Genomic DNA, 114,106 nt, shown 5'->3' with positions numbered 1-114,106 from the left:
CTTCTGGTCTGCGCCCTTATCGACCATGCGCTGCCTCGTATCTCCCATCGGTGAAAGGTCAGCCGACTGGACCTGCGCATGACCCCAAAAATCGGAATCGATTTTCTGGAGTGTTCATGCGCAAAATCAAAGTGCTACCGCGCGTCCAGACGGACGCAACGCCTCAGAGGCTCCCATAGCACGAGTCCGCAAGCTGGAAAGGTTCGTCCCGATGAAAAAAGCCGAGGGAAATGCCGACGCGGCGCCTGCCGCAGGACCGATCAAGATGAGGATAGGCGGTAAGGAACGCGAGTTCGACATCGACAACCCGGTGCTGCCGGACTGGATCGAGGACAACAAGCTGACCGCCGGCGGCTATCCCTACGACAAGAAGATGAAGGGTGAAGAGTACGACGAGGAACTCGAGCGGCTGCAGATCGAATTGGTCAAGGCGCAGGCCTGGCTGCAGGCGACCGGCAAACGGGTGTTGGCGCTGTTCGAGGGGCGCGACGCGGCCGGCAAGGGCGGCACGATCTTCGTCCTGCGGCAGTACATGAACCCGCGCACGGCGCGCAACGTGGCGCTGACCAAGCCGACGCCGACGGAGCATGGCCAATGGTACTATCAGCGCTATGTCGACCATTTCCCGACCTCCGGCGAGTTCGTCACCTTCGACCGCTCCTGGTATAACCGCGCCGGCGTCGAGCCGGTCATGGGATTCTGCACCCCGGAGCAGCACGAGACATTCCTCGACGAGACGCCGCATTTCGAGCGGATGATCTGCAACGAGGGTATCCACTTCTTCAAATTCTGGCTGAACATCGGTCGCGAGACGCAGCTTGAACGGTTCCATGATCGCCGCTGGTCGCCATTGAAGAACTGGAAATTCTCGCCGATCGACGTCGCCGGCATCAGCAAATGGGACGATTACACCAAGGCGCGCGACCTGATGTTCGAGCGCACTCACAAGGAGTTCGCGCCCTGGATCATCGTGCGCGCCAACGACAAGCGCCGTGCGCGGCTTGCGGTGATCCAGCGTATCCTTCTGTCCTTGCCTTATGACGGCCGCGACCTCGACGCCGTCGGCAAGCCCGACAAGAAGATCATCGGGGAAGGCCCGTCGTTCCTGGAGAAATAGCTTGCACCATGCCCGCGGCCGGCGGCCAACATTACAGCGCCGCGCACCTTCGCGGGTACGCGGCGCTGAGACTTTCCACCAAGGTGTCACGCCGCGAGGCGGGCGATCCGCTGCAAACGCTTCAGCGTGGCGTCGTCCTGCAGCGCTTGCTGGAACAGCGATATCTCATGGTCGATGCGGTCGCACAGAACGTCCGTATCCCCCTTGAGCAGGCCGCGGGTCTGCAACAGCGCGGCAACCGGCTTCTTGGCGAGCTGCCTTGCCCGCGCCAAGGCTATTTCCTCGGCGCTGCCTTCCACGATCTCACCGACAAGGCCAAGCGCCTTGGCGTCGTCGACGCCCAGTGTGTCGCCCAGGCAAAAGAAGCGGAAGGCGCCGGCATAGCCGAGCTTCTGGGGTGCCAGGATGCTGGTCGCCGCGTCCGGTACCAGGCCGAAATCGACGAACGGCACCCTGAACGTGCTGCCCCTGGAGGCGATCACCATGTCGCAGTGGAACAAGATGGTGCAGCCGACGCCGACGGCGTCCCCGTCCACGCAGGCAAGGACCGGCTTGGGAAAGGTCGCAAGCCTGCGAAACATATCGGTGACGGCGGCAATCAGCTGCTGGTGCTTGGCGGCGTCGAGGAACTCCGAGAAATCGCCGCCGAGGCAAAAGCAGCCGGCGAGGCCGCGCAGCACGACCACGCGAATCTCGTCGTTGACGGCGGCCTCGTGGAAGGTCCTGGCGAGGCTCGCATAGGCGTGCCTGTCCAGCACCGGCCGGCCGTCATGCGAAGACACGGTGACGACCAGCGTGTGGCCGCGCAGCTCAGGTTCGGGGTGGAAGCTCATGACAACCTCCTCACGAAGCCTGTCTGAGGCCGAGCTGGCCGGGATAGCCTCTCATCAGCACCGGCGGGAAGTGGTTGCGGCGCTGGCGCACCACCTCCAGCGTATGCTCGGAAAAGGTGAGCAGCGTCGCCACCACCTGCTGGTTGCCATAGGTGCGCTGGTAACCGAGCGGCGTCGCCAGGAAGTGCAGCTGCAGCGCGCGCAGCACCCACATCGGTTCGAACTCGATGATGACCTGGTTGACGTTGCGCTTGAGGCCCCATTCGACGAAACCTGCGATCAGCTCGGTGCCGACCGTCGAGACGCCGCGCTTGCCATCACGGAAGCCCGGCGCCACCGCATAGCGGGTCAGCTCCCAGACTCGCGGCCCCGAGGGCGGCGTCCCCTCATAGAGGTCCGTCAGCACATCGGTCAGTAGATGCGGCCGCGTCGTCGGCAGCATGCGCTGATAGCCGGCTAGCTCGCCGTTGCGGATGACGAGGTGATGCTCGGCCTCGTCATGATCGAATTGGTCGATCTCGAGGCCGTCCGGGCGGTCGAGATCGGTCCAGCCCATCTCCTCGACGAAGATCTTGTAGCGCAGGCGGTGAACCGCTTCCCACAGATCGGGGCGCTCCATCAATTCCTGAGTTGTGAGGGAAAAAAGCATTAGCCGTCTCCTGGGCTTGAGAGGAAGATACGGCCGGGCTCTCCGGAAAATATTACGCGATCGCGTAGGCAAGAATTTTTAGGTCGGCACCGACCGACCCCGCCAATATAGCCGCGCCTAACTGCCTCCGCGACCGCCTGCACGCGGTTGGCGACGCCCAGTTTGCTTTGGCGTTAAGAAAGTATTAGCCCTCTCTTAAGACAAGGACACCGCTCGCCCTTGCTTAAAATATTACGCGAATGCGCATGGGACCGTTTCTGGGCCAGCACGGCCGATTTAGCTAATATAGCCACGCCTGATCGCCTCGGCGACTGCCTGCACACGGTTAGCGGCGCCCAGTTTGCTCTTCGCGTTGAGAAGGTGTTTCTCGGAGGTATGCTCCGAAATGCCGAGAATCTGCGAAATTTCCCACTCGGACTTTCCGACAGCTGCCCATTGCAGGCATTCGCGCTCACGCGGTGTGAGTTCGATGTGGTCGACGACCTTGCCGGCCATCGTGTGAAACTGCATGGCGCGGCCGATGGCGTAGGTGGACACCAGCGAGACCATTCCGAATTCGACGTCCGACAGTTCAACGGACTCGCCACCCAGCGAGACCATGACGATCTGGCCGTCGAGCGTGACCAGCGGGAAGGCGAGGCCGTCGCGCAGCTTGAACTCGCGGGCGTCGCCCATGACCTCGTCGCTGCTCTTGTCGATGACGATGGCCTGGGAAGCCTCCCGCCACTGGAACGGGGCCTGCAATTGCTTCATGTGGCTGACGACCGGATCATGGTCGACATAGTTGCGCGCCACATAGCGCTCCAGCCACTCGCCCGGCCAGTCGCAGAGCAGCACATGGTCCTTCTGCTGGCCGCGCGGCGTGCCGGGTTGCGGGACCGTTCCGGCCATCAGCGCCGTCAGCCCGAAACTCGAGGTGACGCCGAGCAGCCGCTCGCACACTGCCGCAGCAGTGTTGGCGTGCTGTAATTGGTCGATGTATTCCAGAGTTCTATCGAACATGCTCATCGCAACATCTACCCCATGTTGCTTCTGCTTTTCGTACCGATAGTAGATGCCCGAACCACCCTTCGCCATCAACCCCGGACCACAAGTTTCTTCGCGACACCTGCCCCTGTTGCGGGCGCGCGCTGAAACTTGCAAACGCACTGAACCATACGCCGAATTCGCCCGTTTGAAATCAAAAACATTGTGCCTGCACTGTTTTCGTACGAAAAGCCAAGGACATGATTGGGCGGAGCGTTATCGTGCCATTCCGATGGATATTTCTGGCCCTCCTGTCGGCGCTGATCGGAGCGTTGCCATTTGCCGACGCGACTCGCGCGGCGGAGCCGCAGGTTCCGGTGCTGTGGGATGCCAAGGAGCGGCTGCCGAAGCCCGATCTTTCGGCGTTGCCGAGGCTGAGATTCCTCACCACCACCGATTTTCCGCCTTTCAACTTCCTCGACGGCTCCGGCCGGCTGTCGGGTTTCCACATCGACCTGGCGCGGGCGATCTGCGCCGAACTCGGCATCGTCGAGAAATGCCAGATCCAGGCGCTGCCCTGGAACGATCTCGACGACGCGCTGCGGAAAGGCGAAGGCGAGGCGATCATCGCCGGCATCGCGGCGACGCCGGAAAGCCGCGAGAAATACGCCTTCTCGCGTTCCTATCTGCAGTTCCCGGCGCGCTTCATCATGCCGAAGGCCAAGGCGTTTACCGAGCCGATCCTCGACAAGCTGCGCAGCAAGCGGGTGGGCGTCATCGCCGGCTCGGCGCATGAGAAGATGCTGCGCGACTATTTCAGCACGGTGCAGGTCGTGCCCTTCGACAAGCCCGAGGACCTCTACGCGGACCTCAAGGCCGGCAGGATCGACGCCGCCTTCGGCGACGGCATGCGCTTCGCCTTCTGGCTCGGCGGCTCGGAAGCCGCCGGGTGCTGCCGCTTCGCCGGCGGCCCTTATCTGGCGCCCGAATATCTGGGCTCGGGCATGGCGATCGCCACCAGGGCGGGCGACCCGGCGCTGGCCGCCGCCTTCGACTACGCGCTGCAGGAAATCTCGATCAAGGGAACCTTCGCCGAGTTCTATCTGCGCTATTTTCCGGTGAGCTTTTTCTAAGTCAGTGTGCGCAGGCGGGCCTTCGCCGCACGGGCGATCGCCGCCACGGTGAGCGTGTCGAGATCGAGTTCCCGTCGGATGAGCTGCAGCACCCTCAACTCCTCCATGCGCATTTCGAGATCGACTGCCGCGACCTCGAAAGCGGCGGCATAGGCGGTGTCACGCAACCGCTCCGGCAGCGCATCGGCGACGCGCGCAAGGACGCCTTCCAGCCCGTCCTTATCGTGCAGAGCCTGCTGGCACGCTTGAGCCACGCCGACCAGGCTGTCGCTGTTGAAATCGACAAACACGGGCCAAGAACGGACGACGTCCCCGATCCGCGCCAGTTCGACATCGGTCATGTCGCGGTCGGATGCCGAAGTGATCACCATGAGATAGATCAGGGCTTCGTGCGGCGTCAAAGGCATTCAAAACTCCTTGATGGTGAGGCTTCAACGTAGGATTGCCATTGAGGCGCCGCAAGGAAAAGCGCCGCAAATCGTTGACGCTCCGGCCCGTCGCGCCTAGAGACCGGGTGAAAATCTTTGCGCGCCCAAGCCGACACATCTGGCCGGCAGATTACCTGGAAAGTGACATGACGGGATCAAACATCATCGATCTCAATGCCGAGATGCTTGCGGCCGCCGGCGAAAGCAAGGCATGGCCGTTCGAAGAAGCCAAGAAGATCATTGCCCGCTACAAGAACAAGGACTTTCCCGATACCGTCCTGTTCGAGACCGGCTACGGCCCGTCCGGCCTGCCGCATATCGGCACCTTCGGCGAGGTGGCGCGCACCACGATGGTAAGGCACGCCTTCCGCGTGCTGACGCAGGACAAGGTCAAGACCAAGCTGTTGTGCTTCTCCGACGATATGGACGGCATGCGCAAGATTCCCGACAACGTGCCCGATCGCGCGGCGCTCGAGCCCTACCTGCACAAGCCGCTCACATCGGTGCCCAATCCGTTCGGCGGCGATTATGCGAGCTTCGCCGACCACAACAACGCGATGCTCTGCCGCTTCCTCGACACGTTCGGCTTCGACTATGAGTTCGCCAGCGCGACCCAATACTACAAGTCCGGGCGCTTCGACGAAGTGCTGCTGCGCGCCGCCGAGCGCTATGACGAGATCATGGCGGTGATGCTGCCGACGCTCGGCGAAGAGCGCCAGGCGACCTACAGCCCATTCCTGCCGATCTCGCCGAAAAGCGGCCGCGTGCTCTACGTGCCGATGAAGCATGTCGACGCCAAGGCCGGCACCATCACCTTCGACGACGAAGGCAGCGAGACCACGCTGCCGGTCACCGGCGGCCATGTGAAGCTGCAGTGGAAGCCGGATTTCGGCATGCGCTGGGCAGCGCTCGGCGTCGATTTCGAAATGTTCGGCAAGGACCACCAGACCAACGCGGCAATCTACGACCGCATCTGCAACATCCTCGGCGGCCGCGCGCCGGAGCATTTCGTCTACGAGCTGTTCCTCGACGAGAACGGCCAGAAGATCTCGAAGTCGAAGGGCAATGGGCTCACCATCGACGAATGGCTGACCTATGCGCCCACCGAGAGCCTCGGCCTCTACATGTACCAGCGGCCGCGGCAGGCCAAGAAGCTTTATTTCGACGTTATCCCGAAGGCGGTCGACGAATATTACGCCTTCCTGTCCGCCTATCCGCGCCAGGAATGGAAGGAGCGGCTCGGCAACCCGGTCTGGCACATGCATGATGGCAATCCGCCGGCCATCGACCTGCCGGTCCCGTTCGCGCTGCTGCTCAATCTGGTCAGCGCCTCCAACGCGCATGACAAGGCGGTGCTGTGGGGTTTCATCTCGCGCCATGCGTCCGGGGTGACGCCGCAGACGCACCCCGAGCTCGACCGGCTGACAGGGTATGCCATCCGCTATTTCGACGACTTCGTGAAGCCGACCAAGGTCTATCGCGCCGCCGACGAGGTGGAGCGCGAGGCGCTGGCGAAGCTTTCGGAAGCGCTCGGCGAGCTGCCGCAGGGCGCGGACGGCGAGGCGATCCAGAACGCGGCGCTCAACGTCGCGCGGCGGATCGAGCGCTATCAGGACCATTCCAAGCAGAGCCCGGAAGGCGGACCCGGCGTGTCGGTCGCCTTCTTCCAGATGATCTATCAGGTGCTGATCGGGCAGGAACGGGGGCCGCGTTTCGGCTCTTTCGCGGCGCTCTACGGCATTACGGAGACGCGCGCGCTCATTGAGCGGGCCCTGGCTGGTCAGCTGGCTGCGTAACGTCGCCATCTTCCGCCGGCAGGATGGAACTCGGCGCGGCGGGCGCCGGGCCGGTGGCGGCCGGCAATGCCGGCAGGCCGCCGAGATTCGGAGCGGCGCCGAAAATGCCTTTCCTCGCCGCGCGCGCCTTGTCGCCCGCCTCGACATAGGGGCCGCCTGGCGCCGCGCGGGCCCAGCCGTTTTCCACCAGCCACAGACCGACATCCTTGTTGCCGACCCAGCACTTGACCGCGATGGCCTTCTGCCCGTCTTGCGGCGGCACTGAGCAGACCAGGGTCCGGCCACGCAGGAAAGCGCGGAATGCCGTCCTGGCGCGAACCCCGCAGTCCCATGACTTGCCTTCGTCGCTGCAGGTCTCGTCCTCTTTGACGATGTCGATGCCCGACACGGCGATGGAGTAATCCTTGGCCTTGATCAGGCCGGCGGCGGTCGCGACGGGCTGGAGCAACTTGGTGCCCTCCTCGCCATCCGGCATTTTCGTTTTCCGCGGCTTGGGCGGACCGGCCAGCGCCAGATCGCTGAGCGGCGCGCGCGGCTCGACCCGTTCCAGTTCCTCGGCAGGCACTTCGGGTGGCGCCACCACGTCGGGATCGATTGCCCGCGAATGCGCCACCGGCTTCGGCGGCTGCGGCGCGGCAGGCGCCAGAATGGCGGACGTCGCCGGTTCCGCAGTTATCGGTTCCCGAGGCGCCACATCGGCGTCTTGCCCCGGAAGTGCACTGGCCGGATCGATCTGATCGACCGCGACGACGCTTTCGCTGCCCTTCAGCGAGTGGCCTCCGGCGACGACCAGCGCCGCCATTGCCGGAACCGCCGCAAGCGCCAGGGCAAGATGGAGGACCCGCACCAGCCCGGACCTACTGGCTTGCCCAGACGATCCGCGCCACCCACTCGACCTCGCTCATCGAGATGTCGCGGTCCGGGTGAGCGGGGTTAAGCGAGACCAGCACGACCGACTTCGCGGTCTGCCGGTCGAGCACCTTGGCCATCACCTCGCCGGCGGTGGTCTTGACGACGACGCGGTCGCCCTTGCGCGTCGGCGCGCCCGGCTCGACGATCAGCACGTCGCCATTGCGGTAGAGCGGCAGCATGGAATCGCCCTGGACCTTCAGCGCATAGGAGGTTTCCGCCGCCCGCGCCGGAAGCTCGACCAGATCCCAGCCCTGCCCCGAGGGATAGCCGGCATCGTCGAAGAAACCGCCGGCACCGGCCTGGGCGAAGCCAAGCAGCGGCACGGCCATACGCGGCGGCGGCGCGGCGGAGGCACCGTGACCCTCAACCAGCACGGTGAATTCTTCCAGCGAGGCGCCGGTGGCCTCGATGATCTTGGCCAGCGATTCAGTCGAAGGCCAGCGCGGCCGGCCGTCGGAGGACAGGCGCTTGGATTTGTTGAAGGCGGTCGAATCGAGGCCCGCGCGGCGGGCGAGACCGGAAGCCGAGAGCGAATAGCGCTCGGCAAGAGCATCGATTGCGGCCCAGACGCGATCGTGTGAGAGCAAGTCCGCTCTCCTTCGAAAAACAGGAAAAAATGCCTCACTGCTGTCTAACGCGCGACCATTCAATTGTCCACCGGCGCGAACAGCGGATTGCAGAGAAAGTCGCCGCTTCCGCAAGATTGACGGGCCCGATCCTGAGCCGGGCGCCGGCACCGACATGTCGCCGCGTGCGCGATGCATCGTTCGACCCCGGCCGAAACGTCTCGGTGCGCAAGCTTGGTAGGGTACGGTTCTCGAATTGCGAAGGACTGCTCATGTTGCCGAACCACCAATGCATCGCCCCATCCGTTCTGTATTTTGGGACGCCTGTCGTCCTGATGGTTACCCGAAACCATGACGGCACCGCCAGCATTACACCCATGTCGTCCGCGTGGGCCTTGGGTTCATGCGTGGTCCTCGGCTTGAGTTCGGCTACCCAGGGCGCCATCAATCTTCTGCAGGATGGCGAATGCACCCTCAATTTTCCCGCGGCCAGCCTCTGGGCGAATGTCGAACGGATCGCGCGCACCACGGGTGCGAATCCAGTTCCATCCCATAAGGCCGAATTGGGGTTCGTTCATGAGGCCGACAAGTTCGCTTTAGGCGGCTTTGCGATCCAGCCCAGCGAATTGATCCGGACGCCGCGCATCGCAGAATGTCCCCTGCAGTTCGAAACACGCCTGCTGACCTGCCATCGTAGCGCGAAGCAGCAAGGCGCATCCTCGACCCACCTCATCATGGACGTAGACGTGCAGCGGGTTCATGCGCACCGCAGCATCGTCTTGCCGGGAACGAACCACATCGACACTGCGCGATGGAATCCGCTGTTCTATGTGTTCCGGCACTATTTTGGCGACGCGGTCGATCTGGGCAAAACCTTGCGGGCTGAACATTGAACGCTTGCTCGATCAGGCCCGCTTGGCCTGCTCGCGGAGGTTCCGGTGCGAGATCATGAATGCCCGCTCGGGCTCGGTCGGCGGGCGCGGTTGGGCCGAATGGCCGAGCGCCGCGACGACTGCCTCAACCTCGAGAAAGCGGCGGCCGCGCCGGTCATAGACGCCGCCGGTGGTCAGGATCAGCGCCGCCGTCTCCCCATTGTCGAGGACGAAGCGGTGCTTGCCGATCACCGAAGTGCCTTCCCAGGTCTCGATCGACGACACCACCTCGAAGCGGCTCCACAGCCTGATCTCGCGCACATAGGCCGATTGCAGCCCGCCGATCATCGGCGCCCAGCCGTTCCGCCGCGCGAGCGCGACAAGACCGACGCGAAGAAAAACATCGATACGGCCAAGATCGGCCAGCATCATGTAACGGGCATTGTTGAGATGGCTGTTGAAATCGATGTCGGTCGGCAGGCAGCGAAAGACCAGCCGGCTCTGATCGCCGATTTGATAAGGGCCACGGCTACGCGCCGTGGCCATCATGCGCGCGAGGCGCCCCCAAACATACATCGGAGTTCGTCAGGCGGCCTTCTTGACCTCGCCCTTCTGGTAAGGGTCGAAGCGCTGGTAGAAAGTCTCGCCCTTCTCGGCCATGTCGAGCAAAAGCTTGGGCGCCTTGAACTCGGCCCCGTATTTCTTCTGCAGGCCCTTGGCGATCTTGACGAAACGCTTGGCGCCGATGCCGTCGATGTAGGAGAGCGCGCCGCCGGTGAACGGCGCGAAGCCGAAGGCGAGGATCGAGCCGACGTCCGCCTCGCGCGGATCGGTGACGATGCCCTCCTCCATGACGCGCACCGCCTCCAGGGCGATGGTGACCAGCAGGCGCTCTTTGAGCTCCTCGTAGTCGACCTTCTCGGGCTTCAGCTGCGGATAGAGATCCTTGAGACCCGGCCACAGCTTCTTCTTCGCCGGCTTGGCAGGATAGTCGTAGAAGCCCTTGCCGTTCTTGCGGCCGAAGCGGCCATGCGTGTCGACCATGGTGTTGATCAGCGCCATCTGCTTCGGGTCGACGGCTTTCTCGCCTAGATCCTTGATGGTCTGCTTCATGATCTTCTGGGCAAGGTCGATCGCCGTCTCGTCGGTCAGCGCCAGCGGGCCGACCGGCATGCCGGCGGCCTTGGCGGCGTTCTCGATCATCGCCGCAGGGACGCCTTCGATAAGCATCTTGTAGGCTTCCGACATATAGCGCAGCACGCAGCGATTGACGTAGAAGCCGCGCGTGTCGTTAACGACGATCGGCGTCTTCTTGATGGCGCGTACGAAGTCGATCGCGACCGCGAGCGCCTTGTCGCCGGTCTTCTTGCCGAGGATGATCTCGACCAGCATCATCTTGTCGACGGGCGAGAAGAAGTGGATGCCGATGAAGTTTTTCGGCCGCGCCGAGTTCTTCGCCAGCGAGGTGATCGGAATGGTGGAAGTGTTCGAGGCAAAGATCGCCGAGGACTTCAGCGCCGCTTCCGCTTTCTCGGTGGCGAGCTTCTTCACGCCTGAATCCTCAAACACCGCCTCGACGACAAGGTCGCAGCCGGCAAGATCGGCATAGTCGGCCGTCGGCGTGATCAGCGACAGCAACCTGTCTTTCTCTTCGGGCTTGGCGCGGCCCTTCTTCACCTGGTTCGAAATCAGGCTGTCGGAATGCGCCTTGCCCTTCTCGGCCGACTCCATGTCGCGGTCGAGCAGCACGACCGGAATGCCCGCCCTGGCCGTGACATAGGCAATGCCGGCGCCCATGAAGCCGGCGCCGAGTATGCCGATCTTCTTGAACTTGCTGTCCGGCACGCCGGTCGGGCGGCGCGCGCCCTTGTTCAGTTCCTGCAGCGACACGAAAAGCGAGCGGATCATCGCCGCCGCTTCTTTGGTCTGCATGATCTCGGTGAAGTAGCGCTGCTCGATCCGGAGCCCGGTGTCGAAGGGCACCAGCAGGCCCTCATAGACGCATTTCAGGATCGCGGCGGCCGCCGGATAGTTGCCAAAGGTCTCGCGGCGCAGGATGGCGATGGCCGGCGGCCAGAGATTGGCGCCGGCCGCCGAATAGATCGGACCGCCGGGCAGCTTGAAACCCTTTTCGTCCCATGGCGCCACCGGCTTCAGGCCGTTTTTGATCATCGCCTTGGCGGTCTCGACAAGCTTCTTCGGCTCGGCGATCTCGTGGATCAGGCCCATCGACTTCGCCTTTTGCGGCGTCAGATTCTGGCCGCTGGTCAGCATCTGCAGCGCCTGCTGCTGATCGGTCAGCCGCGGCACGCGCTGGGTGCCGCCGGCGCCCGGGAAGATGCCGATCTTCACCTCGGGAAGCGCCATCTTCACCTTGTCGGAATCGGCCGCGACGCGGCCGTGGCAGGCGAGCGACATCTCGAAGGCGCCGCCCATGCAGGTGCCGTTGATCGCCGACACCCACGGCTTGCCGCAGGTCTCGATCTTGCGGAACAGACCGGTCATGTAACCGGCATTGTCGAACAGCGCCTTGGTCGCCTTTTCGAGGTCCTTTTCCTTTTCGACGGCGAAGGTGGCGAGCATCTTCTGCAGCATGGTGATGTCGGCACCGCCGGAGAAGCTGTCCTTGCCGGAGGTGATGACCGCGCCTTTGATGGCGGCGTCGCCCGCCACACGATCGACGATGGCGTTGAGCTCGCGCATCGCCTCTTCGGTGAAGACGTTCATCGAGCGGCCCGGCATGTCCCAGGTGACCAGCGCGATCCCATCGGCGTCCATGTCGAGGGTGAAATTGGTGTAGCTCATCTTTTCTCTCCCCGTCAGACGCGTTCGATGATGGTGGCAGTGCCCATGCCGGCGCCGATGCAGAGCGTGACCAGCGCGGTGTTCAGGTCCCGGCGCTCCAGCTCGTCCAGCACCGTGCCGAAGATCATCGCGCCGGTGGCGCCGAGCGGATGGCCCATGGCGATCGCGCCGCCATTGACGTTGATCTGGTCATGCGGGATGTCGAAGGCCTGCATATAGCGCAGCACAACGGAAGCGAAGGCCTCGTTGAGCTCGAAGAGGTCGATGTCCGACAGCTTCATTTTGGCACGCTTCAAGAGCTTTTCGGTGACGTCGACCGGGCCGGTCAGCATCAGCACCGGCTCGGAACCGATATTGGCGAACGAGCGGATGCGCGCGCGGGGCTTCAAGCCCATGGCCTTGCCGGCCTTCTTGGAGCCGAGCAGTACAGCAGCGGCGCCGTCCACGATGCCGGACGAGTTGCCGGCATGGTGGACGTGGTTCACTTCCTCGACTTCCGGATGCTTCTGCACGGCCACCGCACCGAAGCCGCCCATCTCGCCCGGCATGACGAAGGACGGATTGAGCGAGGCGAGCGACTGCATGTCGGTCGAAGGCCGCATGTGCTCGTCACGGTCGAGGATGGTGAGGCCGTTCTGGTCCTTGATCGGGACCACCGAATTCTTGAAGCGGCCGTCCTCCCACGCCTTGGCGGCGCGCTTCTGGCTCTCGACGGCGTAAGCGTCGACGTCGTCGCGGCTGAACCCGTATTTCGTCGCGATCAGGTCGGCCGAGATGCCCTGCGGCACGAACCAGCCGGGAAGCCCGACGGAGGGGTCCATGAACCAGGCGCCGCCGGACATGCCCATGCCGACACGCGACATGGATTCTACGCCCCCGGCAATGACGATCTCGTCCGCGCCTTGCGCGATCTTGGCGGCGCCGAAATTGATGGCATCGAGTCCGGAAGCGCAGAAGCGCGATATCTGCATGCCGGGCGCCTTGGTGTCGTAGCCGGCCTCGAAGGCGGCGGCGCGCGGAATGACCGAGCCCGCTTCGCCGACCGGATCGACGCAGCCGAAGATGATGTCGTCGACCGTGCCGGTGTCGAGCGCGTTGCGGTCACGCAGCGCCTCAAGCGTCTTTGCCGCGAGCCGCACCGCCGGCACCTCGTGCAGCGAGCCATCCTTCTTGCCTCTGCCGCGCGGCGTGCGCACGGCGTCATAGACGTAAGCTTCGGCCATTTTCGTGCTCCTTGGATTTGCCGGTCGCTGCGCTCAGAGAGAGCGCCCGATCAGCAATTTCATGATCTCGTTGGTGCCGCCGTAGATGCGCTGGACGCGGGCGTCGCGGAACATGCGGGCGATCGGATATTCGTTCATGTAGCCATAGCCGCCATGCAGTTGAAGGCATTCGTCGACGACTTTGCCCTGCAGGTCGGACAGCCAGTATTTGGCCATAGAGGCGGTGACCGGGTCGAGGCCGCCGTCGATGTGGCGGGCGACGCAGTCGTTGTAGAAGACGCGGCCGATCGTGGCCTCGGTCTTCAGCTCGGCCAGCTTGAACTGGGTGTTCTGGAAATCGATGATCGCCTTGCCGAAGGCCTTGCGCTCCTTGACGTAGTCGATGGTCAGCGCCAGCGCCCGCTCGATCATGGCGATCGCGCCGGTGCCGATCTGCAGCCGCTCCTGCGGCAATTGCTGCATCAGCTGGACGAAGCCCTTGCCTTCCTCATGGCCGAGCAGGTTGGAGGTCGGCACGCGCACGTCGTTGAAGAACAGCTCGGAGGTGTCGTTGGCCTTGAGCCCTATTTTGTCGAGGTTGCGACCGCGTTCGAAGCCCTCGACCTCGTCGGTCTCGACGACGATCAGCGAGGTGCCCTTGGCGCCCTTGTCCGGATCGGTCTTGGTGACGACGATGATCAGGTTGGCAAGCTGGCCGTTGGTGATGAAGGTCTTGGAGCCGTTGAGCTTGTAGTGATTGCCGTCCTTCTCGGCACGGGTCTTGACGCCCTGAAGGTCGGAGCCGGCGCCGGGCTCGGTCATAGCGATGGCGCCGATCAGCTCCCCGGTCGCCAGTTTCGGCAGCCATTTTTCTTTCTGCTCCTCGGAGCCGTAATGCAGGATGTATGGCGCGACGATCGAGTTGTGCAGGCCGATGCCGAAGCCGTCGACCCCGACGTGGCCGATAGCCTCGATGATGGCGCTCTCATGCGCGAAGGTGCCGCCGGAGCCGCCATATTTCTCCGGCATAGAGGCGCAGAGCAGGCCGGCGGCGCCCGCCTTCAGCCAGCTCTCGCGGTCGAAAATCTCGTTCTTCTCGAACTCTTCGTAGCGCGGCGCGATCTCCTCCGACATGAAGCGGCTCGCCATCTCGTAGAGCATGCCGACTTCGTCCGCCGCCCAGGCGGGCTTCGGCAGGCCAAGAACTTCGGCTGGATTTGTCATGCTGTTTCCTCCACTGCGCCGGCGTCCCCCTCCCCCTTGAGGGGAGGGTGGCCGCGAAGCGGCCGGGAGGGGTCGCCGATGAGGTGCTCGGCCTTGTCCTTAACAAACTGCGCCACATGCCATGCACTGTTAATGACATCAGGCTCATCAATCCTGACAACGACATACCCGAGTGACGGCAAACAGGCGTCGCGGTTCACATCATGACGTCTGCCAGCTTCGGTTTCGTGCAGGTCGCCGTCGACCTCGACGATCAGTTTGACCTTCGGGCAGACGAAATCGACAATGTACGGGCCGATCGGCGATTGCCGCCTGAACTTCAGGCCATCAGCCGTCAGCTCGCGCAATTCGTACCACAGCAGGGACTCGGCCTTCGCCGTGTGCAGACGAAGCGAGCACGCTTTCTGTCGCATCTCGAAACTGACCCGCGTGCGGGGCATTGTGTTAGTCCTTCTCCCAGGGTGCGTCGCCAGAATTGGCGTCGAGTTCGTCGCGGGCGACCCCTCCCGGCCCTTCGGGCCACCCTCCCCTCAAGGGGAGGGGGACGCCGAGCATTTCTAGAACGCTTCCGCCGGCAGCGCCATTAGCGTATCCGCGCCACTGGAAATGCGGGCGAGGCGCGTCGCGCTCTCCGGCATGATCCGCTCCATGAAGAAGCGCGCCGTCACCAGCTTGTTGTCGTAGAACGACGCGGCCCCATTGGCACCTTCGGCGAGCTTCGTTTGGGCGGCCTTGGCCATCTGGCCCCACATGTAGCCCAATGCCACCAGGCCGAAGAGATGCATGTAGTCGGTCGAGGCGGCGCCCGCATTGTCGGGCTTGGCCATGGCATTCTGCACCAGCCACATGGTCGCCGCCTGCAGGTCGTTGAGGCCCTTCTTCAGCGCCTTGGTGAAGGGCGCCATCTTGTCGTCAGCGCGGTTTTCCTCGCAGAATTCGCCGACCTCCTTGAAGAAGGCCTGCACGGCGCGGCCGCCATTCTGCGCCAGCTTGCGGCCGACCAGATCAAGCGCCTGAATGCCATTGGCGCCTTCATAGATCATGGCGATGCGGGCATCGCGGACGAACTGGCTCATGCCGTGTTCTTCGATGTAGCCGTGGCCGCCGAACACCTGCTGCGCCATCACGGCGTGATCGAAGCCCTTGTCAGTCAGCACGCCCTTGACCACCGGCGTCAGCAGACCGGTGTAGTCGTCGGCCGACTGGCGGTCCCTGTCGTCACCGGAGCGGTGCGCGACGTCCGACTTGATCGCCGTCCACAGGGCCAGCGCGCGGCCGCCCTCGTTGAACGCCTTCATGGTCATCAGCGAGCGGCGGATATCGGGATGGACGATGATCGGGTCGGCCTTCTTGTCCGCCGCCTTGATGCCCGACAGCGACCGCCCCTGGAGGCGGTCCTTGGCGTAAGCCACCGCGTTCTGATAGGCGATCTCCGAGACCGAGAGCCCTTGCAGGCCAACGCCCAGGCGGGCCTCGTTCATCATCGTGAACATGGCTTTCAGGCCGCCGTTCAACTCGCCGAGCAAAGTGCCTTCGGCCTCGTCATAGTTCATGACGCAGGTCGAGTTGCCGTGGATGCCCATCTTCTCCTCGATCGAGCCGCAGGAGAGCGCGTTGCGCGCGCTGACATTGCCCGAGTCGTCGAGCTTGAACTTCGGCACGATGAACAGCGAGATGCCTTTGACGCCTTCCGGCGCCCCTTCGACGCGGGCCAGCACCAGATGGACGATGTTGTCGGCCATGTCGTGCTCGCCGGCGGAGATGAATATCTTCTGGCCGGAAATCCTGTAGGTGCCGTCGCCATTGGGCACCGCCTTGGTGCGCAGCAGGCCGAGATCGGTGCCGCAATGCGGCTCGGTGAGATTCATGGTGCCGGTCCAGGCGCCCTCGATCAGCCTGGGCAACCAGGTGGCCTTCTGCTCGTCCGTGCCATGGGTGACAATGGCCGCGATCGCGCCCTGCGTGAGGCCGGGATACATCATCAGCGCCATATTGGCGGACACCATGTATTCGGAGACCGCGGTGTGGACTGTATAGGGCAGACCCTGGCCACCGAACTCGGCCGGTGCCGCTAGGCCCATCCAGCCGCCCTCGCGATACTGGCTGAAAGCGTCCTTGAATCCCTTGGGCGTGGTCACGCTACCGTCTTCATGGCGCACGCAGCCTTCCATATCGCCGACCCGGTTCAGCGGATGCATGACGTTTTCGGCTAGCTTGGCGCCTTCGGCAAGGATCGCCTCGACGACGTCCGGCGTAGCGTCCGAGAAGCCCGGAAGATTAGAATAGCGCTGGTAGCCGAGCACGTCGTTGAGCACGAACAGCGTGTCCTGGACGGGCGCCCTGTAGATCGTCATGCCTTCCTCCACCCTTGCGGTCCCGGCCGGCCAGCAAGTTTCCGATCCGGATGTGGATGGGAGGCCGAGCCAATGTCGATGCCCCCGATAGCAAATATTGACGTTTGCGTAAACGTCAACTTCGTCGCAGCCCGAAATTTTTGATTAGCGCTCGCTCCAAGGCAACAAAAAAGCCGCGCGGCTGCAGCCACGCGGCTTTCTCTATCCTAGGCTATGCCGTTAGCGTGAGATCAGCCGGCGGCGCTTGCCTGCGGCGCGGCCCGCTCGGCCAGCATCTGGCGAACGATCGCCATCGAATTGCTCAGGTCGCTGATAGCCTCATCGATCAGCGCGCGCTGCTTCTGCAAGCGGGCAAGCTGCTTCTCGGACTTGTCGAGCGCCAGCCGCAACTGCTTGGTGTTGGATCCGGTCGGATCGTAAAGATCCATCATCTGCTTGACGTCCCGCAGCGAGAAACCGACCTTGCGGCCGAGCAGGATCAGCTTCAGCCGGGCCTTGTCGCGGCGCGTGTAGAGACGGGTCGAGCCGTCGCGCTTCGGATTGAGCAGGCCCTTGTCCTCGTAAAATCGCAGCGTGCGCAAGGTCACGCCGTACTTCTTGGCCATCTCGCCGATGCGGACGAATTCTTCGTCGGTCTCGACCGATATGTGATTGCTATTGGCCGCGGCTTCGCCGGGCGAAACAAGTTTCATGGTCACTGGCTTTCCCCTGATGGCGTCGCGGTCACGGACCAAAACGTCGCCTGAGTGGAAGCGGGGGCGTGCTTCCAATCGTGGTTTCGACAATTCAATCGCAAGAGGCACGGCTTCGCACCTTTTACGTTTACGTCAATTCTATACCGACAGCCGGCACCTGACGCAAGGGCGTTGTCGGAAACACTCCTTTATGCCGCACTCGGATGCCATTGGGGCGGGCGGGTCAGGATTATGTCGCCACTTCTTAAGCTTGGTTAACGCCTTGTTTACCACGTTGGGCGAAATGTGCGCATGTCGGTCACCCGTGTTTATCCTGTAGCGAATTTTTCACGGTTTTCGAAGCGTGGGTGAGAAACCCGGGAAGCCCGTCTTCCTCCGCAGCAAAACCGCGCGGACGCCTTCGTTCCCGGCAGACTCTGGGAAACCGGTCTCAGCCGGTCATTCTGAACACGGGCGCATCGATGAACAGCAAGCGGTCCTATCTCGATACACTCAACGCCGGTAGGCAGCGCCGGTCGCAGACCTCGCTGGAGGATCTGAGCCGCTCGCTCGAAACGCTGGAGCAGCGGCTGGAGCGGACGCGCAGCGACACGCCCGAGCGCCCCGATCCGCGGCGGCCGGCCCCCGAGCCGCGCTATGCGGCCGCGCAACCTTATGGTTCGCCCCGCTGGTACGAGGAACCCTACACCACGCAGAGGGACCAAAATCGCGGACCGCAAAACCGCGGGTCGCAGAACCCGGCGGCCGCAGCTTCCGACTTCGGCCCCAATTATCAGGCCATTGCCCGCGACATCGACCGGGTGCGCGGACAGGAAGATGGCGTCGCGATGGTTGGCAAGATCGCGGTCGAATTGCGCGGACTGCGCGAGGAGTTGCGCCATCAGATGACCGCCGGCCTGCAGCGCGAATTCGACGCGCTGCGTCAGGATATCGATCGCGCCATGCAGGCGGCGAGCCAGCATGGTGCCCCCGCCGACAAGAACAGCGCCGAGCTCGGCCTCGAGTTCGAACGGCTTTCCGGCGCCATCCACACGCTTGCCGAAAAAAGCGACGATCGCAGCGTCAACCTGCTGCGGCTGGAGTTGGAGCAGGTCAAGGCGGCGCTCGACACGCTGGCGCGCGAGGAAAGCGTGCGGGCCGTCGACCAAAGCGTGCAGGCCGTCGACCGCCGCTGGGACGATTTCGATCGCCGCTGGAGCGCCTTCGAGGATCGCGTCGACGCCGACCAGCGCCAGCGCGCCGAGGGTCCCAACCTTTCGGCGCTGACCGACCGCCTCGAACAGATCAGCAGCGCGGTCAACAACCTGCCGCAATCGCTGTCGCTCGCCTCGCTGGAGGAAAAGGTGCGCACCCTCGCCGGAGCGGTCGACCGTTTCGCCAGCCAGCAAACGATGCGCGGCGGCGAGACGCTTGCCATGATCGACGAGCGGCTGGACGAGATCTCGCGCGCCATCGTCGCCTCGACGGTGGCCACGCAGGCCAATGCCTTCGATCCGGAAACCTTCGGGCGAATCGAGAAACGGATCGCCTCGCTGGCGGAGCAGATCGAGGAGGTCGCGCAGTCGCGTCCCGGCGCCGAGGTCATCGACCGCCTCAACCTTCTGTCCAGCCGTGTGGACGAGCTCGCTGGGCGCGCCCATCTGCCGGAGCAGGCGATGGAGCGACTCGGCAAGCAAATTGCTTTGATCACCGACAAGATAGACCGCGCGCCGGCGATGCCCGACGCCGACCACATCTTCCAGGGCCTGGAGCAGCGTTTCGACGCGCTGTCCACGCTGCTCGAGCGCCGCCAGGGTGATGCCATCGAGCAGAGCAACCTGCTGTTCCGCGAACTCGACCGGCGGCTGGACGAAGTCGCCGACAGGCTCGACCAGCGCATGCGGCAGGACGACGGCGCTGGCATCATGGAGGCGATCGACGCCCGCTTCACCGCGCTTGCCAAGCGCATCGAGACGCGCGCGCCCGATCCCGCCAACGAGATGGCGATCCGTGGCCTGGAAAGCCGGCTCGAGGACATCTCCAGCCGGCTGGAATCCTCCGCCGCGCAGGTCGCCGGCATTGATCCGGCACTGATCCGCAGCCTTGAGTCGCAGGTGACCGCCCTTTCGGCGCATCTTTCGAAGCCGAGCGCACCGCTTCCCGATTTCGAGGACATCAGCCCTCGCCTCGACGAGATCGAGAAGTCGCTGGCCGGCACGCGCGATTCCATCCTCACCGTCGCGCGCGAGGCTGCGGAGAACGCCGTGCGGTCGCTGGGCGAATCGAGTTCCGGCACGGCTGCTTCCAACGCAGCCGCCGTGAGCGGGCTCGCGCAGGACCTGAAGACGCTCGAAGCGCTCACCCGCCGTTCCGACGAGCGCAATTCGCGCACGTTCGAGGCGATCCACGACACGCTGCTCAAGATCGTCGACCGGCTCGGCTCGCTGGAGGCCGAAGGTCCCAGTGAAGCGGTCAGCGAACTGATCGACCCGCAGCCGGGCGGCAAGCGGGTCGCCCGCACCGGCAAGATCGCCGTCCAGGACGCGCCGTCGATGGATATCGACCAGCCGCTGCCGCTGACCGGAGACATCGCCGATCTCGATACGCGCGCCGCCTCCATCCTGCGCCACGATCCGGTTTCGCGAAACGAGCCGGCTGCACCGGGCGAACCTGTTACGCGTAGCGAACCTGTTACGCGTGGCGAATCTGTTACGCGTGGCGAACCTGTAATGCGCGGCGAAGCTGCCGCTCGCACGCCCGCCGAGGCCGCGGCCGCCGCCGCAATGGCTGCGCTCGGATCGGACGAAATTGGCGAGAAGGCTGAGACCACCGGCCGCAAGAAGTCGATGTTCAGCGGACTGGCGCGCGCCTTCAAGGGCAAGAAGAACGAGGACACGCCGCCGCTTGCCGGCTCGGCACCGGCCGGCGACGTTCCGACCGTCGACATCGACGAACCGCTCGATCCCAGAGCCGCCAACCGGCCGCTCGAACCTGGTTCCGGCGCGCCGGACCTCAACGCCATCATGAAGCGCGTGCGCGACGAGCGCGGCGGTCAGCCGGCCAAGCGCAGCGAGACAGATGCCGCCAAATCCGATTTCATCGCGGCCGCCCGCCGCGCGGCGCAGGCCGCCGCCGCGGAAGCCGACGCGCTGAAGCGGCAGTCGACGATGACCGGCCCGGTGAAGGCGCTCAGAATCGGCGATCTGCTCAAGGCGCGGCGCAAGCCGATCCTGATGGCGGCGGCCGCGATCATGATGGCACTGGCCGGCCTGCAGCTCGGCAAGGCGTTCTTCTCCGACCCCGCACCGGTCGCCAGCAACGACGTCGCGCCGATCGTCTCCACCCAATCGGTCGAAACCGCCTCGCTCGATGTCAGCACGCCCAAGCCCGACACGGGCACTGCGAAGCCCGAGAGCGCGCCGGCGCGTGCCGTCAGGCAGGCCGAGCCGTCGAAGGACGATCCAACGCCACAGGCCGCCTTTCAACCATCCGCACCCGAAATGCCCGCGGCCGCGGCGCCAGCCGAACCGGCGCCTACTCCGGCGACTCCGTCCGCGCCTGCCCGGCCCGCGCCGATGGCTTCGGCGACACCCTCGGAGCCAGTCTCTCCGGCTGCGAACGGGCCTGCCATGGACACGGACGGCGACGCGCAGCCCACCATCGGCGCGCCGGCGAGCACACCAATGCCCGGTGCCTCCGCAGCCGGTGCTTCCTCGGCCGGCACGCCGGCAACCACGTCCGCCGATACCACGGGCACCGTCCCGCCGGGCGGCGGCCAGACGGCAAGTTCGGCCGCCAAGATCGATGTCCCGGCCGATATCGGTCCGGTGGCGCTGCACGACGCGGCCGCAGGCGGTGACGCCAAGGCGCTGTTCGAGATCGGCTCGCGCTACGCGGAATCGCGCGGCGTCAAGGAAGACATGGCGGCGGCCGCCAAATGGTATGCGAAATCCGCCGAACTGGGCTTCGCACCGGCCGAATACCGCATCGGCAATTTTTACGAGAAGGGCATCGGCGTCGCGCGCGACATCAAGAAAGCCAAGACCTATTACCAACTCGCGGCGGAACAGGGCAACGCCAGCGCCATGCACAATCTGGCGGTTCTGTTCGCCATGGCGGCGGACGGCGTGACCGACAATGAGTCGGCGGCGCACTGGTTCCAGGAGGCGGCCGACCTCGGCGTCAAGGACAGCCAGTTCAATCTCGGCATCCTTTCGGCCAAGGGCGTCGGCATGAAGCAGAACCTGGAGGAATCCTACAAATGGTTCGCTCTCGTCGCCAAGACCGGCGACAAGGACGCTGCGGCCAAACGCGACGAGATCGCCAATGCGCTCAGGCCCGAGCAGCTCGAGCGGGCGCGCGCCGCCACGGACCTGTGGAAGGCCAAGCCGCTCAACGCGGCCAGCAACTCGGCCGACATTCCGGAATCCTGGCAGGACAGCACGCCGCAGACCACCGCCGGCATCGACATGAAGAAGGCGGTGAAGAACATCCAGCTGATCCTCAATAAGAACGGCTATGATGCCGGCGGCGCCGACGGCGTGATGGGCGACAAGACCAAGAACGCGATCATGGCCTTTCAGACCGACAACAAGATGAAGCCGACCGGCGAGATCGACGCGCCACTCGTCAAGGCGCTGCTTGCGCACAAATAACGGCAGGCGCGTCGCTTCCGCGACGGCTTGCCACAGATTTGCCTGTTAACTGATTGAGACGGTTTTCGTTTCGGCGCGGCGGTGGGCTTCCTGTCGGGCATGTTCGGGGTCGGCGGCGGCTTCCTGATCACGCCGCTCCTGATCTTCTACAACATCCCGCCGGCGATCGCGGTGGCCACGGGGGCCAACCAGGTCATAGCCTCCTCCTTCTCCGGCGCGCTGTCGCACTTCAAGCGCGGCACGCTCGACTTCAAGCTCGGCGGAGTGCTTTTGGCCGGCGGCATTGTCGGCTCGACCGCCGGCATCTATGTCTTTGCGCTGCTGCGCCGGCTCGGCCAATTGGACCTCTTCATTTCGCTGCTCTACGTCGCGCTGCTCGGCACCGTTGGCGGGCTGATGCTGGTCGAGAGCGTCAACGCGCTGCGCGCCTCGCGCAGCGGCGCGGCGCCGGTGCTGAAGAAATCCGGCCAGCACAACTGGATCCACCGGCTGCCGTTCAAGATGCGCTTCCGCGCCTCGAAGCTGTTCGTCAGCATCATCCCGGTGCTCGGCCTCGGCGCGGCAATCGGCTTCCTGTCGTCGATCATGGGCGTCGGCGGCGGCTTCATCATGGTGCCGGCGCTGATCTACCTGCTCAAGGTGCCGACCAACGTCGTTATCGGCACCTCGCTGTTCCAGATCATCTTCACCTCGGCCTACACCACGCTGGTGCATGCCACGACGAACCAGACGGTCGACGTGATCCTGGCCTTCCTGCTGATGGCGGGCGGCGTTGCCGGCGCGCAATATGGCGCCAAAGCGGGCCAGCGGCTGCGGGGCGAGCAGTTGCGGGCGCTTCTGGCGCTGTTGGTTCTGGCCGTCGCCATCCGCCTGGCCATCGACCTCTTCGTGACGCCTCCCAATCGCTATTCGCTCGCGGGCCTGACCTGATGGGGCCGTTGAGAGCGTTCGCAGCCGCCATCCTGTCGCTCGCTGCCGCAGCACTGCCGGCGGCGGCACAGACGCCGGCGACGGAAAGCATCCAGATCGGCCTGTCGACCGACGCCATTTCGATTACCGCCGGGTTTTCCGGCGCTGACCTCACCATTTTCGGCTCGCTAGAAAATCCCGATCCGCTGATCGCGCGCCAGGGACGCTACGATGTCATCGTCGTGCTGGAGGGTCCCGCCCGCCCCGTCGTCGTGCGCCGCAAGGACAGGGTGCTCGGCGTCTGGATCAATCTGGAATCGGAGACTTTCGAGAACGTGCCGGTATCCTACTCGGTGGCGACGACCCGCCCGCTGCAGGACATCACCGAGCCGAACAGCTACAAGCAGCTGTCGCTCGGCGCTTCGAACCTCTACATGCAACCGGCCGAGCCCAGCGACAGCCCGATCACGATCGAGGAATTCACCTCGGCACTTCGCGAGCGCAAGACGGCGACCGGCCTTTACAGCGAGAATGTCGGGGGCGTCCAGTTCCTGTCGCAGAACCTGTTCCGCGCCACCGTCCGGCTCGCGCCCAACATCCCGGTCGGCACCCATAAGGCACGCGCCTTCCTGTTCAAGAGCGGCATGTTCGTGAAGGAGAGCTCGGCCCAGCTCGAAATCCGCAAGTCCGGTTTCGAACAGTCGATCTTCCGCGTCGCGCACGACTATTCCTTCCTCTACGGCGTGTTCGCCGTGTCCCTTGCCATGCTCACCGGCTGGCTCGGACGCATCGTTTTCCGCAAGGATTGACGTTTTTCGCGCGAATGAGGGTTCCCCTGTTCCCGGATTTGGGATAAGTCGCCGCCTCCCAACTCGGGGACAAGCACACATTCAATTCGGCAGAGCGGTCCGGCGACCGGGTGACGGCGCGTTTTTCGACGCCGGCGATGCGCTGCGACGAAACCAATGACAGGAGGCTGCTATGCATCCAGCATTCGGCGGCATCGATTTCGGCACGTCCAATTCCACAGTGGGCGTGATCCGCAACGGCCGGGCGCAACTGGTGGCGCTGGAGGGCGAACAGCCCACTTTGCCGAGCGCCGTCTTCTTCAACTTCGAGGACGGCCACACCTGTTTCGGCCGCCGCGCAATCGCCGACTACACCGACAGCGTGGAGGGCCGGCTGATGCGCTCGCTGAAAAGCGTTCTCGGCAGCTCGCTCGCCAACGAGAAGACGCGCATCAAGGCGCGCCTGATCGGCTTCACCGACATCATCGGTTTATTCATCAGCCATTTGAAGAAGCGGCTGGAAGAGGATGCCGGCGGCCCGGTCGAACGCGTCGTGCTCGGCCGCCCCGTGCAGTTCGTCGATGACGATGCCTACGCCGACGCTAAAGCGCAAAGCGAGCTTGAAAAGGCAGCGCGCGCGCAGGGCTTCAAGCACATCGCCTTCCAGTTCGAGCCGATCGCGGCCGCACTCGACTACGAACAGAATGTCGCCCGCGAAGAGCTGGCGCTGATCGTCGACATGGGCGGCGGCACCTCCGACTTCTCGATCGTGCGCGTCTCGCCGGAGCGCGCCCGCTCGGACGACCGCAAGGGCGACATATTGGCCAATCGCGGCATCCATATCGGCGGCACGGATTTCGACCGGCTGCTTAGCATCGCCCATATCATGCCCGAGCTCGGCTATCTGACCCCGACCAAGGACGGCAAGCGCAATCTGCCGGCAAGTTATTTCATCGACCTCGCCACCTGGCAGCGCATCAATCTCATTTACACCGCGAAGGCGATGTCGGATTTGAAGCAGATCCGCTTCGAAGCCGAGCGCGCCGATCTCGTCGACCGCTTCATCCACATTGTCGAGCATCGTTACGGCCATGCGATGGCCGGCCTGGTCGAACGGGCCAAGATCGCGCTGACAGAACATTCCTGGGCCGAGGTGAAGGTGTCGCTGCCCGGCGTACGCTTCGCGGCCGGGATCACGCGCGCCGGCCTGGAAGAGACGATCGGCGGCGATATCGAACGGGTGGCCGCGACGGTCAGGCAAACGATTGCCGACGCAGGCGTTCCCGCTTCGGCCATCACCGCTGTGTTCCTCACCGGCGGTTCGACGGCGATCCCGCTGGCAAAGCGGCGGATCCTTTCGCTGGTGCCGCAGGCCTCGGTTATCGAAGGCGATATGTTCGGCTCGGTCGGGCTTGGGCTCGCGCTTGATGCGCGGCGCAAATTCGCCTGACGCTTCCTTGCTCTAGCCCCTGCCCGTTGACGGCGCGTCCTGCTTGCCGGTGAGATGCGCCTTGAGCGCCATTTGCGCGAGGCTCGCCTGCCGGTCGCGATGGGTAATCATGGCGAAATCGCGTTTCGGCAGAACGACCGGCACGGATCGCAAGCTGCCTTCCGCCAGCGAGCGCGCAATGACGAGCTCGGAAATGATGGTCGCGCCGGCACCAGCCTCCACCGCCTGACGCACAGCCTCGTTGCTGGGCAGAACAAGAAAGATCTGCAACTCGGCCGGCGGAACCCCTTCACTGCGCGCGAAATCCTCCAGCGCCTCGCGCGTGCCCGACCCGCCCTCCCTGATGATCCAGCGCAACGACCTGATGTCGAGGTTTCCCGCCGGCGTCATCGGAAGCTCGGGATGTGAGCCCGCCACGACCAGCATGGGGCGATCCTCATCGACCGTGGCGCGCCGCAATATGTCGGACTCGGTTCGGCCTTCGACCAGCCCGAAATCGGCCCGGCCGTCCAGCACATTGGTTTCCACTTGCCGCGTGTTGCCGATGGTGACGCTCAGGCGCACCGCCGGATAGGCCTCGTGGAAGGACGCCAGGCGCCTCGGCAGCCAGTAGCTGGCGATGGTCTGACTGGCCGATATCGACAGGCTGCCGGTGATGGTCTGGGAAACATGCTCCAGCACGTTGTGGGCAGCCGCTGCCCGTTCCAGAACAGCCTTGGCTTCGGGCAGGAAGCGGTGGCCGGTCTGCGCGAGCTCGATGTTGCGGCCGACCCGGTTGAACAGCCGCACGCCATGATGGCTTTCAAGCGCGCGGATGGCGGCAGAGGCGGCCGATTGCGAGATGCCGAGCAGGTCGGCCGCCTTGGTCATGTGGCCATGCTCGGCGACGGCGACGAAGATGCGAAGCTGATCGAGGGTCATGGCCAACTAAGAAGCAAAATCGATCGGAATTACAAGAGCGGCTTGTTAGACAGATCAATCGCTTTGTTCTAACTTTTTACCCGAGCTTGGAAAAAATTGGCCGTTCTGCCGCCAAGGTTGGAAATGATCGGGCGCTTCAAATCCCTTTTCGCGCATTGGAGCCGCCAGCTGAAGCGGCAGCTCGCCGGCGACCGCTACCATCCTGAGCTGCACTATATGCGCGGGCCCGGCCCGAAGACCAAGGCCAAGATGGCAAGCGACAAGAGCGTTCGCGGATCATGAGCCTAGCTGAACCACGCGGCGCAAACTCCGCGCCCTCGCAGCGGCCGCTGGCCGACAGCCAGGCGCCTGACGAAGGCGACGGCGTCGAGACCTCGCCGAGCGTGTCCGACCGCATCGCCAAAACCACCTGCTACATGTGCGCCTGCCGCTGCGGCATCGACGTCCACATCAAGGACGGCAAGGTGCGCTACATCAACGGCAACAAAGACCACCCGGTGAACCGGGGCGTGATCTGCGGCAAGGGCAGCGCCGGCATCATGCAGCATTACAGCCCGGCGCGGCTGAGGAAGCCGCTGCTGCGCACAGGGCCTCGTGGCTCCGGCGAGTTTCGCGAGATCGAATGGGACGAAGCGCTCACCATCGCCACCGAGCGGCTGTCGGCGGTCCGCCGCACCGATCCGAGAAAGCTTGCCTTTTTCACCGGGCGCGACCAGTCGCAGTCGCTGACCGGCTGGTGGGCGAGCCAGTTCGGTACGCCCAACTTCGCCGCCCATGGCGGCTTCTGCTCGGTCAACATGGCGGCCGGTGGGCTCTACTCGATCGGCGGCTCGTTCTGGGAGTTCGGCGAGCCCGACTGGGACAATACGAAATACTTCATGCTGTTCGGCGTCGCCGAGGATCACGATTCCAATCCGATCAAGATCGGCCTCGGCAAGCTCAAGGCGCGCGCCGCCAAGGTGGTGTCGATCAACCCTTGCCGCACCGGTTACAACGCGATCGCCGACGACTGGATCGGCATACGACCCGGCACGGACGGACTGTTCGTGCTGGCGCTCGTCCATGAGTTGCTCAAGGCCGGCCGCATAGATCTCGACTATCTGCTGCGCTACACCAACGCGCCGGTGCTTGTCGTACAGGAGCCCGGTTCCGCCGATGACGGATTGTTCATGCGCGATGATGACGGCAACCTGTTGGCTTGGGACAGGGTGGCGAAGGCGCCCGTCAATGCCGCCGATCCGGATGCCAAACCAGCACTGACCGGCAGCTACACGGTCAATGGCCGCCGCTGCGCACCGGTATTTCAGCTGATCGCCGACCGATACCTGCACGAAAGCCATTCGCCGGAGGCGGTGGCGGAGCGCTGCGGGGTCGGCGCCGACACCATCCGACGGATCGCGGCGGAGCTGGCGCATATCGCCTTGGAGCAGGCGATCGAGCTGCCGGTCGCCTGGACCGATTGGGCCGGCCGCCGGCACGAGACGATGAAGGGCCGGCCGGTGTCGATGCATGCCATGCGCGGCATCTCGGCCCATTCCAACGGCTTTCATACTTGCCGCGCCATCCACCTGCTGCAGGTTCTGCTCGGCACGGTGGACGTGCCCGGCGGCTTCCGCTTCAAGCCGCCCTATCCGCGTTGCGCGCCGCCGGGGCCAAAGCCCGCAGGCAAGAACGTCCGCCCGATGACGCCGCTGGAGGGTATGCCGCTCGGCTTCGTCTCAGGGCCCGACGATCTGCTCGTCGACGAGGTCGGCACACCGATCCGCATCGACAAGGCCTATTCCTGGGAGGCGCCGCTTGCGGCCCACGGCCTGATGCACAGCGTCATCCGCAATGCCTGGGCCGGCGATCCTTATCCGATCGACACGCTGATGATGTATATGTCGAACATGGCCTGGAACTCCTCGATGAATACCGTCGAGACGGTTCGTATGCTCACCGACAAGGACGAGGCGGGCGACTACAAGATCCCCTTCATCATTTATTCCGACGCCTATTATTCCGAGACGGTGCCGTTCGCCGACCTGGTGCTGCCCGACACGACCTATCTCGAGCGGCACGACTGCATCAGCCTGCTCGACCGGCCGATCAGCCATGCCGACGGGCCGGGCGATGCCATCCGTCACCCGGTGGTGCAGCCGGACCGGGATGTCCGGCCGTTCCAGTCGGTGCTGATCGAGCTCGGCGCGCGGCTCGGCCTGCCCGGCTTTGTCAACGAAGGCGGTTCGGCGAAATACCGCGACTATGCCGACTACATCGTCAACCACGAGCGCACGCCCGGCATCGGCCCGCTTGCCGGCTGGCGCGGTAAGAACGGCGACGCGATCGGCAAGGGCGAGGTGAACCCGGACCAGTTGCAGCGCTACATCGACAATGGCGGTTTCTGGCACCACGGGTTCGCCGACGACCAGCGCTATTACAAGATGGGCAACCGCGCCTATCTCGACTTTGCCGTGCAGATGGGATTCATCTCCAAGGCCGATCCGATCATCTTTCAGCTCTATTCGGAGCCGATGCAGCGCTTTCGCCTCGCCGCGCGCGGTCATGGCAAGGTGCAGCCGCCGGAGGCCGAGCGCGACCGGATCGAAGCCTATATGGACCCGCTGCCGTTCTGGTACGCGCCCTTCGAGGACGACGCCGTCGATCTCCAGAAATATCCGCTGCATGCGCTGACGCAGCGGCCGATGCACATGTACCATTCCTGGGGCTCGCAGAATGCGTGGCTGAGACAAATCACCAGCCAGAACCGGCTGTTCGTGCACCGGGAGACCGCAGCGAGGCTTGGGCTGGCCGACGACGACTGGGTGTGGATCGAAAGCATCAACGGCCGCGTGAAGGGGCAGATCAAGCTGATCGACGGCGTCAACCCGGACACGGTCTGGACCTGGAACGCGATCGGCAAGCGGCGCGGCAGCTGGGGCCTGAAGGACGACGCCGCAGAGAGCAATCGCGGCTTCCTGCTCAATCACATCATCGGCGACCAGACCGCAGCCACCGTCAAGGGCAAGCGCTATTCGAACTCCGACCCCGTCACCGGACAGGCGGCATGGTTCGACGTGCGCGTGCGTATCGCCAAATGCGCCGCGGAAGAGGCCGGCTTCACCGAGCCGCAATTCGAGCGCTTGCGGCAGCCGCCAAATTTCGAGCCGTCACCGGATGTGCTTCGCTTCGGCGATGGATTCCGCATAAAAAGGGAAGCCGCCGAATGACCTGCCTTCCCGCCCAAACCGAGAAGAAGCTCGGCCTCGTCATCGACCTCGACACCTGCGTCGGCTGCCAGGCCTGCGTTACCGCTTGCAAGGAATGGAACACCGGCGGACACATGGCGCCGCTGACCGACATCGAGCCGTATGGCGGGCGTGTCGACGGCGTCTGGTTCAACCGCGTGCACAGCTATGAGCACACGACCGAACATGGCGGCCGCACGGTGAACTTCCCGCGCTCCTGCCTGCATTGCGAGCAGCCAGCCTGCGTCACCGTCTGTCCGACCGGCGCCTCCTACAAGCGCGCCTCCGACGGCATCGTGCTGGTTGACGAGGACAAGTGCATCGGCTGCAAGCTGTGCAGCTGGGCCTGTCCCTATGGCGCGCGCGAATTCGATACGGATGTCGGCGTGATGAAGAAATGCACGCTGTGCGTCGACCGCATCTACAACGACAATCTGACGGCAGAGGACCGCGTGCCAGCCTGCGTCGCCGCCTGCCCGACCAGCGCCCGGCATTTCGGCGATCTGGGCGATCCCGCCTCGGCAATCTCGCACCTGGTAGACGAGCGTGGCGGCGTCGAGCTGATGCCCGAGCTTGGCTACAAGCCGACCAACAAATACCTGCCACCGCGTGCCCGCACCGAGCGCGCGGCGAAGGTCGACGCGCCGGCGCTGGAACCGATCCGGGCCGACGGAGGCTTCCTCGGCTGGATCGACCGCATGCTTTCGAACTGAATTCACGCAGCCATGCATCCCGCCTATTCCGTCGTTTTCTTCACCACCGCCACCGGGGCCGGTTACGGCCTGCTGGCGCTGCTCGGCGTTCTTGGCGGGCTGGGATTCATCGCGCCCGATTTCTGGCTCGGGCTGGTCGGCATGGCGCTTTCGCTTGGCTTGATCGCGGCCGGCCTGCTCTCCTCGACCGGCCATCTCGGCCGTCCTGAACGCGCCTGGCGCGCCTTCTCGCAATGGCGAAGCTCCTGGCTGTCGCGCGAAGGGGTCGCCTCGGTCGCGACCTTCATCCCGGCCGGGCTGTTCGGCATTGGCTGGGTGCTGATGGGCAAAAGCGGCGGTTGGGTCGCCATCGTTGGTCTGCTGGCTGCCGCCGGCGCCGTCGTGACAGTCTGTACGACCGGAATGATCTATGCCTCGCTGAAACCGATCGCGCAGTGGCACAGCCGTTATACTTTGCCGGCTTATCTTATCTTCTCGGTAATGACGGGTGGCTTGCTGCTCAACGGCCTGCTGCGAAGCTTCGGCACCGGATCAACCGTGGTTCTGGTCGGCGCGCTGCTTGCCACGCTCGCAGGGTGGGGCTGGAAGCTTGCGACTTGGCACTACAACGACCGGCTGGAAATCCCGACCACGGCCAACACGGCGACCGGCCTGGCCGGCGGCACGGTGCGGTCCATCGAATGGCCGCACACCGAAGAAAACTACCTGCTCAAGGAGATGGGTTTTCGCATTGCGCGAAAACATAGGGCGAAGCTGAGGCGCATCACGCAGGTGCTGGCCTTCGCCGTGCCGGCCATCTTGCTCGTGATCGCCTTCGCCTTGCCACGGCCTTTCGCAGCAGCCGCATCACTGCTTGCAGCGTTCTTTCAGTTCGCGGGCATGCTGGTCGAACGCTGGCTGTTTTTCGCCGAGGCAAAGCACACCGTCACGCTCTATTACGGCAGATGAAGCCGCTTCAGCCCGGCCGCAGCATCGAGCCGGAAATGGCAAAGATGCGCTCCGCACCCAGCATGTAGGCAACAAGCGTTTCCAGGCGGAACAGTCCGGCATAGGCGCGGTCGAGCACGTTGAGCGAGCCGGTATAGGCGCCGAAGGCCGGCATGATCATGCGGCCGCCGTCACCGGCGAAACAGCGCCGCCTGACCGAGCGCCCGCGCTGGACGATGCGGGCGCAGGGATGCAGATGGCCGGCGATCTCGCCCTCCACCCGCAGCTTGGATGGCTCATGGCGGAAGACAAGCGAACCGATGGCGAGTTCCCTCACCGTCTCGCCAGGCAGGTCGGCGGGAGCATCCGGATCATGGTTGCCGGCAACCCAGAACCAGTCGCGGCCGGCCATCATCGCCTCCAGCCGCTCGCGGAAGCTTAGATGCATGCGCTCGGCGCCGCCGCCGTCGTGGAAGGAGTCGCCAAGGCTGACAACGATCCGCGGACCGTAGTCGGCGATCACGGCCTGCAGCCGCAGCAAGGTCGCACCTGTGTCATAAGGCGGGATCAGCGCGCCGCGCCTGGCGAAAGACGAGCCCTTTTCGAGATGCAGGTCGGAGACCGCAAGCAGCCGCAGATCGGGGAAATAGAGCACGCCGCGCCGGTCGCAAACCGCGCGTTCGCCGGCGATGCCGACGAAGTCGGCCTCGGCGACCAGCGTTGCGCGCGACAGCGAAAAATTCATCCCCTCTTGCCTTCTCTCAGTCGGCCATCTTCGGCCCCATGGCCTCTTCAACGAGGGTGGCGGCATCCATCAACAGCGTTTCATCCGCCTCGCCATGCACCGGCATCTTGCCGATTTCGAGCATGATCGGCACGGCTAGCGGCGATATCTGTTCCAGGTCCTTATGCACGATTCGACCGCGGATGCGCGAGAGCATCTCGGCAAGTCTGCTGACATCGAGCAACCCGGTCGCTGCATCGGCACGCGTCGCCTGGAGCAGGATGTGGTCGGGCTCGTGGCTGCGCAGCACGTCATAAATCAGGTCTGTCGAGACGGTGACCTGGCGGCCGCTTTTCTCCTTGCCGGGATGACGTTTCTCGATCAGTCCGGAAATCAGCGCGCAGTTGCGGAAGGTGCGCTTGAGCAGCCAACTGTCGGCAAACCATGCCTCGAGATCGTCCCCGAGCATGTCCTGATCGAAGAGCGCAGCCAGCGATGGTTTTTTGTTTTTGAACATCCAGCCCATGTCGGCCAGCGACCAAATCGCCAACGCATAGTCGGTGGCAACAAAGCCGACCGGTTTGGCGCCCGCTCGATCCAGGCGGCGCGTCAGCAGCATGCCCAGCGTCTGATGCGCGAGTCTGCCTTCGAACGGATAGGCTACAAGATAGTGCCGGTTTCCGCGTGGAAAGGTTTCGATCAGCAGATCGTCCCGTTTCGGCAGGACGGATTTATCGGCCTGAAACCGCAGCCAATCGGCCACCTGCTCGGGCAGCTTCTTCCAGCGCTGCGGATCGTCGAGCATGGCGCGCACCTGCTCGGCGAGATAAGTCGAAAGCGGGAATTTGCCGCCGCCATAGTAGGGGACCTTTGCTTCGCTTCCGGGAGCATTCGACACGAAGCACTCATTGTCGCGGATACCCTCGAAGCGCAGAACCCTTCCGGCGAACATGAAAGTGTCGCCATAGGTCAAGGTCTCGAGAAACGCTTCCTCGATCTTTCCCAAGACTCTGCCGCCGCGCGAGGCCGCGCCCTTGCTTCCAGCCTGGACGTAACGAACGTTGAGGGCCGGCACTTCGATGATGGTCCCGACATTGAGCCGGTACTGTTGCGCCACGCGGGGATTGGATACTCGCCACAAGCCTTCCTTGGTTTGGCGGATACGGGCGTAGCGCTCGTAGTTTCTCAGCGCGTATCCGCCGGTGGCGACGAAGTCGATGACCCGGTCGAATGTCGGGCGGTCTAGGCTGACATAGGGCGCAGCCGATCTCACCTCGTCAAACAGCGCGTCGGCGTGGAACGGGGCACCGCAGGCGCAGCCGAGCACATGCTGCGCCAGCACGTCGAGCCCGCCATTGACCAAAGGCGGCGTGTCCTGCGCGCCGAGATAGTTGGCGTCGAGCGCGGCACGGCATTCAAGCACCTCAAACCGGTTGGCCGGGATCAGGATCGCCTTCGATGGCTCATCCATGCGGTGGTTGGCGCGGCCGATGCGCTGTGCCAGGCGGCTGGCCCCCTTCGGCGCGCCGACATGCACGACCAGATCGACATCGCCCCAGTCGATGCCCAGGTCCAATGTCGAGGTGGCGACGATAGCGCGCAAGGCGTTTTCGCCCATCGCCTTCTCGACCCGCCGCCGCTGGGCGACGTCGAGCGAGCCGTGATGCAAGGCGATCGGCAACGTGTCGTCGTTGACGCGCCACAGCTCCTGAAACAGCAGCTCGGCCTGGCTGCGCGTGTTGACAAAGAGCAGCGTCGTCTTGTGCCGCTTGACCTCGTGATAGATCTCCGGAGTGGCGTAGCGGGCGGAATGGCCAGCCCATGGCACCCGCTCTTCGGAATCGAGAATGGAGATGTCGGGCTTGGCGCCGCCTGTCACGACGATTAACTCGGACATGGCCTCAGGGGAAGCCTGGCTGACCAGCCAGCGCCGCAACTCATCCGGCTCGGCGACCGTAGCCGACAGGCCGATGGTCTGCAGCTCAGGGACGAAGGTGCGCAGCCGCGCCAGGCCTAGCGCCAAAAGATGCCCGCGCTTCGAGGTGACGAGCGAATGCAATTCGTCGAGGACGACATAACGCAAATCCTCGAAGAAGCGCCTGGCGGCGGCGGAGGCAATCAGAAGAGCGAGCTGTTCGGGCGTGGTGAGCAGGATGTCGGGCGGTGCGAGCTGTTGCCGCTGGCGCTTGTGCGAGGGCGTGTCGCCGGTACGGGTCTCGATGGTCACCGGCAGTCCGATCTCCTCGACCGGCTTGCCGAGATTGCGCTCGATGTCGACGGCCAGCGCCTTCAGCGGCGAGATGTAGAGCGTGTGGATGCCACGATGCGCAGCACCGGGCTTGCGGCGCGGACGTCTGGCGAGCTCGGTAAGCGAGGGCAGGAATCCGGCCAGCGTCTTGCCGGCGCCGGTCGGCGCGATCAGCAGCGCCGATTGGCCGGCTTGAGCCTTCGCCAGCAGTTCGAGCTGGTGGGCGCGCGGCGACCAGCCTTTTGCAGCGAACCATTTTACGAACGGCTCGGGGAGAAGGACGGCGACATTCTGTTCGGCGAGGCGCGGCTGCTCTGTCACGCGCAAAGAGGTAGCGCGCTGGCAAGCGATCGCCAAGGAAAATCGGAACAAAAGGGGATCATTCTTCCCCTCTCCCCGTGTGGGAGAAGGTGGCCCGGCGCGCAGCGCCGAGACTAATGAGGGTGATCCAGCTTGGCGCTACTTACCCCTCATCCAGATTGCCAGCCGACTTGCGAAGAGCAAATCGGGGCAATCCGACTTCTCTCCCATGGGAGAGGTTAGGGCGGCGCTAAGGCCTGCGGAACCCGGTCGGGCCGCCATAGAGATAGCCGATCCGCTCGACGGCATCCTTCAGCCCTTCGCGCGAGACCAGCATCGTGTGGCCATTGGCGTGGATCATGTCCTTCGCGTCGGTCATGATCGCGACGTGGCCCTTCCAGAAGACGAGGTCGCCGCGCTGCAGCCCGGAATACTCAGTGCGCGGCTCGAGCGGCGTCCCGATCGATGCCGCCTGCATGTCGGAGTCGCGCAGCACATCCTTGCCGGCCATGCGCATCGACAGTTGCACGAGGCCGGAGCAGTCGATGCCGAAGCCGGAGACGCCGCCCCAGAGGTATGGCGTGCCGAGGAAGCTTTCGGCGACCGTCACAAAGTCGTCTGCAACCTCGGCGAGCGGCCGCAGATGGCGGGCAATGACGGCCTGGCCGGATGGCAGCAGCGCGTAGTGCGTGCCGCGCGTTTCGGCGGAACCCGTAACCGTCACCGCGGAGCCCATCGACAGTTGCCCGCCGATCGGGAAGCGCAGGTCCGGTCCGGGATAGAGGAAGGTGCGCGGCACGGAGACGATGTGGGTGGGCGCATGCTCACGTGCGCCGAGTACATTGTCGGCGGCATAGCCGACATAGCCGTCGCGCTCGGCCTGCACCCAGGCCCAGCCTTCCGCAACCTCGAAGACCAGCACGTCGTCGCCGAACAGCGCCTGCGTGTTGATGCCGGCATCGGGGCGCGGCGCCTTGCGCAGGTCGGCGACGGCGGTGGTGATCCGCGCCGGGCGGCCGGCGACAAAGCGATCGGCGGCGACTTCCCCCTTCAGCCTGGCATCGGCGAGATCGGAACGAAAGGCGTGAAGGCGGGCATCCCTGGCGGTCAAATCGGTAGTCCAGTCAAATGGGTTAATCGGTCAAACAGACGAGTTATCGGTCAGATGGCAGCCCATGCGCCTTTGCGACGATACCATCGCCGAAGCGCTCGACAAAGAGCGCGCCCTCCACGGTGCGCCGGATCAGCACGTTGCGCTTGTCGAGCTCGTCGCGGTGGCGCGAGACCAGCTTCAGCGCGCCCATCGTGTCGAGCGCGCGGGTAATGACCGGCTTGGTGACGTTGAGCCTCGCGGCCAGCCCGCGCACCGTATGCGGCGGCGGATCGAGGTAGATGGTGAGCAGGATGGCGGTCTGGCGCATGGTGAGGTCGGGCGCGTCGTCGCGCACCTGCGACAGCAATACCTGCTGCCACAGTCGCAAGGCCTGGCTCGGGCGCATCGAGATCGACATTTGCCAAGCATGACGGCAAATTGTTTCGCTTCCGTTTCAGTCCGCGGCGGCTTTTGCCAGTTTTCTCGTCACACTCACCCGAAGCGCTTCGAGATCACTCGTTCCAGCGCGCGAATGCCTTGCGCTTCACCCCCGGTCAAGCCGTATGGGCGATCACTCGGGTTCCAGGCGAAGATGTCGAGATGCGCCCATCCGGGCGTCTTCTCGACAAAGCGCTTGAGGAAGAGCGCCGCCGTGATCGATCCGGCGAAGCCGTCCGTCGTGACATTGTTGACGTCGGCGATCTTCGAGGAAAGCTTCGCGTCATAGGGACGCCACAGCGGCATGCGCCACAGCGGATCCTCGACAGCAAGCGAAGCCGCAGCCAGGTCGGACGCCAGTGCCTCGTCGCCGGTATAGAAGGGCGGCAGATCGGGGCCGAGCGCAACACGGGCCGCTCCGGTCAAGGTCGCCATGTCGAACAGCAGGGCCGGCCTTTCCTCGTCGGCAAGCGCCAGAGCGTCGGCCAGCACCAGCCGGCCTTCAGCATCGGTGTTGCCGATCTCCACCGTTATGCCCTTGCGGCTCCTCAGCACGTCGCCAGGCCGGAAGGCATTGCCGGCGATCGAATTCTCGACCGCAGGGATCAGCACGCGCAGCCGCACATTCCGTTTCGCCGCCATGATCATCGAGGCGAGACCCAGCACGTTGGCGGCGCCGCCCATGTCCTTCTTCATCAGCAGCATGCCCGACGACGGCTTGATGTCGAGGCCGCCGGTGTCGAAGCAGACGCCCTTGCCGACCAGCGTCACCTTCGGCGCGTCGCTCGGGCCCCAGGTCATGTCAATCAGCCTCGGCGCGCCGGCCGAGGCGCGGCCGACAACATGGATCATCGGAAAATTCCGCGCCAGGAGATCGTCACCCTTGACGACGGAGACGTCGGCGCCGTGCCCGGCTGCCAATGCCTGGACGGCCTCCTCCAACTCATCCGGCCCCATGTCGCTCGTCGGCGTGTTGACGAGGTCGCGCGTCAGGAAAATAGCCTCGGCGGTGCGGCGCACATGCGCGCCGTCGGCGCCCGACGGCAGCACGAAGCGCAACGCCCTGCCGGGTTTCTTACCGTAGCGGGTGAAGGCGTAGCCGCCGAGGACGACGGCCAGCGCCGCAAGATCGGGCGCTGGCAGCTCCTGGGCGAAATGCCATTCGCCCTCGGGCAGCGACCGCGCCAGGGCGCCCACGGCAAGCTGGCTCTCGCCGTCGCCGGTGCCGAACAGCGCGCCGGCGAGACCGCCACCTTCGGCCGGCAGAACGAGCGTGCGGCCCGCCTCGCCGGAAAAGCCGTTGGCCCGTGCCCAAGCGATGACGGAAGGGGAAGGGCCAGTGCCGTCGAGGCCATCCTTTCCCACCAGGTAGACTGGCAAGGCTGCTTCCGGTTTCTGGTCAATAAGTTCGACAGGCATTCGATGGTCTCCGGCCGGCACGGCGAGTCGGCTTCTTAACGATCCGTTAGGGTTAACAGAATATTTCTGTGGGAGGGAAGACGGCCAGCTTAATGGCCGCGCAGGAATGGAGATAGGCGCCGATGCCGATCAAAGCGTTGACCTTCACAAGCAAGCGTCTGGTCACCACGGCATTGATGGCGGTGCTGGCGGCCAGCGTGGCCGGCTGCGGCAGTACCAGCAAGTTCACGACCGGCTCCATTTCCCGCTCCGACAACCGGCCCCTGGAAACGATGTCGGCCAGCGAACTGCACAGCGCCACGACCAGGCTCGGCGAATCCTACGCCAGGAACCCGAACGACAAACGCATCGCCACCAACTATGCCGCGGCGCTGCAGATGGATGGCGACGCCGACCAGTCGCTGGCGGTGATGCGCAAGCTCGCGATCGCCTACCCCAAGGACCGCGACGTCCTCGCCGCCTACGGCAAGGCGCTTGCCGCCAACGGGCAGTTCGAGCAGGCGCTCGATGCGGTGCGCCGCGCGCAGACGCCGGAATATCCGGACTGGCGCCTGGTTTCGGCGGAAGCCGCCATCCTCGACCAGATGGGGCAGCGGGACGAGGCACGTCAGGACTACCGGAAGGCGCTCGAGCTCAAGCCGAACGAACCCTCGATCCTTTCCAATCTCGGCATGTCCTATGTGCTGGAGGGGGATCTGCGCACCGCCGAGACCTATATGCGCTCGGCCGCGCAGCAACCCAACGCCGACAGCCGGGTGCGGCAGAACCTGGCGCTGGTCGTCGGCCTGCAGGGTCGTTTCGACGAGGCCGAAAAGATCGCCTCGCAGGAGCTTTCGCCGGAGCAGGCGCAGGCCAATATCGCCTATCTGCGCCAGATGCTTGCGCAGCAGAATGCCTGGAGCCAACTCAAGGATCAGGACAAGGGCAAGGCGAAGGTCGCGACCAACTGACTGCCCGGCACCTACAGAGGTCATCGTTCTACGGAAACCGCGAGTTGCTCTAGCTGTTTGTTTTTTCCGCAATTCCGGACGGAAAACCGTTACACACTTTTCCTGGAATTGCTTCAAGGCTGGGCCAGACAGCAAAGCCGCGCGGCGCCTGCCACGCGGCTTCTGTCATGACTTCGATGGCTTCGCCTATTGGCTGCTGGAATTGTGCTGATCGCCAAAGATGCCGCGCTGGCTGACCTGGATGCCGGCCGGCCCTAGAATGATGGCGAACAGAACCGGCAGGAAGAAGAGGATCATCGGCACGGTGAGCTTCGGCGGCAGTGCTGCGGCCTTCTTTTCGGCCGCATTCATACGCATGTCGCGGCTTTCTGAGGCGAGCACGCGCAGCGCATGCGCCACCGGCGTGCCGTAGCGCTCCGCCTGGACCAGGGCCTGGGTCACCGCCTTCACGGAATCCAGGCCGGTGCGGCTTGCCAGGTTCTCGTAAGCGACCCTGCGGTCCTGCAGATAGGAGAGCTCGGCATTGGTGAGCACGAATTCCTCGGCGAGGGCGACGGACTGAGTACCGATCTCGTCGGCGACCTTGCGAAGCGCTGCTTCCACCGACATGCCGGATTCGACGCAGATCAGCATCAGGTCGAGCGCGTCCGGCCACGCCAGTTGGATCGACTGCTTGCGCTTGGTGGCGCGGTTGTTGACGTAGAGGATCGGCGCATAGAAGCCGCCATAGGCGACAAGAATGCAGACGAACAGCTTGATGAAGGCAGGCTGCTGCGCCAGACCGCCGAGAAGGAACAGATAGATCGCCGCGAGCGCGAATCCGACGAAGGGCAGGATCAGACGAAAGAACAGGAAGCGCGTCAGCGGATTCTGGCCGCGGAAGCCCGCGACTTTCAGCTTCTGCAGCGTGCCTTCGTCGGCAAGCGCGCGCTTGAGATCCAGCCGTTCGACGATGTTGCGCATGCCGATCGACTGTTCCTCGCGCAAACCCTTGCGGCGGCGATCGGCTTCATTGGCGAGCCGCTGACGCTGCTTGGCGCGCAGCTCATCACGCTCGAGCGCCACGGTTTTCATGCGCGCCTTGAGCTGATTGCCGCCAAGCGCAGGCATGAGCGTGAAGACGGTCGCAAAAACCGCGATGCCGACCAGGAGCGCGATAAGAAACGAAGGATCGGTTAGCGTCTTGACGACCTGGTCTGTCATTGGATCCGCGTCCCTACACTTCGAAGTTCATCATCTTGCGCATCACCAGGATGCCGATCGACATCCAGACGCCGGAGCAGCCGAGGATCAGATTGCCGACGCTGGTGGTGAATAGCGGCATGATGTAGTTCGGACTTGTCAGATAGACGAGAAAGGCGACGACGAACGGCAGGGCGCCGATGATGACGGCGGATGCCTTTGCTTCCATCGACAGCGCCTGTACCTTGGCCTTCATCTTCTTGCGGTCGCGCAGCACGCGCGAAAGGTTGCCCAGCGCTTCGGAGAGATTGCCGCCGGCCTGCGACTGGATCTGGATGACGATGCCGAAGAAGCCGGCCTCGGTGCATGGCATGGTCTCGGACATGCGCATCGTGGCATCGGGGATCGACATACCCATCTGCTGGGAATCGACGATACGGCGGAATTCGGAGCGGACCGGCTCCGGGGATTCATTGGCGATCAGGCGGATCGCGTCGTTGAGCGGCAGACCAGACTTCACCGCACGCACGATGATGTCGAGGGCATTCGGGAATTCCTCCAGGAAGGCCTTCACCCGGCGCGCGCGACGAAACGAGACGAACCAGCGCGGCAGGCCGAGGGCTCCGGCCAAGAGAGCGCCGGGCAGAACCAGCAACGGCGCGCCGGCAAGAAAGGCGAGGATCGTAAGCACGATGCCGCAGATCACCGAGTAGATGTAGAAGCGCTCGAGGGAGACGGTCATGCCGGCCTGGCGGATCTGGGCCCTCAGCGGCGGTTTCTTGACGTTGCGGTCATTGGTTTTCTGCTTTTCATCGAGCTGCTTGAGCGAATCCTGAAGCGTCTTGCGCCGTCTGACCGCTTCCGCGGCGCGGTCGCGCGTAGCCTTCACCACCGATCGGTCGGTCTCGGCCGTCTTGATCGTTTCAAGGCGCTTGCCGGCCTGCTTCTCGTTATCGATGCGCTTGAACAGGAAGGCATAGGCTATCGCGCCGGCGCTGAGGCCCGCGAGCACGACGAAAGCCAGAACCGTGGTGTCAATTCCGAACATCGACCGGGGCCCCTACACCTCCAGATGCACCAGAGCGGTTCAGCTTTTTACAAAAGCGCTGACCCGCTCTAAGTATTTGTTTTTACGCAATTCCGGACGGAAAACCGCTACGCACTTTTCCTGGAATTGCTCTAGTCAGCGCGTTTCTCCATGGCCTCGAGCGCGTTGGCGAGGCGCTGCTCCTCGCCATAGTAGCGGGCACGATCCCAGAAATGCGGCCGGCCGATGCCGGTGGAGACATGCTCGCCGATCAGACGGCCGCTCGCGTCCTCGCCCTTGATGTTGTAGAGGACGAGGTCCTGGGTGATGATGACGTCGCCTTCCATGCCGATCACCTCGGTGATGTGGGTGATGCGGCGCGAGCCGTCGCGCAGACGAGCCGCCTGGATGATCACGTCCACCGAGCCGACGACGATCTCGCGCACCGTCCTCTGCGGCAGTGAATAACCGCCCATGGCGATCATCGATTCAATACGGTTCAGGCATTCGCGCGGGCTGTTGGAGTGGATCGTTCCCATCGAGCCGTCATGGCCGGTGTTCATCGCCTGCAGAAGGTCGAACACTTCCGGTCCGCGCACCTCGCCGACGATGATCCGTTCGGGCCGCATGCGCAGGCAGTTCTTGACGAGATCGCGCATGGTCACCTCGCCCTCGCCTTCGAGATTGGGCGGCCTGGTTTCGAGACGCACCACGTGCGGCTGCTGCAGCTGCAGCTCGGCCGAGTCCTCGCAGGTGATGACCCGCTCCTCGCGATCGATGTAGTTGGTCAGGCAGTTGAGCAGCGTCGTTTTGCCCGAGCCGGTACCGCCCGAGATGACGACGTTGCAGCGGACGCGGCCGATGATCTTCAGGATCTCCGCGCCTTGCGGCGAGATGGCGCCGAACTTGACCAGCTGGTCGAGCGTCAGCTTGTCCTTCTTGAACTTGCGGATGGTGAGCGCGGTGCCATCAAGCGACAGCGGCGGCGCGATCACGTTGACGCGCGAGCCGTCGGGAAGGCGCGCGTCGCAGATCGGGCTCGATTCGTCGACGCGGCGGCCGACCTGGCTGACGATGCGCTGGCAGATGTTGAGCAGTTGCTGGTTGTCGCGGAAGCGAATGCTGGTCGGTTCGACCTTGCCGTTGACTTCGATGTAGACGTTCTTTGAACCGTTGACCATGATGTCGGCGATGTCGTCGCGCGCGAGCAGCGGCTCCAGCGGCCCATAGCCGAGCACGTCGTTGCAGATATCCTCGAGCAGCTCTTCCTGCTCGGAGATCGACATCGCGAAATTCTTGATCGCGATGATGTCGTTGACGATGTCGCGGATTTCCTCGCGCGCGCTTTCCGGATCGAGCTTGGCGAGCTGCGAAAGATCGATCGTGTCGATGAGCGCGGAAAACACCTGGCTCTTGGTGTCATAGTAGGTTTCGCTGCGCTCGCGCTGGACCCTTTTCGGCGGCTCGGGCGCCATCGGCGGCGCCTCCACCGGACGGCGAACGGGGGACGCGGCGGGCGTGCTCGGCGCGGGCGCGGCCGGCCGATCGACAGCGATCGTCCCAGCCGGAGCGGGAGCGGCCGGAGGAGGTGCTGGCGGACGGAATTCGGGAGCTGCCCGGCTGCCGTCGTCTGTGCCTCTTTTACCAAACATGATCGACTACCCGATGCCGCTCAGTGAGCGTCACTTCTTGCTGCGTGAAAGCTTGCCGAGGATGGCGCCAAGGCTTGCCTTCTTCTTCGCCTTGATCTCGCTGCGCCCTGTCAGCACATGCGCTATTTCGTTGATCGTGCCGACGATCGGACTCTTGGCGTCCATTTCGCCGAGCATGCGGCCGTTGTTGGCCGCGTTGCCGAATAGCAGCGGCTCGAAATTGATCACCGCCATCGGCGAGATGCCGAGCGGTTCGGAAAAATCCGATGCCGCGATCTCCGGTCGTTTGGGAACGCCCGCCTGATTGATGATCAGCTTCGGCGGCGGATCGTTCGGACGCAGCCGCTTCAGCATGTCGACCATATTCTTGGTGTTGCGCAGATTGGCGAGTTCTGGCGTGGCCGTGATGACGATCTCGTCGGCCTTGATCAGCGTGCTCTTGGTCCAACCGCTCCAGACGTGAGGGACGTCGAGCACGAGCAAGGGCGCGCTGCGCTGCGCCGTTTCGATGACCTGGGAGAAGGCGTCCGGATCGAAATCATAGACGCGCTCGAGCGTGGAGGGTGCCGCCAGCAGCGACAAATGCTCGGCGCATTGCGCGAGCAGCCGGTCGAGATAGACCTCATCGACGCGCTCGGGCGAAAACACCGCCTCGGCGATGCCCTGCGCGGGGTCCCGGTCGAAGTTGATATTGGCGGTGCCGAAGGCGAGATCGAGATCGGCGACGACGACTTCGGACTTGAACAAGGACGACATCGCCCAGGCGACGTTGTGGGCGATCGTCGAGGAGCCGACGCCGCCCTTGGCGCCGATGAAGGCGATGGAGCGGCCGATCGGATCGGACTCGGGATCGACGAATATCGACGAGACGACGCTGACGATATCGGTCATCGAGACCGGCGCGATGACATATTCGGAAATGCCCGAACGGATAAGCTCCCGGTAGAGTCCGACATCATTGTAATGGCCGATGACCACGACCTTCGAGGTCGGATCGCAATATTCGGCGAGCTGAGCGAGCTGCTCCAGCAGCTGTTTCGGCTCGCTGCGCGATTCCAGCAGGATCAGGTTTGGCGTCGGCGCCGACTGGTAGAATTCGATCGCGGTGGCGATGCCGCCCATATGGACCTTGAGATGGGCCTTGGCCATGCGACGATCCTCGCCGGCGCGCCCGATCGGATTTGCGACGCCTTCGGTCTCGCAGAAAGCCTGGATCGAGATGCGCGGCACCGGGCGCAGCGCCTGCATGGCGGCGATGTCCTGTTGCGAAAGATCGCCGGGATCCGCAGGCGTGTCGTAGGCAAGGTTGCTCATCGTCATGCTCTTTCCGTGATCCGGCGCGGGCTCAGTAAGTCACTTCCGAATTGCCGAGGAACTCATCCGAAATGCCTCTCGCCCGGTAGACGTCGATCACCGCGCCGCGATTTTCGGCATCGATGTCGGACTGCTTGCGTGGCCCGAGCAGATCGTTGGGATTGGCCATCTGGGCGGCGAGGTTGTTCTGATAGGAGCACCCGAAATCGGCGTAGTGCTTGTTCTCGGAAGTCTGGGTCAGATCCTCGGGCCAACGCCCGCATTTGTCGGTCTGTGCCCTCACCGCCACGAAGGCCACGCGGACCGGCGCCGAAGCCTCGGGCACGGCCGACTGATAGGAGGTCATGATGATATTGTTGCGCTTGACGCCTGCGGCCATCGCAAGCCTGGCGAAATCGCGGCTCGCGGCCTGAGCGGCGGCCTGGTTCGCGGAACCAACCGGGGCCGCGATCGTCAGCGCCGGCGCGGCGCTCCTGTCGTAGCCGTCGAGGAAGCCGAGCAGAGTGTCGCGCTGCGAAGCCGTCATGCCGCGATCACCGGCGCCGACCGGGAGGTCGATCTTCTGGTTCTTCTCGGCGATAACGATCGGATGATTGGTGCGGTAGTCGTCCGGAATGGAGCCCACCGTCACACTGTCGCGATGGAAGTTGGCGCATCCGGTGAGCGACGCCGCAAGGGCGATCGCCAGGACCGGAGACGCCCCGCGGAATCGTCCGCGGCCGGATTGTGCCGCTGCGATCGTCATCGCCTTCGTTGTTGAGTTCGACATGTCCGCTTTCCCGCTCACTTGTAGATGAAGCCGACGACGCCGTGGTAACGGCCAGGTGGCCTATCGGTCTGCATGGTGCCGTAGACGCGATTGACGCGACCGAGGAACATGCCGGCGCCGTCGCTCGGCGCATTGAAATTATCGTCGGGCTTGGCCAATTCGTTGCGCGCCACTGGCCGCGCCAGATAGGGCGTGATGATGATGACGAGCTCGCTCTCGTTGCGCACGAAGTCGCGGCTGCGGAAGAGCGCGCCGAGGACCGGAATCTTGGTCAGTCCGGGCAATCCATTGACGGCCTGCCTGACGTCGTCGCGGACAAGGCCTGCGATCATCATCGAACCGCCGGAAGGCAGTTCCACCGTCGTATCGGCCAGGCGCTTACGCAGCGACAAAGCGTTCATACCGGGGCTTGTCCCGCCGTCGGACAGCGAAACCGATCCCTCGGTTGTCGGCTCGGAAACGGCAGTCCGCACCTTCAGGCTGATGCGGCCGGGTGACAGGACCACCGGCTGGAACTCCAATCCGATGCCGTATTCGATTTTCTCGATGGAATAGGTCTTCAGACCCGTCTGGTTGTCGGTGGAGACGTTGGCCGAAACGCTGTTCACCATGTTGTATTCGCCGCCGACCTTGAAGGTCGCCTTCTCGCCGGACACCGCAGTGAGCGTCGGTTCTGCCAGTGTCTTCATAACGCCGGCCGATTCCATGGCATTGATGTAGGCCTGGATCGAGGACGTCCCGACATTGAAGCTCGAGTTGGACAGCTGCTTGCCGAGGCCGGTGAAATTGTCGCTGAGAGCGCCCCAGGAAATGCCGTTGCTGCCGCCGTTGCCGATCATATTGACGCCGAGCTGCTTCATCACCGAGCGGCTGACTTCCGCAACCGTCACCTTCAGCGTCACCTGATCGTCGCCGATGATCTGCAGCAGATTGACGATCTTGGAGACGCGGCGCTCCTGGTCGGGATTGTTGATGTCGACGCCGCCATTGGCGGACCCGCCGGCGGCCGTCTGTGAATATTGGCCAGTCGTCGCTTCACCGCCCGAGACGAAGATGGTGGCCAGGTCGACGGCGCGCTTGGCGTCGAGCGGTGTATCGACATTTCCCGTGAGAATCACGTTGTCGTTCAGCAGTTCGACCTTGATCTGCGACGTCGGGAGGAAGCGCTTGAGATAGTCTTCCAGCCCGGCCACGTCGCGTTCGACCGCCAGGTCGAGACTGGCGATCTGCTCGCCGTTGGGACCGAAGACGAAGATGTTGGTTTCGCCGACCGCCTTGCCGAACAGATAGATGCGGCGCGCCGTGCGCGTCACTGCGTCGGCGACCGCGGGATTGGCGACGAGTATGTCGTAGGCGTCGCTCGGCAGGTCGATGACCACCGACTTATTGAGGCCGAGCTTGACGCGCTGCGAGGCAACCGAGGCCGTCACACCCGCTGCCCTGTTCGCGGCCTTTGCCTCGACGAGCCCAGGTGCATTGGTGCCGATCAGGAACAGGCCGATTGCGGCCGCCGCGATGACGGGCAGTTTGCCGATTAGCCTCATTTCCTTGCTCCCACTTCGGAAACCTGGCCCGACTTGATCAATCGCACCGTGCCGCGCCGGCCATTGCCGTTCACCAGATAGTCGGCCTCGCCCAGGTTCTTCTCATTCGTGTCGGTGATCGAACGCAGCGCCAGGGTCAGGCGGTCCGCCATCTGCTGCGCCACCGTGATGATCTCCGCCTGCTGCGGCGTTAGCTCCAGCGTCGCGGTCTGGCCGACCCTGGTCTTCTTGCCTTCCTCGTCCTCCTGGATGGTCTGGTCGATGGCCAGGACACGGATGTTCTTCAGGATGGTCTCGGTATTGAAGCCGCTGCCGCCATTGCTGGCGTCGGCCCGCCGGGTCATGATGACGTCGACGAAGTCATTGGGCAGGATGAAGCCGCCGGCGGACGTATCGGCCGATATGGCGGTCGCGACCGCGCGCATGCCGGACGGCAGGATCGAGGACATGAAGCTCTGCCCCTCGCCGACCAGCTTGGAGCGCCGCAACGGCTCACCGGCATACATGGCTACACGCGCCACCGAGCCCTTCAGCTTTTCGACTGCGTCCGGTTCGGCCGCACGGGTGATGAAATTGGCGTTGATGCCGCTCGCCGGCCACTGCTCCCACCTGATGTTGTCACCGAGCTGGCTGCCCATTGCGACATCGCCGGAAAGCGCTAGCACGTCCTGCAGCGCGATCGCCGGCTGCTTGGGAGCGTTGACGACGACTTGAGCCGGCGGCGCCACTACCATGTTCTTCGCGACATAACCCGCGCCACCCGCCGCGGCCACGGCCACGCTCAGAATAATCAGTCGGGATGCTGGCATTCGTCCGGACCCTTCGCCTCAAGGCAAACCACCTCGCCAAGCCGGACTTTGCAGCCGCAATCGTCAAAACAAGGTTAATGCAATGCTTACGATCGTGATTAATTTAACGTTTACTCAAATTGGACCGAACCGCCTTGCCGTTAACAAAAAAGGCGGCCAAGTGCCGCGAGAACCCTTGTCACAGAAACTGATTTTCCGAAGGCAACAAGCTGTTTGGTAGGCGTAAAGCCAGACTCCGAAGCGCACCGAGCGCATCTGAAGATGGAGATATGCTTTAGGTCGTGAGCCTATCCAGCGCCCAGACCATCAACGAAGAATCCGGAAAGGTGAGGAGCCCGCCAAGACCAAGCGCGACGCCATAAGGAATGCCTGCGGTCTCGTCGGCGAAATGGCGGAGAAAACGGTTGTGGCCGGTGTAAACCGCAAATGGCGATTTCCGGTAGGCCAGAATGGCAACCGTCAGCAGGCCGCCGATCAATGTCGAGGTGACTAGGTAGCCGATGAGATTGATGTTGAGCCCCATCCATACGGCGGTCGCGGCCAGCAGCTTGGCATCGCCTCCGCCCATGCCGCCGAGCGCGAACAGTCCGAACGTCGCGGCCAGCACCAGGGCACCTGCCGCGAAATGCCCGCCATAAATGGCCCAGTCCATCCCGGTCAAAGGAGCGACCAGAGCGAACGTCGCCACGAGCAGCACCGGCACGCGGTTGGCGATCGTCATCGAAAGCATGTCGGAGATCGCCGCAAACAGCATGCAGAATGGAAAGACGACGAAGATTACAGCTTCAAGCATGAGACAACACAATGCCGTGAGAAAAGTAACACGCCCAGTCTAGCCACACGCCATTAACGGTCGGTGAGTGCCGACGATCAAATTCGCGCGCAACCAGATGCTGCAACGAACAAGGGCCGCCTCGAGGCGGCCCTTGTCGTCGAGAGCGACTTCGTCGTCCTCGGGTTGTTGTTAGTTGGAGTTTTGGACCGCGCTGGCAATTGCCTTGAACTTGGTGTTCAGGGCAGTGCCGAGCTGGCCAGCGCCGACCATGATGGCGAGCGCGATGAGGGCGGCGATCAGACCGTATTCGATGGCGGTCGCGCCGGATTCGTCCTTCACGAAACGTGCGATAAGGTTAGACATTCGAGAGCTCCTACTCCACGTGTTACAGCACTTCCGTCAACTTCTCTTGCCGGTTGATCGGATGTGCCAAATCTAGAGGGAAGCCCTTTCGATCGGCTTAATAAATACCCTTACCGATTCCTTTCCGGAGGCGATCCCGTTGCTTGGTTAACCGTGGCCTAAACCTCCAGAGGCGGAGTGGCGGGCAGGAAAAGCGCGGAGATCCGGCCCATCCGCGATTTCGCTAAAACAGCGTATGCTCTCAGGCTTATGACCGCCGAGCCGGCCAATCCTTATCGCGGCCATGCGGCGCTTAACCGTCGGTTCACCAATTTCGTTCATGTTCCGTTGAACAGTCTGCCGCTCCGGAGCGCTTCAATGACCTCGTCGAGATCGCCATTTTCAGTCGTCGCGCTGTTGGCTGTCGCCGCATCCGTCATGCCGGCCAGCGCCGGCGCCGGCATCGAGGTCACCATGAATCAAGCAAAGATCGTCAAGTTGTCGCGCGCGGCCGATACGATCGTCGTCGGCAATCCGGCCATCGCCGATGCCGCCGTGCAGGACGCCTCGACGGTCGTTCTCACCGGCAAAGGTTTCGGCGTGACCAATCTGGTCGTGCTCGATTCCGATGGCAGCCCGATCATAGATGAGCAGGTGACGGTCGTCCGACAAGCCGCGTCCTCGGTGCGCATCTATCGACGCGCCGAAGTCCAGACCATGTCCTGCACGCCCTATTGCGAAAGCTCGTACAAGAGCGAGGCTGAGAAAACGTCCGAAACGGAAATGAACGCAGCCCGCTGAGCTTAAGGACGCAAGCGCCCGCAGGTTAACAGCGGGTTAAGGGCAGTCCACCGAGTTTAACGCTGATCCAAACCGGACCTCAATGGGTGGTCGATAGGTTGCAGCCGACATTGCAAGGATCGGCAGGAACGGAACATGAGCAGGGCGCCCAAGGGTGACATGGACGGCAAGGCCGAGGCAAAGGCACGCCCCGGTTTCTTGAGCGATAGGCGCGGCAGCACGGCATTGGAATTCGCAATGCTGGCCATGCCGTTCGCCTTGCTCGTTTTCGCCATCCTGGAGAGCTGCATCTCGTTCGCCGGCCAGGAAGTGATGGCCAACGCCACCGACGATATCGCGCGCCAGTTGCGAACCGGCCAGCTCAAGAAGGCCAACGTCACCGACGCCTCGATCAAGACGCTGATCTGCGACAGGCTGGAGATCATGGTCGCCACGAACTGCCCCGGGTCGGGGTCAGATGCTTCACTTCTGGTGGACCTGCGCGAATATCCGACCTTCGCCGACGCCGCGGCGGCGGGCTTCAAAATCCAGAACGGCGAAATCGTGCTGACAGGCACGAGCTCGACGACTTTCACGGTGTCGCCGGGGCTGGCGGAATCGAAGAACATGCTGCGGGTTTTCTACAAATGGCCGGTGATCACCGATTTCCTGGCCAAACAAATGGCCAATCTGAATGGCGGCAAGACGCTGCACTTCGCATCGGTGACCTGGCAGAACGAACCATTCGACGACTAAGGCAGGTCGCGTGACGCGACCTGCTTCAGCTTTTTGATTGTCGGCATGTCTCCCGAAACCGGGTCCACTTCGGGAGACATGCTTCAAGATTGCGGCCGGCCGAGACTTGAGGCGGTGTGGGGGCAGGATATGTACCGTGCGGGGGCACAGCGACGAATTTCGGCTTTCGTGGCCAAGGCGGCACGGTTTTGCCGCGATCGCCGCGGCGTCGCGGCAATCGAGTTCGCTTTCATCGTGCCGGTGCTGCTCATCATGTACTTCATCACGATGGAAGCCTCGCAGGCCATCGAGACCAGCAAGAAGGTCAGCCGCATCGGCAGCATGGTGGCGGATCTCGTCACGCAGCAGACCAGCGTCACGAAGGCCGATCTCGACGCGATCATGAAGATCGGTACCTCGACGCTGCAGCCCTACAATCGCTCTACGCCGACGATCATCATCACCGGGATCCAGATCTCCGACGAGGCATCGCCCAAGGCGACGGTGGCCTGGTCGCGCAAGCTCGTGGGCACCACCTATAGCGCCGACTCGGCGAAGACCAGTCCCACCACCGTTCCGCCGACGCTGAATATCCGCAACACCTTCCTTGTCCGGGTGGAAAGCGACCTCGGCTATAAGCCGATCATCACCTGGTCCGCCGACAGTTCGTCGACGCTTGGATTGACCTCGGCCTTCAACAACATATCGATGGGCGAAACATACTATCTGAGGCCGCGCCGCGGTCCTACGGTTCCTTGCACCGACTGCTGACGGACTAATCCCCGCCAGTTTCCCGCCGCACGATGGCCAGGGCCGTTGCATAGTCCTTTGAGACGGCCAGTTCGAAGCCGCCGGAGTGCGTCGGCTCCAGAAGATCGTAGACATCCGGGGTCAGCGACTTGAGATTGGTCAGAAACACGGCCAGCCGTCGCTTGGCTTCGGCGTCGAGATCGCTGCGCACCACATGAGGCCCATATCGCAGCGGAGCCGAGCTCCACAGCACCCGAAGCGACGTCTTCGGGACGCCGGCGGCCGCAAGCCGCATGATGGTGCCGCCCGTGTCGGTAGGCTGGCCGTCGGCGCCGATAGGCTCCCAGCCGAACAGGCCGTCGGCTTCTCCGTCGCCGAGCATCGCCTCGGCCGCGGTGGCCGACGAGGCGCGCGCCAGGAAAGGTGAATCCTGCGCGATCGGCACGCCTTCGCCGGCCAGTTCGGTCAGCGGCAGGAGGGAACCGACGACATTGTCGGCGGGCGCGATGGCGATCCGATGCGAGGCGATCGCTGTGAGGCCCGGCACTTTGCCGTCGCGCGTCACCAGCACGGAACGGACGCCGGCGGCTCCATCGGCATCGACAGGCGCCACCAGCGGCTCGACACAGCCGCAGCGCTCCGAAGCCGTAGCATAGGCGAGCGCCGAATAGACCGCATACTGTATGCGGCCGCTCGCCTGAGCCTCGATCAATGCCGCATAGTCGCGAGCAACGACGAACTCGACCTTCATGCCGAGAGCGTTCGTATAGGCATCCGTCAAGCGCGCCAGACCAGGTACCGTGTTGCCGCCTCCAGGCTCGGCGACGATTCCTATGCGAAACGTGCCGATGTCGGCGCGCCAGTCGGCATGCGCCGGCGGGGCCGCGGAGAGCACCGCGAGAGCCGCCGCGCAGGTCCTCAATGCCTGGCTTGCCGTCGATTTTGCGCCCATGCCCATTCTTGCCGCACTCTCTCGATCCGCACCACTTTGCACCAAGCCGTTGCGGTCTGGTATCCGATTTGCCAACGCCGCTGCGGAACTCTATGTCTGGCTGGTTAGATTGGCACGATGGCACCCCTATGGCGCGGGCTTTCCTATTCGTTCTCGATTCTTTCGGCATCGGCGGAGCGGCCGATGCCGAACGCTACGGCGATGCCGGCGCCGACACATTCGGACACATCGCGCAGACTTGCGCCGAGGGCCGCGCGGATCGTGGAGGCCTGCGCCGCGGACCGCTCGCCGTCCCCAACATGATGTCGCTCGGGCTTGCCCGCGCGGCCAAGACGGCAACCGGGCTGACGGTCGACCTCGACGCGCCGCTGCTTGCCGCGTCGTTCCATGGCGCTGCCCAGGAGGTCTCTAGCGGCAAGGACACGCCGTCGGGCCATTGGGAGATTGCCGGCCTGCCCGTGCGTTTCGACTGGGGTTATTTTCCCGACACCGTGCCCGCCTTCCCGGCCGAGCTGACCGGCGCGATCATCCGCGAAGGCAAGGTGCCGGGCATCCTCGGCGATTGCCATGCGCCAGGAACCGAGATCATCGAGCGCTTCGGCGAGGAACACATCCGGACCGGCAAGCCCATCTGTTACACATCGGTCGACTCCGTATTGCAAATCGCCGCGCACGAGACGCATTTCGGCCTGGAGCGGCTCTACGAGCTTTGCCTGACGGTGCGCCGGCTGGTCGATCCGCTCAACATCGGGCGGGTGATCGCGCGGCCCTTCGTCGGCGAGACAAGCGCCACCTTCCAGCGCACCCACAACCGCCGCGACTATGCCGTGCCGCCGCCGGAGCCGACCTTGCTCGACCGGCTGACCGAGCGCGGCAGCAAGGTCATCGCCGTCGGCAAGATCGGCGACATCTTCGCCCATCGCGGCATCGCGGAGGTGCGCAAGGCGGGCGGCAACATGGCGATGTTCGACAAGGCGCTCTCCGCCATGGACGACGCCGGCGAAGGCGATCTGGTCTTTGGCAATTTCGTCGATTTCGATACCGAGTTCGGCCATCGGCGCGATGTCGCCGGCTATGCCGGAGCGCTCGAGGCCTTCGATCGCCGGCTGCCGGAAGCGCTGTCGCGCATCAAGTCGGGCGACCTTCTCATCCTCACCGCCGACCACGGCAACGATCCGACCTGGCGCGGCACCGATCATACCCGCGAACGCGTTCCGGTGATCGGGATAGGGCCGGGACTGAAGGGCGGCGACATCGGGCTCAGGCCGACCTTCGCCGATATCGGCGAAACCATCGCGGATCATCTCGGGCTTGCGCCTGGCCGCCACGGCACCTCTTTCCTCGCGACGATAGGCGGCCATGCCGGAACTGCCTGAAGTCGAAACGGTGCGGCGGGGGCTGCAGCCGGTCCTGGAAGGGGCGCGGCTCGTCAATGTCGAGGCGCGACGGCCAGACCTTCGCTTTCCCTTTCCCGAACGGTTCTCGGAGCGGCTTGCCGGCAAGACCGTGACGGCGCTTGGCAGGCGCGCCAAATATCTGACGATGCACATCGAAAACGGTCCGGTGCTGATCTGCCATCTCGGCATGTCGGGATCGTTCCGCGTCGAAACCGATGGGAACGGACAAATTCCTGGCAGCTTCCATCACGAGCGCTCGAAGAGCGCGGCGCATGACCACGTCGTATTCGATGTCGACTCCCCGAAGGGCGAGCGGTCCCGCGTCATCTTCAACGACCCGCGCCGTTTCGGCTTCATGCTGTTTGCCGAAGGCGCGCCGGACACGCATCCAATGCTGGCGGGGCTGGGCATCGAGCCGACCGGCAATGCGCTCGACGGTCCCCTGCTCGCCTCGCTGCTCGAAGGCCGCAGATCGCCGCTCAAGGCCGCGTTGCTCGACCAGCGGCTGATCGCCGGGCTCGGCAACATATATGTGTCGGAAGCGCTGTGGCGCGCCGGCCTGTCGCCGCTGCGCGAAGCCGGCACCATAGCCGGCTCCGGCAAGAGAGCGAAAGAGCAATGCGAACGCCTGGCCGCCGCCATCCGCTCGGTCATCGCCGACGCGATCGCCGCCGGCGGATCCTCGCTGCGCGACTATGTCCAGGCAGACGGGTCGCTTGGCTATTTCCAGCATTCCTTCGCGGTCTATGACCGCGAAGGCGAGCCTTGTCCGAAGCCGGGCTGCAGCGGCCATATCGAACGCATCGTGCAGAGCGGCCGATCGACCTTCTATTGCCGGACCTGTCAGCGGTGAGCTAGACCGGTCTCCTCAATCGAAGCGAGGAGACGATGCCATGGCCTATGAAACCATTCTCGTGGAGACACGCGGCAAGGTCGGGCTGATCACGCTGAACCGGCCGAAGGCGCTCAATGCCCTGAATTCGCAGGTGCTGGCCGAGATCGTGGCGGCGGTGAATGCGTTCGGCGCCGATGCCGGCATCGGCGCAATGGTGCTCACGGGTTCGGAAAAAGCCTTCGCGGCCGGCGCCGACATCAAGGAAATGCAGGCGATCTCCTTTGTCGACGCCTATACTGGAGACTTCTTCGTCGGGTGGGAGGAACTCACCCGTGCGCGCAAGCCGATCATCGCCGCGGTCGCCGGCTACGCGCTTGGCGGCGGCTGCGAGCTAGCCATGATGTGCGATTTCATCATCGCAGCCGACAACGCAAAATTCGGCCAGCCCGAGATCACGCTCGGCGTCATGCCGGGCATGGGCGGATCGCAGCGATTGACCCGCTTCGTCGGCAAGTCGAAGGCGATGGACATGTGCCTGACCGGGCGGATGATGGACGCTGCCGAGGCCGAGCGCTGCGGATTGGTGTCGCGAGTGGTGCCGGCGGCCGAGCTGGTCGAGGAGGCGCTGAAAGCGGCAGCGAAGATCGCCGAGTTTTCCCTGCCGTCGGTGATGATGACAAAGGAAGCCGTCAACCGCGCTTTCGAGACGACGCTTGCCGAGGGGCTGCGCTTCGAGCGCCGCCTTTTCCACTCGCTGTTTGCGCTCGATGACCAGAAGGAGGGTATGGCCGCCTTCGTCGAGAAGCGGAAGCCGAATTTCAGCAACCACTAGGGCTTGTCGGCCTAATGCGTGCCGCGATTTTGGCAAGAAGCCGGGCATACACAAAGACAACTGCTTTAGGTGCGCAGACCCGTTTCAGCGCGGTACGGCTTCAAGCCCCAAAAAGACCGCGAAGCGGCGTTGACGCGCCGGAAAAGCTGAACTATAAGCCGCACCAACCGAGGCGGCCCGTGGCTGCCCGTTTGTTTTTTGCGCCCTGCGACCCGCTGGCGCCCACCAGATCAGAAGAGAGGCATCATGGCCAATACGTCCTCGGCCAAAAAGGCAACGCGCAAGATCGCCCGCCGCGCGGCGATCAACAAGAACCGTCGGTCGCGCGTCCGCACCTATGTTCGCCAGGTCGAAGAGGCGCTCGCCGCCGGCGACAAGGTTGCTGCGCTCGAAGCGTTCAAGGCCGCGGAGCCGGAATTGATGCGCGCCGCAACCAAGGGTGTCCTCCACAAGAACACGGCTTCCCGCAAGGTTTCGCGGCTAGCCCAGCGGGTCAAGGTGCTGTCGGCCTGACCGACTTCCCTTTAGAACCGTTATCCTTGAACCCGGCCGCACAGGCCGGGTTTTTTTCGTTTGCCGGCAAGTACTTAAAAAGAACGGTCGGACAACTACGATTGGGCCGAATTTCAAAGTAGCCAATGTTTTGCCGGCATATACATAATCGCTCATGTCGACGACCGCTAGATGCGGGCACGGCCACAGATGAGCCTGCCACAAAATCCATATATTTTTCAAAAGCTTACAGACGGTCATCCACAGCTTGTTCAACTCGCGAAGGAGCGGCGGGGGACAAGTAGCTGTCAAGAGAATTATTTCAGAAAATTTCCGAAGGTGTGGCCTTTATCACATTCCACGGAAAAGGGTTTGAATCACAATGGCTTTATGAAAATGGGCCGCAGTGGCACCTGCTTTGAACACGTCTCCGGTAACCAGATTCGTTAAAAATCCGTTAGACGTGGCCTTGCCCTATCCACAGCGATTTCGGTAATGTCCATCCATCGAAGGGACGGGCACCTGCCCTTAACCCAGCCTGAATCGGCCAGCAAAAAATGGCGGAATTCATGACGCGGAGCAATTCCGCGTGCGGCTTGGTTTGTCTCTTCGGTGCGGGTAGGGGACTGGCGTAATTGTACATGGCAGTCGACGTTGGGCCGGCATTTTCGCCGGGCGGTGTTGCATTGTCTTGGCATGATCAAGCCGGCTTGCGAGAGCCGGCAGAGGTCCCTTGCGCAACGTTGCAACGATATCGCCGGCGGCGGCGATAGAGGCGCAGCGAAAAACGTCGCCGGACCCAGGGTGCAGGAGGCGCACTCCCGGCGGAAAAAGGGTACGAGAGACAAGGAACTTGATCATGCAGAGCGGCATCGAAGGGGAGATTGCGGGCGAACTCCCATTCCCAGCAACTATCGTCGGAGGGGACGACATGGCGGCATCCAGCGACGCTGAACAGAAGTTCGAGCGGGTCAAGGCCCAATTGAAGGCGCGTCTGGGAGCCGAGGTCTATTCGAGCTGGTTCGGCCGCATGAAGGTTGCCGAGGCGTCGCGCGGCATGGTCCGCATCTCCGTACCGACCGCCTTCCTGCGGTCGTGGATCAACGGTCATTACCTTGATCTTATCGCCGAACTGTGGAGGCACGAGGATCCCGACCTTCTCAAGATCGAGATCGTCGTGCGGACCGCCACGCGGCAGGGCCGCAACAATGTCGAGCCGGAGATCGCGCCGGCGCGCAAGATGACCAAGCAGGCCCAGACCGCGCTTGCCGCCGGCACCGCGAGCGCCGGTCGGGTGGAACGGACGCCGGCGCCCCGCCAGGGCGTGCCAGTGGAGACCGAGTTCCGCCACAATGTGCTGGGGTCGCCGCTCGACCCGCGCTACACTTTCACTTCGTTCATCGAAGGCCCTTCGAACCGTGTTGCTTTCGCGGCGGCCAAGGCGGTGGCGGAATCGCAGTCCAGCGCGGTGCGCTTCAACCCGCTCTTTCTCCATGCGACCGTCGGCCTGGGCAAGACGCATCTGTTGCAGGCGATCGCGGCGGAATCGCTGCGGCACAATCCGAAATCGCGCGTGGTCTACCTGACGGCGGAATATTTCATGTGGCGCTTCGCCACCGCGATCCGTGACAACAATGCGCTGACGCTCAAGGAGCAGCTGCGCGACATCGATCTGCTGATAATCGACGACATGCAGTTCCTGCAGGGCAAGTCGATCCAGCACGAGTTCTGCCATCTCATCAACATGCTGCTCGACAGCGCCAAGCAGGTGGTGGTCGCCGCCGACCGGCCGCCGTCTGAACTGGAGTCGCTGGAGCCGCGGGTGCGCTCGCGCCTCAACGGCGGCGTGGCGCTCGAAATGTCGGCGCCGGATTTCGGCATGCGCCTCGGCATGCTGAAGCTGCGCCTTGCCACTGCCAAGATCGACGATACCTCGCTCGACATTTCGGATGAGATCCTCGATCACGTCGCCAGAACGGTGACGGGCAGCGGGCGCGAGCTCGAAGGCGCCTTCAACCAGCTTCTGTTTCGCCAGTCCTTCGAGCCGCAGATCACTATCGACCGCATCGACGAGATCCTCGGTCATATTTACCGCTCGGGCGAGCCGAAGCGGGTGCGTATCGAGGACATCCAGCGCATCGTGGCGCGCCACTATAACGTTTCGAAGACGGAACTGCTCTCAAACCGCCGCACGCGCACCATCGTCAAACCGCGGCAGGTAGCGATGTATCTGTCCAAGGTGATGACGCCGCGCTCGCTGCCGGAGATCGGACGCCGTTTCGGCGGCCGCGATCACACGACGGTCCTACACGCCGTGCGCAAGATCGAGGATCTTTCCGGCGCCGACAACACGCTGGCGCAGGAACTCGAACTGCTCAGAAGGCTGATCAACGAGCAGGCCTGAGCGCTTCGCCCGCTTTATCCCCAGAAAGCCCGCGCAACCGGCTGGAACCGGTGGCGCGGGCTTGCGTTTGCAGGGTTTTTACTGTCAGCTTACATAGATTCTGAGCTTTTCGGAGCTTTTTGCGGGGCGCCGCCGCCCGGTGACCCGCTCATTCATTGAAGCGAGCCTGTTTCGTCATGCGTGTTATCCTGGAACGATCCAATCTCCTGAAGTCCCTCAACCACGTCCATCGCGTGGTGGAGCGGCGCAACACCATACCGATCCTGTCGAATGTGCTGCTCAGCGCCGAGGGCGCCAGCCTGGAAATGAAGGCCACCGACCTCGACCTTGAAGTGACCGAAGCCACGCCGGCCAAGGTCGAGCGCGGCGGCGCGACGACGGTTCCGGCGCATCTGCTCTACGACATCGTGCGCAAGCTGGCCGACGGCGCCGAGGTGATGCTGAAGACCGACGAGGACGGCAACGCTATGACCGTCACGTCCGGGCGCTCCAGCTTCCGCCTGCAGTGCTTGCCGCAGTCCGATTTCCCGGAGCTTTCGGCCGGCTCCTTCTCGCACATCTTCCGGCTCGATTCGGTAGCGCTCAAGGGCCTGATCGAGAAGACGCAGTTCGCGATCTCGACCGAAGAGACGCGCTACTATCTCAACGGCATCTTCCTGCACACGCATGAGGCGGGCGGCAAGCTGAAGCTGCGCTCGGTCGCGACCGACGGGCACCGACTGGCGCGCGCCGAGATCGACGCGCCGGCAGGCTCGGAAGGCATGCCCGGCATCATCATCCCGCGCAAGACGGTGAGCGAGCTGCAGAAGCTGGTCGACGACCCGGATATCGCGGTGACGACGGAGCTGTCGGATACCAAGATCCGCTTCACCATCGGCAGCGTCATCCTGACCTCGAAGCTGATCGACGGCACCTTCCCCGATTATCAGCGCGTCATCCCGACCGGCAATGACAAGAAGCTGGTTATCGACCGCCAGAGCTTTGCCGCCGCCGTCGACCGCGTCTCGACCATTTCGTCCGAGCGCGGCCGAGCCGTGAAACTGTCGATCAATGACGGCCAGCTCACGCTCGCCGTCAACAATCCGGATTCCGGCAGCGCAACCGAGGAGCTGGCGGCCGACTACTCGTCCGACCCGATCGAGATCGGCTTCAACGCCAAATATCTGCTCGACGTCGCCGCCCAGCTCACCGGTTCGGAAGCCAAGTTCATGCTGGCGGATGCCGGGTCTCCGACGCTGATCCACGACATGGCCGACGAAACCGCGCTCTACGTGCTGATGCCGATGCGGGTCTAGGCTTTGTCTCTTTTGTTGACGCAATTCCAGACGGAAAACCGCTATGCACTTTTCCTGGAATTGCTCTAGCAGGCCTCACATGTCGCCGTGACCTCGGACGCCAAACAGCTTCGGCAGCAGAGCTATATAAGTAAGCTTACACTTACAAATTTTCGCAACTATGCGGGACTTTCGCTTGATCTCGGCCCCGGCGCTGTCGTGCTGTCCGGCGACAATGGCGCCGGCAAGACCAATCTGCTCGAAGCCGTTTCGCTGCTGACGCCGGGGCGCGGGCTGCGCCGCGCGCCTTACGCCGACGTCGCCCGCGAGGGCGGCGATGGCGGCTTTGCCTTGCATGCGCGCATCGAAGGACCGGAAGGTCAGGTCGAAATCGGCACCGGCATTGCCGGCGGCGATGGTGCCGCGGAAGGCGGCAGGCGCGTGCGCATCAACGGCGCGCCGGCAAAATCGGCCGAGGATATGCTCGAATGGCTGCGGGTCGTCTGGCTGACGCCGGCGATGGACGGGCTGTTTCCAGGGCCGGCCGCCGACCGCCGCCGCTTCCTCGACCGACTGGTGCTGGCGATCGACCCCGGCCACGGGCAGCGCGCGCTCGATTACGAGAAGGCGATGCGTGGCCGTAACCGTTTGCTTACGGAAGGCTCGCGCGACACCGGCTGGTTCGACGCGATCGAGATGCAGATGGCCGAAACCGGGGTGGCGATCGCGGCGGCCAGGGCCGAGCTGGTGCGGCTGCTTGCGGCCATGATCGACAAGCTGCCGGGCAGCGGCCCGTTTCCGCAGGCCGACATCAGCCTCGCCGGCGAATTGGAAAGCGAAATCGCGGTCACACCGGCAGTCGACGTCGAGGAGCGATTTCGCGCCATACTCGCCAATGGCCGCGAGCGCGACCGCGCCGCCGGCCGCACGCTCGACGGTCCGCACCGCTCCGACCTCGCGGTCCGCCACCGGCCGAAGTCGATGCCGGCCGAATTGTGCTCGACCGGCGAGCAGAAGGCGCTGCTTGTCGGCATCGTGCTGTCGCATGCGCGGCTGACCGGCGAGATGTCGGGCCTGACGCCGATCCTGTTGCTCGACGAGATCGCCGCGCATCTCGACAGCGGCCGGCGCACTGCGCTGTTTTCCATCCTCGAAGAGCTCAACTGCCAGGCCTTCATGACCGGCACCGACGCGGCGCTGTTTTCCAGCCTTGCCGGGCGGGCGCAATTCCTGACGGTCGATCACGGCAGCGTCGGCCCGACCGGCTGAACTGTCGAAGAGTTGAAAGCCCCTTGCACGACGATTTGTCCTGCGGGACAAGGCTTCGCCTTGCATGTGAGTGACAAAGCTTCGCTTCGCTTTGCATATGCATGACAAGGCTTCGCCTTGCATGTCAGTGACAAGGCTTCGCCTTGCATGTGCATGACAAGGTTTCCTGCCCGCTATATGGTCCGGCCATGACGAATGCTGCACTCACCGACGAAGAGCTTGAGCGCTATGCCCGCCACATCGTGCTGCCCGAAATCGGCGGCCCCGGCCAGCAGAAGCTGAAGCGGGCGCGGGTGCTGGTGATCGGCGCCGGCGGGCTTGGGGCCCCTGTGCTCGAATATCTCGCGGCGGCCGGCGTCGGCACGCTCGGCATCGTCGACGACGATGATGTCTCCTTGTCCAACCTGCAGCGGCAGGTGATCCATGGCAGCGATACGATCGGCATGGCGAAGACCGACAGCGCTTCGGCGGCGATCATGCGCATCAACCCCAATGTCAGGGCGGAACTGCATCGCCTCAGACTGACCGAGCAAAATGCCCCTGCCCTCGTCGCCCAATACGATATCGTGGTCGACGGCTCCGACAATTTCGAGACACGCTATGCTCTGGCCGATGCCTGCGCGCAGGAAAAGAAGCCCCTGGTCACTGCCGCCGTTGGCCGCTTCGACGGCTCGGTGACGGTGCTGAAGCCATTTGAAACGGGGGCCAATGGCCAGCGCAATCCAGGCTACCGCGACCTTTTTCCGGAAGCGCCGCCCGAAGGGCTGGTGCCATCCTGCGCCGTTGCCGGCATCGTCGGCGCGCTGACGGGCGTCATCGGCACGCTGGAGGCGATGGAGGCGATCAAGCTGATCGCCGGCATCGGCGAGCCGCTGGTCGGCCGGCTGCTGCTTTACGACGGGCTGACCGCATGTTTCGACACCGTCCGCTACAAGGCGGTCTGAGCGCATGGATCAGTCGGTTACTCTCCTCGTCAGCGAGCTTCCGCCGGACTTCGCGCAGTGGGACGAATTGCTGACGCTGATCCGGCGCGCCTTCGCCTATATGGACCGCGTCATCGACCCGCCATCCTCGGCGCATCATCTCACACCCGAAAACCTCAAGAGCAAGGCGGGGCAAGAAACGGCGTTCCTGGCCATGGAGAACGGCCGGATCGTCGGCTGCGTCTTTGCGTTGGAGCGGGCAGACGATTTCTATGTCGGCAAGCTTGCCGTCGAGCCCAGCCTCCAGGGGCAAGGCATAGGCGGACGGCTGATGCAGGCCGTCGACGATCTTGCCCACCGACGCGGCAAGCAGGCCCTCGAGCTGCAGACGCGTATCGAGCTTACGGCGAACCACGCGGCCTTCGCCCGGCTCGGATTTCGCGAGACCGGGCGCACCGCGCATGCGGGCTACGACAGGCCGACCTCGATCACCATGCGCAAGGTGCTGTCTTGAGCCTCGCGCTCAGCCCGGAGGAACAGGCAACCGCCGCCGGTAAGGACGGCGCGGGAATGGCGATGCGCATCGTCGCCGAGAGCGCGCGCCTGCTCGGCGCGCCGGGGCTGATCCCGATCTGTTCGGCGCATATCGACGGCGCGCTCTATCATGGCGATTCCGGCACGCTGTTCGCCGAGCGGCTGGTCGAAGGCGGCGCCAGTGTTGCCGTGCGCTCGACGCTCAATGTCGGGGCGCTCGACCTGACGGGCTGCTCGCGCATCCGCCTGGAAGAGCCGCAGCGCGGCATGGCGCGGCGGATGATGGATGCCTATCGCAAGCTCGGCTGCGAACAAAGCTGGACCTGCGCGCCCTATCAGGCCGGGCACAGGCCGGCACAGGGCAGCGATGTCGCCTGGGGCGAGTCCAATGCGGTGGTGTTCTGCAATTCGGTGCTGGGCGCCCGCACCAACCGCTACGGCGATTTCCTCGACATCGCCTGCGCCATCACCGGCCGCGCACCGGATTATGGCCTGCACCTGGCCGAGAACCGCCGGGCGCGGCTGGTGTTCGACGTCTCGGGCCTATTGCCTTCCTTCCTCGCTTCCGAGATCGCCTGGCCGGTGCTGGGCAGCCTCTATGGCCGCGAGGTCGGGGATACGATCGGCGTCGTCGTCGGCATCGCCAATCATCCCGGCGACGACGCGCTAAAGGCCTTCGGCGCCGCTGCCGCTTCCTCCGGCGCGGTCGGGCTGTTCCACATTGCAGGCGTCACGCCAGAGGCGCCGAACGTCGAAACCATTCTGGCCGAGCCGAAACCGGAGGCGGTGATCCACGTCACGCCGCAGATGGCGGCGAAGGCTCGCGCCGGCCTGTCGACGGCGGCGGTGCCGAAAACCATCGATGCGGTCGCCATTGGCAGCCCGCATCTGTCCTTTGCCGAGTTCGAGATGCTGGAGCGGCTGATTGCCGGAAGACGGCTCGCCGTGCCGATCTATGCCTGCACCGGCCGTCATGTGCTTGCCTTCCTGGAGCAGGACGGCCGGCGGAAGAGGCTCGAAGCGAGCGGGGTCGTCATCGTTGCCGACACATGCGTGGTGGTGACGCCGATCATGCCGGAACTTGCCGGCGGCGTGCTTATGACCAATTCGGGCAAGTTCGCGCATTACGCTCCGGGCAACACCGGCTATGCGGTGCTCTATGCCTCGCTCGCCGATTGCGTCGAAAGCGCGGTCGCCGGCAAGCCGCGCTTCACGGACCTCGCCGCATGAGCGCCGCCACGGAGATATTGGTACGGGGCAAGGCCGGTAAAGGCGAAGCGCTGGTGCTGACGGCGCCGATCAGCTTCTGGGGCGGCGTCGACCCGAAGACAGGCCGCATCGCCGATGTCCGCCACCCGCAGCATGGCGAGGTGATTTCCGGCCGGGTGCTGTTCCTGCCGGGCACTATCGGCTCCTCGTCGGCTTCGGCAGTGCTGATGGAACTGGTCCACAACGGCCGCGGGCCGGCAGCCCTTATCCTGCACGAGCCGGACGCCATTCTTCTGCTCGGCCTGATCGTCGCGCGCGAAATGGGCTGGGAAACGCCTATGGCGGTGCGGCTCGGACGCGGTGTGTTCGACGCCTATCGCGGAAGCACCGTCAAAGTCGACGACGACGGCGCCGTGAGCGTCGCCGCCTGAACAACCCGTGGTTTTTCAGGTCCTGAGCGGCAACACACGGTCCGGCGGGCGATGGCCGTCGAAGAAGGCGCGAATGTTGATGATCACCTTCTCGCCCATGTCGATGCGGCCTTCGAGCGTCGCCGAGCCCATATGCGGCAACAGAACGACCTTGCCCTTGTGGGCGAGCTTCAACAGCTTGCTGTTCAGCGCCGGCTCGTGCTCGTAGACGTCGAGGCCGGCGCCGGCGATCTTGCCGTCCTGGATGAGTTTGATCATCGACTCTTCGTCGATGATGTCGCCCCGCGCTGTGTTGACGATGTAGGCCGCCGGCTGCATCAGCGCCAGCCGCCGGGCCGACAGCAGATGAAAGGTCGCCGGCGTCGACGGGCAGTTGACCGAGATGATATCCATCCGGGCGAGCATCTGGTCGAGGCTTTCCCAATAGGTCGCTTCCAATTCGTCCTCGACCGCCGGCAGCACGCGGTGGCGGTTGTGGTAGTGGATGGACAGGCCGAACGCCTTGGCGCGCCTGGCGACCGCCGTGCCGATACGGCCCATGCCGACAATGCCCAGGCGCTTGCCCCAGATGCGGCGGCCGAGCATCCAGGTCGGGGACCAGCCGGCCCATTTCTTCTCGCCGGTGAGCACGTTGGCGCCTTCGGCCAGCCTGCGCGGCACGGCGAGCATCAGCGCCATGGTCATGTCGGCGGTGTCTTCGGTGAGCACGTTCGGCGTGTTGGTGACGGTGATGCCTTTCTTGGCCGCCGCCGAGACGTCAATCTTGTCGACGCCGTTGCCGAAATTGGCGATCAGCTTGAGGTTCTCGCCGGCCTGGGCGATCAGCGCGGCATCGATGTGGTCGGTGATGGTCGGGACCAGCACGTCGGCTTCCTTGACCGCCGCAACCAGCTCAGGCTGGGTCATCGGCCGGTCCTCGACGTTGAGGCGCGCGTCGAACAGTTCGCGCATGCGGGTCTCCACCGGATCGGGCAGCTTGCGCGTGATGACGACGAGGGGCCGTTTTTTACCTGCCATTGTTTCCCCGAAGCTTCCTCGAAACCGATCTCGTTGAGACCTCTTTAACCAAGACAAGCGAAACTTGAAGCCAGTCGCGGTATCAGCCCACTCCTGTAACAAGCGGTGCCGCCGAAGACAAAGAAAAAGGGGCGCTCCTCCCACGGACCGGCGCCGAAAGGAATGAACGTGTCTGGTTTCGCCTCGCTCCGCCTGGCTTTCAGCGCAGCCGTTCTCGGCACTCTGCTTTGGGCGCCGCAGACATCCGCGCAAGGCGCGGCCACGTCGGCGCAGACCGTGACGCTGGGGCCGAGCGGCCTGCCGCTGCCGCGCTTCGTCAGCCTGAAATCCGGACGCGTCAACTCGCGCGTCGGTCCGGGCGCCAACTATTCCGTCGACTGGATGTACATGAAGGCCGGACTGCCGATGGAAATCATCCAGGAATTCGACACCTGGCGCCGCGTGCGTGACGCCGACGGCTCCGAAGGCTGGATCAACCAGTCGCTGCTTTCGGGCCGCCGCACCGCGATCGTCGCCCCCTGGCAGCGCGGCAAGGGCGGCCGAATCAATCTGCTCGACGATCCCGACAAGGACGCCGGCGTTGTCGCCATCCTTGAGCCAGGCGTGATGGGCTCGATCAAGAAGTGCGACGGTCAGTGGTGCGAGATGACCTTCGACGGCCATACCGGCTGGGTCGCCCAGTCGCAGGTCTGGGGCGCCTACCCGGGAGAAAAGGTCAAGAACTGATCTATTTCGTCTGGACCATGATCTGATCCAAACCGTAGGTCAGCGTAGCAAAACCGGTTCCGACTTTTCGCGATCATGGTCTTCGAGCCGTATCGCCAGATCGACGGGCCTCATCGCGCGCAGATCAGTCGCGGCGCTTGGGGCGTAGCCTCACCACGATATCGACGTTGGCGATCTCCATGCCTTCCGGAGGCTCCGGCAGGTTGGAGACGCTCACCGGGCCGCTGGCGATATCGAAGATCCGGTTCTCGCCCTCGACATAGAAGTGGTGGTGATCGGAAGTGTTGGTGTCGAAATAAGTCTTCGACCCTTCGACGGCGAGGATGCGCAGCATGCCGGCCTGGGTGAATTGATGAAGGGCATTGTAGACGGTGGCCAGCGAAACCGGCACACCGGCGGCGATCGCCTCTTCATGCAATTCTTCGGCCGAAAGGTGACGGTCGCCCTTGGCGAAAAGCAGGTCGGCCAGCGCAACGCGCTGGCGCGTCGGCCTCAGGCCGGCTTCGCGAACCCGCTTGTCCACAGCGACATTTTCCTTCCGGCAGCCCGAATCCATCTATCCCGTCTAAGCTTGCAAGCCCCATAGACCGGTCCAGAATGGCAAAAAGAGGTCAATGCCAAAAACTGGACACCACCCGACATATATTCTGTCGCCCAAATGCGATCAATAGCCGCGCATTGACCCAGGCAGGCGCACGGGTTAAGCGCAAACGCCGGTTTCCGGCCACAAACAGAGTGTGTTAGGAAACCAACGACATGGGCGCCCTGCCGCCCGGAACGAGAACGGGGACGGAATTAATGGCGGGTCAAAAGTCTAGCTACGACTACGAGGAACTGCTTGCCTGCGCCCGCGGCGAGCTGTTCGGACCGGGAAACGCCCAGCTGCCCTACCCGCCGATGCTGATGTTCGACCGGATCACCGAGATCAGCGAGACCGGCGGCGCCTTCGACAAGGGCTTCATCCGTGCCGAGTTCGACATCAAGCCGGATCTTTGGTTCTTCGCCTGCCATTTCATCGGCAATCCGATCATGCCGGGTTGCCTCGGCCTCGACGCCATGTGGCAATTGACCGGCTTCTATCTCGGCTGGCTCGGCGAACCCGGCAAAGGCATGGCGCTGTCGACCGGCGAGGTGAAGTTCAAGGGCATGGTGACGCCATCGGTCAAGAAGGTCGAATATGGCGTCGACTTCAAGCGCGTGATGCGTGGCCGCCTCGTGCTCGGCATCGCCGACGGCTGGCTCAAGGCGGATGGCGAACCCATATACGCGGCAACGGATCTGAAGGTGGGCCTGTCCAAGCAGTCCGCCGCCTGATCGCCATCGCCACGGGCCCTGGCGTGTCCGGCGGATGCGCAAGGACGCCGCGGTTTTATTTTGCGTATGATCGAAGGCGGAAACCAATTAGGTTTTTCGTCAAACTACGCCGGAAGGAGTTGCGAATGAGACGCGTCGTAGTGACAGGCCTCGGCATTGTGTCGTCGATCGGCAACAACGCCAATGAGGTGCAGGCCTCGCTTTACGATGCCAAGTCCGGCATCAGCTTTTCCAATTCCTTCGCCGAGCACGGTTTTCGCTGCCAGGTATGGGGCGCGCCGACGCTCGACCCGTCGGCGATGATCGACCGCCGCGCAATGCGTTTCCTGAGCCAAGGCGCTGCCTGGAACCATGTCGCCATGGATCAGGCGATCGCGGACGCCGGGCTCGGCGAGAGCGACATCACCAATGAGCGGACCGGCATCGTGATGGGCTCCGGCGGACCGTCTACCAGGACCATCGTGGAAGCCGCCGAAACGACGCTCAAGAACAGCAGCCCGAAGCGGATCGGTCCGTTCGCGGTGCCGAAGGCGATGTCGTCGACCGCTTCGGCCACCTTGGCCACCTGGTTCAAGATCCACGGCGTGAATTACTCGATCTCGTCCGCCTGCTCGACCTCCGCGCACTGCATCGGCAATGCCTGTGAGCTGATCCAGTGGGGCAAGCAGGATATGATGTTCGCCGGCGGCCACGAGGATCTCGACTGGACGATGTCGGACCTGTTCGACGCCATGGGCGCCATGTCGTCGAAATTCAACGACAAGGCATCGGCCGCTTCGCGCGCCTATGATATCAACCGCGACGGCTTCGTCATCGCCGGCGGCGCGGGCGTTCTGGTGCTGGAGGAGCTGGAGCACGCCAAGGCACGCGGCGCCAAGATCTACGCCGAGATCGTCGGCTACGGCGCGACCTCCGACGGCTACGACATGGTGGCGCCGTCCGGCGAAGGCGCCGTGCGCTGCATGCGGCAAGCCCTTGCAACCGTCTCGACGCCGGTCGACTACATCAATACGCACGGCACATCGACGCCGGTCGGCGATTCCAAGGAAATGGGCGCCATCCGCGAGGTGTTCGGCGACCAGATGCCGTATATCACCTCGACCAAGTCGCTGACCGGCCATTCGCTCGGCGCCGCCGGCGTCCAGGAATCGATCTACTCCATCCTGATGATGCAAGGCGGCTTCATCGGCGAGAGCGCCCATATCGAGGAGCTCGATCCCGAATTCGAGGGCATGCCGATCGTGCGCAAGCGCATCGACAACGCCAAGATCGACACCGTCCTGTCCAATTCCTTCGGTTTCGGTGGCACCAACGCAACGCTGATTTTCCAGCGCTATTCCGCATAAGGATTGCCTTTTATGGAAGGGTTGATGAAGGGCAAGCGCGGGCTTGTCATGGGGGTCGCCAACGATCATTCGATCGCCTGGGGCATCGCCAGGAAACTGTCCGAGCACGGGGCGGAGCTTGCCTTCACCTATCAGGGTGACGCCTTCGGGCGGCGGGTCAAGCCGCTGGCCGAGAAGCTCGGGGCCTCGCTGGTCGTGCCTTGCGACGTCGAGGACAGCGCCTCGGTCACCGCAACCTTCCAGACGTTTCGCGAAGCCTGGGGCGGCCTGGATTTCGTCGTTCACGCCATCGGCTTCTCCGACAAGAACGAGCTCAAGGGCCTCTACGCCGACACCAGCCGCGACAACTTCGTCCGCACCATGGTGATCTCCTGCTATTCCTTTACAGAGATCGCCCGCAATGCCGCCGCGCTGATGACCAATGGCGGCTCGATGATCACGCTGACCTATGCCGGGTCGGTGCGGGTCATGCCGAACTACAATGTCATGGGCGTCGCCAAGGCCGGACTGGAGGCGAGCGTGCGCTATCTCGCCAACGATTACGGCCCGCGCGGCATTCGGGTGAACGGCATCTCGGCAGGACCGGTGCGGACGCTCGCCGGCTCAGGCGTATCCGACGCACGCCACATGTTCTCCTATCAGCAGCGCAATTCGCCGCTACGGCGCACCGTCACCATCGACGAGGTTGGCGGCTCGGCGCTCTACCTGCTGTCCGATCTATCTTCGGGAGTCACAGGCGAGATCCACTATGTCGATTCCGGCTATCACATCGTCTCCATGCCGACGCTAGAGGAACTGAAGCAGAACGACGGCCCCCGCGAATAATTCGCTAACGAAAAAAGCACCTTCCAGTAAAATTGGAGGCATTGGCGGAAACCCATTTTAAGGAGGTATCCGCTAAACGGCCCTGTAGTTCAGGGACCTTGCATGTCTGCAGTCAGCAACCCGAAGCGAACACCGCTGTTCCGGCTGATCACCATCGCCAGCTCGGCCATGGGCAGTTTTATCCTCGGACTCTGGGGGTTGCGCTTCGGCTTCGGCGACGGCCTGGCCGGCATGTCTGCCGGGACGATGGCGGCTATCATCGCCGCGCTCTGTGCCCTTTCCGCCGGCGGCGCCGCGATGTCCTTCTTCGCAGGCATCGATGAATCGGCCGAATACGTCTTCAAGGAAACCCATTTCGACAAGATGACCGGCCTGCTGACGCGCCAGGCGATCGTCGGAAAGGTCGCGGCGGCGGCAGCGGAAACGCTGGAGACCGGCGAACCGGTCTACTTGATCGATATCGACATCGACCGCTTCAAGCAGATCAACGATGCCATCGGCTACAGTCACGGCGACGAGCTGATCCGCGCCTTCACCAAAAGGCTGAAGGAGAGCATGCCGGAGGGTGCGGTGATCGGACGGCTCGGCGCCGGCGAATTCGCCGTACTCTTGCCGGACCGCGAGATCCGGGGATATCTCGAACGGTTCCTCGAAACATTCATCAACCGCATGATGGAGCCCTACCAGCTCCAGACGCATCTGCAGTCGGTCAGCATGTCCGTCGGTATCGTGGCGATGCCGAAGGACGGCGTCGATCCAGTGCTCATCCTTCGCCGTTCGAACCTGGCGCTGCAGAATGCGCGCGCAAGCGGCATCGGCAACTGGTCGGTCTTCCACGCCGACATGGGCCGCGTTGCGGACCACCGGCAATGGATTGAATCGGAGCTGAAAACCGCCTTCGACCGCGGCGACTTCAGCCTCCACTACCAGCCGCAATTCGACCTGCAGGGCGGCCGTGTCGTCGGCTATGAAGCGCTGATCCGGTGGAAGCATCCGGAACGCGGCATGATCCCGCCGATGGAATTCATTCCGATCGCCGAGGAAACCGGCATGATCAACCCGATCGGCGAATGGGTGCTGCGCAAGGCTTGCAGCGACGCCCAGTACCTGCCGGAGGATTGTTTCGTCGCCGTCAACATCTCGCCGGTCCAGTTCATGACCAGGGACTTCGTCGGCATCGTGCGCCAGACCATGGCATCGACCGGCATCAAGCCGTCGCGGCTGGAACTCGAAGTCACCGAAACGGCGATGATGCAGGACCGCGACCGCGCGGCCGTCATCCTGCGGCAACTCGCCGAGATGGGCATCTCGGTCGCCGTCGACGATTTCGGCACCGGCTATTCCAACCTGAGCTATCTGATCGACTTCTCGTTCGGCAAGCTGAAGATCGACCGCTCCTTCGTCAGCCGCATCGATACCGATTCCAGCTCGGGCGCTGTCGTCTCGACCATCGTCGGGCTATCGCGGGCGCTCGGCGTCGGCATCATCGCCGAAGGCGTCGAGACCGAGAACCAGGCGACGCTGCTGAGAGCCGCCGGTTGCGAGGTCGTGCAGGGTTATCTGTTCGGCCGCCCCGCGCCGCTCGAGATCGAGCTCGGCGCGTTGCGCCCTGTTCATGCCAGGCGCGAGCCGGCACGCCTCGTCAGCCTGCAGTAGGGCGCTGCGTTCTTTTCCTGGAGCAATCACGGGGACGGAAAACCATCTCACGCTTTACCTGGAATTGCTTTTAACGCCGCGCCGAAAACACCTTGAACATGCCATCGCGCGCGACCTCGGCGTGACTGGAGAAGGCTCCCGCCAGCACCTGTTCGTAGGGCAACTGCCGGTTCGCCACCATGAACAGGCGTCCGCCTGGTTTCAGTGCCTTCGACGCCGCACGGATCATGCCAGCGCCGATGCCCGGGTCGGCAGCCCTGCCGCTGTGGAAGGGCGGGTTCATGACGATCGCGTCGTAACCTCGCTCGACCGTTTCGGTCAGCAGATCGGTCCAGAAGAAGCGGGGCTCGACTGCGGTTGCGCGGATATTGACCTTTGCCGCCTCCAGGGCCTCGAAATCCGCTTCGTAGAGGTCGAGACCGGAAAGCCCTGTCGAGCGTTCCATCACTCCGGCCGCCAGATAGCCCCAGCCGGCACAGAAATCGGCTACATTGCCCGCAAGTTCCTGCGGCAGGCTGTCCAGCAGAAGCTTCGACCCTGCGTCGACCCGATCGAAGGAGAACATGCCGGGCGCGGTGCGGAAGCGGCCTTCGACGACCAGATCGGGATTGGCGGCGCGAAGCGCCCGGGCCGCATCCATGCCGGCCCGGCGGAACCAGAAGGCGACGCCGTGATGCTTCGGCAGGTGGGCTTCGAGCGGCGCCAGCGCGCCCACGCGCTTGCGCAGGCTATCGATGCCGTCTTCCTTGCCGCCGGCGACGACGATCAACCCGCCGGGCGCGACGCGCTCGATGGCTTCGGCGATGCGCAGCTTGTTCTGGCCGCGATGCCGGCCGGCCAGCACAAGGGCAGCATCGAAGGCCGAGCCTTCCGCCTGCGGCGTGACCGAATAGCCGGCTGCCTGCAGAGCACGAAAATGCGGCCGAAAACCTTGCACGAGATGCAGCGCCGCAGCGACGCCGCCGGGCAAACGGAAACCAGGCTCAGCGCCAAGAAACAGGATGCGGGCATCGCTTCGCGGCCAAGGCAGCGCTTCGGCCTCGAACGGATAGAACAGCGTCTTCAGCGGCTCAGCGGCCATTCACCTACCCTTGAAGGGCGCTTGAAATAGAAACGGGCGCGACCTTGCAGCGCGCCCGTTTCAATCATGCGGTCAGGCCAATCAGGCGGCGTCTTCCTCGCCTTCCGGCTTCTTCTTTTCCTGAACGATTTCCTTGCCGGTCGCCTGGTCGACGACCTTCATCGACAGGCGCACCTTGCCGCGCTCGTCGAAGCCCATCAGCTTGACCCAAACCTTGTCGCCTTCCTTGACGACGTCGGAGGTCTTGGCGACGCGCTCATTGGCGAGCTGCGAGATGTGGACGAGGCCGTCGCGCGGGCCGAAGAAGTTGACGAAGGCGCCGAAGTCGGCCGTCTTAACGACGGTACCTTCGTAGATCTCGCCGACTTCCGGCTCGGCGACGATGGTGTGGATCCACTTCTTCGCCGCCTCGATCTCCTTGGCGTTGGCCGACGCGATCTTGACCGTGCCGTCATCCTCGATGTTGATCTTGGCGCCGGTCTTCTCGACGATCTCGCGGATCACCTTGCCGCCGGAGCCGATGACGTCGCGGATCTTGTCGGTCGGGATGTGCATGACCTCGATGCGCGGCGCAAATTCGCCGAGCTCGGCGCGCGAGGAAGATATGGCATGCGCCATCTCGCCCAGGATGTGCAGCCGGCCTTCCTTGGCTTGGCCGAGCGCGATGCCCATGATCTCCTCGGTGATGCCATCGATCTTGATGTCCATCTGCAGCGAGGTGACGCCGTTGGCGGTGCCGGCGACCTTGAAGTCCATGTCGCCGAGATGATCCTCGTCGCCAAGGATGTCGGAGAGCACCGCGAAGCGCTCGCCTTCCTTGATCAGGCCCATGGCGATGCCGGCCACGGGCTTGGCGATCGGCACGCCGGCATCCATCAGCGCCAGCGAGGTGCCGCAGACCGTCGCCATCGAGGACGAGCCGTTCGACTCGGTGATCTCCGAGACGACGCGCAGCGTGTACGGGAACTGGTCCGCCGAAGGCAGCATCGGGTGGATCGCGCGCCAGGCAAGCTTGCCGTGGCCGATCTCGCGGCGGCCCGGCGAGCCCATGCGGCCGGTTTCGCCAACCGAATAGGGCGGGAAGTTGTAGTGGAGGAGGAACTTCTCCTTGTACATGCCGGTCAGCGAATCGACGAACTGCTCATCCTCACCGGTGCCCAGCGTGGCGACAACCAGCGCCTGAGTCTCGCCGCGGGTGAACAGCGCCGAACCATGGGTACGCGGCAGGACGCCGACTTCGGCGACGATCTTGCGCACGGTCTTCAGGTCGCGGCCGTCGATGCGCGAGCCGGTGTCCAGGATGTTCCAGCGTACGACCTTGGCCTGGAGCTCCTTGAAGACGCTTGCGATCTGCTCGGAGGAGTATTTCGGATCCTCGCCTTCGGCCGGCGTGAACGCGGCCTTGACCTTCGCCTTGACGGCGTCGACGGCCGCGTAGCGGGACTGCTTCTCGATGATCTTGTAGGCGTCGCGAAGCTCGTCGCCGACAACCTTGAGCATCTCGCCTTCGAGCTGCGAATGGTCCGGCGCGGTGAAGTCGCGCGGATCCTTGGCGGCGACCTCGGCCAGCTTGATGATGGCGTCGATCACCGGCTGGAAGCTTTTGTGACCGAACACGACGGCGCCGAGCATGAGCTCCTCGCTGAGCTCCTTGGCCTCGGATTCGACCATCAGCACGGCGTCGGCGGTGCCGGCGACGACGAGGTCGAGCTTCGATTCCTCCATCTCGTCGATATGCGGATTGAGCACATACTCGCCGTTGATGTAGCCGACGCGGGCGCCGCCGATCGGGCCCATGAAGGGCACGCCGGACAGCGTGAGCGCGGCCGAGGTAGCGACGATCGACAGGATGTCCGGATCGTTCTCGAGATCGTGCTGGACGACGGTGACGACGATTTGGGTGTCGTTCTTGTAGCCGTCAGCAAACAGCGGGCGGATCGGGCGGTCGATCAGGCGGGAAACCAGCGTTTCCTTCTCGCTCGGACGGCCCTCGCGCTTGAAGTAGCCGCCCGGAATTTTGCCGGCGGCATAGGTCTTTTCCTGGTAATTGACGGTGAGCGGGAAGAAATCGAGGCCGGGCTTCGGCTCCTTCATCGAAACGACGGTGGCGAGAACCACGGTCTCGCCGTAGGTGGCGAGCACCGCGCCGTCAGCCTGGCGAGCGATCTTGCCGGTTTCCAGGATGAGCGGACGGCCGCCCCATTCGATTTCCACTTTGTGTTGATTGAACATATCTTGTCCTTCATGTGCGGAAAGGGCCGCGCCGTCTCAACGGTCGCGGAGCATCCCTTCCCTGGCTTCCTTCGGGCAGCCACGGGCAAGACAACGGGAAGCTCGACAGGTGGCGATTGCCGAGCGAGCATCCTGCAATCCTGCCCCATGACCGTCCATGGGCGGTTCCGAACGGCCCTTTGCGCTTCCGGAACCGGGTCTGGCCGACCGGTCGGCCGGTCCTTTGCGCACGACGCCGGAAACCCCTGTTTCCGAGACGCGCCATGCGCGAATGCGAATTTCGAGAGCGCGCGGCGCGCTCCACTCCAGCATCGGGCACCGGAGCGACCGGTCCGCCAATGCGCGACCGGCGGGCTCTCCGCAGAGAGCCCGCCGGTCAATTCGTCAGCGACGGAGACCGAGCTTGTCGATCAGCGTCTGATAGCGCGTGTCATCCTTGCGCTTGAGGTAATCAAGCAGGCTGCGGCGCTGGGAAACGAGAGCAAGCAAACCACGGCGGGAATGGTTATCCTTCTTGTGGTCCTTGAAGTGCTCCGTCAGGTTCTTGATGCGCTCGGAAAGGATGGCAACCTGGACTTCCGGGGACCCGGTATCGCCCTTCGCGGTCGCGAATTCGGCCATCAGTTCTTTTTTGCGATCGGCAGTAATCGACATCGTGTTTTTCCTTATCTGTTCGAGGAAACGGGACGCCCTCAGCCGGGATGTCGTCCAGCAGGGGCCGGTGCAAGCAGCGCGTCAGGGCGCGAAGCTGCCGCGCATATAGTGCAATTTCCCGCAAAACACCAGCCTAATTGTCAAGCCGGCTTGTCGCATGTCCTGCCGCAAAAACAGAGGGTTCTGCTGCTACAGCCACTTCTTCCATTTGAAGAAGGCGACGAGCCCGACAGCAACGACCAGCATGAACAAAAGTGCCGCCGGGTAGCCGTAGTAGGCCTTGAGCTCCGGCATGTTCCAGGGCGAGCTATCCGGGTCGAAGTTCATGCCCCAGACACCGACGAGGAAGGTGAGCGGCATGAAGATCACCGAGACGATGGTCAGATAGGAGATGACGTCGTTGGTGCGTGCCTGGGTCAGCGACAGATGCATTTCGATCAAGCCGGTCAGCATGTCGCGCTGGGTCTCGACCAGTTCGATCAGCCGCAGCGCATGGTCGAGCGTGTCGTTGAAGAATATCTTGGTCTCGGCCTGCACGAAGGGCACGTCGTTGCGGATCAGCGTCGCCAGCGCGTCGCGCATCGGCCACAGCACGCCCTTCAGCACATTGGCGTCGCGCCGCAATTCGTGCAACTGCCGCATCTGGTGCTTGTGGGGCGTGCTGAGCATCTGGTCTTCGATGCCGTCGACCAATTCGCTCACCGTCTCGATCGGCGGGAAATAGCTGTCGACGATGGCGTCGATCAGCGCATAGGCGAGATAGTCGGCGCCGCGCGAGCGCAGCCGGTTGGGCATGGGAGCCGCGATGCGCTTGCGCACTGGATCGAACGGGTCGCCCTCGCGCTCCTGAAAGGTGACGACGAAATTCTCGCCGAAGAACACCGCGATCTGCTCGTAGCGATGCGCGGCGACATCGTCGATCATGCGCATGACGACGAAGGCGTGGTCCTCGAAGAAATCCACCTTCGGCCGCTGGCCGGTGTTGACGACATCCTCGAGCGCCAGCGGATGAAGGTCGAAAATCCGGCCGATCTCTTCGATCAGCGGGATGTTCGCGAGCCCCGTGCAATCAAGCCAGACGACCGGCCAGCGGTCGCAATGGGTGTTGAGCTCGTCGAGGCTGGCATTGTCGATGGTTTTGTATTTCTCCGGGGAGATCAACGTCAGCCGAAGCTCGCTGCGCCGCGCCGCCGGATCGGCGATCAAGGTGCCGGGCGAAGCGCCGACCGGCGGCCGGCGGATTTTCAGCGGCGCCCGCCTTCCGACGGTCTCAGCCATTGCCACAATCCTCTGGGCCATAATCCTCTGGGCCATGATTCCTCTGGGCCATGAGCTCCCCTGGGGCGCGACGTCATAGCAGATCGCTGCTCTAACCGTCGGTTTTCATGCAATTCCGACGGGAACCGTTACACGTTTTCCTGGAACTGCGAGCCGAAACTAGCCGAGTGCCGTCAACCGGCAAAGACCCGCTTGGGCTTGAACATGCCCTGTTCTATGGCGCCGATGGCGACGAGCTTGCCGCGCGCCGTGGCACAGGCCTCCTCGGCCTCGACCGGCGCGTCGCGCCCTCGAATGATGACGGGATTGCCGAGGCGGATCTTGGTCGCGGCGTCGTCGCTGACGGCGACCTGCGGCAAGCAGTCAAGTGCTGCGGCGGTCTCGACCAGCAGCGCATCGATGGCGCCGAAATCGACCGACACCTCGGCTTCTTCGTCCGCATTCTCATCCGTCTTGCCGCCGAAGCGCGCCGCTTCGAGCTCGGCGACGGTGACGAAATCGTCCGCCGTGAACGGCTCGACCTCGACGCGGCGCAACTCGGAGATGTGGCCGAAGCAGCCCAGATCGCGACCCATGTCGCGCGCCAGCGAGCGCACATAGGTGCCCTTGCCGCACTCGACCTCGAAGACGGTTCTATCGACACCATGCTCGACGATGTCCAAACGGCCGATTTCGATCTCGCGGGCGGGAATGTCGACCGTCTCGCCGTCGCGGGCAAGATCGTAGGCGCGCTCGCCGGCAATCTTGACGGCAGAGAATTGCGGCGGCGTCTGCATGACGACGCCGGTGTATTTCGGCAGCAGCGCCCGCACCTCGGCCTCGGCCGGGCGGCGGTCCGAGCTGTTCGTCACCGGCCCTTCGAGGTCGTCGGTCGACCGCTCCTCGCCCCAGGCGACGGTGAAGCGGTAGACCTTGGCGCCATCCTGCACGTAAGGCACGGTCTTGGTCGCCTCGCCGAGCGCGATCGGCAGCATGCCGGAAGCCAACGGGTCGAGCGTGCCGGCATGGCCGGCCTTCTCCGCTTGGAACAGCCATTTGATCTTGGAGACGGCTTCGGTCGAGCCCATGCCGACCGGCTTGTCCAGCACCACCCAGCCGGAGACCGGCCGGCCCTTCTTCTTGCCGCGGCGCGCCACCTATTCCTCGTCCTTGTCGTTGTTTTTATTCTGGTGGTCGAGATCGCGCGCGACCTCGGGCGATTTCAGCAATTCGTTGATCCTGGCGAAATTGTCGAAAGACGTATCGAGCCGGAAGCGAAACTCGGGCATGTACTTCATCTGCCTGAGCGCGCCCGAGACGCGGCCGCGAATGAATTTCGCATGCCTGTTGAGCGCCCCGACCACGGCATCGGCGTCGCCGACACCAAGCGGAGAAACGAAAGCGGTGGCGATCTTGAGGTCGGGCGACATGCGTACTTCCGAGACCGAGACGACACTGTTCTCGATCACCGGGTCGATGATTTCGCCGCGCTGCAGGGTCTCGGATAGGGCGTGACGCACCTGCTCACCGACGCGCAGCATGCGCTGGGAGGGGCCTGATGTTGTCGAACGGGACATTTTTCTTCAGTCCTGAAATCGTGAAGCGCGGGATGGGACCGCGCCACATGTCTCAACTACGAAACAAGGATCTCGGGCGGCAGCCTTGCGGCCGCCGCCCGGTGAATTCCGGCAAGTATATCCGAAATTAGAGCGTCCGGCTCACCATTTCGACGCGGAAGCACTCGATGACGTCGCCGACGCGCATGTCCTCGTAGTTCTGGAAGGCCATGCCGCATTCCTGACCGCCCGGCACTTCCGAAACCTCGTCCTTGAAGCGCTTCAGCGTCTTCAGCGTGCCTTCGTGGACGACGACGTTGTCGCGGATCAGGCGCACGCCCGCGCCACGCTCGACCTTGCCTTCGGTGACGCGGCAGCCGGCGATCTTGCCGACCTTCGAGATGTCGAAGATCTCGAGGATCTCGGCATTGCCGATGAAGGTCTCGCGCCGCTCGGGCGAGAGCATGCCGGAAAGAGCTGCCTTAACGTCATCGACGAGGTTGTAGATGATCGAATAGTAGCGGATCTCGATGCCGGCAGCGGCAGCAGCCGTGCGCGCCTGCGCATTGGCGCGGACGTTGAAGCCGATGATCGCAGCGCCCGAGGTCTCGGCAAGCGAGACGTCGGTTTCTGTGATGCCGCCGGCACCCGAATGGACGATCCGTACCCTGACCTCGTCGTTGCCGAGCTTTTCGAGCGCAGCGTTGATCGCCTCGATCGAGCCCTGCACGTCACCCTTGATGACCAGCGGAAACTCCTTCAGCCCGCTCGCTTGCAACTGCGACATCATCTGCTCGAGCGAGCCGCGCTGGCCGGCATGCTTGGCCACCGCCTTCTCGCGCGCCAGGCGCTGGCGATACTCGGTGATCTCACGCGCACGCGCCTCGTTGTTGACGACCGCGAAGCGGTCGCCTGCCTGCGGCGTGCCCTGGAGGCCGAGCACCTCGACCGGCATTGCCGGCGGCGCTTCCGGCACATGCTCGCCGCGATCGTTGACCAGCGCGCGGACACGGCCCCATTCGTTGCCGGCGACGATGATGTCGCCGGGCATCAGCGTGCCGGTCTGCACCAGCACGGTGGCGACCGGACCGCGGCCCTTGTCCAGCTGCGCCTCGATGACCGCGCCTTCGGCGGTGCGGTCGGGATTGGCCTTGAGGTCGAGGACTTCGGCTTGCAGCAGAATCGCTTCCAGCAGCTTGTCGAGATTGGTGCCCTTGGTCGCCGAAACCTCGACGTCCAGCACCTCACCGCCCATCGATTCCACGAACACTTCGTGGCGCAGCAGTTCAGTGCGCACCTTCTGCGGGTCGGCGTCGCGCTTGTCGATCTTGTTGATCGCCACGATGATCGGCACGCCGGCCGCCTTGGCGTGATTGATCGATTCGATCGTCTGGGGCATGACGCTGTCGTCGGCCGCCACCACCAGCACGGCGATGTCGGTCACCTGGGCGCCGCGAGCGCGCATCGCCGTGAAGGCGGCGTGGCCGGGCGTGTCGATGAAGGTGATCTTCTGACCGTTCTTCTCGATCTGGTAGGCGCCGATATGCTGGGTGATGCCGCCGGCCTCGCCTGAGACGACATTGGCGTTGCGGATGGCGTCGAGCAGCGAGGTCTTGCCGTGGTCGACATGGCCCATGATGGTCACCACGGGCGGACGCGACACCAGGTCTTCCGGGCGGTCGGCGATGTTGAACAGGCCTTCCTCGATGTCGGACTCGGCGACGCGGCGGACCGTATGGCCGAACTCGGAAGCGACCAGCTCGGCCGTATCGGCGTCGATGACGTCGCCCGGCTTCAAGATCTGGCCCTGCTTCATGAAGAACTTGACCACGTCCACGGCGCGCTCGGACATGCGCTGCGCCAGTTCCTGGATGGTGATGGTTTCGGGCAGGATCACTTCGCGCATGACTTTCTCGCGCGGCTCGTTGTGCATCGCGCGCTTGAATTTTTCCTGGCGGCGGCGCATCGACGACAGCGAGCGGCCGCGCGCATCTTCATCCGACAGCGCGGTGTTCAGCGTCAGCTTGCCGCGGCGACGGTCTTCCTCGCCCTTGGTCGGCTTGGCCGGCCGCGCGACTTCCGGCGTGACCAGACGGCGCACAGGCGCTCCGGCGCCGGCACCACCAGGGCGCCGCGGCTTGACCTCCTCTTCCTCGTCGGCCGTGGCCAGTTCGGCGGCTTGCGGGGCGCGGCGGCGCGCTTCTTCCTCGGCGCGGCGGCGGGACTCGGCCTCGGTTTGCAGACGTGCCTCTTCTTCGGCCTGACGGCGGGCGGACTCCTCACGCTCGCGCTTGCGGCGCTCTTCCTCCTCGGCGCGGCGCTTGGCCTCTTCCTGGGCGCGCTGACGATCCTCGATCTCACGCGCCTTGGAGCCTTCGAGCGCCCTGCGGCGCGCTTCCATCTCGCCGCGCGACAATTCGTTCAGCACCATGCCGGAGCGTTCCGGCTGCGGCGGCGCCTTCGGCGCTTCCTGCACGGCAGGCGCGGGTGCCGCGGCTGCGGGCTTCGGGGTGAAGACGGACGGCGCCACCGGCTCCGGCTTGTCGCCGGGCAGCGAGAACTTGCGCTTCTTGGTCTCGACCACGACCGACTTGGTGCGTCCGTGCGAGAAATTCTGGCGCACGGTGCCCTGCTCGAGGCCAGGGCGCTTCAGCGTCAAGGTCTTCTTCGGCGTAACGCTCAACGTCTTGTCGTCGCCCGATTTCGTATCGCTCATTCCATATCCTCTGCGGCATCATCATCGTCAGCAACGGCCGCAAGCATTGCCAAATCGTCCGGGGTTCCGCCCCGATAACGGTCGAGCGCAACCATGCGCTTCTCAACCGCCTTACCCGCATCCTGCGCGAGGACGGCAGCATGTATCACATTTGTACCCCCCAATGCCAAGCTCAACTCGGCTTCGGGGAAAAGTTTGTAGGCCGGTGTAGCGGGGCCGCCGAGATGAACGGTTGCCCGCCGCGCCTGACTGATCTTGCGCACGCCATCGTCCGAGGCTTCCCTCGCGTGCAGCACGAAGAGCGCCTGCCCGTCGCGCACGGCAGCCTCTACCTTGGCGGCGCCCAGTACGACCGCCCCGGCCTTGCGAGCAAGACCCAACATGCCCAGGGCGGATCTGGAAAGCAGCACGTCGACCATGTCGCCGAGTTCGGCTGGAACGGTGACCTGCGCCTTGAAGGCGCGGGCAAACAGGTTCTTCGCCGCTGCCTTGTCGATATGTAGGCGATCGGCGGTGACCCAGCAACCGCGGCCGGGCAGATTTCGCTTGATGTCCGGAACGACGGCCGAATCCGGGCCGACGACGAAGCGGATCAGTTCATCCGCTTCGGCCTGCCTGCGCGTGACGATGCAAGTGCGATCGTTCATGTCGTCCACGGGTTTTGCGATTGGTGGTCACCTCACGCACCGACGGTTTCACCGGCCGCTTCTTCAGCGGCCAGTTCTTCCTCGGAAATCCAGCCGGCCTTTTTGCGAGCGGTCAGCACCATCTGCTCGGCATCGGCGCGCGAGACGCCGTGATCGGCGAGCACACCGGGATAGACCTTGGTCTCGCCGTCCTTGCGCTCCTTCCAGCCGATCAGGTCGTCGGCGGCATAGCCGGCGAAGTCCTCGATCGTCTTCACGCCGTCCTCGCCGAGGGTCACCATCATGGCCGTGGTGATGCCCGGGATTTCGCGCAGCTCGTCCTCGACGCCGAGCGCCTTGCGCTTCTCGTCGTGCTCGGCCTCGATCTTCTCCAGATATTCGCGGGCGCGCGACTGGATTTCCGAAGCGGTGTCCTCGTCGAAGCCGTCGATCGAGGAGATTTCGCCAGAATCGACATAGGCGACTTCCTCGACGCTGGTAAAGCCTTCCGAGGCAAGCACCTGGCCGACCATCTCGTCGACATCAAGGGCTTCCATGAAGAGGGCCGAACGCTCGACGAATTCCTTCTGGCGGCGCTCGCTCTCTTCCTGCTCGGTCAGGATGTCGATGTCCCAGCCGGTGAGCTGCGAGGCAAGACGAACATTCTGGCCGCGGCGGCCGATGGCCAGCGACAGCTGGTCGTCCGGCACGACCACCTCGATGCGCTCCGCATCCTCGTCGAGCACCACCTTGGCGACTTCCGCCGGCTGCAGCGCATTGACGATGAAGGAAGCGGCCGAAGGCGACCACGGAATGATATCGATCTTCTCGCCCTGCAATTCGCCGACCACCGCCTGGACGCGGCTGCCGCGCATGCCGACGCAGGCGCCGACCGGATCGATGGAGGAATCCCGCGAGATGACGGCGATCTTGGCGCGCGAGCCCGGATCGCGGGCGACCGACTTGATCTCGATGATGCCGTCGTAGATTTCCGGCACTTCCATGGTGAAGAGCTTGGCCATGAACTGCGGATGCGTGCGCGACAGGAAGATCTGCGGGCCGCGCTGCTCGCGGCGCACGTCGTAGACATAGGCGCGGACGCGGTCGCCATATTTGTAGTTCTCGCGCGGGATCAGCTCGTCGCGGCGGATGATCGCCTCGCCGCGGCCGAGGTCGACGATGACGTTGCCATATTCGACGCGTTTGACGGTGCCGTTGACGATCTCGCCGATGCGGTCCTTGTACTCGTCATACTGACGATCGCGCTCGGCCTCGCGCACCTTCTGGACGATGACCTGCTTGGCCGACTGCGCGGCGATGCGGCCGAAATCCATCGGCGGCAGCTGTTCGGCGATGAAGTCGCCGAGCTGGGCGTCGGGATTGCGCTCGCGCGCCGTGGAAAGGGCGATCTGCGTCGCGTAATCCTCGACCTTCTCGACCACTTCCATCAGCCGCTGCAGCTTCATCTCGCCTGTATTGGGATTGATGTCGGCACGGATATTGGTTTCCTGCCCATAACGCGAACGCGCCGCCTTCTGGATCGCATCGGCCATCGCGGCGATGACGATCTGCTTATCGATCGACTTTTCACGCGCGACCGCATCGGCGATCTGCAGCAGTTCGAGCCTGTTGGCGCTTACAACCATTGTCTTTCTCCCGACTTCGCTCCGGGCTTCGGCCCTGAAGCTCAATCAACTTTCCTGTTCGGTTTCGTTTTCTTCGCCGGCGATCGCATCTTCTTCCGCTTCGCCCCGGCGTTTTTTTGCTTCCTTGCGGGCCCTGTTGTCCTTCGACAGGGCCTCGCGGATAAGATCGTCGGTCAGCACCAGGCGCGCCTCGGCAATCGCGTCATAGGGCACGCGTACCGTCGGCTCTTCGCCATAGGCCGCCTTGTCGCGCTCCAGCAAAATGCCGTCGCAGTCCGCCTCGGCGATCTTGCCTTTGAAGCGCTTGCGGTCGCCGATGAGGACCGACGTCTCCATCTTGACCAGATGGCCGGTCCAGGTGGTGAAATCCGATTTGCGCACCAGCGGCCGGTCGATGCCCGGCGACGAGACTTCGAGATGATACGCCTTTTCGATCGGATTTTCGACATCGAGCGCGGGCGAAACCGCGCGGCTGACCTCTTCGCAATCCTCGACGGTCATGGTGCCGTCGTCGCGCTCGGCCATGATTTGCAGCGTCAGCCCGTTCTGGCCGGTCAGTTGAACCCGCACGAGGCGGAAGCCGATGGCCTTCAGCACCGGCTGTATGATCAGCGCAATGCGCGCATCGATACCGCTTTCGCGGATGATACGGTCGTCGGCCTCGCTTGCCGCTGCGGTCATAAGTTTCCTGTCGCCTTGTCGCTCCGGCCGGCCGGTAACAAAAAAGAGCGGGACCGGGTGGACCCACTCTTCGTCATACCGACCAAGAATTTGAGGCTGATATAAACGATCCCGCCCGGCGTTTCAAGCCTGACGATGCATCGGAAGCCGCGACGGTAGCAACGTTGCGTGCCGAGCATGGCAGCCATGCGCCGGCGCCTCTGTAACCTTCGCCTGCCGGCACCCATTTATGTTGCTGTGCAGAAAGAAAGGTCGCGCGCACTGGCGCGCGAAGGTATTTGTCATGGACCGTGGATTGTTTTTTGTGATTGGCGATTTTCTTGGCACGTTCGGCAGCGCGGCTGCCGCATCGCGGGCCGTCGAGGCGAACCGCAAGCCGCGCCGCAGCGACCTGAAGAAACTCGGCATCGACCCGGCCGCTTTCGACAAGCTCGGCCGCTTTTAGGCCGCCCACGGAAGAAACGGACAATAGCTGAGTTCGAGCTTAAGCCTCGAGGCGCAGAATTCGTTGGCGGTCGCGGCTTCTTCGAGAGGCAGCCCTCGCCCCTACTTCTGGGCTTCTACGAGCGACGCAGCGATTGCAGCAATCGAACGGAACAAGACAAGCGGATCGTCCTTCGTCGGCAGAAATCCCCGTCTTTGCCAGAATTGCGCCGCCTCCCCGTCGATTGCATTGACCATGAGCGCACGTCCTCCAATCAGATCTGCAGCCTGAACGCAGCGCTGGAGCGCGTGCTTCAGCAAGCCAGTGCCGACACCGCGCCCAGCCCATTCTGTATCGGTCGCAAGCTGGCCAAGGAGAAGACAGGGCACCGGATCGGGCGGTTGCCCTGTGCGAATCGACCGGGGCAAGATCGACGGCACCACAGCCGTCGGCGCCAAGGCATAATATCCGACCACTCGGCCGGCCTCGTGGACAACGAGAACGGCCGTGAAGCCTTTCTCCTGATTGGAGAGCGCGCGCGTTTTCAGCCAGTGATCAAGTGTAGGTTTCCCGCAGGAAAAACCAGAAACGTCGTGAGCTGCGCCAAGCGGTTCGGGAGCCGATAAGGCCACGGCCTAGCGCTTTGCTGCGTAACCGGCTTCCCAGGGCGCGGGCCGCTTTGCCAATTCCACCATGTCGGGAACCGGAGCGACCGGGGCTGACAGAACCTCGATAAACTCCGCGAAGCCTTCCGGGCTCATGCGGATAAGGCGGCTGTCCATCAACACATCTTCGGCCGCGCGCACGGCAGCATCGCGCACGAAATCCGTGCGGGACCGGCCGCGGAGAGCGGCGGCACGATCAATGATCGCCACGTCCGCCTCCGGCAGGCGCATCGAGATCGGGTATTCCTTACGTTCCACCGTGGCGGCCATAGTTAATCTCCCTGCCGTTAATATGGCGCATGTAGCGCGAACCGCAATACATCAATCGTCCAAGCCGGCCGCAAGCCGAGTTCTCTGCGACCGGAAGACCGCTTTGGCAAGCGGTCCCCCCGCTGCTGAGCGGCTGGTTACCGGTCCCTGGGAAGTTAGTGCTCGATAGCGTCCGGCCTACTTCCGATTAAAGGTCAGATAGGCGGGCGGCCTTCCCGCGCGAAGGGCCTTTGCCTCGTAGCGGGTGCCGGGCCAGCCCTCATAGGGCGTGTGCCAGTCGGCAGCCTCGTTTGCCTGCCAGGCGAAACTGCCATTGGCGCTGCAGGCGAGCAGCGTCCAGTTCACATAGCTGTCGATATCGGAGGCGAAGCGGAATCTCCCGCCCGGCTTCAGCACCCGGGCCAACCGGTCGAGATTGGCGGGGCTGACAAAGCGCCGCTTCCAGTGCTTCTTCTTCGGCCAGGGATCGGGATAAAGCAGGTCGATGCCGTCGAGCGAGGCTGGCGGCAGCCAGTCGAGCAGACGCGTGGCGTCGTCGTCATAGACTCTCAGATTGGCGAGCGGGCGCTTGTCGAGCGCCGTCATCATCTTGGCCATGCCGTTGACGAAGGGCTCGACGCCGATGAAACCGGTCGCCGGAGCCTCCGTCGCGCGATGCAGAAGATGTTCGCCGCCGCCGAAGCCGATCTCGAGCCGACAGGCTGAAACGTCCGCCTTGAACAGCGTTCCAAGGTCCGCGGGTGCCTCCGCCGTCAGGTCGAGGCGATAGGCGCGCAAGCCACGTTCAAGCGCCTCGACCTGCTGCGGACGAATGGTCTTGCCGTGCCGGCGGCCGAAAAATCCTTCGGTCGCGCGGCTTGGCCTGTCGGTTGGCTCCATGAACAGGTCTGGCGACGCCCTCAGGCGGCAATCGCATCGGCAACCGCGTCCTTGAGCGCCTTGGCAAGGTCCGTCTTCTCCCAGGAGAAGGAACCGTCCCGGCCGGCCTTGCGGCCGAAATGGCCATAGGACGAGGTTTTCGCGTAGATCGGCTTGTTGAGGTCGAGATGACGGCGGATGCCGGAAGGCGAGAGGTCCATCACCTTGCGCAGCGCCTCCTCGAGCCTGGCCTCGTCGACCCTGCCGGTGCCGTGCAGGTCAACATAGACCGACAGGGGCTGGGCGACGCCGATGGCGTAGGAAAGCTGGATGGTGCAGCGGTCGGCGAGCTTGGCCGCTACCACGTTCTTGGCGAGATAGCGCGCCGCATAAGCAGCCGAACGGTCGACCTTGGTGGTATCCTTGCCGGAGAAGGCGCCGCCGCCATGGGGCGCAGCACCGCCATAGGTATCGACGATGATCTTGCGGCCGGTGAGGCCGGCATCGCCGTCGGGCCCGCCGATCACGAACTTGCCGGTCGGGTTGATGTACCAGTTGCAGTCGTCGGCGACCTTGAGTTCGCCAAGCGCCTCGCGGACGTAAGGCTCGACGACATTGCGGACCTTCTTCGAATCCCAGCTCGAGTCGAGGTGCTGGGTGGAAAGCACGATCTGCGTCACTTCCGCCGCCTTGCCGTTGGCATAGCGCACGGTGACCTGGCTCTTGGCGTCCGGGCCGAGCTTGGCGGCCTCGCCGTTGCCTTCGTGGCGCGCGGCGGCAAGCAATTCGAGGATCTTGTGACTGTAGTAGATCGGCGCCGGCATCAGGTCCGGCGTCTCGCGGCAAGCATAGCCGAACATGATGCCCTGGTCGCCGGCGCCTTCCTCGCCCTGGCGGTCGGCGGCATTGTCGACGCCCTGGCCAATGTCCGGCGACTGGCCGTGCAGCAGCACCTCGATCTTGGCCGTCCTCCAATGGAAGCCGGCTTGCTCGTAGCCGATCTCACGGATGGCCCTGCGGGCGACCGATTTGAACTTGGTCGGATTGACGACCGGGTGGCCCGCCGCATCCTTGAGGATGTTGCCTGCCTTGTCCTTCTTCAGCAGCGTCTCGGGAACCCTGACCTCGCCGGCGATGACGACGCGGTTGGTGGTGGCCAGCGTCTCGCAGGCAACGCGCACCTTCCACGGGTCCATGCCCGTCTTCCTGGCCTCGCGATAGACGAGATCGACGATCTCGTCGGAGATACGGTCACAGACTTTGTCGGGATGGCCTTCGGAGACGGATTCCGAGGTGAAGAGATAGTTCTGCCGCGTCACGGGTGTCCCCTCTTGAAAAGGATCGGCAAGGCTGCCGATTTTGGCGCGCCACGTGTTAGCGGTGCCGGGCGCCGCTCGTCAAGCGGCGCGACAGATCTGGCATGACTATCGGCACAATCAACTTGTGCCACCGGCGGCAGGGCACCGCCGGCGACATGAGCCTGGATTCACTCGGCGTCGTCCGGCGAAAGGGACTTCACAAGATCGATAATCCGGCGCCGCACCTTGACGTCGGGAATCTTGACGAAGGCACGATTGAGCTGAAGCCCTTCCGGGCTGCCGCAGAATTCGATCGCGAAAGTCATCGAGGCATCCTCGGCAAATCCCCGATTGCCGGCGACGGCCTCCTGACCCGGGGCGTCCTCGAAGAAGAAGGCGACAGGGACGCTCAGGATGGAGGCGATTGCCTGCAGGCGGCTGGCGCCGACCCTGTTGGTCCCCTTTTCGTACTTCTGTATCTGCTGAAACGTGATGCCGAGATTTTCACCCAGCTTTTCCTGGCTCATTCCAAGCATATTGCGACGCAGCCGAATACGACTGCCGACATGAATGTCGATCGGATTCGGCTTCTTCTTGTTCTCTTCTGTCATTTTTTCCTCGCCGAATTTTTCCGGCTTTTTCTATTTTTGCCGCCCAAACGAAACCGGAGCCACCTGCCCCAACAGACCCCTCCAACCGACTTCGAGAAAATTTTAGGCGTTACAGTATGAGTTTCTAATGTGCCGACTGTCAATTCACCCGTAGCCGCTGCCTTACATTCAATGTGAGGGCCGCGAGGGCAAACAGCAACATGATCAGCAATCCGTTAATTCGCCGCTGATCGGCGGTTAGCAGGGCGCGCCCGGAAACCGGCACATGGGCGTCGATGGCGCCGCGCGCATCGACTGCCAGGGCATCGACGATGCGCCCACGCGAATCGACAACGGCGGAGATGCCGTTGTTGGCCGCACGCAACAAAGGCACTCCATTCTCCACCGCACGAATCTGCGCCTGCCTGAAGTGCTGGTAAGGGCCTGGCGTGTCGCCAAACCAGGCGTCGTTGGTGACGTTCACAATAAGCTCGGATGACGCTGCATCGATTGCAACGAGGTCAGGAAAGATGACCTCGTAACAGATGAACGGAACCGCGCGCAGGCCGTTCGGCACCGCGATCGGATGGCGTTCGTTGCCGGCGGCGAAATTCATCGGTCCGGCAACGAGCTGACCTATGCCGAAACGCTCGAACAGGCCGGCAAAAGGCAGATATTCGCCGAACGGCACCAGATGCACCTTGTCGACAGCATCGACGATCTCGCCCTTGTCGTTGATCGCCACCACGGAGTTGTAATAACGGCTGCCGGCATTGCCTGCGCCACCCTCCTCGCGCACCACGCCGGCAATCAGCATCTGGCCGTCGCCCAGCATATCCCCCAAGGCCGTCAGCGCGTCCGGACGCTCCGTGAACAGGAACGGCACGGACGTTTCCGGCCACAGGATCAGTTGCGGCTTGGCATGGCCTTGCTCCGGTGCCTTCGCCGAAATCCCCATCAGCGTGGCGAAGATGCGGTCGCGCACCGAGGCATCCCATTTCTCGGTGAGGTCGACGGCGGGCTGAACGATGCGCACGTCGATCGAGCGGGTGGCCGGCGGGGCTGGGACGGCAAGCCTGAAATAGCCGAAGCCGACGTGAGCGGCAACGAGAGCGACGAACAAGGCCAAGCCCAGCCTGAGATGCCGGCGCGCCGCGACAAGCGCCGGCAGGGAAAAGACAAAAACGGCGAGCGCGTTCATGCCGATCATGCCCGTCACCGACACGCTTTGCATCAGGAGGGGCACCGGCATTGCGGCATAGCCGACGGCATTCCAGGGAAAGCCGGTGAACAGGAAATCGCGCAGCCATTCCGCAAGGCCGAAGCCGAAGGCAAGTGCGGCGATGCGGCCGATATCACTGCTCCAGCAAAGCCGCGCCACGAGCGTCGCAAAACCATAGAAGAAGGCGAGCCCAAAGGGGATGCCGACGACGGCGAAGGGCAGCGCCCAGGCGAAGCTGTCGGCCTCGACAAGAAGGGCCTGGCCGATCCACCAGAGGCCGGCGAGGAAATAGCCGAAGCCGAACCACCATCCGATGGCGAAAGCCGGGCGAAGGCGACGCAGCCAGCCGTCGGAGGCTTCACCGGTGGCGCCGTCGAGCAGCCAGACAAGCACCGGAAACGAGACGAAACAGACGGCGAAGAAATCGTAAGGCGCCTGGGCGAGAACCGCGAGCGCTCCCGCGACAAACGCTACCAGCGACCGCCGCCACCCCCACAGCAGAATTATCCGGCCGGCAAAGCGCTGCATTCAACTTTCCAAGTCGCGCGAATCAGGCAGCCAGAGATTTAACAGGCCGAGCCGGATGCTCCAAACACGAGTAAGCGCAACCAAATTCACGGTCGCGCTAACAGTGCCACCCTTCAATGCTGAGGCCGCTCAGTCGCTCGGCCTCCTCTTTGGGCATAATGCGCACGGTCTGTGTGAAGGTCCAGACATGGCCTTCTGGATCGCGGGCTCGATATTGCCGTTCGCCGTAGAAGCGATCGATGGGCTCCTCAACGATTTCTGCCCCCGCGGCGCGCGCTTTCTCGCAATGGGCGCCGAGGTCTTCCCTCAATCGGATATAAACCGACTGCGTGTTCTTGCCGCCGACAGAGGCGGGGCTGGCAATATGCGCGGCCCATTCGCCATCGACGATGATATAGCCGTCGCCGAACCGCATTTCGGCATGAACAAGTCGCCCGTCGCTGTCGCTCGCCAGCATGCTCGGCTCGAAGCCGAACGCCGCCTGAAGCCAGGCCAAAGCCGCGCGGGGATCTTGATAGAAGACGCCGGAGCCGAGGACAGCGTGCTTGAACGGGTCGTCGATCGGCATGAGCGAATATCAGGCCTGCTCGGTGCGCGCCGCGCGGCGGCGCTGCCGTTCGCCCTTCGGGCTCTGCACGATGCGCACCCGCTTGACGCGGCGCGGATCGGCGTCGAGCACATGGAATTCGAAGCCCGGTATGGCCTGCACCACTTCGCCACGGGCCGGAACCCGGCCGAGCGTGTTGAAGATCATGCCGCCGATAGTGTCGACATATTCGCCGTGCTCGCCGGCGGCGAAATCCTCGCCGATCATCTTGGCGACCTCGTCGATCTCGGCCTTGCCGTCGACCACGAACACGCCCTCTCCGATCCGGGTGATCATCGGCTCGTCGTCGTCGTGCTCGTCCTCGATGTCGCCGACCACCATCTCGACGATGTCTTCCAGCGAGGCGAGGCCGTCGGTGCCGCCATATTCGTCGATGACCAGCGCCATCTGGGTCCGCGTCGTCTGCATGCGCCCCATCAGGTCGGAAGCAAGCATCGATGGCGGCACGAACAGCACCGGACGGATCAGGTCGAGATCGCCGATGGTGCGGGCGAGATCGACCTGGGCCAGATCGAGGATGGTCGGCGCCTGGGTCTTCCTGTTCGCCCGGCCCTTCTTGACGCGGGCGACCTTGGTAATGTGGGCAAGAACGTCGCGTATGTGGACCATGCCGCGCGGATCGTCGAGCGTTTCGGAATAGACCGGCATGCGGGAATGACCGGACTGTTCGAAGAGGCCAAGCAGATCGCCAAGCGAGGTGGTGATCTCGACCGCCTCGATATCGGCACGCGGCACCATGACGTCCTCGACGCGCACTTCGCGCAGCCGCAGGATGTTGTTGAGCATCGCACGTTCGCCGGGCGAGAAGGATTCGGCATCGGTGGCCGTCTCGGCCAGCGCGTCGGCGATCTCCTCGCGCAGGTTGGTGCCGTTGCGGTGCCTGAACAGGCCTAGCACGCGATCGAAGAGAGAAGGACCGGCATGCGGAGGCTCGGCGGCCACGCTGCCGGTCGGAATACTCGGACTGGAGCCCTCTTCCGATTTTTCGGAAGGCTTGGCCGCACTGCCGGCGTCCGGACGGGCGGCAGTTTCTGGTTTATCGTTCATCGCCATCAGGTCAATTGGTCTTTTTTGTTACGCGTAGGGATCGGGAATGGCAAGCCTCGCAAGCGCCGCGCGCTCGATCGCTTCCATCTCCTCGGCCTCGGCGTCGGTCTCGTGATCATGGCCCAGAAGATGCAGCAGGCCATGGATGACGAGATGGGTGATATGGTTCGCCAGCGGCTTGTCTTCCAGTGCGGCCTCACGCGCAACGGTCTCGGAAGCAAGCACGATGTCGCCCAACATCGGCGGCAGCTCGGCGCCTTTCGGAACGGAAAAAGCTGGGAAAGACAGCACGTTGGTCGGCTTGTCCTTGCCGCGCCATTCGGCGTTGAGAGTGCGGATATGGGCGTCGTCGGAAAAAACGACGCTGAGCTCCGAAGCGCCGCTCGCGCCGGTTTCGGCAAAGGCGGCAGCGACGGCCTGATCGACCAGGTGCGCCAGCTCGGCCTCAGGGGGCCAGTCGCCGGCCTCGACGAAAATATCGATGTCGACCGGCGTCTTGCCGCTGGATCCCGGATTTTCAGCCATGGGGCTTGGATCAGCTCTCGGCGCCGAGGCCCCTGGCGAACTTGCCGTCCCGGTCATAGGCCTTGACGATCTCGGCAACCAGTGGATGGCGCACGACATCGCCCTCGTTGAAGCGGACCGTGACTATGCCCGGCACGCCGTCGAGGATGCGCAGCGCCTCGACCAGGCCCGACTTGGTGTTGGGCGGCAGGTCGATCTGGGTCGGATCGCCGGTGACGATCATGCGCGAGTTCTCGCCGAGACGGGTGAGGAACATCTTCATCTGCATCGGCGTGGTGTTCTGCGCCTCGTCGAGGATCACCGCGGCATGCGCCAGCGTGCGGCCGCGCATGAAGGCTAAAGGCGCGATCTCGATGACCTCGGCGGCGATCGCCCGCTCGACCTTGTCGGCCGGCATCATGTCGTATAGCGCGTCGTAGAGGGGCCGCAGATAGGGGTCGACCTTCTCCTTCATGTCGCCGGGCAGGAAGCCGAGCCGCTCGCCGGCTTCGACCGCCGGGCGCGACAGCACGATGCGCTCGACCATGCCGCGCTCGAGCAGCATCGCCGCATGGGCCACCGCCAGATAGGTCTTGCCGGTGCCGGCCGGGCCGATGCCGAAGACCATTTCGGAGCGCTCCAGCGCGCGCATATAGGCGTCCTGGTTGAGCGAGCGGGCATAGATCGTGCGCTTGCGCGTGGCGATCTGGGCGGCCGAAACCTTGCCCTTGCGCTCCATAGTGGGCAGCGTCAGCTGGTCGTCGGCGGCGATCGCCATGCGCACGGCGCCGTCGACGTCGGACTGGCCGATATCGACGCCCTTCTGCAGAATGCCATAGAGCGTGTCGAGCGCGCGGCGCGCCTGCTCGGCGGCCGAAGCCGTGCCCTTGATCGCAAGCTGGTTACCGCGCGAACGGATGTCGACGCCGAGCTTCTGCTCGAGACGGGCCAGATTCTCGTCGAACTGGCCGTATAGGGCGCTGGCAAGCTTGTTGTTGTCGAAGGTCAGTACGATGTGCGCCATGTCGGAGGCCCCGGATGCCTGGTTCTGGGGCGGATTCTTCAGTTCAGCAGCGCTCAACCGTCTCTCCTCATCTGCCGAGGCTTGTGGCTATGCATGTCGTTGTCCCGAAACCGCGAGCACTTTTTGGGCGACATGCATCAGGCCAACTCGGCGAACAGGCTGTTGGGACCTGTCTTCGTGATTCGTACGTCGATAATGTCACCGATTCCGCCGGCCTTGTCGTCAACAATAACAAGCTGCAGCCAGGGCGAGCGGCCGACGATCTGACCGGCATGGCGGCCGGGCTTCTCGATCAGCGTGCTGACGGTGCTGCCGACCAGGCTGGCGATGAATGCCTTCTGCTGCTCGTTGACCAGCGCCTGCAGGCGCTGCAGCCGCTCGTCCTTCACGGCTTCCGACACATGGCCGTCCATCTCGGCGCCCGGCGTGCCGGGACGCGGCGAATATTTGAACGTGAAGGCCGAAGCGTAATTCACCTCGCGCACCAGTTCGAGCGTTGCCTCGAAATCCGCTTCCGTCTCGCCGGGGAAGCCGACGATGAAGTCGCCGGACATGGCGATATCGCCGCGGGCGGCGCGGATGCGATCGATGAGGGCCAGATAATCGCGTGCCGTATGCCTGCGGTTCATCGCCTTCAGTATCCGGTCGGAGCCAGACTGCACTGGTAAATGCAGATAGGGCATCAAGGCCGGCAGGTCACGGTGCGCGGCGATCAATTCATCATCCATGTCGCGCGGATGGCTGGTGGTGTAGCGCAGCCGCGCCAGGCCGGGAATTTTCGCCAGGCGGAAGAGCAGGCGGCCGAGGCCCCATTCCTCGCTGTTTTCGCCCTCGCCGTGCCAGGCGTTGACGTTCTGACCGAGCAGCGTCACCTCGCGCACGCCAGCCTCGGCGAGGCGCTCGGCCTCGGCGACGATCTGGGCCACCGGCCGCGAGACTTCGGAGCCGCGCGTATAGGGCACGACGCAGAAGGTGCAGAACTTGTCGCAGCCCTCCTGAACGGTAAGGAAAGCGGTGACGCCGCGCTTTGCCAGCTCGGCGCGCTTCGGCTGCGGCAGATGCTCGAATTTGTCCTCAATGGCGTAGTCGGTCTCGACGATCTTCTCGCCGCCGCGTACCCTCGCCAGCACGTCGGGCAGCCGGTGATAGGTCTGAGGGCCGATGACGAGATCGACGGCCGGCGCACGGCGTATGATTTCCGCCCCTTCGGCCTGCGCCACGCAGCCGGCGACGCCGATCAGCAGCTCACGGCCGGCCTCGGCGCGCTCGGCCTTCATGTCGCGGATGCGGCCAAGCTCCGAATAGACTTTTTCGGCTGCCTTCTCGCGGATGTGGCAGGTGTTGAGCAGCACCAGATCGGCGTCTTCGACGGCGTCGGTGGCGACATAGCCGTCGGCCGCCAGCGCATCGGTCATACGCTGGGAATCGTAGACATTCATCTGGCAGCCATAAGTCTTGACGAAGACTTTTTTCGCCGCCCCGGCATGCACCGGCTCGCGCTCAGGCGCGGTGCCGATGTCGTGGCTTTCAATCGTGTTCAATTCCATCGGGCGGCTTCTAACGCCTTTCCGCGACAAAAAACAGCCGATTCCGGCAGGCTACGGCGCCGCGCGTCGGTTTTTCAAGCTATGCGCTGACGACTGGGACGCGGCTCGGCGAGCGCAGCCTGCATCATCTCGCGCACCCTGGCTTCCATCAATCTTGCCGTTTCCTTGCGGTTTGAACCCTTGGAGAAGGGCACCGGATCACCGAAATGCACTTCGGCATCGAGCGAGCCTTCGGCAAGCAAACCCTTCAAATGCGGCATCAGGTCCTGGTCGCCGATCCAGGCGGCGATCGGCCGGTGACGGCGGCCCATCGGCACGCCATGCAGGCGCGTATAGGCGATCGCCACCGGCTGGATAAACACTTGGTCCGCCGCCCCTTCCGAAATCGCCATCGAGGCGGCACCGAACAAGGTGCTCTTGAACGGCAGCACCAGATTGCCGTCGCCGGTCGAACCCTCGGCGAACAGCACCATCGCATCGCCCTTGGCCATGCGTTTGGCGATCTCGCTCGCCTGGTCGCCGGAGGTGCGTTTGCGCTCGCGCTCGATGAAGACGGTGCGCTGCAGCTTGGACAGCATGCCGATCATCGGCCAGCCTTCCATGTCGGCCCTGGCGATGAACTTCACATCGACAAAGGAACCGAGCACCATGATGTCGGTCCAGGAGATGTGGTTGGCCGCGATGAGCAAGGGGCGCTCCTTCGAGAGCGCGCCTTTGACGTGCACGCGCATGCCGAGCGCCTTGAGGATCATGCTGTGCCAGATTTTGAGGACCACCGTCTCCGGCCAAAGCCTCGTCTTCATCGACAGGAGCTGCAGCGGCGCCAGCACCAGCGTGCCGGCGGCGACGAGGCCGAACGCCAGGAAAATCCGCAATTTCTTGATCATTCGCTCCGGCCCTATCCCACGGTCTGGCTAGCGAAGATCGCGGCGCATGACAAGCGCGCCGGTCGGGCCGTGCTCGGTCGACCGGTAGTAGTTCGGACGCTGGCCGACCTGACGGAAGCCGAGCCGGCGATAGAGCGCGATGGCCGGCGTATTGGTCTCGTCGACCTCGAGGAACAGCGCCTCGGCGCGCTGCGCATGCAATTCGCGCAGCACCGCATCGATCAATTGCCAGCCAAGCCCCTGGCGCCGATGGGCGCGAGCCACCGCGACCGTAAGGATCTCGCCCTCGCCTGCCGCGAGCCGCGCCAGCACGAAACCGACCGGCGGCTTCGCACCCTGCCCGGTCTCGCGCGCGGCGTAACCGAACACGGTGTCCTGTTCGAGCAGTGCCGCGAACTCGCCATCGGTCCAGGGGCGAACGAAATCCTCGCGATGCAGCACCGCAACGGCGGCGCTGTCGGCCACCGTCAGCGGTTCCAGCGCATAATCCCTGCGGCGCGGCTGAAAGAAAGGGATGCGCATCAGGATTTTTTTCCCTTTGGTGCATGATCTTCTCCAGAACCCGGCTTCCCGGATTCATGGTTCCGCCTTGGCAGAATGAAACCGGCCTGCGGCTTGGCGTCGGCGCCGCGCAGATAGAGCGGCTTCGGCTTTGCGCCTGGCCCTTTCGCGGCGGCCAGTCGGGCATAGGTCGCGATGTCGGCTGTGGCTACGGCCGGCCCGGTGTCGAAGTCCGGCCCGGCCGCTGCCGCAATCAGCGGCGCGGCGGTGCCGGTGAGGACCGCTTTCGCATCGACTGCCATTCCGGTCGCTTGGGAAAGCGTGGCCACCGTTGGTCCGTAAGTCAGAACTAACGCTTCATCGAAAAGTGCCGCATGGAGTTCCTCGCGGCCGGCGTCGAGCGCCGCCAGCACGGCACGGCCGGGAAAGGCATTCGCGGCTTCCGCCGCCAACGCTTCCAGCGTTGTCACGCCGATAGCCGGGATTTTCAGCACCAGGGCCAAGCCGCGCGCGGTCGAGACGCCGACGCGCAGGCCGGTGAAGGAACCGGGGCCGATGGAGACGGCTACAGCGTCCAAGCCTTGATAGCCGATCCCGCTGGCCTTCAATGCCGCCTCGATGACGGCCATCAGATGCTCGGCATGCCCTTTGCCGAGGTCGAGCACCTGGCGGCCAAGCTCGATGCCAGCGTCAGCGTCGTGGACGCAGGCGGCGCAGAGATTGGCGGCGCAGTCGATGGCGAGCAGCTTCATAGGGCCGGTTAACCAACTGGATCGAAACACATTCCCTGTGCCCGGCATGGCCCGCCGCCGCAAGGGCCACGCCGCATAAATGTTATGCGGCTTGGCTTTAGCGCGACATCAGGAAGCTGGCCTTGACAGCGATCAGCCCGCAGCCGCGATGCGCAGCACGTGGTTGTCCCAGACATAATCGGGTTCGGCGCGCGTCCCGCCCGCACCGCCGACGATCTCGCCAGCGCCGGTCGTTGCCATGAAGTCGGCGCCGTCCGGCGCGAGACCGCAAACTTCGACCAGCGACTTCGTCGCGATAACGCGTCCGCTGGCGGCATCGATGACGGCCAGCGAATTACCCTCCGGCGAGGTCACGGCGACGGTGCCGGCATCGGGATTGGCGGCAACCGAGCCGATATAGTTGCGGAAGCCCGACAGCACGTCCTGCGGCATTTCCAAAAGCTCGAGCTGCTTGCCGCGCGCGGCGCGGCCGACCAGCGCCGGCCGGTCGATCGCCGGCCCGCGATACTGACAGCCGAACCAGACGGTGCCGGTCCGGTCGCGGTCCATGTGACGGATCGACAGCTGATGCAGCGCCGGCGGCAATTCGTGCTTTTCGATCAGGTCGCCAGTGATGCGGTCGACCAGCGCGTAGGACGGCTTCATCGTTGCGATGTTGAGCTCGGCGCGGCCGAAATTCGGATGCGTTTCGATGCCGCCATTGGCGATGGCGAGCGCCCTGCCGTCGCCGAGCAGCAGCAGTTCGTGCGGACCCGTGCCGTAGGTCGGGAACTCGCCGACGCGGCTGAACTTCGCCCGCGCGTCATAGACGCCGACGACGCCGGCGGCGTTGTCGAAATCATTTTCCGTTGCATAGAGCAGCGCGCCGTCGGGCGAGAACACGCCGTGACCGAAGAAGTGCCGGCCGGCAATGCTGGCGATGATCAAAGGCTTCTCGCGGCCGGTGTGGTCGAAGACCATCGCGAAGGTGCCGGGCTGGCGGGCGAAGACGACCGAGCGTTTCGACACCGGATCGAACGCGACGTCGTGGCCACGGTCGGGCAGATCGAGCGTGTGCAGGATCTTGCCGGCCTCGGAGAGCACGGCGGCGCCGAAGCTGCCGTCGCGCCTGACGAAGGCCGTGGCGAAGACGGCGTCCGTTGCAAGCGTCTCCGCCCAGGCGCGCGGCGCCATCGCGGCGGCGAAGCCGGCGCCTGCGGCACGCAGAAAGTCGCGGCGATCGATGAGCGGCGTCGTCACGGCGTCAATCACCATCCAGCGACGAAAAGCCGGCGGTCAGGCCAAACTCGGCGGTCATCCTGGTGCCGATCAGGGTCGAGAGGCTGGAGGTGATCAGCGCGAGATGCTCGAGCTTGTCGCGTAGCGCCGGATCGGCGAGCGCCTTGTCGATCGGGCCGCTAACAGACTTCGCCGTCGCCACGCCGTTGGTCAGCTGGATGTGGATGGATTCGGCCATCCACCGCGCATCGGCGGGCAGCGCACCGCCAAGCTTCGAGGCCTGAAACAGCTTGTCGATGCCGGACAGATTTCCGGCCAGCGAATTCAGCGTGTTCTGCGAACGCCAGTAGATCGCCTGCTTCGGCTTGTCAGCATCGGGCTTCGCGCCAAGAAAACCCTTGAGCCGCACGTCGCGGATCATTTCCAGCTCATTGATGAAAACGCCGACCAGTTCCGTGACCGCTTCGGTGCCATCACGATAGAGCGGGTTCTTCGGCCCCGGATTGGCCCAGAGCGAGGCAAAACCATCGGGCTTGCTCCATGCTTCGCGGACCTCGCCGGCGATCGCCTGGATGTTGCTGGCCACCGCCGCCCCGTAGGCGCAGCGATAGGGATCGTCCTTACTGGCAAGCGTTTCGGCACCATCGCCGAACAGCACATATTCCAACGCACCGAGGCCCTGCATGGCAACGCTCTTTCGCGCGAGTTGCGCCGGATCGTCGGCGGATGGATCCTTGGCAACGAGGGTCGACTGCACCTGCCTCAATCCGATGCTCTTGCGGTCCGGCCAGTACAGCATGCGCTCCAGCCGGTTGTTTTCCTTGATGGGCCCGAAGGCGATGATCTCGGCCACCGACCAGGCTTCGACTGTGGCGGAAAACTCGGTACGCGCCGCGTCGAGATTTTGCTGGGACGGCGCATTGCAGAGCTGGCGCATCGCCTGGGTCAGGGTCCCGGCATGATCGTCGAGGCTGGCGTAGGCCGGGCGGACGAAGCCGTCGATCGCGCGTCCGATAAGATCGGAAGCTTTGACCGCGGCCTGGGTCGGCAAGGCCGCGGCCAGCAAGAAAGGAAGGGCAAGCGCGGCGGCACGTCGGTTAAACATCAGAGCGACTCCAGGAATTTGATCAGCGCATCGCGGTCGGCCGCAGCTGCGCCGGCAAAGCGGTCGCGCGCCTTCTGGCCCTCGCCGCCATGCCACAGGATCGCCTCTTCGAGCGTCCGCGCGCGGCCGTCATGCAGATAGAAGCTGTTGCCATTGACCGTGGCGGTCAGGCCGATGCCCCAGAGCGGCGGCGTGCGCCATGCGCTGCCGCTCGCTTCCCCCACGCGCTGCCCGTCGGCGAGACCCTCGCCCATGTCGTGCAGCAGGAAATCGGAATAGGGCCAGATCAGTTGGAAGGCTTGCGCCTTGTTGGGCATGCCGCGCATGGTGACGAATTTCGGCGTGTGGCAGGAAATGCAGCCCATCTCGTAGAACTGCTTCTTGCCGGAAAGAACCTCCGGCTTGTCGAGGTCGCGCCGCGCCGGCACAGCGAGGTTCTGCGAATAGAAGGTGACGAGGTCCATGACCGGGGGCGGCGCTTCCGCCGCGCCCAGGCGCTCTTGGACGCCATTCGGCAGGGTAAGGCACGCCTTCTCAGCCTCGGTGCAATCGCCCCAATGCTTCGGCACTTCAGGCGTCGAGATGCCGATATCGCCGGCAAAGGCATCGGCGGCCTGCTGCCGGATCGATGCGGCCTGAGCTTTCCAGCCGAAGCGGCCCAAAGTTATCGCGCCGCTCAACTCCTCGCGAACTATGTTCGGCCGGCCGGAGATGCCGTCGCTGTCGCGGTCATGCGGATCGGCAAGGGCAAGGATGTCGGCCGGGGCGATCTCCTCGATCAGTCCGAGCCCGATCATTGGCGGCGTCAGGCGCGGCGACAACGTCGTGCGCGGGTCGAGCGGGCCATATCCCAGATTCTCGACCGAGTAGCGGGGCTTGCGCAGCAAAACGACGGCACCGTCGCCCAGCGTGACCTTCTCTTCCGAATAGTCGATGCGCATGTGGCCTTCACCCTTGAGGCCGGGAACGGCCAGATCCTGCAATTGCGAGCCATAGACAGGATCGGGGAAATTCGGCAGCTTGTGGTCGGCAAGTTCGGCTCTCTCCTCGGCATTGCTTGCATCGCGCGCCAGCCGCAAGAACATCGAGGTCGAGCCTGTGCCGCTTCCCGGCGGACGGCCGCGACCATCCTTCAGATGGCAGTTCTGGCATGCGCGTTCGTTGAACAGCGGCCCGAGCCCGTCGGACGCTTGGGTCGATGACGGCGACGACACCCAGTTCTTGCGAAACAGCGCATTGCCGAGCTTGAAGGTCCCTTCCTCCTCAAAGGTGATGTTGGCGGAAGGCTGCGAGAAGGCGTCGCGGTTGACGTCCTTCCTCGACGTGCCGGCGCCGCCCTGCATCAGCTCGAACGGTTCGGGCTTTGTAAAGTCGGTCGTAGGCTTGGTGACCGCCAACACCCGCGCCTGATCCTCCGGCGTCAGATCTGTGCGGCTCGTCGGCAGACCCGCCGGCTCGCCCGCCATGGCGGGAGCAGAAAGCGTGATTGCCAGCAGGAGCGTGGCACCGCGCCAGATCCGGTATCGCGGGTTCCTCGGGAGCAGCAGGCCGGCTATCTCGGCCCGCCATGAGCGGCGCGAAAAATCTATCGGGCGCCGCATTTCCGCATGTCCTTACTCCGCCTCGTTGGCCGAGTCGGCGTTGAGCTGGCCGTACTTTTCCTCGCCGATCGAGGCGAGCAGGTCGAGCTGACTCTCCAGGAAGTCGATGTGGCCTTCCTCGTCCGTCAGCAGATCCTCGAACAGTTTCATCGACACGTAGTCGCCCGCATCCTGGCAAATCTCGCGCGAGCGCTTGTAGGAGGTGCGCGCGTCATATTCGCCGGCGAGATCGGATTCGAGCACTTCCTTTACATTCTGGCCGATACGCAACGGCGCGACCGACTGCAGGTTCGGATGGCCTTCGAGGAAGATGATGCGGGCAACCAGCCGGTCGGCGTGATGCATTTCTTCGATCGATTCCGCCCGCTCCTTCTTCGCCAGCTTGGTGTAGCCCCAGTCTTCGAGCAGACGATAATGGACCCAGTACTGATTGACGGCACCAAGCTCCAGAAACAGCGCTTCGTTAAGCCGCTCGATGACCTGCGGTTCGCCTTTCATGGGTTCTGCTCCCGAATTGGCCGCGCAGTCCTCTGACGCGGTCCAGGTGTGAAACGATATCCGCGCCGCTCCCCTCTGAACGGGCGTGGTAATTCTCGGTGACCCGAATGATCGTTTCCACCACATTTGGAAAGCAGCCGCAACAGCGGCCGCGCTTGCGCATGGCATGATAGACCTTGGCCGGCACGATAAGCTGCCAGGGATCTTCATCCAGCAGACCGATGATCGTCTGCTCGATCTCCTTCTCGGTGATGATGTTGCAATGGCAGATCAGCATTCACTTGCTCTGGCTGGCGGCACTGTTCTGGCGCCGTTTGGCTTGTTTCTCAATTGAGCATGATCTTGTCCAAAAACCGGCTTCCACTTTTTGGGATCATGCTCGGGTGCTACTTGAACACCTTGTCCGGAGCATCAAGGCTGTCGGAGCCCTCGAACGCGATGGCATTGAGCTTGAGTGAGCCGACCGCGCGTTCGATCGACTTGGTCTGGTCGATCAGCGCGTCGATCGCCGCCTGCACCGTGGCGTTGCCTTCCGCATTGCCCTCGGCGATCTGCTGGTCATAGGCCTCGCCGGCCAGCGCCCGCGCCTTGATCGCTTCCATCTTGGCGACCGAAGTATCGAGCTTGTCCGACAGTTCCTTGTCGATCGCCGGATCGGCCACCTTCATCATGTCCGACACCGACGGGCCGGAAACCACGGTGCCGTCGAGACGCGTATAGTTGGCGTGATAGGCGGCGCGGATGCCGATCGCATCATAGAGATGCGAGTTGTAGGTGTTGTCCGAGAAGCAGTCCTGCTCCTCCTCCGGATCGTGCAGCAAAAGGCCGAGCTTCATGCGCTCGCCGGCCAGTTCACCATAGGAGAGCGATCCGATGCCGGTGAGGATGGTGGAGATGCCGGAATTCGGCTCGCCATCGACGAGGGTCTTGCGCGCGGCGCCGTCTTCCTTCCAGTTGTTGACCATCTCCTGCAGGTCGGAGACCAGAAGGTCGCTTGCCGACTTCAGATATTCCGCGCGGCGGTCGCAATTGCCGCCAGTGCAGTTCTTGAGATCGTAGTCGGTGTACGGGCGCTCGCCGGCGCCTGGACCGGTGCCGTGCAAATCCTGGCCCCAAAGCAGGAATTCGATGGCGTGATAGCCGGTCGCGACATTGGCCTCGACGCCGCCGGCTTCCTGCAGCGTGCCTGACAGGAACTCCGGCGTCAGCTTCGAGGCGTCGACCTTCTTGCCGTTGATCTCGATCTCCTTGTTCGCAATGACGTTCGCCGTATAGAGCGAGTTCTCGTCCGACTCGGTGCCGTAGCTCTTGGCGACATAGTCGATCAGGCCTTCGTCCAGCGGCCAGGAATTCACCTTGCCTTCCCAGTCGTCGACGATCTTGTTGCCGAAGCGGTAGACCTCGGTCTGCTGGTAAGGCACGCGCGCCGCCTTCCAGGCGTCGCGGGCAGCGTTGAGCGTCTCTGCCGAGGGCTTGGCGAGAAGCGCGTCGACGGCCTTGTCGAGCGCCTCAGCCGTGATCAGCGAATCCTCGTATTTGGCGAGCGCGATGTCGGCATAGGTCTTGATCACCGCCTTCGCATCGGTTTCGGCCTTCGCCGGCAGCACGAACACGGCCGCCGTCAGCGCCGCGGTGGCGCCGATCGCGGCAAGCCTGGTGCCCCAACGTAGCGCAATAGTTCGCGGCGTGATTATCGCTTTCATCAATCCCATCTCCTCAGAAATTCAATGACATAGGCATGCGGCCGCCGGCGCGCGGCGCCAGCGCAAGCACGAATGACCGGAAAGGCAAAGTTGCCGCGCAATGGCGCGGCCAATCAGCAAAAGACACCGAAATGCCTCCAATCGAAAGGGTTCAAGGCCCAGACATCAAAGGAATGCGCCAGCGGCGCAGCCCTCCATAAAGCGGCGGAGCGGCTGGAAGTCAACTGGCGGTACAGAGAAAATTCAATTGAAACAACAGTTTAGAATTATTCTAAACTGGAATTATCAACTTTAAGGCGGCGCATGCGGCGGATATCCGGATTGACAGGCGGCCATCCTGGGTGCGACCCGGACCACGGCTCTTGCGGCGGCGGCAGACAATCGCCACTTGGCGGAAGATCCTAGATTTGAAGGCAAAAAGGGCTGCGATGAAGAACGGGGTGGTCATTGTCGGTGCGGGTCATGCGGGCGTGCAGGCGGCCGCTAGCCTGCGTGAGGAAGGCTATGACGGGCCTGTCATCCTGATCGGCGACGAGAACGAGCCGCCCTATCACAAGCCGCCGCTGTCCAAGACCTTCATCAAGGATGCCGACGCCAAGCCGCAGCCTTTGCGCGGCGAGGCCTTCTATTCCGGCAATGCCATCGACTACCGGCCGGGCGTTTGGATCGACAGGATCGATGGTGGCGAGCGCAGGCTGGACGTTTCCGGCGGCGGCACAATTGCCTTCGACCGGCTGGTGCTGGCCACCGGCTCGCGGCCGCGCCTCCTCAAGCTCGATGGCGCGGAGCTCGCCGGCGTGGTGTCGCTGCGCTCGCTGGCCGATGCGCGGCTGATCCGCGAGTTGAGCGCGCAGAGCGAAGAGGTCGTCATCCTCGGCGGCGGCTTCATCGGCCTCGAAATCGCAGCGACGCTGAGGGCCGCCGGCCGCAGGGTCACCGTCGTCGAGGCGCTCGACAGGCTTCTCGGCCGCGCCGTGGCGCCGGCAATCGCGGCGCATGTGCGCCAGCGACTGGAGGCGATGCGCGTGCGCGTGCTCACCGGCACCACGGTTGCCCGTCTGGAAGGCGAAGGCGGCCGCGTTTCGGCCGCTATCACGTCAAGCGGCGAGCGCCTGCCGGCGCAATTGGTGATTATCGGCATCGGCGTGGTGCCCAATGTCGAGCTGGCCGAAGCCGCCGGCATCGCGATCGCCAACGGCATCCGCGTCGACCAGCATATGCAGAGCTCGATCCCGGAAATCCTCGCCGTCGGCGATGCCGCCTCCTACCGGCATTGGTTCACCGGCGGCGACGTGCGGCTGGAATCGGTGCAGAACGCCACCGACCAGGCGCGGCTTGCCGCGCGCACCATCGTCGGCCATGCCGAACCCTTCGCGGCCGTGCCTTGGTTCTGGTCGGATATCGGCGACATGAAGCTGCAGATGGTCGGCCTGACGCAAGGCGGCGACAGCCATGTCGTGCTGGGCGAGCCGGCCGAGAACAGGTTCTCGATCTACCACTATGCCGGCAACCGGCTGCTGGGCATCGAATCCGTCAACCGCCCGGCCGACCACATGCTCGGCCGCAAGATGCTCGGCGCCGGCTTCTCGCCCGCGCCTCACACCGTGGCAGCCGGGCCGGATGCGCTGAAGGCGGCGCTTGCGGCCTTCAGCCAGGACGAGCCGGCAAGGGCCAGCGCGTAGAGATTGCCAATTTTTGCCATCAGCCTTACATTGGTTGAATGAGCACGATGAATATCTCACTGCCCGACAGCTTGAAGCATTTCGTCGATCAGCAGGTGACGGAACGCGGCTACGGCACGAGCAGCGAATATGTGCGTGAATTGATTCGCCACGATCAGGATCGTCAGCGTTTGCGCGGTCTGCTTCTTGAAGGCGCTTCGTCCGCGCCAGGCGCTCCTGTCGGTGACGACTATTTCGCGGCGCTGCGCAAGCGAGCGCTGGGCCAATAATTGGTTGCCGTAAAGGCGTTTATTCCTCGTGCCCTTGCCTTGCGGGATATCGAGGACACTGTCGATTATTATGCACGCGAAGCTGGTTCGCACGTGGCGCTAGCCTATGTCGAGGATCTTCAAACTGCCTACAAAGCGATAGCCAACCATCCTGCGTCGGGCTCGCTGAGATATAGCTATGCGATTGGACTACCCGGTCTGCGCAGTGTGCAATTGAAGCGCTATCCGTACCTGATTTTCTATGTCGAACAGGCCGATCATATCGATGTGTGGCGGGTCCTGCACGCCAAAATGGATATTCCAGCCTGGTTACAGAATCCGAACTCCTGACGGCGAGTTGCCGCACCGGCCTGGGCCGCCAGGAGAATCATTCGCACTGTCCGCCCCTTAGGCCGCCCGCGCCTCGCGGATCGAGGTCTCCAATATATCCAGCGCCTCCGTCATGACGCCGTCCTGGATGGTGATTGGCGACAGGAAGCGGATGACGTTGCCGTAGACGCCGCAGGTGAGCAGGATGAGGCCCCTGTCGAGCGCCTTCAGCCGCACCGCATTGGCTAATTCCGCCGAGGGCAGGCCGTTCTTCACATCATTGAACTCGACGGCGTTCATGAAGCCCGGGCCGCGGATGTCGACGATCTCCGGCACGTCCTCGCGGATCGACGCCAGCCGCTGCTTCAGCCTGGCGCCGAGCGCGTTGGCGCGCTCGCACAGTTTTTCTTCCTCGATGACGTCGAGCACGGCATGCGCCGCGGCGACGCCGATCGGGCTGCCGCCATAGGTGCCGCCGAGCCCGCCCGGTCCAGGCGCGTCCATGATCTCGGCGCGGCCGGTGACGGCCGACAGCGGGAACCCGCCGGCGAGGCTCTTGGCCATGGTGGTGAGATCCGGCGCCACGTCATGGTGCTCCATCGCGAACATCTTGCCGGTGCGGGCAAAGCCGGTCTGCACCTCGTCGGCGACAAGAAGGATGCCGTGCTGGTCGCAGGTCTTGCGCAGTGCCGTCATGAAATCGCGCGGCGCCTCGTAGAAGCCGCCCTCGCCCTGCACCGGCTCGACGATGATGGCCGCGACCCTGGCCGGATCGACATCGGCCTTGAACAGCTTGTCGAGCGCTGCAAGCGAATCCGCGACCGACACGCCGTGCAGCGCGACCGGGAACGGCGCATGGAAGACATCGGCCGGCATGGCGCCGAAGCCAACCTTGTAAGGCACGACCTTGCCGGTCAGCGCCATGCCCATGAAGGTGCGGCCGTGGAAGCCGCCGGAAAAGGCGATGACCGCCTGGCGACCGGTGGCGTTGCGCGCGATCTTGATGGCGTTCTCGACCGCCTCGGCGCCGGTGGTGACGAAGACGGTCCTCTTGTCGAACTTGCCGGGCAGCATGCCGTTCAGGCGCTCGGCGAGGCGCACATAGCTCTCGTAAGGAACGACCTGATGGCAAGTGTGGGTGAAGCGGTCGAGCTGCGCCTTGACCGCCTCGATCACTTTCGGATGGCGGTGACCCGTGTTGACCACCGCAATGCCCGACGAGAAGTCGATGTATCGGCGGCCCTCGACGTCCCAGATTTCCGAATTCTCGGCACGATCGGCGTAGATCTGCGTGGTCATGCCGACGCCGCGCGAGATCGACTGGTTCTTGCGTTCGGAAATGGCTGAATTCTTCATCTCACACCTCATCGGGCAGGCGCCCGCTCCGTTTTGATGCCGTCAAAGCCTCTTCTGACCTTATTTCAGGTTTTCCTCAAGTCGGCACATTGGCCCAGTCGATTGGGCCTGCCGCAAGGCCGAAATCGGTCTCGACCAGCCGGCCGATCATCAGGCAGAAACAGTTTCCTTTTCCGGCCGATCGATTATCCTCGCTGCAGCCGCGACGTGCCGCTGCCGGGAGCGGCTCCCGCGGGCCGAGGGAACCATGAGCAGGAACGCGACATCGTCCGCCTTGCCGTCCTTGCCGCTCCGCCCTGCATGTTGGGTGCGGGATGGCGCCAAAGCAGACGTGATCGTTGCTGCGGAGAGTTAAAAGCCAGGTCGCACCCCGTCGCGAACCTGCGAGAGAAAACTACACCCTCACAAACCCCTCGCTCGCTCGAAGCAAGGTGCGCGTATAATCCTCGCTCACGCGGTGGCCGATCAGCTGGCTTGCGGTCAGCGTCTCCACCGCTTCGCCGTTCTGCATCACCATCAGCCGTTCGCACATATGGGTGATGATGGCGAGGTCGTGACTGACCATCAGAAAGGTGAGCTTGCGCCGCCGCCGCACCTCTTCGAGCAGGTTCAGCACCTCGGCCTGGACAGAAGCATCGAGCGCCGAGGTCGGCTCGTCGAGCAAAAGGATCGAAGGTTCGAGGATCAGCGCGCGCGCGATCGCCACGCGCTGGCGCTGGCCGCCGGAGAGCTGGTGCGCATAGCGGAAGCGGAAACCCTTGCCGAGGCCGACTTCGTCCAGCGCGCGCTCGATGCGCTTCTCGCCATCCTGGATTGCGTGAATGGCGAGCGGTTCCTGCAGCAGCCGGTCGACGGTCTGGCGCGGATGCAGCGACCCATACGGATCTTGGAAGACCATCTGCACGTCGCGGTAAAAGGCCTTGTCGCGGGTCTTGCCAAGCGTCTTGCCGTTGACAGCGATGGTGCCGGCAGCGACAGGCGCAAGGCCGGTGATTGCCTTGAGCAGGGTCGACTTGCCGGAGCCGCTTTCGCCAACCAGGCCGTAGGACTCGCCTTCCCTGACTTCGAGTTTAACGCCCTTCAGCGCGCGGAAGCGGTCGAAAATCACCTCCAGCCCTTCGATGGTGATGGCGGCCGTCATGCCGCCCACTCCGGCTTGCGGTCGAGCACCGGCAGCGGGTGTCGCTCGAAGCCGATCCTCGGCATGCAGTTGAGCAGGCCGCGCGTATAGGGATGCTGGGCCTCGCGCAGCTCGGACGCCTTGAGCTGCTCGACCACCTTGCCGGCATACATGACGACCACGCGGTCGCAGAAGGAGGACACCAGGCGCAGATCATGCGAGATGAAGATCAGCCCCATGCCGCGCTCGGCGACCAGCCTATCGAGAATGTTCAGCACATCGAGCTGCACGGTGACGTCGAGCGCCGAGGTCGGCTCGTCGGCGATCATCAGTTCCGGCCCGGCGATCAGCATCATGGCGATCATCGCGCGCTGGCCCATGCCGCCCGAGACCTCATGCGGGTGAAGGTCGAAGACACGGGCCGGATCGCGAATCTGGACCGCCCGCAGCATCTCCAGCGCGCGCTCGCGCGCTTCGGCCTTTCCAACTTTCTCATGCGTGCGCAGCGTCTCGACGATTTGGCGGCCGATGGTCATCACCGGATCGAGCGAGTATTTCGGGTCCTGCAGGATCATAGCGATGCGGTTTCCCCGCAGCGCACGGCGCCGGCTGGATGACACCGAGAGCAGATCGATGCCGTCGAAGCGCAGCTTTTTCGCCGACACCTCGGCCTGCGGCGGGGTCAGGCCCATGATGGCGCGGCCGGTCTGCGACTTGCCGGAGCCGCTCTCGCCGACGATGCCCAGCCGCTCGCGGCCGAGCGAGAAGGAAACGCCGCGAACCGCCTGCACGATTCCGGTGCGTGTCGGGAAAGTGACGCGCAGATCGTCGACTTCGAGCAGCGTGCCTTTCGTTTGCCTATCGGAATTGCCGCTCATTGGTTGCCGCTCATCGGTCGCCACTCATTGGTCGCCACTCCGGGGATCGAGCGCGTCGCGCAGGCCGTCACCGAGCAGGTTGAAGCCGAGGCTGACGATGAGGATGGCAGCGCCTGGCGCGGCAGCCACCCACCACTGGTCGAGGATGAAGCGGCGGCCGGACGCAATCATCGCGCCCCATTCGGGCAGCGGCGGCTGCGCGCCGAGGCCGAGGAAGCCGAGGCCGGCGGCGGTGAGGATGATGCCCGCCATGTCGAGCGTCACCCGGATGATCAGCGAGGAGATGCAGAGCGGCATGATGTGGCGCAGCACGATGCGGAAGGGCGAGGCACCCATCAATTGCACCGCCTTGATGTAGTCGGAATTGCGCACCGTCAGCGTCTCGGCGCGCGCGATGCGCGCGTAAGGCGGCCAGGAGGTGATGGCGATCGCCAGCACCGCGTTCTCGATGCCGGGGCCGAGCGCCGCAACGAAGGCCAGCGCCAGCACCAGCTTCGGGAAAGCCAGGAAGATGTCGGTGATGCGCATCAAAATGGCATCGGTCCAGCCGCCGGCATAGCCTGCGACGGTGCCGACCAGCAGGCCGATGGGCGCGGCGATGATGGCGACGAGGATGACGACATAGAGCGTCCAGCGCGAGCCGTAGAGGATGCGCGAGTAGATATCGCGGCCGAGGTCGTCGGTGCCGAACCAATGCGCGGCGCTCGGCGCCAGCAGACGGGCATTCTTCAGGTCACCCACGGTTGGCGAGTAGGGTGCCAGCACGCCGGCAAGCGCGGCTACCACCACCAACGCGAGAATGATGAGCAAACCGACGAGCGCGAGCCGGTTGGCTGTGAAGCGCCGCCAGGCCACATAGGCGCGGCCGAGCCTTGCCTGCATGCGCGAGGACGGCCGCTCGCTGAGCAGCCATTCGCGACGGGTTTGCATCGTCTCGGCGCTCATTCGACTTTCGTCCGTGGATCGAGGAGCCGATAGAGCAGGTCCGACAGAAGGTTGATGGCGATGAAGACCGAGCCGATGATGATGGTGCCGCCGAGCACCGCGTTCATGTCGGCGTTCTGCAATGAATTGGTGATGTAGAGGCCGATGCCCGGCCAGGAGAAGACGGTCTCGGTCAACACCGAGCCTTCGAGCAGGCTGGCATAGGAAAGCGCGATCACCGTCACCATCGGCACAGCGGCGTTGCGCAGCGCGTGGCCCCAGATGATGCGCGTCTCCGACAGGCCCTTGGCGCGCGCGGCGACGATATATTCCTGCGCCATCTCGTTCAGCATGAAGGAGCGCGTCATGCGGCTGATATAGGCGAGCGCGAAATAGCCAAGCAGGGAGGCCGGCAGGATGATGTGGCGGTAGGCGTCGTAGAAGACATCCCACTGTCCCTGCATGGCCGCATCGAGCAGGTAGAAGCCGGTGATCGGCGTGAAAGTGTATTCGTAGACGACGTCGAGCCGCGCCGGAAAGGCGACCCATTGCAGCTTGGCGTAGAACAGGACGAGGCCGAGGAGCCCCAGCCAGAAGATCGGCACGGAATAGCCGATAAGGCCGATGATGCGCACGATCTGGTCGACGAAACTGCCGCGACGGACAGCAGCGAGCACGCCGAGCGGCACGCCGATGACGGCGCCGATGATCGTGCCGAGCGTCGCCAGCTCGATGGTCGCCGGAAAGACGCGGCGGATGTCGGACATCACCGGATTGGTGGTCAGCACCGAAGTGCCGAAATCGCCGCTGAGCGCGTTTTTGACGTAGATGTAGAACTGCTGGATCAGCGGCAGGTCGAGGCCCATCTCGCGGCGCGTGCGCTCGACGACGGCAGTAGGGGCCCGGTCGCCGAGCACGGCCAGCACCGGATCGATGGGAATGACGCGGCCGATGAAGAAGGTCACAGCGAGAAGACCGAGATAGGTCGTCACCGCGATGACCAGGAAACTGCCGAGCGCGGATAGAATGGCGACGGCACGGGCGCTGCCGCGCCCGGCCACCGCCTGGTTTTCAACTATGCTCACGCGGCGCGTCCGAGAACGCTATTCCTTCGAGACCGCACCGACGAAGTTGGTGTCGAAGCTCGGTCCGAGCGCGAAGCCCTTGAGGTTCTTGCGCAGGCCCGCCACTTCGAGCTGCTGGTGGATGACGACGAAGGGGCTGGTGTCGAGGATCTTCTTCTGCAGATCCTTGTACATGTCGGCGCGCTTAGCCGAATCCTTCTCCAGCAGCGCCGCCTCGGTCTGCTTGGTCAGGTCCGGAATGTCCCAGGCATTACGCCAGGCCAGGGTCTTGATCTTGGCGGCGTCGGAATTGTCCGGGTTCGAGGCGAAGGTCTGGGCATTGGAATTCGGGTCGAAATAGTCCTGGCCCCACTGGCCGATATAGATGTCGTGGTTGCGGGCGCGGTATTTGGTCAGCGTCTGCTTGCCGTCACCGGGAATGATCTCCAGCTTGATGCCGGCCTGACCCAGCGTCTGCTGGATCGATTCCGCCATGCCTGTCTCCGGCTGTTTACTGCGTACGTCCATGGTCACGCTGAAGCCGTTAGGCAGGCCTGCCTTGGCCAGCAGCTCCTTCGCCTTGGCGACATCGAGCTTGAACGGGTTGTCGTCGATGGCGCCGAGGTCGCCCTTGGGCAGGAAGGACTGGTGGATCTCGCCGATGCCCTTGAGGATGGTCGAGCCCAGCGCATCATAGTCGACCAGGTACTTGAAGGCCTGCCGAACCTCCGGCTTGGCGAGGTTGGCGTTCTTCTGGTTGAGGCTGATGTAATAGACCGTGCCCTTCGGCGCGCTGGTGGTGGTGAGATCGCCATTCTTGGCGATGGCGTCGAGATCGTTCGGCTCGAGGTTGCGGGCGACGTCGATATCGCCGGCCTCGAGCGCCAGACGCTGCGCCGAGCTTTCCTTCATGAAGCGGTAGATAACGCGGGCGAGCTTGGCCTTCTCGCCGTTGTAGTTGTCGTTGCGTTCCAGAACGACGACTTCATTGGCGCGCCATTCGCGCAGCTTGTAAGGGCCGGAGCCGGCATAGCCGGTCTTCAGCCAGGCATTGCCGAAGTCGTTGTCCCATTTGTAGTCGGCGCTCGGCGTGACGGCGGCGACATGTTCCTTGACCAGCTTGCTGTCGACGACCGAGGCGACGGTAGCCGACAAGCAGTTGAGCACGAAGCTCGGCGCATAGGCCTTGTCGACAACGAACTGGAAGGTGGTGTCGTCGACCGCCTTGGCCTTTTCGGTGACGTTGTCGCCGCTGATGCCGAACTGGTTGATGATGAAGGCGGGGCTCTTGTCCAGCTTGATCGCGCGCTCGAAGGAATAGGCGACGTCGGCGGCGGTGATCGGATTGCCGGAGGCGAACTTCATTCCGGGCTTGAGCTTGAAGGTGTAGGTCAGGCCGTCGTCGGAAATAGTCCAGCTCTCGGCGAGATCGCCCTTGACTTTGGAGGTGTCGCTGAGGTCGAGGCGAACCAGGAGATCGTAGGTGTTGCCGGTAACCTCAGCGGTTGACAGCTCGAACGCTTCGCCCGGATCCATCGAGATGATATCGTCGAAGGCGAAGCCTTCGACCAACGTGTCGGCAGGCGTGACCGCAAAGGCCGGCACCGCGAGCAGCGCCGACATCGCCACACCCGCGAGAAAGCCACGAGAGCGAAGAGCAAACCTTTCCAGCATCATGGTAGTCGTTCCCTGTTTTGTTGATTGTTGACCTGAGTTCCCGGCTCAGGGTTGCAGAATTCCTTGGGACCGATCGACGGCCCACCGACCCTTACCGTCGTGGTTTTTGTCCAGTTGGTCAACACCCTATTCGGCGGCGTTCGAACCCGCAACGCGCATTTTGCGAGATAGCTTATTCGGCCAGAATGGGCCACCGCGAGTCGACCCAGGCGCCGGCTAACCGAAGCCGTCGATTAAGAAAATCTGCCAAATCTTGGCCGCTTGGAAGTCGCCCGTCATTTCAGCTGCGCGACCAGGTTCGCGTCCGGAAAGCAGGTGGCGGTCTTGCCGTTCTTCGCTTGCCAGACGCCGATCGAGCGGCGTGTCTTGAAGCCGGGCAGGCCGTCGGCGCTGCCGACATCGTAGCCCTTCGCCTCCAGCGCTTGCTGGAGGGCAGCGATATCGGACCGGTGGAGATCGCCCACCCGCCCCCAGGTACCGGCAAAGGTGGCGTCGCCTTTGGCGATGCGATCGGCGGCGTGGCCGATGAACAGCGCATAGAGATCGCTGGTGTTGTATTGCTTCAGCACATAGAAATTCGGCGTGACGATGAAAGCGGGGCCGCTGCGTCCGGCCGGCATCAGCAGGAAACCCTCGGCCTTGAGTTCACTGGCAGGAAACGCCTTTCCGTCGACGCGCCTGATGCCCATCGCCACCCAGTCGGAAATCTTCTTGCCCTGGTCGGGTCCTTCGAGCGCGCAGGAGACGTTTGCCGGCGCAATCACCTCGGTCCCCCAGCCGCGCCCCCTCACCCAGCCATAGTGGACAAGATAGTTGGCGATGGAGGCGAGCACGTCCGGCGTCGAATTCCAGATGTCGGGCCGGCCGTCGCCGTCGAAATCGACGGCATGCTTGAGGAAGGACGTCGGCATGAATTGCGGCTGGCCGAGCGCGCCGGCCCAGGAGGACTTCATCGCATTGACCGGAGCGAGCCCGCGCTCGACGAACTCTAGTGCGGCCAGCACCTCGGTGCGGAAGAAATCCTTCTTCGTCGACATGAACGCCTTGGTGCCTAGCACCTCGAAGGCGTCGTAAGGCATCTTGGCGGCGCCGAAGCCGGTCTCGCGACCCCAGATCGCCAGCACGATCTCGCCAGGCACGCCGTAGCGCTTCTCGATGAGCCCAAGCACGCGGGCGTTGGCGCTCTCGCGCGACCGTCCTCCGCCGGTGACGGCCCGAATGGTCTTCTCGGCGAAATAATTGGCGGGCGGACCGAACTCCGCCTGGTGCTGTTTTTGCGGCGTCGCCGGCTTCTCGCCGGGCATGACGAGATCCGGCAGTTTCAGGTTCGGCTTCACGCCGATGAAGGCGGCGTCGAAGGTCTTTTTGGAAATGCCTTTGGCCTTGGCCTCGGGCCAGAGGTCGTTTTGCAGCCAGGCCTGGAATTGGTTGTCGATGGGCGTGGCGCGAGCGGGGAGGGTGAGGAGGACGGCAAGCGCCGCAAGGAAAAATGCGAAGCCGAATTTGGAAAAGCCGCGTTCTGTCGCGCCCCCCTCTGTCTTGCCGGACATCTCCCCCACTTGGGGGGAGATTGGCTGTTTCGGTGCCCCGCCTCTTCCTGCGACCTTGGATATTGGCGAAAGCCGGCGTGACGTCTGATCTCCCCCCTTGCGGGGGAGATGTCCGGCAAGACAGAGGGGGGTGGGACGGAGTGCGGCCTTTCCGGGAAAAACGCCAGTCACCAATCCCCTCCCCTCAAAACGCCGTCCTCGAGCGCAGCGCCGCGGCAAGCGTGCCTTCGTCGAGATAGTCGAGTTCGCCGCCGACCGGAACGCCATGCGCGAGCCTAGTCACCTTGACCTCGAAACCCGAGAGCTGATCGGTCAGGTAGTGCGCCGTGGTCTGGCCCTCGACGGTGGCGTTGACGGCAAGGATCACCTCCTTCACCTCGCCGCCGGCGACACGGTCTACCAGCGAGCGGATGTTGAGCTGGTCCGGGCCGATGCCATCGAGCGGCGACAGCGTGCCGCCGAGCACGTGATAGCGCACATTCATGGCGGCGGCGCGTTCCAGCGCCCAGAGATCGGAGACGTCCTCGACGACGATAAGCGTGCCGGCATCGCGGCGTGGATCGGTGCAGATCATGCACGGGTCGGAGGTGTCGACATTGCCGCAGGTCGAGCAGATGCGCACTTTATCGGCCGCCTCGCCCATGGCTGCGGCTAAAGGCTCGAGCAGCTGCTCCTTCTTCTTGATGAGATGGAGAGCCGCGCGCCTTGCCGAACGCGGCCCGAGCCCCGGCACCTTGGCCAGGAGCTGGATCAGGCGTTCTATCTCTGGACCGGCGATTCTTTTCGACATCGCTCTGATCTAGAGCAATTCCGGGAAAAGTGCGAAACGGTTTTCAGAGCGCTTTGGTGACATCCGCAACAGGAAATGATCCGCCATGCCGTCATGGCGGATCATTTGATGGCGGGTTGGCTCAGTAGGCTTCGAGCGGCCGGGACTGGCTGACAATCAGCGCGCCGATGGCGTCGGTGTTCTCAGGCGTCGACTGGAATCCCATCGCCGCTTCCTGCGGAGCGCTCGGAACGGAGGTGATGTAGCGACCTTTCAACGTGCCGCCGAAGCGGGAGGCGTCGGGCTCCTCCATCGGCTCCTGCATCGCCACCATGATCGGCTTCGCCGTGACGCGGCCGGCCTTCTGCCCTGGCGCGGCGGAGGCCGTCACATAGGTCTGCTGGGCAGCAACGGTTGTGGTCTTGGCCGGAAGCGCTGGCGCGGCAGCCGCGGTCGTAGCGGCCTGCTTGGCCGGATCAGCGTGAACGATCGTCTTGACCACCGGCTCGGCGGAAGCGACGAGGACCGGAGCGGTGGGGTCGGTCTTCTGCGACTTGCCGGAGGCCATGGCGAGCATCGGCTCATCCGGCAACGGCTGCCAGTTGCGGCCGCGCTTCTCATAGAAGGCATTGCCGCCGGCCACCATCGTGTAGTGCATGTTCTTGTAGGGGAAACGCAGGCCGGCGGTGTGGAAGAACATCGTGTTCTTGAGCTTGGCCTTGCGCTCGCCTTTCAGCACTGCCTCGGCGGCTTCTTCGACATCTGGCAATGCCCGCGAATTCATCGGGCGCGTCAGCACGCCCGGGGCGAACTGGCCCTTTTCGCCGACGACCTCGCAGATCGTGCTGCCATGCTGTCCCGAGCGTAGCCGATTCATCACGACCGTGCCGACGGCGATCATGCCGTCACGGCTCGACCGGTTGGACTCGAAGAACATCGCCCTTTGCAGGCACTCCTTGTCCTTCATCGAGTATTTATAGGAACGCGAGCTGAGGAAGCTCGGGGTGACGGCGTCGGTCAGGCTCGCCACCGACATGCCATGTGAAGCGGTCTGGCTGCAGCCGGCCAGGAGCAAGGGGGAAGCGGCGATGCCGATAAGCAGCAGCGGCGTCTTCCATCGCGTCGCGATCAACAAAAAAGCCTCATTTCCAGATGCCAGCCCGCCCCGAGATGTGGCAAGAATGAGACTCTTTCAGGCAAAAAGATGGCTAGATGGTTAGCAACCTCTGGACTTGGGTAAAACTTTATGAATGTCGCGAAATGAGCCCGTGAGCATGCCGGCAAAATGGTTAATATTGCGGCCCGGGCTCAATTTTCGTTCACAATCAATTAACTGGTGGCAGATGCCCTAGAACGGCAATTTCATTCCGGGCGGTATAGGCAAGCCCGCAGTCAATGCCTTGGTCTTTTCCTGCATGACCAGCTCGACCTTATTTTTGGCATCATTGTGAGCGGCCAACAGCAAGTCTTCGAGGATCTCCACCTCGTCGTCCTTCAGCAAGGACGGATCGATCTTCAGCGCCTTCATTTCGAACTTGCCGGTCAGGGTCACGCTGACCAGGCCGCCACCCGCCTGCCCAGTGGCTTCCAGGGTGGCGATCTCATCCTGCATGGCCTGGAACTTGGCCTGCATTTCCTTTGCCTTGCCCATCAGGCCGAGAAGATCCTTCATCGTGAAACTTCCTCTTGTTGGAATCTACGTTAACGCGAGTATGATCTTGACCGAAACCGGTCCGTACTCTTTCCCTGACGCGTTCGTCAGCTCTAAATCTCTTCGTCGTCGGCAGCCGGCTCAACCGGCA

Annotated in this window: 110 protein-coding genes (2 of these 110 cut by a window edge); 37 read left to right on the top strand and 73 right to left on the bottom strand. The window is 63.8% G+C overall.

Annotated elements, in window-relative coordinates; translation table 11 throughout:
• On the bottom strand, window positions 1-27 hold the 5' end (the start) of the coding sequence (locus P9228_RS05175) for an ATP-binding protein (RefSeq protein ID WP_278052605.1). Its footprint begins 1,239 nt before the window's first position; 27 of the gene's 1,266 nt are visible here — the first part of the coding sequence; its start codon is at window positions 25-27; the stop codon falls past the left edge of the window.
• A 184-nt stretch (window positions 28-211) separates the two neighbouring features.
• Here P9228_RS05175 and ppk2 point away from each other — a divergent pair, with 184 nt between their 5' ends.
• Window positions 212-1,117 carry a polyphosphate kinase 2 gene (gene ppk2 / locus P9228_RS05170; protein ID WP_067322713.1) on the top strand — a complete coding sequence of 302 codons (906 nt, stop codon included), beginning with the start codon at window positions 212-214 and terminating at the stop codon, window positions 1,115-1,117.
• Window positions 1,118-1,203: 86 nt separating this feature from the next.
• On the opposite strand, the gene P9228_RS05165 is transcribed toward ppk2, so the two are convergent.
• From P9228_RS05165 to P9228_RS05155, 3 genes are all read right to left on the bottom strand, one after another.
• Entirely contained in the window at window positions 1,204-1,950 is a 747-nt protein-coding gene (locus P9228_RS05165; protein ID WP_127325605.1) for an enoyl-CoA hydratase-related protein, read from the bottom strand.
• Between the two features lie 10 nt (window positions 1,951-1,960).
• A complete protein-coding gene (locus P9228_RS05160) occupies window positions 1,961-2,599 on the bottom strand; it encodes an acyl-homoserine-lactone synthase (protein WP_066996739.1) in 639 nt (212 codons plus the stop codon).
• A gap of 276 nt (window positions 2,600-2,875) precedes the next feature.
• Complete coding sequence (locus tag P9228_RS05155; protein WP_127325606.1) at window positions 2,876-3,607, bottom strand: LuxR family transcriptional regulator; 732 nt, start codon at window positions 3,605-3,607, stop codon at window positions 2,876-2,878.
• Between the two features lie 218 nt (window positions 3,608-3,825).
• On the opposite strand from P9228_RS05155, the gene P9228_RS05150 reads away from it, so the two are divergent.
• A complete protein-coding gene (locus P9228_RS05150) occupies window positions 3,826-4,698 on the top strand; it encodes a transporter substrate-binding domain-containing protein (protein ID WP_095799364.1) in 873 nt (290 codons plus the stop codon).
• Here the strand turns inward: P9228_RS05150 and P9228_RS05145 are convergent.
• Entirely contained in the window at window positions 4,695-5,105 is a 411-nt protein-coding gene (locus P9228_RS05145) for a tellurite resistance TerB family protein (RefSeq protein WP_067322705.1), read from the bottom strand. The two genes, P9228_RS05150 and P9228_RS05145, sit on opposite strands and share 4 nt — an antisense overlap.
• 167 nt (window positions 5,106-5,272) lie before the next feature.
• Between P9228_RS05145 and P9228_RS05140 the strand changes: the two genes are divergently transcribed.
• Complete coding sequence (locus P9228_RS05140) at window positions 5,273-6,922, top strand: lysine--tRNA ligase (protein ID WP_095799363.1); 1,650 nt, start codon at window positions 5,273-5,275, stop codon at window positions 6,920-6,922.
• Here the strand turns inward: P9228_RS05140 and P9228_RS05135 are convergent.
• The gene (locus P9228_RS05135; RefSeq protein WP_278052591.1) at window positions 6,885-7,769 is read right to left on the bottom strand and encodes a thermonuclease family protein; all 885 of its coding nucleotides are present in this window, start codon (window positions 7,767-7,769) and stop codon (window positions 6,885-6,887) included. The two genes, P9228_RS05140 and P9228_RS05135, sit on opposite strands and share 38 nt — an antisense overlap.
• 10 nt (window positions 7,770-7,779) lie before the next feature.
• The gene (locus tag P9228_RS05130) at window positions 7,780-8,421 is read right to left on the bottom strand and encodes a helix-turn-helix transcriptional regulator (RefSeq protein ID WP_095799361.1); all 642 of its coding nucleotides are present in this window, start codon (window positions 8,419-8,421) and stop codon (window positions 7,780-7,782) included.
• 251 nt (window positions 8,422-8,672) lie between these two features.
• Between P9228_RS05130 and P9228_RS05125 the strand changes: the two genes are divergently transcribed.
• Window positions 8,673-9,293: a flavin reductase gene (locus P9228_RS05125; RefSeq protein ID WP_278052589.1), complete on the top strand. Its 621-nt coding sequence runs from the start codon at window positions 8,673-8,675 to the stop codon at window positions 9,291-9,293.
• A gap of 12 nt (window positions 9,294-9,305) precedes the next feature.
• Here the strand turns inward: P9228_RS05125 and P9228_RS05120 are convergent, their stop codons facing one another.
• The 7 genes from P9228_RS05120 to P9228_RS05090 all read right to left on the bottom strand — a co-directional run bounded on the left by P9228_RS05120 (window position 9,306) and on the right by P9228_RS05090 (window position 17,549).
• Window positions 9,306-9,848, bottom strand: coding sequence for a thioesterase family protein (locus P9228_RS05120; protein WP_278052587.1), 543 nt, complete (start codon window positions 9,846-9,848; stop codon window positions 9,306-9,308).
• Window positions 9,849-9,857: 9 nt separating this feature from the next.
• Window positions 9,858-12,077 carry a 3-hydroxyacyl-CoA dehydrogenase NAD-binding domain-containing protein gene (locus P9228_RS05115; RefSeq protein WP_278052585.1) on the bottom strand — a complete coding sequence of 740 codons (2,220 nt, stop codon included), beginning with the start codon at window positions 12,075-12,077 and terminating at the stop codon, window positions 9,858-9,860.
• Window positions 12,078-12,091: 14 nt separating this feature from the next.
• Window positions 12,092-13,300 (bottom strand): acetyl-CoA C-acetyltransferase, encoded by a 1,209-nt coding sequence (locus P9228_RS05110; protein ID WP_278052583.1) that lies wholly within the window; start codon window positions 13,298-13,300, stop codon window positions 12,092-12,094.
• 33 nt (window positions 13,301-13,333) lie between these two features.
• Window positions 13,334-14,503, bottom strand: a complete 1,170-nt coding sequence (locus P9228_RS05105) for an acyl-CoA dehydrogenase family protein (protein ID WP_127243395.1) — start codon at window positions 14,501-14,503, stop codon at window positions 13,334-13,336.
• Entirely contained in the window at window positions 14,500-14,943 is a 444-nt protein-coding gene (locus tag P9228_RS05100) for an endonuclease domain-containing protein (protein ID WP_095826070.1), read from the bottom strand. Before P9228_RS05100 ends, P9228_RS05105 begins: the two co-directional genes overlap by 4 nt.
• A 117-nt stretch (window positions 14,944-15,060) precedes the next feature.
• A complete protein-coding gene (locus P9228_RS05095; RefSeq protein ID WP_278052576.1) occupies window positions 15,061-16,857 on the bottom strand; it encodes an acyl-CoA dehydrogenase in 1,797 nt (598 codons plus the stop codon).
• Window positions 16,858-17,087: 230 nt separating this feature from the next.
• Window positions 17,088-17,549 carry a MerR family DNA-binding transcriptional regulator gene (locus tag P9228_RS05090; protein ID WP_082980529.1) on the bottom strand — a complete coding sequence of 154 codons (462 nt, stop codon included), beginning with the start codon at window positions 17,547-17,549 and terminating at the stop codon, window positions 17,088-17,090.
• A gap of 464 nt (window positions 17,550-18,013) precedes the next feature.
• On the opposite strand from P9228_RS05090, the gene P9228_RS05085 reads away from it, so the two are divergent.
• The 4 genes from P9228_RS05085 to P9228_RS05070 all read left to right on the top strand — a co-directional run bounded on the left by P9228_RS05085 (window position 18,014) and on the right by P9228_RS05070 (window position 25,333).
• The gene (locus tag P9228_RS05085; protein WP_278052574.1) at window positions 18,014-22,186 is read left to right on the top strand and encodes a peptidoglycan-binding protein; all 4,173 of its coding nucleotides are present in this window, start codon (window positions 18,014-18,016) and stop codon (window positions 22,184-22,186) included.
• 81 nt (window positions 22,187-22,267) lie between these two features.
• Entirely contained in the window at window positions 22,268-23,116 is an 849-nt protein-coding gene (locus P9228_RS05080; RefSeq protein ID WP_278052572.1) for a sulfite exporter TauE/SafE family protein, read from the top strand.
• Complete coding sequence (locus P9228_RS05075; protein WP_067322676.1) at window positions 23,116-23,904, top strand: TIGR02186 family protein; 789 nt, start codon at window positions 23,116-23,118, stop codon at window positions 23,902-23,904. The genes P9228_RS05080 and P9228_RS05075 overlap by 1 nt, the downstream gene beginning before the upstream one ends.
• 172 nt (window positions 23,905-24,076) lie before the next feature.
• Window positions 24,077-25,333, top strand: coding sequence for an Hsp70 family protein (locus P9228_RS05070; protein ID WP_278052567.1), 1,257 nt, complete (start codon window positions 24,077-24,079; stop codon window positions 25,331-25,333).
• Window positions 25,334-25,345: 12 nt separating this feature from the next.
• Here P9228_RS05070 and P9228_RS05065 read toward each other — a convergent pair whose 3' ends face one another.
• Entirely contained in the window at window positions 25,346-26,254 is a 909-nt protein-coding gene (locus P9228_RS05065) for a LysR substrate-binding domain-containing protein (protein WP_127847160.1), read from the bottom strand.
• A 123-nt stretch (window positions 26,255-26,377) separates the two neighbouring features.
• Between P9228_RS05065 and P9228_RS05060 the strand changes: the two genes are divergently transcribed.
• The 4 genes from P9228_RS05060 to P9228_RS05045 are packed head-to-tail and all read left to right on the top strand — an operon-like array spanning window position 26,378 to window position 31,142.
• Window positions 26,378-26,536, top strand: coding sequence for a hypothetical protein (locus tag P9228_RS05060; RefSeq protein WP_164749258.1), 159 nt, complete (start codon window positions 26,378-26,380; stop codon window positions 26,534-26,536).
• Window positions 26,533-29,463, top strand: coding sequence for a molybdopterin oxidoreductase family protein (locus tag P9228_RS05055; RefSeq protein WP_278052563.1), 2,931 nt, complete (start codon window positions 26,533-26,535; stop codon window positions 29,461-29,463). The genes P9228_RS05060 and P9228_RS05055 overlap by 4 nt, the downstream gene beginning before the upstream one ends.
• Window positions 29,460-30,194, top strand: a complete 735-nt coding sequence (locus P9228_RS05050; RefSeq protein ID WP_278052562.1) for a 4Fe-4S dicluster domain-containing protein — start codon at window positions 29,460-29,462, stop codon at window positions 30,192-30,194. Before P9228_RS05055 ends, P9228_RS05050 begins: the two co-directional genes overlap by 4 nt.
• Window positions 30,195-30,206: 12 nt before the next feature.
• On the top strand, window positions 30,207-31,142 hold the full coding sequence (locus P9228_RS05045) for a DmsC/YnfH family molybdoenzyme membrane anchor subunit (protein WP_278052561.1): 936 nt from the start codon (window positions 30,207-30,209) through the stop codon (window positions 31,140-31,142).
• 7 nt (window positions 31,143-31,149) lie between these two features.
• Here P9228_RS05045 and pdeM read toward each other — a convergent pair whose 3' ends face one another.
• From pdeM to P9228_RS05020, 5 genes are all read right to left on the bottom strand, one after another.
• Window positions 31,150-31,866, bottom strand: a complete 717-nt coding sequence (gene pdeM / locus P9228_RS05040) for a ligase-associated DNA damage response endonuclease PdeM (RefSeq protein ID WP_095782905.1) — start codon at window positions 31,864-31,866, stop codon at window positions 31,150-31,152.
• Between the two features lie 16 nt (window positions 31,867-31,882).
• Complete coding sequence (locus P9228_RS05035) at window positions 31,883-34,414, bottom strand: ligase-associated DNA damage response DEXH box helicase (protein ID WP_278052558.1); 2,532 nt, start codon at window positions 34,412-34,414, stop codon at window positions 31,883-31,885.
• 229 nt (window positions 34,415-34,643) lie between these two features.
• A complete protein-coding gene (locus P9228_RS05030) occupies window positions 34,644-35,504 on the bottom strand; it encodes an NlpC/P60 family protein (RefSeq protein ID WP_278052557.1) in 861 nt (286 codons plus the stop codon).
• Between the two features lie 43 nt (window positions 35,505-35,547).
• On the bottom strand, window positions 35,548-35,904 hold the full coding sequence (locus tag P9228_RS05025) for a MarR family winged helix-turn-helix transcriptional regulator (protein WP_278052556.1): 357 nt from the start codon (window positions 35,902-35,904) through the stop codon (window positions 35,548-35,550).
• Between the two features lie 74 nt (window positions 35,905-35,978).
• Entirely contained in the window at window positions 35,979-37,343 is a 1,365-nt protein-coding gene (locus tag P9228_RS05020; RefSeq protein WP_278052555.1) for a leucyl aminopeptidase family protein, read from the bottom strand.
• Window positions 37,344-37,465: 122 nt separating this feature from the next.
• On the opposite strand from P9228_RS05020, the gene P9228_RS05015 reads away from it, so the two are divergent.
• The gene (locus tag P9228_RS05015; protein WP_095799347.1) at window positions 37,466-38,293 is read left to right on the top strand and encodes a tetratricopeptide repeat protein; all 828 of its coding nucleotides are present in this window, start codon (window positions 37,466-37,468) and stop codon (window positions 38,291-38,293) included.
• A gap of 186 nt (window positions 38,294-38,479) precedes the next feature.
• Here P9228_RS05015 and P9228_RS05010 read toward each other — a convergent pair whose 3' ends face one another.
• The 9 genes from P9228_RS05010 to P9228_RS04970 all read right to left on the bottom strand — a co-directional run bounded on the left by P9228_RS05010 (window position 38,480) and on the right by P9228_RS04970 (window position 47,728).
• Window positions 38,480-39,496, bottom strand: a complete 1,017-nt coding sequence (locus P9228_RS05010; RefSeq protein ID WP_066996444.1) for a type II secretion system F family protein — start codon at window positions 39,494-39,496, stop codon at window positions 38,480-38,482.
• 13 nt (window positions 39,497-39,509) lie between these two features.
• On the bottom strand, window positions 39,510-40,523 hold the full coding sequence (locus P9228_RS05005; RefSeq protein WP_066996441.1) for a type II secretion system F family protein: 1,014 nt from the start codon (window positions 40,521-40,523) through the stop codon (window positions 39,510-39,512).
• Between the two features lie 131 nt (window positions 40,524-40,654).
• A complete protein-coding gene (locus tag P9228_RS05000; protein WP_067324583.1) occupies window positions 40,655-42,154 on the bottom strand; it encodes a CpaF family protein in 1,500 nt (499 codons plus the stop codon).
• 30 nt (window positions 42,155-42,184) lie between these two features.
• A complete protein-coding gene (locus P9228_RS04995) occupies window positions 42,185-43,468 on the bottom strand; it encodes a CpaE family protein (RefSeq protein ID WP_278052887.1) in 1,284 nt (427 codons plus the stop codon).
• Window positions 43,469-43,499: 31 nt separating this feature from the next.
• On the bottom strand, window positions 43,500-44,237 hold the full coding sequence (locus tag P9228_RS04990; protein ID WP_095799344.1) for a CpaD family pilus assembly protein: 738 nt from the start codon (window positions 44,235-44,237) through the stop codon (window positions 43,500-43,502).
• A 14-nt stretch (window positions 44,238-44,251) separates the two neighbouring features.
• Window positions 44,252-45,781 (bottom strand): type II and III secretion system protein family protein, encoded by a 1,530-nt coding sequence (locus P9228_RS04985; protein ID WP_095799343.1) that lies wholly within the window; start codon window positions 45,779-45,781, stop codon window positions 44,252-44,254.
• The gene (gene cpaB / locus P9228_RS04980; protein ID WP_067324575.1) at window positions 45,778-46,590 is read right to left on the bottom strand and encodes a Flp pilus assembly protein CpaB; all 813 of its coding nucleotides are present in this window, start codon (window positions 46,588-46,590) and stop codon (window positions 45,778-45,780) included. Before cpaB ends, P9228_RS04985 begins: the two co-directional genes overlap by 4 nt.
• Window positions 46,591-46,864: 274 nt before the next feature.
• The gene (locus P9228_RS04975) at window positions 46,865-47,383 is read right to left on the bottom strand and encodes a prepilin peptidase (RefSeq protein ID WP_095799342.1); all 519 of its coding nucleotides are present in this window, start codon (window positions 47,381-47,383) and stop codon (window positions 46,865-46,867) included.
• 171 nt (window positions 47,384-47,554) lie between these two features.
• Window positions 47,555-47,728: a Flp family type IVb pilin gene (locus tag P9228_RS04970; protein ID WP_067324571.1), complete on the bottom strand. Its 174-nt coding sequence runs from the start codon at window positions 47,726-47,728 to the stop codon at window positions 47,555-47,557.
• A gap of 357 nt (window positions 47,729-48,085) precedes the next feature.
• Here P9228_RS04970 and P9228_RS04965 point away from each other — a divergent pair, with 357 nt between their 5' ends.
• The 3 genes from P9228_RS04965 to P9228_RS04955 all read left to right on the top strand — a co-directional run bounded on the left by P9228_RS04965 (window position 48,086) and on the right by P9228_RS04955 (window position 49,993).
• Window positions 48,086-48,508 (top strand): pilus assembly protein N-terminal domain-containing protein, encoded by a 423-nt coding sequence (locus P9228_RS04965; RefSeq protein WP_066996418.1) that lies wholly within the window; start codon window positions 48,086-48,088, stop codon window positions 48,506-48,508.
• Between the two features lie 135 nt (window positions 48,509-48,643).
• Window positions 48,644-49,243, top strand: coding sequence for a TadE/TadG family type IV pilus assembly protein (locus P9228_RS04960; protein WP_278052554.1), 600 nt, complete (start codon window positions 48,644-48,646; stop codon window positions 49,241-49,243).
• Window positions 49,244-49,372: 129 nt separating this feature from the next.
• Entirely contained in the window at window positions 49,373-49,993 is a 621-nt protein-coding gene (locus tag P9228_RS04955) for a TadE/TadG family type IV pilus assembly protein (RefSeq protein WP_127247652.1), read from the top strand.
• A 4-nt stretch (window positions 49,994-49,997) separates the two neighbouring features.
• Here the strand turns inward: P9228_RS04955 and P9228_RS04950 are convergent, their stop codons facing one another.
• The gene (locus P9228_RS04950) at window positions 49,998-50,924 is read right to left on the bottom strand and encodes a PhnD/SsuA/transferrin family substrate-binding protein (protein WP_278052553.1); all 927 of its coding nucleotides are present in this window, start codon (window positions 50,922-50,924) and stop codon (window positions 49,998-50,000) included.
• Between the two features lie 128 nt (window positions 50,925-51,052).
• Between P9228_RS04950 and P9228_RS04945 the strand changes: the two genes are divergently transcribed.
• The 11 genes from P9228_RS04945 (at window position 51,053) to P9228_RS04895 (ending at window position 62,524) form a co-directional block, all read left to right on the top strand.
• Window positions 51,053-52,300, top strand: a complete 1,248-nt coding sequence (locus P9228_RS04945; RefSeq protein ID WP_278052552.1) for a phosphopentomutase — start codon at window positions 51,053-51,055, stop codon at window positions 52,298-52,300.
• On the top strand, window positions 52,284-53,174 hold the full coding sequence (gene mutM, locus P9228_RS04940; protein ID WP_278052551.1) for a bifunctional DNA-formamidopyrimidine glycosylase/DNA-(apurinic or apyrimidinic site) lyase: 891 nt from the start codon (window positions 52,284-52,286) through the stop codon (window positions 53,172-53,174). The genes P9228_RS04945 and mutM overlap by 17 nt, the downstream gene beginning before the upstream one ends.
• Window positions 53,175-53,214: 40 nt before the next feature.
• Complete coding sequence (locus P9228_RS04935; RefSeq protein WP_067324557.1) at window positions 53,215-53,988, top strand: enoyl-CoA hydratase; 774 nt, start codon at window positions 53,215-53,217, stop codon at window positions 53,986-53,988.
• A 246-nt stretch (window positions 53,989-54,234) separates the two neighbouring features.
• Window positions 54,235-54,501 carry a 30S ribosomal protein S20 gene (gene rpsT / locus P9228_RS04930; protein WP_067324554.1) on the top strand — a complete coding sequence of 89 codons (267 nt, stop codon included), beginning with the start codon at window positions 54,235-54,237 and terminating at the stop codon, window positions 54,499-54,501.
• 910 nt (window positions 54,502-55,411) lie between these two features.
• The gene (gene dnaA / locus P9228_RS04925) at window positions 55,412-56,884 is read left to right on the top strand and encodes a chromosomal replication initiator protein DnaA (protein ID WP_245322332.1); all 1,473 of its coding nucleotides are present in this window, start codon (window positions 55,412-55,414) and stop codon (window positions 56,882-56,884) included.
• A 176-nt stretch (window positions 56,885-57,060) separates the two neighbouring features.
• Window positions 57,061-58,179 (top strand): DNA polymerase III subunit beta, encoded by a 1,119-nt coding sequence (dnaN, locus tag P9228_RS04920; protein WP_067324552.1) that lies wholly within the window; start codon window positions 57,061-57,063, stop codon window positions 58,177-58,179.
• Window positions 58,180-58,266: 87 nt separating this feature from the next.
• Complete coding sequence (gene recF / locus P9228_RS04915; RefSeq protein WP_095824218.1) at window positions 58,267-59,427, top strand: DNA replication/repair protein RecF; 1,161 nt, start codon at window positions 58,267-58,269, stop codon at window positions 59,425-59,427.
• 188 nt (window positions 59,428-59,615) lie between these two features.
• A complete protein-coding gene (locus P9228_RS04910; RefSeq protein ID WP_278052548.1) occupies window positions 59,616-60,371 on the top strand; it encodes a molybdopterin-synthase adenylyltransferase MoeB in 756 nt (251 codons plus the stop codon).
• A gap of 4 nt (window positions 60,372-60,375) precedes the next feature.
• Window positions 60,376-60,864: a GNAT family N-acetyltransferase gene (locus P9228_RS04905; RefSeq protein ID WP_278052547.1), complete on the top strand. Its 489-nt coding sequence runs from the start codon at window positions 60,376-60,378 to the stop codon at window positions 60,862-60,864.
• Window positions 60,861-62,114 (top strand): aconitase X catalytic domain-containing protein, encoded by a 1,254-nt coding sequence (locus P9228_RS04900; protein ID WP_278052546.1) that lies wholly within the window; start codon window positions 60,861-60,863, stop codon window positions 62,112-62,114. Before P9228_RS04905 ends, P9228_RS04900 begins: the two co-directional genes overlap by 4 nt.
• The gene (locus tag P9228_RS04895; protein ID WP_095799332.1) at window positions 62,111-62,524 is read left to right on the top strand and encodes a DUF126 domain-containing protein; all 414 of its coding nucleotides are present in this window, start codon (window positions 62,111-62,113) and stop codon (window positions 62,522-62,524) included. Before P9228_RS04900 ends, P9228_RS04895 begins: the two co-directional genes overlap by 4 nt.
• A 15-nt stretch (window positions 62,525-62,539) precedes the next feature.
• On the opposite strand, the gene P9228_RS04890 is transcribed toward P9228_RS04895, so the two are convergent.
• Complete coding sequence (locus P9228_RS04890; protein ID WP_066996380.1) at window positions 62,540-63,541, bottom strand: D-glycerate dehydrogenase; 1,002 nt, start codon at window positions 63,539-63,541, stop codon at window positions 62,540-62,542.
• A 168-nt stretch (window positions 63,542-63,709) separates the two neighbouring features.
• On the opposite strand from P9228_RS04890, the gene P9228_RS04885 reads away from it, so the two are divergent.
• Window positions 63,710-64,267: an SH3 domain-containing protein gene (locus P9228_RS04885; RefSeq protein ID WP_067324770.1), complete on the top strand. Its 558-nt coding sequence runs from the start codon at window positions 63,710-63,712 to the stop codon at window positions 64,265-64,267.
• A 124-nt stretch (window positions 64,268-64,391) separates the two neighbouring features.
• Here P9228_RS04885 and irrA read toward each other — a convergent pair whose 3' ends face one another.
• The gene (gene irrA, locus P9228_RS04880; protein WP_067324543.1) at window positions 64,392-64,823 is read right to left on the bottom strand and encodes an iron response transcriptional regulator IrrA; all 432 of its coding nucleotides are present in this window, start codon (window positions 64,821-64,823) and stop codon (window positions 64,392-64,394) included.
• Window positions 64,824-65,065: 242 nt separating this feature from the next.
• Here irrA and fabA point away from each other — a divergent pair, with 242 nt between their 5' ends.
• From fabA to P9228_RS04860, 4 genes are all read left to right on the top strand, one after another.
• On the top strand, window positions 65,066-65,581 hold the full coding sequence (gene fabA / locus P9228_RS04875; RefSeq protein WP_027165888.1) for a 3-hydroxyacyl-[acyl-carrier-protein] dehydratase FabA: 516 nt from the start codon (window positions 65,066-65,068) through the stop codon (window positions 65,579-65,581).
• Between the two features lie 125 nt (window positions 65,582-65,706).
• Window positions 65,707-66,927 carry a beta-ketoacyl-ACP synthase I gene (gene fabB, locus P9228_RS04870; RefSeq protein ID WP_067324542.1) on the top strand — a complete coding sequence of 407 codons (1,221 nt, stop codon included), beginning with the start codon at window positions 65,707-65,709 and terminating at the stop codon, window positions 66,925-66,927.
• Window positions 66,928-66,939: 12 nt separating this feature from the next.
• Window positions 66,940-67,752 (top strand): enoyl-ACP reductase FabI, encoded by an 813-nt coding sequence (gene fabI / locus P9228_RS04865; RefSeq protein ID WP_067324541.1) that lies wholly within the window; start codon window positions 66,940-66,942, stop codon window positions 67,750-67,752.
• A 102-nt stretch (window positions 67,753-67,854) separates the two neighbouring features.
• Entirely contained in the window at window positions 67,855-69,408 is a 1,554-nt protein-coding gene (locus P9228_RS04860) for a bifunctional diguanylate cyclase/phosphodiesterase (RefSeq protein WP_278052542.1), read from the top strand.
• A gap of 70 nt (window positions 69,409-69,478) precedes the next feature.
• On the opposite strand, the gene P9228_RS04855 is transcribed toward P9228_RS04860, so the two are convergent.
• The 10 genes from P9228_RS04855 to rimP form a co-directional block, all read right to left on the bottom strand.
• Window positions 69,479-70,489 (bottom strand): class I SAM-dependent methyltransferase, encoded by a 1,011-nt coding sequence (locus P9228_RS04855; protein ID WP_278052541.1) that lies wholly within the window; start codon window positions 70,487-70,489, stop codon window positions 69,479-69,481.
• Between the two features lie 81 nt (window positions 70,490-70,570).
• Window positions 70,571-72,721 carry a polyribonucleotide nucleotidyltransferase gene (gene pnp / locus P9228_RS04850; protein WP_066996362.1) on the bottom strand — a complete coding sequence of 717 codons (2,151 nt, stop codon included), beginning with the start codon at window positions 72,719-72,721 and terminating at the stop codon, window positions 70,571-70,573.
• Between the two features lie 384 nt (window positions 72,722-73,105).
• Entirely contained in the window at window positions 73,106-73,417 is a 312-nt protein-coding gene (rpsO, locus tag P9228_RS04845) for a 30S ribosomal protein S15 (protein WP_275955123.1), read from the bottom strand.
• A 147-nt stretch (window positions 73,418-73,564) separates the two neighbouring features.
• The gene (gene corA / locus P9228_RS04840; protein ID WP_347404261.1) at window positions 73,565-74,659 is read right to left on the bottom strand and encodes a magnesium/cobalt transporter CorA; all 1,095 of its coding nucleotides are present in this window, start codon (window positions 74,657-74,659) and stop codon (window positions 73,565-73,567) included.
• 167 nt (window positions 74,660-74,826) lie between these two features.
• Window positions 74,827-75,789: a tRNA pseudouridine(55) synthase TruB gene (gene truB / locus P9228_RS04835; protein WP_278052539.1), complete on the bottom strand. Its 963-nt coding sequence runs from the start codon at window positions 75,787-75,789 to the stop codon at window positions 74,827-74,829.
• On the bottom strand, window positions 75,790-76,209 hold the full coding sequence (gene rbfA, locus P9228_RS04830; RefSeq protein WP_067324535.1) for a 30S ribosome-binding factor RbfA: 420 nt from the start codon (window positions 76,207-76,209) through the stop codon (window positions 75,790-75,792).
• A 127-nt stretch (window positions 76,210-76,336) separates the two neighbouring features.
• Entirely contained in the window at window positions 76,337-78,904 is a 2,568-nt protein-coding gene (gene infB, locus P9228_RS04825; RefSeq protein WP_095824227.1) for a translation initiation factor IF-2, read from the bottom strand.
• Window positions 78,901-79,551 carry an RNA-binding protein gene (locus P9228_RS04820; protein WP_278052886.1) on the bottom strand — a complete coding sequence of 217 codons (651 nt, stop codon included), beginning with the start codon at window positions 79,549-79,551 and terminating at the stop codon, window positions 78,901-78,903. Before P9228_RS04820 ends, infB begins: the two co-directional genes overlap by 4 nt.
• A gap of 32 nt (window positions 79,552-79,583) precedes the next feature.
• Entirely contained in the window at window positions 79,584-81,176 is a 1,593-nt protein-coding gene (gene nusA / locus P9228_RS04815; RefSeq protein WP_066996346.1) for a transcription termination factor NusA, read from the bottom strand.
• Window positions 81,177-81,221: 45 nt separating this feature from the next.
• On the bottom strand, window positions 81,222-81,857 hold the full coding sequence (gene rimP / locus P9228_RS04810; RefSeq protein WP_278052538.1) for a ribosome maturation factor RimP: 636 nt from the start codon (window positions 81,855-81,857) through the stop codon (window positions 81,222-81,224).
• Between the two features lie 229 nt (window positions 81,858-82,086).
• On the opposite strand from rimP, the gene P9228_RS04805 reads away from it, so the two are divergent.
• Window positions 82,087-82,302, top strand: a complete 216-nt coding sequence (locus P9228_RS04805) for a hypothetical protein (RefSeq protein ID WP_278052900.1) — start codon at window positions 82,087-82,089, stop codon at window positions 82,300-82,302.
• A 101-nt stretch (window positions 82,303-82,403) separates the two neighbouring features.
• Here P9228_RS04805 and P9228_RS04800 read toward each other — a convergent pair whose 3' ends face one another.
• The 20 genes from P9228_RS04800 to P9228_RS04705 form a co-directional block, all read right to left on the bottom strand.
• Window positions 82,404-82,913 carry a GNAT family N-acetyltransferase gene (locus P9228_RS04800; RefSeq protein ID WP_095824230.1) on the bottom strand — a complete coding sequence of 170 codons (510 nt, stop codon included), beginning with the start codon at window positions 82,911-82,913 and terminating at the stop codon, window positions 82,404-82,406.
• A gap of 3 nt (window positions 82,914-82,916) precedes the next feature.
• Window positions 82,917-83,216, bottom strand: coding sequence for a DUF1778 domain-containing protein (locus P9228_RS04795; protein ID WP_067324525.1), 300 nt, complete (start codon window positions 83,214-83,216; stop codon window positions 82,917-82,919).
• 177 nt (window positions 83,217-83,393) lie between these two features.
• Window positions 83,394-84,095: a tRNA (guanosine(46)-N(7))-methyltransferase TrmB gene (locus tag P9228_RS04790; RefSeq protein WP_278052537.1), complete on the bottom strand. Its 702-nt coding sequence runs from the start codon at window positions 84,093-84,095 to the stop codon at window positions 83,394-83,396.
• Between the two features lie 20 nt (window positions 84,096-84,115).
• A complete protein-coding gene (metK, locus tag P9228_RS04785) occupies window positions 84,116-85,393 on the bottom strand; it encodes a methionine adenosyltransferase (RefSeq protein WP_095799322.1) in 1,278 nt (425 codons plus the stop codon).
• 167 nt (window positions 85,394-85,560) lie between these two features.
• Entirely contained in the window at window positions 85,561-85,983 is a 423-nt protein-coding gene (locus P9228_RS04780; RefSeq protein ID WP_066996325.1) for a helix-turn-helix transcriptional regulator, read from the bottom strand.
• A gap of 139 nt (window positions 85,984-86,122) precedes the next feature.
• Window positions 86,123-87,712 (bottom strand): apolipoprotein N-acyltransferase, encoded by a 1,590-nt coding sequence (gene lnt / locus P9228_RS04775; RefSeq protein WP_066996322.1) that lies wholly within the window; start codon window positions 87,710-87,712, stop codon window positions 86,123-86,125.
• A gap of 97 nt (window positions 87,713-87,809) precedes the next feature.
• A complete protein-coding gene (locus P9228_RS04770; protein ID WP_278052536.1) occupies window positions 87,810-88,280 on the bottom strand; it encodes a VOC family protein in 471 nt (156 codons plus the stop codon).
• 9 nt (window positions 88,281-88,289) lie between these two features.
• Window positions 88,290-89,366, bottom strand: coding sequence for a hemolysin family protein (locus P9228_RS04765; protein ID WP_067324766.1), 1,077 nt, complete (start codon window positions 89,364-89,366; stop codon window positions 88,290-88,292).
• A 27-nt stretch (window positions 89,367-89,393) separates the two neighbouring features.
• Window positions 89,394-89,891: an rRNA maturation RNase YbeY gene (gene ybeY, locus P9228_RS04760; RefSeq protein WP_066996319.1), complete on the bottom strand. Its 498-nt coding sequence runs from the start codon at window positions 89,889-89,891 to the stop codon at window positions 89,394-89,396.
• Window positions 89,892-89,901: 10 nt separating this feature from the next.
• The gene (locus P9228_RS04755; protein ID WP_245299624.1) at window positions 89,902-90,894 is read right to left on the bottom strand and encodes a PhoH family protein; all 993 of its coding nucleotides are present in this window, start codon (window positions 90,892-90,894) and stop codon (window positions 89,902-89,904) included.
• A gap of 137 nt (window positions 90,895-91,031) precedes the next feature.
• Window positions 91,032-92,441, bottom strand: coding sequence for a tRNA (N6-isopentenyl adenosine(37)-C2)-methylthiotransferase MiaB (gene miaB / locus P9228_RS04750; RefSeq protein WP_278052535.1), 1,410 nt, complete (start codon window positions 92,439-92,441; stop codon window positions 91,032-91,034).
• 74 nt (window positions 92,442-92,515) lie between these two features.
• A complete protein-coding gene (locus P9228_RS04745) occupies window positions 92,516-93,328 on the bottom strand; it encodes a lysophospholipid acyltransferase family protein (RefSeq protein ID WP_067324513.1) in 813 nt (270 codons plus the stop codon).
• A gap of 27 nt (window positions 93,329-93,355) precedes the next feature.
• Window positions 93,356-93,850: a ribosomal protein S18-alanine N-acetyltransferase gene (gene rimI / locus P9228_RS04740; RefSeq protein ID WP_095777510.1), complete on the bottom strand. Its 495-nt coding sequence runs from the start codon at window positions 93,848-93,850 to the stop codon at window positions 93,356-93,358.
• Complete coding sequence (gene tsaB / locus P9228_RS04735; RefSeq protein WP_278052534.1) at window positions 93,850-94,581, bottom strand: tRNA (adenosine(37)-N6)-threonylcarbamoyltransferase complex dimerization subunit type 1 TsaB; 732 nt, start codon at window positions 94,579-94,581, stop codon at window positions 93,850-93,852. The genes rimI and tsaB overlap by 1 nt, the downstream gene beginning before the upstream one ends.
• Window positions 94,582-94,713: 132 nt before the next feature.
• Entirely contained in the window at window positions 94,714-95,820 is a 1,107-nt protein-coding gene (locus P9228_RS04730; protein ID WP_278052533.1) for a DUF1513 domain-containing protein, read from the bottom strand.
• 4 nt (window positions 95,821-95,824) lie between these two features.
• Entirely contained in the window at window positions 95,825-96,904 is a 1,080-nt protein-coding gene (locus tag P9228_RS04725) for an imelysin family protein (RefSeq protein ID WP_082953862.1), read from the bottom strand.
• Window positions 96,904-98,505, bottom strand: coding sequence for a di-heme oxidoredictase family protein (locus tag P9228_RS04720; RefSeq protein WP_278052532.1), 1,602 nt, complete (start codon window positions 98,503-98,505; stop codon window positions 96,904-96,906). The genes P9228_RS04725 and P9228_RS04720 overlap by 1 nt, the downstream gene beginning before the upstream one ends.
• A 12-nt stretch (window positions 98,506-98,517) precedes the next feature.
• Window positions 98,518-99,003 (bottom strand): bacterioferritin, encoded by a 486-nt coding sequence (bfr, locus tag P9228_RS04715; protein WP_067324504.1) that lies wholly within the window; start codon window positions 99,001-99,003, stop codon window positions 98,518-98,520.
• Window positions 98,969-99,280, bottom strand: a complete 312-nt coding sequence (locus tag P9228_RS04710) for a (2Fe-2S)-binding protein (RefSeq protein WP_066996295.1) — start codon at window positions 99,278-99,280, stop codon at window positions 98,969-98,971. Before P9228_RS04710 ends, bfr begins: the two co-directional genes overlap by 35 nt.
• 109 nt (window positions 99,281-99,389) lie before the next feature.
• Window positions 99,390-100,706, bottom strand: a complete 1,317-nt coding sequence (locus P9228_RS04705) for an imelysin family protein (protein WP_278052531.1) — start codon at window positions 100,704-100,706, stop codon at window positions 99,390-99,392.
• Between the two features lie 72 nt (window positions 100,707-100,778).
• On the opposite strand from P9228_RS04705, the gene P9228_RS04700 reads away from it, so the two are divergent.
• From P9228_RS04700 to P9228_RS04685, 4 genes are all read left to right on the top strand, one after another.
• On the top strand, window positions 100,779-100,970 hold the full coding sequence (locus P9228_RS04700) for a hypothetical protein (protein WP_127214990.1): 192 nt from the start codon (window positions 100,779-100,781) through the stop codon (window positions 100,968-100,970).
• Between the two features lie 164 nt (window positions 100,971-101,134).
• The gene (locus P9228_RS04695; RefSeq protein WP_278052885.1) at window positions 101,135-102,388 is read left to right on the top strand and encodes an FAD-dependent oxidoreductase; all 1,254 of its coding nucleotides are present in this window, start codon (window positions 101,135-101,137) and stop codon (window positions 102,386-102,388) included.
• A 38-nt stretch (window positions 102,389-102,426) separates the two neighbouring features.
• A complete protein-coding gene (locus P9228_RS04690) occupies window positions 102,427-102,657 on the top strand; it encodes a type II toxin-antitoxin system ParD family antitoxin (protein WP_067324498.1) in 231 nt (76 codons plus the stop codon).
• Window positions 102,658-102,987, top strand: a complete 330-nt coding sequence (locus tag P9228_RS04685; protein WP_278052530.1) for a type II toxin-antitoxin system RelE/ParE family toxin — start codon at window positions 102,658-102,660, stop codon at window positions 102,985-102,987.
• A gap of 57 nt (window positions 102,988-103,044) precedes the next feature.
• Here P9228_RS04685 and P9228_RS04680 read toward each other — a convergent pair whose 3' ends face one another.
• The 11 genes from P9228_RS04680 to P9228_RS04630 all read right to left on the bottom strand — a co-directional run.
• Window positions 103,045-104,322 (bottom strand): 4-aminobutyrate--2-oxoglutarate transaminase, encoded by a 1,278-nt coding sequence (locus P9228_RS04680; protein WP_278052529.1) that lies wholly within the window; start codon window positions 104,320-104,322, stop codon window positions 103,045-103,047.
• A gap of 394 nt (window positions 104,323-104,716) precedes the next feature.
• On the bottom strand, window positions 104,717-105,463 hold the full coding sequence (locus P9228_RS04675) for an ABC transporter ATP-binding protein (RefSeq protein ID WP_278052528.1): 747 nt from the start codon (window positions 105,461-105,463) through the stop codon (window positions 104,717-104,719).
• On the bottom strand, window positions 105,460-106,320 hold the full coding sequence (locus tag P9228_RS04670; protein WP_066996477.1) for an ABC transporter ATP-binding protein: 861 nt from the start codon (window positions 106,318-106,320) through the stop codon (window positions 105,460-105,462). The genes P9228_RS04675 and P9228_RS04670 overlap by 4 nt, the downstream gene beginning before the upstream one ends.
• A 24-nt stretch (window positions 106,321-106,344) precedes the next feature.
• Entirely contained in the window at window positions 106,345-107,265 is a 921-nt protein-coding gene (gene nikC / locus P9228_RS04665; protein ID WP_095824242.1) for a nickel transporter permease, read from the bottom strand.
• Window positions 107,262-108,329: an ABC transporter permease gene (locus P9228_RS04660; protein WP_095824243.1), complete on the bottom strand. Its 1,068-nt coding sequence runs from the start codon at window positions 108,327-108,329 to the stop codon at window positions 107,262-107,264. Before P9228_RS04660 ends, nikC begins: the two co-directional genes overlap by 4 nt.
• A gap of 18 nt (window positions 108,330-108,347) precedes the next feature.
• A complete protein-coding gene (locus tag P9228_RS04655; RefSeq protein WP_278052527.1) occupies window positions 108,348-109,985 on the bottom strand; it encodes an ABC transporter substrate-binding protein in 1,638 nt (545 codons plus the stop codon).
• Window positions 109,986-110,260: 275 nt separating this feature from the next.
• On the bottom strand, window positions 110,261-111,535 hold the full coding sequence (locus tag P9228_RS04650; protein WP_278052526.1) for a lytic murein transglycosylase: 1,275 nt from the start codon (window positions 111,533-111,535) through the stop codon (window positions 110,261-110,263).
• Between the two features lie 184 nt (window positions 111,536-111,719).
• The gene (gene recR, locus P9228_RS04645; protein ID WP_066996262.1) at window positions 111,720-112,325 is read right to left on the bottom strand and encodes a recombination mediator RecR; all 606 of its coding nucleotides are present in this window, start codon (window positions 112,323-112,325) and stop codon (window positions 111,720-111,722) included.
• Window positions 112,326-112,446: 121 nt separating this feature from the next.
• Entirely contained in the window at window positions 112,447-113,436 is a 990-nt protein-coding gene (locus tag P9228_RS04640; RefSeq protein ID WP_278052525.1) for a cell wall hydrolase, read from the bottom strand.
• A 216-nt stretch (window positions 113,437-113,652) separates the two neighbouring features.
• Window positions 113,653-113,976 carry a YbaB/EbfC family nucleoid-associated protein gene (locus P9228_RS04635; RefSeq protein WP_066996259.1) on the bottom strand — a complete coding sequence of 108 codons (324 nt, stop codon included), beginning with the start codon at window positions 113,974-113,976 and terminating at the stop codon, window positions 113,653-113,655.
• Window positions 113,977-114,068: 92 nt separating this feature from the next.
• Window positions 114,069-114,106, bottom strand: the end of a protein-coding gene (locus P9228_RS04630; RefSeq protein WP_278052524.1) for a DNA polymerase III subunit gamma/tau. 1,774 nt of this gene lie beyond the right edge of the window; 38 of the gene's 1,812 nt are visible here — the last part of the coding sequence; its start codon lies beyond the right edge, outside the window; the stop codon is at window positions 114,069-114,071.

It is taken from the genome of Mesorhizobium sp. WSM4898, from assembly GCF_029625845.1.
GTDB lineage: Bacteria > Pseudomonadota > Alphaproteobacteria > Rhizobiales > Rhizobiaceae > Mesorhizobium.
Note: the sequence above shows the minus strand (reverse complement) of the source record. Positions and strands in the feature narration are given on the sequence as shown.

Coding starts and splice junctions, on each gene's coding strand:
- nusA (WP_066996346.1), bottom strand. CDS start 81,176: ATGGTTGTAAGCGCCAACAGGCTCGAACTGCTGCAGATCGCCGATGCG.
- P9228_RS05165 (WP_127325605.1), bottom strand. CDS start 1,950: ATGAGCTTCCACCCCGAACCTGAGCTGCGCGGCCACACGCTGGTCGTC.
- P9228_RS04805 (WP_278052900.1), top strand. CDS start 82,087: ATGTTGCTGTGCAGAAAGAAAGGTCGCGCGCACTGGCGCGCGAAGGTA.
- P9228_RS04950 (WP_278052553.1), bottom strand. CDS start 50,924: ATGGGCGCAAAATCGACGGCAAGCCAGGCATTGAGGACCTGCGCGGCG.
- P9228_RS05110 (WP_278052583.1), bottom strand. CDS start 13,300: ATGGCCGAAGCTTACGTCTATGACGCCGTGCGCACGCCGCGCGGCAGA.
- P9228_RS04970 (WP_067324571.1), bottom strand. CDS start 47,728: ATGTCTAACCTTATCGCACGTTTCGTGAAGGACGAATCCGGCGCGACC.
- P9228_RS05155 (WP_127325606.1), bottom strand. CDS start 3,607: ATGAGCATGTTCGATAGAACTCTGGAATACATCGACCAATTACAGCAC.
- P9228_RS05015 (WP_095799347.1), top strand. CDS start 37,466: ATGCCGATCAAAGCGTTGACCTTCACAAGCAAGCGTCTGGTCACCACG.
- P9228_RS05150 (WP_095799364.1), top strand. CDS start 3,826: ATGATTGGGCGGAGCGTTATCGTGCCATTCCGATGGATATTTCTGGCC.
- P9228_RS04725 (WP_082953862.1), bottom strand. CDS start 96,904: ATGTTTAACCGACGTGCCGCCGCGCTTGCCCTTCCTTTCTTGCTGGCC.
- pdeM (WP_095782905.1), bottom strand. CDS start 31,866: ATGAATTTTTCGCTGTCGCGCGCAACGCTGGTCGCCGAGGCCGACTTC.
- P9228_RS05070 (WP_278052567.1), top strand. CDS start 24,077: ATGCATCCAGCATTCGGCGGCATCGATTTCGGCACGTCCAATTCCACA.
- P9228_RS05105 (WP_127243395.1), bottom strand. CDS start 14,503: ATGACAAATCCAGCCGAAGTTCTTGGCCTGCCGAAGCCCGCCTGGGCG.
- ybeY (WP_066996319.1), bottom strand. CDS start 89,891: ATGGCTGAAAATCCGGGATCCAGCGGCAAGACGCCGGTCGACATCGAT.
- P9228_RS04635 (WP_066996259.1), bottom strand. CDS start 113,976: ATGAAGGATCTTCTCGGCCTGATGGGCAAGGCAAAGGAAATGCAGGCC.
- P9228_RS04710 (WP_066996295.1), bottom strand. CDS start 99,280: ATGCTGATCTGCCATTGCAACATCATCACCGAGAAGGAGATCGAGCAG.
- P9228_RS04995 (WP_278052887.1), bottom strand. CDS start 43,468: ATGAGCAACCTTGCCTACGACACGCCTGCGGATCCCGGCGATCTTTCG.
- P9228_RS05050 (WP_278052562.1), top strand. CDS start 29,460: ATGACCTGCCTTCCCGCCCAAACCGAGAAGAAGCTCGGCCTCGTCATC.
- miaB (WP_278052535.1), bottom strand. CDS start 92,441: ATGGAATTGAACACGATTGAAAGCCACGACATCGGCACCGCGCCTGAG.
- P9228_RS04720 (WP_278052532.1), bottom strand. CDS start 98,505: ATGCGGCGCCCGATAGATTTTTCGCGCCGCTCATGGCGGGCCGAGATA.
- P9228_RS04670 (WP_066996477.1), bottom strand. CDS start 106,320: ATGAGCGGCAATTCCGATAGGCAAACGAAAGGCACGCTGCTCGAAGTC.
- P9228_RS04705 (WP_278052531.1), bottom strand. CDS start 100,706: ATGAAAGCGATAATCACGCCGCGAACTATTGCGCTACGTTGGGGCACC.
- recR (WP_066996262.1), bottom strand. CDS start 112,325: ATGTCGAAAAGAATCGCCGGTCCAGAGATAGAACGCCTGATCCAGCTC.
- P9228_RS05090 (WP_082980529.1), bottom strand. CDS start 17,549: ATGAAACTTGTTTCGCCCGGCGAAGCCGCGGCCAATAGCAATCACATA.
- cpaB (WP_067324575.1), bottom strand. CDS start 46,590: ATGCCAGCATCCCGACTGATTATTCTGAGCGTGGCCGTGGCCGCGGCG.
- P9228_RS04910 (WP_278052548.1), top strand. CDS start 59,616: ATGACGAATGCTGCACTCACCGACGAAGAGCTTGAGCGCTATGCCCGC.
- infB (WP_095824227.1), bottom strand. CDS start 78,904: ATGAGCGATACGAAATCGGGCGACGACAAGACGTTGAGCGTTACGCCG.
- P9228_RS05115 (WP_278052585.1), bottom strand. CDS start 12,077: ATGAGCTACACCAATTTCACCCTCGACATGGACGCCGATGGGATCGCG.
- P9228_RS04820 (WP_278052886.1), bottom strand. CDS start 79,551: ATGAACGATCGCACTTGCATCGTCACGCGCAGGCAGGCCGAAGCGGAT.
- P9228_RS04905 (WP_278052547.1), top strand. CDS start 60,376: ATGGATCAGTCGGTTACTCTCCTCGTCAGCGAGCTTCCGCCGGACTTC.
- P9228_RS05100 (WP_095826070.1), bottom strand. CDS start 14,943: ATGCCCCGCACGCGGGTCAGTTTCGAGATGCGACAGAAAGCGTGCTCG.
- P9228_RS05010 (WP_066996444.1), bottom strand. CDS start 39,496: ATGACAGACCAGGTCGTCAAGACGCTAACCGATCCTTCGTTTCTTATC.
- P9228_RS04765 (WP_067324766.1), bottom strand. CDS start 89,366: ATGAACGATAAACCAGAAACTGCCGCCCGTCCGGACGCCGGCAGTGCG.
- P9228_RS04985 (WP_095799343.1), bottom strand. CDS start 45,781: ATGAGGCTAATCGGCAAACTGCCCGTCATCGCGGCGGCCGCAATCGGC.
- P9228_RS04955 (WP_127247652.1), top strand. CDS start 49,373: ATGTACCGTGCGGGGGCACAGCGACGAATTTCGGCTTTCGTGGCCAAG.
- dnaN (WP_067324552.1), top strand. CDS start 57,061: ATGCGTGTTATCCTGGAACGATCCAATCTCCTGAAGTCCCTCAACCAC.
- P9228_RS04780 (WP_066996325.1), bottom strand. CDS start 85,983: ATGACAGAAGAGAACAAGAAGAAGCCGAATCCGATCGACATTCATGTC.
- P9228_RS05140 (WP_095799363.1), top strand. CDS start 5,273: ATGACGGGATCAAACATCATCGATCTCAATGCCGAGATGCTTGCGGCC.
- P9228_RS05060 (WP_164749258.1), top strand. CDS start 26,378: ATGATCGGGCGCTTCAAATCCCTTTTCGCGCATTGGAGCCGCCAGCTG.
- P9228_RS04770 (WP_278052536.1), bottom strand. CDS start 88,280: ATGCCGATCGACGACCCGTTCAAGCACGCTGTCCTCGGCTCCGGCGTC.
- rimP (WP_278052538.1), bottom strand. CDS start 81,857: ATGACCGCAGCGGCAAGCGAGGCCGACGACCGTATCATCCGCGAAAGC.
- ppk2 (WP_067322713.1), top strand. CDS start 212: ATGAAAAAAGCCGAGGGAAATGCCGACGCGGCGCCTGCCGCAGGACCG.
- rimI (WP_095777510.1), bottom strand. CDS start 93,850: ATGCGCATCCCTTTCTTTCAGCCGCGCCGCAGGGATTATGCGCTGGAA.
- P9228_RS04680 (WP_278052529.1), bottom strand. CDS start 104,322: ATGAAGAATTCAGCCATTTCCGAACGCAAGAACCAGTCGATCTCGCGC.
- pnp (WP_066996362.1), bottom strand. CDS start 72,721: ATGTTCAATCAACACAAAGTGGAAATCGAATGGGGCGGCCGTCCGCTC.
- P9228_RS05095 (WP_278052576.1), bottom strand. CDS start 16,857: ATGACGATCTACAGGGCGCCCGTCCAGGACACGCTGTTCGTGCTCAAC.
- P9228_RS05085 (WP_278052574.1), top strand. CDS start 18,014: ATGAACAGCAAGCGGTCCTATCTCGATACACTCAACGCCGGTAGGCAG.
- lnt (WP_066996322.1), bottom strand. CDS start 87,712: ATGCAGCGCTTTGCCGGCCGGATAATTCTGCTGTGGGGGTGGCGGCGG.
- P9228_RS05065 (WP_127847160.1), bottom strand. CDS start 26,254: ATGACCCTCGATCAGCTTCGCATCTTCGTCGCCGTCGCCGAGCATGGC.
- P9228_RS04690 (WP_067324498.1), top strand. CDS start 102,427: ATGAGCACGATGAATATCTCACTGCCCGACAGCTTGAAGCATTTCGTC.
- P9228_RS05145 (WP_067322705.1), bottom strand. CDS start 5,105: ATGCCTTTGACGCCGCACGAAGCCCTGATCTATCTCATGGTGATCACT.
- P9228_RS04700 (WP_127214990.1), top strand. CDS start 100,779: ATGACCGGAAAGGCAAAGTTGCCGCGCAATGGCGCGGCCAATCAGCAA.
- tsaB (WP_278052534.1), bottom strand. CDS start 94,581: ATGAAGCTGCTCGCCATCGACTGCGCCGCCAATCTCTGCGCCGCCTGC.
- P9228_RS05055 (WP_278052563.1), top strand. CDS start 26,533: ATGAGCCTAGCTGAACCACGCGGCGCAAACTCCGCGCCCTCGCAGCGG.
- P9228_RS04745 (WP_067324513.1), bottom strand. CDS start 93,328: ATGATCAAGAAATTGCGGATTTTCCTGGCGTTCGGCCTCGTCGCCGCC.
- P9228_RS04990 (WP_095799344.1), bottom strand. CDS start 44,237: ATGTCGAACTCAACAACGAAGGCGATGACGATCGCAGCGGCACAATCC.
- dnaA (WP_245322332.1), top strand. CDS start 55,412: ATGGCGGCATCCAGCGACGCTGAACAGAAGTTCGAGCGGGTCAAGGCC.
- P9228_RS04965 (WP_066996418.1), top strand. CDS start 48,086: ATGACCTCGTCGAGATCGCCATTTTCAGTCGTCGCGCTGTTGGCTGTC.
- P9228_RS04975 (WP_095799342.1), bottom strand. CDS start 47,383: ATGCTTGAAGCTGTAATCTTCGTCGTCTTTCCATTCTGCATGCTGTTT.
- P9228_RS04855 (WP_278052541.1), bottom strand. CDS start 70,489: ATGGCCGCTGAGCCGCTGAAGACGCTGTTCTATCCGTTCGAGGCCGAA.
- P9228_RS05020 (WP_278052555.1), bottom strand. CDS start 37,343: ATGCCTGTCGAACTTATTGACCAGAAACCGGAAGCAGCCTTGCCAGTC.
- P9228_RS05160 (WP_066996739.1), bottom strand. CDS start 2,599: ATGCTTTTTTCCCTCACAACTCAGGAATTGATGGAGCGCCCCGATCTG.
- P9228_RS04695 (WP_278052885.1), top strand. CDS start 101,135: ATGAAGAACGGGGTGGTCATTGTCGGTGCGGGTCATGCGGGCGTGCAG.
- P9228_RS05025 (WP_278052556.1), bottom strand. CDS start 35,904: ATGTCGATCTCGATGCGCCCGAGCCAGGCCTTGCGACTGTGGCAGCAG.
- P9228_RS04650 (WP_278052526.1), bottom strand. CDS start 111,535: ATGTCCGGCAAGACAGAGGGGGGCGCGACAGAACGCGGCTTTTCCAAA.
- P9228_RS04895 (WP_095799332.1), top strand. CDS start 62,111: ATGAGCGCCGCCACGGAGATATTGGTACGGGGCAAGGCCGGTAAAGGC.
- P9228_RS04890 (WP_066996380.1), bottom strand. CDS start 63,541: ATGGCAGGTAAAAAACGGCCCCTCGTCGTCATCACGCGCAAGCTGCCC.
- fabI (WP_067324541.1), top strand. CDS start 66,940: ATGGAAGGGTTGATGAAGGGCAAGCGCGGGCTTGTCATGGGGGTCGCC.
- P9228_RS04945 (WP_278052552.1), top strand. CDS start 51,053: ATGGCGCGGGCTTTCCTATTCGTTCTCGATTCTTTCGGCATCGGCGGA.
- mutM (WP_278052551.1), top strand. CDS start 52,284: ATGCCGGAACTGCCTGAAGTCGAAACGGTGCGGCGGGGGCTGCAGCCG.
- P9228_RS04790 (WP_278052537.1), bottom strand. CDS start 84,095: ATGGAGCCAACCGACAGGCCAAGCCGCGCGACCGAAGGATTTTTCGGC.
- P9228_RS04935 (WP_067324557.1), top strand. CDS start 53,215: ATGGCCTATGAAACCATTCTCGTGGAGACACGCGGCAAGGTCGGGCTG.
- rpsT (WP_067324554.1), top strand. CDS start 54,235: ATGGCCAATACGTCCTCGGCCAAAAAGGCAACGCGCAAGATCGCCCGC.
- bfr (WP_067324504.1), bottom strand. CDS start 99,003: ATGAAAGGCGAACCGCAGGTCATCGAGCGGCTTAACGAAGCGCTGTTT.
- rbfA (WP_067324535.1), bottom strand. CDS start 76,209: ATGTCCCGTTCGACAACATCAGGCCCCTCCCAGCGCATGCTGCGCGTC.
- P9228_RS04795 (WP_067324525.1), bottom strand. CDS start 83,216: ATGGCCGCCACGGTGGAACGTAAGGAATACCCGATCTCGATGCGCCTG.
- fabB (WP_067324542.1), top strand. CDS start 65,707: ATGAGACGCGTCGTAGTGACAGGCCTCGGCATTGTGTCGTCGATCGGC.
- P9228_RS04655 (WP_278052527.1), bottom strand. CDS start 109,985: ATGATGCTGGAAAGGTTTGCTCTTCGCTCTCGTGGCTTTCTCGCGGGT.
- P9228_RS05045 (WP_278052561.1), top strand. CDS start 30,207: ATGCATCCCGCCTATTCCGTCGTTTTCTTCACCACCGCCACCGGGGCC.
- fabA (WP_027165888.1), top strand. CDS start 65,066: ATGGCGGGTCAAAAGTCTAGCTACGACTACGAGGAACTGCTTGCCTGC.
- P9228_RS04755 (WP_245299624.1), bottom strand. CDS start 90,894: ATGGCGCACATCGTACTGACCTTCGACAACAACAAGCTTGCCAGCGCC.
- P9228_RS05005 (WP_066996441.1), bottom strand. CDS start 40,523: ATGTTCGGAATTGACACCACGGTTCTGGCTTTCGTCGTGCTCGCGGGC.
- irrA (WP_067324543.1), bottom strand. CDS start 64,823: ATGGATTCGGGCTGCCGGAAGGAAAATGTCGCTGTGGACAAGCGGGTT.
- P9228_RS04860 (WP_278052542.1), top strand. CDS start 67,855: ATGTCTGCAGTCAGCAACCCGAAGCGAACACCGCTGTTCCGGCTGATC.
- P9228_RS04960 (WP_278052554.1), top strand. CDS start 48,644: ATGAGCAGGGCGCCCAAGGGTGACATGGACGGCAAGGCCGAGGCAAAG.
- P9228_RS05000 (WP_067324583.1), bottom strand. CDS start 42,154: ATGTTTGGTAAAAGAGGCACAGACGACGGCAGCCGGGCAGCTCCCGAA.
- P9228_RS05125 (WP_278052589.1), top strand. CDS start 8,673: ATGTTGCCGAACCACCAATGCATCGCCCCATCCGTTCTGTATTTTGGG.
- P9228_RS04675 (WP_278052528.1), bottom strand. CDS start 105,463: ATGACGGCCGCCATCACCATCGAAGGGCTGGAGGTGATTTTCGACCGC.
- P9228_RS05075 (WP_067322676.1), top strand. CDS start 23,116: ATGGGGCCGTTGAGAGCGTTCGCAGCCGCCATCCTGTCGCTCGCTGCC.
- nikC (WP_095824242.1), bottom strand. CDS start 107,265: ATGAGCGCCGAGACGATGCAAACCCGTCGCGAATGGCTGCTCAGCGAG.
- P9228_RS05120 (WP_278052587.1), bottom strand. CDS start 9,848: ATGTATGTTTGGGGGCGCCTCGCGCGCATGATGGCCACGGCGCGTAGC.